The organism is Bradyrhizobium sp. 604_D8_N2_3, from assembly GCF_051810765.1.
GTDB lineage: Bacteria > Pseudomonadota > Alphaproteobacteria > Rhizobiales > Xanthobacteraceae > Bradyrhizobium > Bradyrhizobium barranii.
In genome coordinates this window covers 6,648,113-6,762,641 of record NZ_JBPWPM010000001.1, presented here as the reverse complement: position 1 = coordinate 6,762,641, position 114,529 = coordinate 6,648,113, and the positions used below count along the sequence as shown (strand labels likewise).

Sequence of the window (114,529 nt, the reverse complement as noted above, 5' to 3'; positions counted from 1 at the left end):
TGTGCCAGAGCACAACAACTACCTCGGCTGCTCAAGTTTCTATGCTGGTGAAGACGGGTCGTTCAAGGCCCGCAAAGCGCAGTTTGCCGCCTGCCATTTCCTGCTGCTCGATGACCTGGGCACCAAGGTGCCGCTGGATCGGCTGGGTGATTTTGAATTGTCCTGGCTGATCGAGACCAGCCCTGAAAATTATCAGGGCGGTATTATCCTCAACTCCGCGATCACCGATGGCGCGGTTGCCGTGCGTTTGCTCAATTCGGTGATCGACGCGGGTCTGTGCGACGCAGGGGCTAGGGGGCCGTTGAGCCGCTGGGCACGGTTGCCGGTGGCCATCAACGGCAAACCGAAATACGCGGACGAGGCCGGCGTTCCGTTCCGGTGCCGCCTGATCGAATGGCGGCCTGGCAAGCGCTACTCGCCACAGGAGATTGTGGATCGGCTAGAATTGGAACTCGTCCCCACCGGACGGCCGAAGAAGAAGCCTGCAAAGGCTTCTGCGCCATTCACCAGGGTTCCGCTCCGCTCTGGCCACGACGCGGACGACGTCTTGACTCCGAAGGCGGAGGAGAACCCGGTCATTACGGCGCTCAAGGCGCGGGGGCTTTACAAGACCCCCTTGGGGTCCGGCAAGCACGACATGACGTGTCCGTGGGTCCATGAGCACACCGATGAATTGGACACGGCGGCGGGCTATTTTGAGCCAGACGAGTCCTTTCCCATTGGCGGTTTTTGCTGCCAGCATTCGCACCGTGACAATTTCCATATTCTGGCGCTGCTCGACTTCATCGGTGTGCCCGTCGCCGAAGCCCGGCATAAGCCGGTCATTCGTGTCGTGGCCGGTGACCTGCACCGCGTCGTGGACGCCGCCGAACAGGAACTGGCGAACCGCGAGCGGCACTACCAGGCAGGAAGCTTGATTGTCTCGGTCGCGACTAATCCTACCAGCGGTGATCCGTCGATTGTGCCGACCAGCGCACCGGCGCTGACGCGCGAGTTGTCAGTCGCGGCGACATGGGAGAAATATGACGGCAGAGCGAAGGACTGGGTGCGCTGCGATCCGCCGGCACGACACATGGGCATCCTGTTCGATGCACAGAACTATCGCTACTTGCCGCCCCTGGCGGGCGTGGCGCGGCAACCGTATTTCCGTGAATCGGACGGCGAACTCGTCAAGCAGCCTGGTTATGACAAAACCGCACAGCGGTTCGGCGTGTTCGATGCTCGGCATTTCGTAATCCCTGACGCGACACCTGATGCGGCTCGCGCGGCACTGACCCTGCTGGAAGAGTTGCTCACCGAATTCCACTTCCTGGCCGCCCACGATAAGGCTGCTGCTCTGGCAGCCATCTTCACCGCCGTGGTGCGCCCGACGTTGCCACATGCGCCTGCATTTCACGTCCGAGCGCCGATATTTGGAAGCGGTAAGACCTACCTTTGCGAACTGATCGGTGCCTTCTCCGGGCCGGGCGGCAACGCCAAGGTGAGCTATCCCAAGACCTCGGAGGAAGCGACCAAGGTCATTCTGTCCTTGTTGTTAACGAGCCCGGCCTGCGTCGAGTTCGACGACATGGACACCGACTGGATTCCGCACGGCATCATCAAGAGGATGCTCACGGCGGAGACGATTACGGATCGAATCCTCGGGGTGAGCAAGACGGCGACGGTCAGCACGCGCGCCCTGTTTCTCGGATCCGGAAATAACGTCGGTCCGGTCCGCGATCTGCTGCGACGCGTACTGACGATCCATCTCGACCCTCGCTGCCCGACACCAGCGACGATGACCTACAAAGGCGCTCCAGTCGATAAGGTGCGCCAGCGGCGCGGCGCTTACGTAGCCGCCGTGCTGACGATCATTCAGGCGTGGCGCAGGGCAGGTTCGCCTCGTGCTCCGGCTGATAGCATTGTCACTTACAGCGGCGCGTGGTCGGACTATTGTAGGTATCCGTTGATGTGGCTCGGATACCCCGATCCGGCGACGGCGCTGTTCGAACAGATCCGTCACGATCCGGATGGTGATGCCCTCAGCGGCCTGATGCAAGAATGGCATGCCGTATTCGGTGAAAGTGCCACGACCGTGCGCAAGGCGGTTGAGGCGGCGAAGAGTTACCCCAATCTGCTCGATGCAATGCGCGAATTCCCGGTGGAGGAGCGCGGCGAGATCAACCGTTCGAAGCTGGGCTGGCTGTTGAAGAAGAATGCCGACCGGATCGTTGGGGGATTTAAGTTTCAACGGACCGAAGCGGACGGGCGCGCCGCCTGGCGTGTGGTGCCCGCTAGATCACCGCCTTTACCGCCTTTTCCGCCTTCCGCTCCATCGGCTGAAGAAACTGTCGCGGGGTGGAGTACGCGGCTATGAGCGCGGTCGAGGCTCTCAAGGCGGCCCGGGCCGCCGGTATAGAACTCGCACTCGATGGCGACGATCTCGCGTTGAGGGGAACCTCGGCACCGCCGACCGCCGTTCTCGATGCACTTTCCCGGCATAAGGCCGAGGTCGTGGCACTGCTCCGGCCCGGTGACGGATGGTCGGCTGAGGACTGGCAAGTTTACTTTAATGAACGGGCGGGCATTGCCGAGTTCGATGGCGGACTGCCGCGGGCGCCCGCCGAGGCTCGCGCCTTTGAATGCTGCGTTGTCGAATGGCTGAACCGCCATCCGGTCTGCTCTCCGCGTGGCCGCTGTCTCGAATGCGGTGCCAGCGAGGACACCTACGACGAGCTGCTGCCGTATGGCACCGAACCGACCGGTCACGCCTGGCTGCATTCGCGCTGCTGGGCAGCATGGCATGCGGATCGGAAGGCGACGGTAGCCGCCGCCTTATCGCTGACCCTAGGGGCTGGCTAATGGGCAAGCGATCCAACTTCGAGCGCCGCGAGGCTGATTTCTACCCGACGCCACTCGATGCGGTGGTGCCGCTGATCCCGTACCTTAGTAGCGTCAAGAGCTTTGCCGAGCCCTGTGCGGGCAATGGCGACCTTGTCCGGCATCTGGAATCTTTCGGGCTGGCTTGCGTCTACAGCGGCGACATCCGCAGCGGTCAGGATGCGCTTGCGCTCGACCATTACGGCGCAGCCGACGTGATCATCACGAACCCGCCTTGGTCTCGCAACCTGATGCACAGGCTGATCGCGCACTTCCAGAGCATCCGGCCGACTTGGCTGCTTCTGGATGCGGATTGGGCGCACACCAAACAGGCAGCACCCTTTTTGCCCTATGCCACGGACATAGTGGCAATCGGCCGGGTCAAATGGATTGAGGGCTCCAAGCACACCGGCAAGGAGAATTGCGCTTGGTATCGATTCTCAGTCGATCATGCCGGGGGACCGATCTTTCACCCGAAGGGGTCAACGCCGGAATTACGATTCCGGCTGTGTGAACACTGCCGGAATGCTTACGAGCCACAGCGATCCAGTTCGCGGTTCTGTTCCGAGAGGTGTAGGCAGCGCGCCCATCGCAACAGGCTTCGCGTGACATCTAGCGTGACAGCCGCTCGACCGGGTTCCTCCGCAGTGTGCCGCTACGTCCGGCATGCCGACGTTGCGAGGTTTGAGGCGGATGGCTGGGAGCGCCTGCCTCCGCTCGATCACACCCGGTCGGCGCTGATGCGACGGCGCGATCGGGATTGAAACCGCACCCGGCCGGCTGCCGGGCAACACCTAGGAGACAAAACCATGGACACTACCGATCTCGCTCGGCGACTGTATAACATGTGCGTCACCGCGAGCCCCCCTTGGTTTGCGGCGGATGATTGGTTGAAGTTCAAGCTTGAGCATCACATGGAGCCCTCGCAATGCGAAGCGGTGTTGGTGCTGACTATCCGGCGCCTGTGCAGCGCGGCGACCGATTTGCAATTGGAACATGACCAACTGGCCCGATCGCGTCGGCCAATGACGGCACGGGACATCCGTGATGCACTGCTGAAAGAGCGCGCTCGAACGGGGGCGACGCTGGACAATGTCATCTCCGACATCGTTGAATCGCAGTTTGGGGATGTCCCGTTCGATATTGTTCAGCGTGGCATCTGCCTCGCGAAGCGCGGCCTCGAGCGTCAGATGGAGTTTGAGGACGATCCGCCGTTCTGAACCTTTGGTTCATTGATCGGGGGGCATATTGCCCCCGGTAACAACCCGAGCGGAGCATCGATTTTCGCATTCATTTCCTACCGACCGGCGGCCACCGTCGGGCAATCAACTGTGGGCGAAAACAAGCTTCAATGACCGGTACCGGAGTCCCAGCCTGATCAAATCCGGACCTATACCCCGGTATCTCCCCACCCCCCGCTGAACGATTCCGATCCGTTCACGGGAGGTGGGCCTCAATCTGCGAGGCGACTGCGCACGTTGATGACCGCGCGCGCCGTCCACTTGCCGCCACGAGCGGTGCGAACGCCGCGACGATTAAGTTCATGTGCGCTGGCGTTGGCGCTTAGCCCGGCGAGTTCGCCTTGCAACATCGGACGAATCAGTTTGGCGAACTGGTCCGCTTGTTCACGGACCGCAGCACCGGACTTGGCGGCGGCGGCGGCGGCGGCGGCGGGATCGTTGAAGGTCAGCGTTTCCGGGCGCGGATTGCCGAGTTTGACGCCTTGCGCCTTCTTGGCGGCCAGCGCGTCTTTTGTGCGTTGGCTGAGGGCCTCGCGCTCCTGTTCGGCGACCATTGCCATGATACCGACCATCATGCGGTTGGCCTCCGGCATGTCGAGCGCGACGAAATCGATCCCGGCATCGCGTAGGCTCAGCAGGAACACCGGATCACGCGACAGACGATCAAGCCGCGAAATGATCAGTTTAGCCTTGTAGCGACGGCAAGCATCCAGTGCCCGCTGCAATGCCGGCCGGTTCTTGTCGCTCTTGCCGGATTCGATCTCGACGACTTCATCGACCAGCTTCCAGCGGCCGCCGTTGAGCCATGTGGTGACCGCCGTGCGCTGCGCTTCGAGGCCTAGGCCAGATCGAGCCTGCTTACCGGTCGAAACTCTGAGGTAACTGACATACTTGCCGTCGTGTCTGACCATGTCCTGCCTGCATTTGCAAAACACCATATCGAACGTATTGGTGTTTTGCAAATAGCCGACACACGAGGAGGCGCACCTGCCGCGCCATGGGCGGCCGGAGATTCACAGAGGGGCAGCGTGGTTAGGGGCTACCCACTGGCCTGCTGAAATAACGCATGAGTGGTCGCCAAATAGCCTTCTGGAAGCAACGGAGCAAACGATGTCCAATGGTCAGGGGTAGCACAAGCCGACTATTCCGCCCGTGCTCAGGGCGGAATGCCCTGTGCTAATCACCTCGATTGCAACAAGGTGCAGGCTGATCGAAGGGCCTATTTTTTCAGAGCTTCATGTTCGATCAGCAGCGGCTCGGCTTCGCTGCCGGAATCGATGATCTGGCGGATGATGACCCGGATCGGCCCGCCATCCTCGTCAGTGTGCGGCTGGATCGGTCGACCCCAGCCGCGATCCAGCAGGATGCCTGCCGCCGCCACGCGCGCCGCCGGTGGCACGGTCTCTTGGCTGACGATCCCAGCCAACACCTTGACACATAGCGCGGTGTGGCCCCGTGCGAGCGACCGCAGATCAGTTGGGATTTTCTTTCGCGGCAATGGTGTGCGGGGTGAACCTCCCCCTCCTGTTGGCGGCGTCCGGCGCTGCGCGTCACGCGCATACCCTAGCACAAAAAGCGCCCGCCCGACGTAAGATACGCTATTACCGCGCTGGGTTGCTAAGTGCACGGGCGGCGAGGGTGGGCGTGGAAGGTCCCGCGCTCGAGACAGCGCTGGAGACTTACGGAGCGCCCGGCGGATCGCTCTTCATCCGAACGACTGTATGCCGAGCAAGAATAGTGTGCTTTGCGCTTGCTCAGTCAGCTGCCGCGTTGCGAGATGCAATTTTCTTGTTGTCGTTTGCTCGATGTGTTGGGCTCCATCCGCAGGGAAGCGAGGAGGTAGCCTTGACCTTCACGATCCACTCGTCAAAAGACGGAAACGTCCAACAGACGTTGAGAATTAATTCTCGTTCAGCAGTCGAGCGCGCGCTCGCGCTTCACGACGCGGGTTGGGACGTGTACATAACTGACGCGGCTGGTCGTCAATATCAGCCCGAGACCTTTGAAACTCTTGCTGCGCATGGTCCGGCCCTCACGATTGCAGATCAGATGATCCCGCGCGCCAATTTGGAAATGCGCATCTCGCGCCGCGAAGTTCCGTAAATCGACGATTGCACAACTGGACATCAACGGTTGGGCGTGGTGGCTTGCGGCCGACGCGCGTCGTCGTCGACAATCGCACGAACCCCGACAAAGGTCTCTCCCGCCAACCGCCTGTAGCTCCGGCCGGGTCAGTAATCGCCGACTGCCTTGGCTCGCTCCGGTAAGGCGGCTAGATATTGAGGCGATAAGCGCGTTGAGAACGTGGTGTACAACGGCGGTCCGTATAGTGCCGCATCTACGCAGATGGTGGCGGCGCGGCGTTCGACATCAACGTCAAATTCAAGAAAGTGTTCTTTGTCGGCGGCATGCCAGGGTTTTTCTAGCCGCCAGCGCCATTGCGCCAATAGCCCTTACCAAAATCTTCTTCATTGCTTTCCTCAAATCCGCTTCCGTTGTCCCCGAAGGGGCTAGGCAGGAATGCCTGCGACTCCAACTGTATTGGTAGATGAGACAAGGCGGAGCGGCCGTAGCGTGGAAACCACACTCGCTAACCAAAACTCGGGCAAAGTCTTAATTTCGCTTAAGAGTTCCATGCGACCGTTTCGTGACACGCGCTGGTATCGACTGCCGGAAACTTAAAGTAACGAGCTGCACGCTGGAAAAGCGGACTTCGCGCAAGAGGGCCGTTCGTGAAAGCATCGTTGTCTTCATCGCGTTAGCGCTGCTTCCATAATTTCATGCACTTGCGCCCATGCCAGGATGGCGTGCCTGGTGCGAACTTTTACAGTTACGATAGATTTGCGTGCAGGGGAGTGAGCGGCCCCGCGCGAAGCCAGCCCCCGCCGGGGCCGCTTTCATTCCTTCTGATCGGGCGGGGTCGTTTCCGTCGTGCCCTTGAGCAGCTCAACTCCTACACAATCACCGGCCCATAGCTTTGTGCCTCGGACCGTTCCAACGAGTTTGCAGCCGGTCTGCTCTTTCGGCTTTGCCTGAACCGCCGGCCTGTTGCCTACCTTTGGGGACGCGCTCTGAGCGAGCGCTGTTGTCGAAAAGCAGATGGCGACGAGAATGAGCAACGACCTGAACGTCATTGTTTGCCTCTCCGACTACCGGAATTCCCGCAGAGCATTCGCGCCCTGCGGGATTGCCGGGCTCCTCAGTATTGATTGCTTGCTCAATCGGCCCGCCCGGTCCATCGCAAAGCTTGCACCGAGCAAATCGGAGCGCGAGTCCAAAGTATGCTCCTCCGAATGAAACAAAAGAGGTGTTGCGACGAAGACACTGTAACATTCGCGACGGGTAGCAAAGGTGCCAGTGAACAACCGGTGAAGCAAAGCCTGAAGCCGAAGACCCCCGACCGGGATGGGTCAAGTAGGCAGGGCATGTACTCAATGCGCAGATTGGAGTCCGCTTCCGGAGGATATTGTTGCAAAACTCTTTTTGGTGCGTCGAACAAAAATTCTTAGAACCACTAATTCGTTTTGCGGGCGCCGACGTGAGGGACCATATCAACTGATCCAAAATCGATCCCCGATCTCCATAATGGCACTGACAACCGCTGCAGCAGCGGAGAGGCCTTGAGATTAGCTTTCGCGATTTTTACGGTTGTTCGATTTTCGACTTTTGCAACAATGTCGATCGATAATTCGGATCAATCAGAAAGACCGTGTTGTTTCAATTGGTTATCGTATTTCTCAAGCGACGTTTCTCGACGGCGAGGCCGCCAGCGATATACGTTCCAGACAAACAGCGCGCACGGGCTTTACACAGGAAAGATCGCAGGGCTTCTGGCTGTGGTTGCAACCTCCCGATCTTCAGGCACTGATCCCTCTCAGGGACGCGATCTAACGCGTTTGGGACGCGCTCTGGTACGTCTGCGGGCCGTGCGCGTCTTCACATGTGCGACGGGACAGACGCCCACCAGGGCGTCCCCTGCGAGTCCGCGCATGCGATCGACCGGATTGCCCTCTTGGGCGCTGGCGGGGTTGTTCGGGCCGTCCTGTGACCTTGGTGTCTGACGAATCCGCTTTCTTCGGTTCACTTTTATACTTTCGCTGCGGAACGGAAACTCAGGCTGCAGCGTTAGTGCGCCAAACTTTGGGGCTGGCGTACCTTGTCCAAGAACCACTACCACGCGCGCGAAGCGGCAGCGGCGCTGCTCAAAATGGCAAAGGCCACCTCCGATCCGGCTGTTGCTGTCGGGCTTATTGAAGCCGCCTCCAAACTTAAAGACGAAGCTGGCGAGCTATCCCCGCCAGTGACCGTCCAACCGCCAGACGTGTACCCCGACGACGTGCAGCCAAAGGAAGATTGAGACAGTGATGACGACGGCGCGAACCTCCCGTGGTCCCATGGTGGGTGGCGGGACGCCCGTTATCGTCGCCTTGCCGCTCTTCGGCTGAACTGCTTCGCCATTAGGCCTCCATGAGGTGCATCATGACACGCGGTCAGTTCTTGCGGATCAATGCTTTGATCTGGGCAATCGCCGCTCTTGGTGTGGCGTCAATCGTATCTCTGATCTGGCGATGACGCTGGGCGCGCGATCTTGACCAATTAGCTCGCTGGTCGGTCTCGGTTGTGGTCGTTCAAAATGCCGATCCGCTCGGCCATCGAAACCAACTCGGGCAAGCTTTGAGCCTGCATCTTCTCCATCACCATGTGGCGATGGGCCTTGATGGTGCGCTCGGTCGCTCCCAGCGTGTGGCCGATCTGCTTGTTGAGTTTGCCGCGAATGACCAGTTCGAAAACCTGCCGCTCGCGCGGCGTCAGCGTCGCGAGGCGAGCGCGAATGCTGTCCAAGGCGCTCTGCTGATCGCGCCATGTTTGCTGATGTGCGAGCGCCTTCTCAATGGCGCGAAGCAGTTCATCGCCTTGTACCGGCTTGGTGAGGAAGTCGTGCGCACCCGCCTTCAGCGTCCGTACGATGGTCGGGGTGTCAGCATAGCCGGTGAGAAAAATGATCGGCAGCGATGACCCGAGTTCGCTCAGCCGCTTTTGCAGAGCCGGACCGTCCAAGCCGGACATCTGCACGTCGAGAATGATGCAGCCTGGCTCGTTATCGCTCGGTAGCCGGTCGAGCAACTGCTGGGCGGAAGCGTAGGTCGCCACGCTGTACCCGACCTGCTTCAAGCGACGCTCTATCGCCGTCCGGAATGACTGGTCGTCGTCAACGAGATGGATGAGCCCCGGCACAGATCGAGTTCTCCCCGGACGAATGGGTCTAGGTTTCGGGCATTAGACGACGAAAGACCGTCACCGATGCCCCGGTGACGGCTCCTTCTCGCTCACGCACGCAACACCGTGTCCCAGAAAGGACGGGACCGATGATGCTCGGACATGGTGAAGGGAGCGTTAACGACGGGCGCGATGCCACTTCCTCTCGTCGCGAGGGCTAGAGGTGGTGTTACTACCTGATCAACGTGGTGAGGATCGGATAGAATGCCGCCAGCAACCATGACGGCCCGCGTGATGAAGCAGAGCAAGCACCGAGAGTACCGCCGCAACGTGAAGGCCAGAGCCATCGCGCTGAAGGGTGGCCGGTGCGAGCAATGCGGCTTTGCCGACGAACAGGCGCTGCGCTTCCACCACACCAGACCTGTGCGGCGTGGTCGCAACGGGTTGCGCAGGCAGGCTCAGTCATCGACCAAGTCGCATCTCGCTGATGTTCGCGGTGTGGGCAAGGACGCCCGCCTGCTGTGCGCGAACTGCTCCTGCATCGACACGGCACGGGACTGGTCGTTGAGCGTCAGCATCAAGCGAAGCACGAAGCGCGCGTGACAGTCGATGCGGTGACGGTGAGGGACCCTCTTGCGGGACGCCATCGGGGCTGGGGTCCTCTCAGGGCGTGAATTCGTGGGGGAACCGCAGAACGGAGCCCTACGATCGTATTCAACCCGGACGAAATCCAGATTGCGTTGCGGAGACGGCACGCCGCGAAACTGTCTGATAGCGGACGCTTATTCGAGCGGTGCTTCGCCCGCCGACTTCATGAGCAGCGCAATGTCGGCCTTCGAGATGGCGAAGCGGGCCGGATCGACCGGCGCTGCGAGCGGGGGCTCGATCAGCCGCCGCATTAGCCATTCGCGGAATTCCTGGCGCTCAAGGCGCAGCGCCGCCTTCAGGCCCGCCTGGAAGAACCGCTCGCGCTGCGCTGGGTTGAGCCGCGCCCATCTCTGCATCGTGGCCTCGAACAGATCACGCGCCATCTCGCGACCTTTTAATAACGAGAATTCGGCGAGTGAAACTCAAAAATCGAAAATTGCAAAGGCTGAAGGGGCGCGGTTCGCGCACCCCGGCGGAAGGGTCCTGTGCCCTAAGGGACACCCAAAAAGCATGGATGAGCAGGGCTGACGAGTTTAGAAGTCGCTTCTAAACCTTGAGTGATCCCGATGGGGACCATGTCCAACCTTGAGGTGCTGATGCTGCTGGCGGTGATGATCACCATCGCGGGCGCGGTGATGCTGACGTGGCGTTGACGACCGGCGGTGCTGCAAATCCGGTGGCAGGCGATCAGGCTGCGCAACCGAGCCACTGATCTTCATCGTCGTGATCGCCGTTGTGGTCGCGGTCGCGGTGATGCTTGCTGGCCCAATCGTTGACCGGCAGCGGAGCGGCGCGCCGCTCCATTGGAAGGTCTGGAGGCCCCGGCGACCGTGCAGATTTGTCACACCGGCTGGAAATGCGCGGTTGTTCCCTCGACCGTCATAATTAGAGCGATCACGGAGACCTACGATTTTCGGTTCCGGGGACGCAGTAGGGGGATCGTGGAAGTGCCGAAATCAGAAGCAGAAGTGTCAGCCGATCAGCGGGACGAAGCTGACAGGATAGACGATCTTGCTCACGCGCTGGCGGATCACTTCGGTCGCAAGGTCGTGCTGGTGTGGCCAGACGACGAGGAGTAGTGGTTGAGCCCCGCCCAAACAGCCATCATGGTCTCGCCGCGCGGCGGCGTCCTCCCGGCTTTCATCGAACCGTGCCAGCCGTCGGATAGTGGGCGCGCTACGCCAACCCCGTCGCCGCCCTATGCAGCGGCTCCATCAACGAATTCGCCGAGAATGGCTTTGTCAGATAGGCGAGGCACCCGGATTGATACGCAGCCGCGCGAACGGCTGGGCTGTCGTTCCCGGTGATGTAGATGACTGGCACAGAAATGTTCGCTGCTTTGAGACGGTGCCTCACTTCGATACCCGAAACGCCGCCCACGTCGATGTCGAGAATGACACAGGTCACCCCGTCGAAATCGTTGTGATTTGAGAAGGCTTCCGCCGAAGGAAATAGCAAGGTTTCGTAGCCAGACTGCCGCAGCAGTCGCGTTACACTCCGCAGCATTCCGGCGTCGTCATCGACGACAAGAACAAGACCCCGCTCTGGCATGCAGGCCATCTATGAGAAATCCCTTCGCGGGTCAAATGCGATACGCCATCGTTAGCAACAGTCGGAAAACGATGGCTTTGATCCACGTCAACTAGGCGGCAATCGTTCGTTTTGGAACATCTCGCGCTGCCCATGGCGTAGGCGGGCACGTCATCCACCGCAATCTGTAGCGGCTTGCCTGTTCCGCGCGGCCAGTCCCGTCCGAGCGCACGCCGTCCACAAGCCTCCTGCTCGTTAGCAGCCGCAGCACGGGCTGATAACAACCCGTTTTTGCCTGTTCATCGTTTGGTCGAGCCGCTACGGTACTCGGACTGACTGGGGACCCTTGGGGCGGGACGGGAATGCTTTTAGTTGTGGAAGAGACGATCAGATTTTTTTCCGCGTTGGCTGTTAGCCGGAACTTCAAAATGGCGAACATGATCACGCGGGATGCGCTTCCGATCCTTGGCGACCATATTCAACTTCAACAAGTCATTCTGAACCTTGTTGTGAACGGGATGGACGCGATGAAGGACGCCTACCGAAAACCACATCATCAGCATCCGGACTTCGCGCCGTCGATAACATTGCCGAGCTATCTGTCTCGGATCGCAGCTCGGGCATTCCCAAGACAAATGAAAGCGGTGTTTGAGCCGTTTTTCATCAGCAAGACGGAGGGCATGGGCATGGGGTTGTCGATCGCCGCGCACTATTGTTTTGAAGCGCACAGCGGGCAGTATGAGCAGAAAAACGGGATCACGGCGGCGCGATGTTCCGGATCAGACTTCCTCTTGGCTGAACCTACCAAAACAGGACGACGGAGAGCGCAGCCACGCTGGGAACGAGGGTGGCGATCCCCGCCGCTTCGACGGTGAATACCCGTCTTGGGTTAAATGCCATGCGCCATTTTTGGTGGCAGTCGAGCGACAGCGTTAATCTGGATCATGTGCGGCGACCATCACACCCAGCAGCCGCTCCTTCAGCGGCTTCGGGCAACATTGAGCGCAGAATGCCGCTAGGGACAGTTTCGGGTCGTCTCAGCCCTCATGGTTGCACCGCTTAAGCCATCAGCGCGCTAGCAAGTCATTCCGGTCGCACATCTACGGACGGCTCGACGGGTATGGCGGACGGTCGTTCTTGCGACGCACACACCGTTAACTCGTGTCCTACCCGCGCCGCAGGCAGCAGCGACTTCCGTGATCATGCCGTTGGGCGGAGGAGTAATCGGCGCAGGTGTCATGGCTTGCGCCGATACTGCGACCGATAAGGTGAAGCCAGCAATAGCAATCAACCTAATCATTCTGCACCTCCCTTAACCGTCCCTAACCTCCCGACTTCTCACGGCAGGAGATGGGTCCGGCTCTCGTGTGAAAGCAACGCGAGTTTCCGGCGCTGGCCGTTGGAAGGCTTGAGATAGATCAAGGTCTGTCTCGGTTTAAAATGGCGCATATTACTGCGGTGATAGGTAAACTCAGGGTAGGCGTATGGGGCGCTATATTGACGAAATCCTACAGCCTGGCGAAAGGGTGCTGTATTCGACCAACGAACACTGGGTGTACTTTCTGCCTGCAATCGGGGCGTGGATCGCGGCGGTCGCATTTCTGGTGCTGTGGCGCCTGGCCGCCGCCGACGCGCTGACGTTGGTTTGGTTGGTATTGGCGGCGGTCGCTGGGCTTGCGGCATTGTACTGGACGGCGACGGCTTGGTTCCACCGCTGGACCACCGAGACCGACGTTACCAACATGCGGGTCGTCCACAAGACCGGTTTCATCAAGAGGCGGACCTTTGAGATGAGCCTCGACAAAGTTGAGAGCGTCGATGTCAATCAAAGCGTTCTTGGCCGCCTTTTGAACTATGGCGACCTCACCATTCAGGGCGTCGGCGAGGGTACGCAAACCATTTCCACCGTTAATTCGCCTCTCGCATTTCGCAGCGCCATCACGACAAGACCGGTTGGCACGTAAATCGCGGCATGGTTTGACACCCGCCCCCAACAAAAAGCATGCTTCCCGTCGGAATTGTTCCCTTCCGATATGATTGCTGCTGCCCACGCTGTATTATGTTTGTCTTCGCGCTGCTGAGTTACCGTCAGTCGACAATTCGTATATTGTGGGGTGCCTTTGGCAGCACCGATTGACTGACAGTAAGCATCATCCTGCATTGCGAGTTTCTCCGGCCCAGCAATGTTGTCGGCGCGAATGTGAATTGATCTGAAGCAATAGGCTTTGTCTGGTTCGAGGTGCTGATGCGATGGCGTCGATCCGTAAGGAAATTCTGATGCGCATTCCAGCTTTGGCGATCTGGGCAACGATCGCGGTTTTGACCGCCGCACCAACTCAGGCCCAAACATATGGCGGGAATGCACCGATCTGCCTACAACGTTGGTACTGGGGCGGAGGCGAAACTTTCTACTGCGGCTATAGCTCGATGGCGCAGTGCCACGCCAATGCATCGGGCCTCTCCGCCATGTGCGTTACCAATCCATATTTTGCGAACGCACAAGTGCCACGGGAACCAGCCTATCGACGGCCTCGTCGCGCCTACTAGATCGGACAGGGGCGCGACGACTCGGGTTGAGGCGGCCGACGCCCCCGGAGAGGCCCGCCCCTCGATCCGATCTCGCACGAGCCGCATACGCTGGCGCCGAAGCCAAAATCCGCCGGCTGGAGGCCTTCGGCGCTGTAGGTGCATCGATCTGCGACAACCAAACGACTGAACGGGTATAAAATCCGGACAATTCTTGATCTTCAGTGTGACCGCGGCCGTAAAGAGGCCAAACGGACCTGGCGTCCTTTGGCAGCCATCTCACTGTTGTCAGCGCGGGCTACACGACCGACATGAGCTACGATACATCCACGATAGCCACATTGCGCCGCGCGTTGGACGAGGTGCTGCTTGACGTCCGTTTCCATCAGCGGAAGTCGCCTTCGGCACTTGAAATTGCCGAACATCTCCTGGCGGGTGCCGCGGACAGAAAACGGTACCTAGAGCGCCTGAAATGCTCGGCTTCAAGAAATTAATCGGCGATGCCGCGCGCTTGCCGAGCTAGACTGCATAGCGATCTCAAGACTCTTGCGGGCAGATTTTTGGGGATCGGTAAGGTCGATCGACGGCGACTTTCATTTGACGGCCTTAGTCCTCCTTCGGCGCCACGCGCCACGATCCTCAGCGCATCACCCGGCAGCGGACGTTGCTCGGAGAAGCTGTTAGCCGGGACAAGGCCGCGGTTCTCCGGCTTCAGCCAGGCTCGCCAGTGCGGTGACGGCATTGCGGATGTTGGTGACCGGTGGCCCGCCGAACTTTGGTGGCGGCGGCATGCCCCAGCGCATCATGGCCAGCTCGCGGCCCGTGTCGGTGTTGCGCACCACCGGGTGATCCGGAAACACGACCGGCATCGGCGCGAGGTTGCCGACATAGCGGTTGACGACGCGGAATAGGGCGATGATCGCGGCTTGGTTTGTGGTGATGCTGTAGATGGGGTGATTGCGGTTGCTGCTCGAAAGGCTCAGCCTGGAAGGGAAGCCGGCGAGCCGGTGGCAGCAGGAGCGGGAACATGAAGCACTATGTCGGTCTGGATGTTTCGCTAAAGGAGACGGCTATCTGTGTTGTGGACGAGAATGGCGTCGTCATTCGCGAGGGCAAGGCACTTTCGGAACCGGAGGCTATTGGTGCCTGGCTCAACGAAAGCGGATTGCCCATTGTCAAGATCGGGATTGAGATTGGTGGTCTCGCTCGTTGGCTGTACAGCGAACTGCGTGCTGCCGGCTTACACGCAGTCTGCATCGATCCCCGAAGACTGCGTGGCGTGACTAAGACGATGCCGATTAAGACCGATCGAAACGACGCTCGCGCCATTGCACAGGTAATGCGGGTCGGCTGGTACACCGTTGTTCATATCAAGGGTGACGTGAGCCAGGAGCTACGAATGCTTCTCAACAATCGCAAGACGCTTTTGATCAAGCAGATCGATATCGAGAACGAAATTCGCGGCGTCTTACGCGTCTTCGGCTTAAAGCTATCTGGTCGTATACCTCAAGCGACGTTTGAGCAGCAGACTAATGAACTCACAGATGGCCATCCACGACTCGCGGCGATGCTGCGCCCAATGCTTGTGGCTCGAGCCGCGCTGCGTGAACAGTACGGCGTCCTGCACAAGATGGTACTTGAAATAGTACGCCGCGAACCGACATGTCAGCGGCTCATGACGATACCGGGCGTAGGTGCACTGACGGCAATCACGTTTCTAACAACCATTGATGACCCGGATCGCTTTCAACGCTCCCGCGATGTTGGCGCGCATCTTGGCCTTACGCCACGCAAATACGCATCTGGGGAAACCGATCGGAATGGCGCTATTTCGAGGTGTGGCGATGTGATGCTCAGCACCATACTTTATCAGGCAGCGCTTGCACTTCTAACCCGCACCAAGCGTTGGTCCGCATTGAAAGCTTGGGGTGTAAGGGTGGCCAAGCGACGCGGCCTTCGCCGAGCGGTCGTAGCAGTCGCACGAAAATTAGCGATCGTGATGCATCGGATCTGGGCAGATGGAAGCGAGTTCCGATGGACCCGCGAGGAGGCGACCGCATGATCAATTAGCAATTCAGCGGATCCGCCGAAAAGGCGGGACGACGTCCTGCGAGGACGAGGTCGGGGTGACTGCGCTGCAACCTCTGGGCCTGCAGCACGCGCCTAATAGATAGCAGCTCCCGATCTTCGGACTACCATCGTGAGGCGGCTATGAACGTCGACCTCGTAGACAAGAGCGAGCCTCGCAGGCTGTCGGTAACGAGCTGAACCCTTGTGCCAGCAACCGCAATCAGACAAGAGGTTGCACATGCGCTTTGCGGACTAACACTTGTTGAAGTCCGTTAGCTTCCGCATGTAGTAGCCCTGCCTCTCAACGGCGAGCTTAATGTCCTCGCTAACGCTCGCTACTTTTTTCTTCTTACGCCATCTACCTGACGCGTCAGGAATTGGCAGACCATTGCGCACAACCAACAGATCACGCTTAGTGTTCAGATACACATCGAGAATATCGCGGGGCGCAGAGATAGCAAGCAACTCCGCCCGGACACGATGGGCAGGCAAGCCGCCACAGATTGCGGTGGATAGCGTGACGGCCCAACAGGCACGAGCGTCTGCAGGTGCTCGCAGCTTGATCCAGATCAAGCCCTGTAGTGAATAGGCAAGCTGAATTGCCATCGGTGCGGCACGACTTCTTCAGACCACGCCGGGAGGGAATTTTTAAAGACTTGGATCCTTCGGGAATTGCTTGAATACTCGTGAACAGCCATGCCCCTGCAGTTCGAGCGTGCCGTCGAGAAGATGGAAATATGGAGCGCGAACAGCGACGGCTATTCTTTCGTGATCAGCTATGAAAGCCCTGCCGTCCCGGCTTTCACGGACGCGCCGGTTATCTGGCGTCGTGGCGTCCTGTTTATGAAGGCCGCAGCGCGATCAGGATCACCGGCTCGCCCTTTAAAACTTTCGACGAGGCCGAAGCTGCCTGCGATGCGATGCTAAAACTCCTGATGAGCGAAAATTGACGCGATAGCCAGCAAATTTGGGAAAGGCAACGGACTAGCATTCAGCGTGACCGCCGTCCTCTTCGTGAAAGCGTTTCGCTTCCTCCTGCGCGACCAGCCTTGCGAGCATCCGCCGGTGTTTGTCCGTGATGCTCGGATTGGCAAGCTGCCGCTTGGCGATGATCAAATTCGCATAGTGGATGAACTCTTCCATCGACCCCATGAGCGCCTCCCTGTCCCTGCGCGACGCCATTCGCGCGCCCATAAAAGGCGACCGAACCGAAGCTTGCAATTGTCCCTAAGGGCAATTTGCCGGTCAGGCGCGCTGTCCTAGAAAGCGTTTCGGTTTGGCTCGGCGAAGAATAGGTCGTCCGCTTTCATGGCGAGCCTACAATACGGGGGGAGGGGTTTCGCGATGTCCATGGTTGGTACGGTCAAGTTCTTCGATGGAGAGCGTGGCTATGGCTTCATCAATCCCGATGACGGCGGCCGTGATGTGTTCGTTCATATCACCGCAGTCGAGCGGGCCGGACTGAAGGACTTGACTGAAGGACAGCGCATTACATTCGAGGTCGAACCGGACAAGAAGGGCAAAGGCCCCAAGGCGGTCAACCTCGTGATCTCATCCTGAAATGCTGCCCGCGCCGGACATTGGATCTGTTGCCTGCGGCCATCGGCATAGCCCTTGCGGCGCACGTGCGCCGCAGCTCCTGCGCATGTATTGACTTGGTTCCAAAAAGTCGCCGCCACGTGGCTGTGATGTCCCGCCCGTTCGCTATTCGGTCGCCTGTCCGCGTCGGGACGATAAAAAAGCCGCCACCGGGACGAAGCGGTGACGGCTTCTTTCTCGCTCGTGACCGCGAACAAGCCTTTACCGCCCCGCCCCAACGCGATTGACGCCGCCATTTGCATTGCCACCGGCGTTATGACGGACCGCAGCGCGCGCCACCGGACGAGGCCTCAGCACGACGCCTGCCCGGGCAACGCAACCCACCGGATATTCAACGTACTGGCAGTACACGACCGCCTGGGCTGGCGCTGGATTGAGAGTGACACCTGCAAGCCCCAACAGGGCGCTAGCAGCAATCCCGGCAACAGTCGCTGACTTGATCGAAAGACGCTTCTCCGGATGCATGTTGGACCTCCCTCTTCGCGCTTGCGTCACTGAAAGGTGACGGGAGCCGCCTCAGGTGCGGCTGAACATAGCGTGAGCGCTAAAGGATCGCTAACGTTGACGTAGATCAACGAGGGGTCTGTGCACTGTTGCCCCTCCCGGTGTCCGTCCTATGGCCCGGCGCTGGCGGCGCACTGTACGGCCTTCTGCCGGGCCTTGGCGGTGCCGTGGGCCGCCTGTCGCCGTTGCGGTGACGTGCTGCCGCGCTCGACGGGTGATGAGGCGACGCCGCGCTAAGGGTTCTCCTCGCTGTGTTCTTCGAGCAGCTTCCGCGTAGCCTTGATGCGGGCGGAGACGTTCTGAAGCGTTGCGTCCGAACTGATACCTTGCGAATGCAGGAGCATCCACAGCGCTTCGGCAAGGATGACTTGATTTTCTAGAATGGCGCGTTGGATTTTATCCATCATCAGCCATGCTCCGTTGGTTGCCCTCCGCGATCGATCGCCTGTCCGCGCCCGGTTGGTTCGCTTTAAGTCAGTCGCTCTGACGATAGCGATTAGGCCGAAACGGAATGTCGTCGATGTACGGTCGCACAACCCGCTTGGTCTTGAGCATGTCGCGCCAGGCATAGGCATAAATCGCGATCAAGACAGAAACGAAGGACGTCCACAACAGGATGATCCACTTCATTTGCGTTCTCCTCTCGATGTAGGCGAGCAGATAGGATCCATGGGATCGGAACCCAGTTTGGAGGTGCTTGCGTTAGATCAACGCTTGGGCTGATTGTGGCGTGGCCCACGCGACGTGACGCGCGCGCCAACGCCGTGTTCTCGGCACCCATGCGCCGCCGCGTCGAGATGACGTTGGCGGGGAGCATCGAGAGAAGGCGGACCCTCCCCAGGTCGTTAGGGTCCTTCCGATAAGGGGTATTGGTGCCGGGACCGCGTGACCGCGCCCCTTCAGCATATTTGCGTTTTTCGTTTTTCGATGTTTGTTTGCCGCATCTGCTTTTCAAAGGCTCGCGAGATGCGGCGCACTGATCTGTTCGAAGCCACGATGCAGGGATGGGCGCGCCTCAACCCGCAGCAGCGCCAGCGGTTTTTCCAAGCGGGCCTGAAGGCGGCGCTGCGGCTTGAGCGGCAGGAATTCCGCGCTTGGCTCATGCGGCGGCTGATCGAACCCCCGCTCGCCGCGCCGGTCGATCCGGCCAGCTTCGCAATTTCGAAGACCGACATTGCGCTGCTCATGAAGTCGGCGCGCCCCAAAAAACCCTTCCGCAACGCAATCTGGATAACACCCGGGTTAGATACGATCGAGACGTGGGGTTCTGCGGTCCCCCACAAACTCACCCGCCTCAGAGGACCCCAACGGCGAACCGGTCCAAATTTGGACTTGAGCGCGCACCCATCCACTCGCACCGACTGTCACGCGCGCTTCGCGGTCCGCTTGATGTTGACGCTCAACGTCCAGTCTCGCGCCGTGTCGATGCAGGAGCAGTTCGCGCACAGCAGGAGAACGCCCTTGCCCTCACCGCGAACAACAGCGAGATGCGACTTGGTCGATGACTGAGCCTGCTTGCGCAGTCCGTTGCGGCCACGTCGCACAGGTCTGATGTGACGGAAGCACAATGCCCGTTCATCTTCGAAGCCGCACTGCTCGCACCGGCCACCCTTCATCGCGATGGCCTTGGCCTACACCTTGCGGCGATACTCACGACGTTTGCTGATCTTCATCACGCGAGCCGTCATGTGCTGGCGTCCGTCTATCCCAGCCTCGCAGTGTGGTCAGGCTCGACCATGGGTCACCGGCCACAGGCGCGGATAATCCGGTTCCCATGCAACTTCGGCCTGACTTCCGGCGCCGCGCTTGCCGCATTATGGCGATGATGACCACGGTCTCGATGTCGCTTGTACCTCAGGACAATGTCCCCCGAGACAATTGTCGTGGCTCGGTCATTGAGCCATGATCGGAGGTACCAGCGCGGTACTAAACTCTAGCCCCGACGGCCCCAGTCATTCTCCTCCGACTGGGGCCGTAGTGCTTTTTGACAAACTAGCGGCGCAAGCATGCTATATCGGATACGCCACCATCGTTCTCAGCGTGGCTGTGGTGGTCGTGGTCCTATTCACCCTTTGGTGAGCATCAGACAAGAGGAAGCCTGATCCTAAACGACGCGCCGCCGTGATCCCGATTTTTCGCCGATAACTGGCCATTGTGCGCTTCCACGATGGTGCGCGCGATGGACAACCCCATACCCATGCCTTCCGCCTTGCTGGTGTAGAACGGCTCGAAGATCTCTTTCAGTTTGTCTTCGGGAATGCCATGGCCGCGATCAGACACGGATAGATCGGCAAACTTTTCGACGCGCGAAGTCCGGATGTTGATGATGCGGTCTTCGATTGGCGTATCCTTCATCGCGTCGATCCCGTTCACGACAAGGTTCAAGATCACCTGTTGAATTTGAATGCGGTCGCCGAGAACCGGAAGCGCATCCGGCGTGATCGCGCTGACTAATTGGAATTTCCGGCCAACCGCCAGCGCTGAAAAAAAACTGATCGTCTCACGCACGACTTCGTTGAGGTCAAATTGCTTCTGCTCAAACGGTGCCTTTTTCAGAATGCTGCGCATTCTCCGGATGACTTCGGTGGCGCGGTTGTCGTCCCTTAGAATGTCATCAAGGATTTCGTTTACTTCGTCGATGTCCGGATTTGGAGACTTCAAGATCGCCTGCGCCGTCTCGGTATTGGTGAGAATAGAGCCGAGCGGCTGGTTGATTTCGTGGGCAATTGACGCGGTCAATTCGCCAGCCGTTGAGAAGCGGTTGACATGCGCCAGTTCCGTCATGCGCTGCCGCGACTGCACTTCGGCAAGTTGACGCCGACGATGTTCGCGCAGCAGACCGGCGATCAGCGCGGTTTGCGATAGAATAATCGTGGCTGTGAGTGCGACTTGCCACCAATACCGTTCCCAGACGGTTGGTTCTCGGAAATAGACGGTGCTGCCGGGCGGCAGATTGCTCTCGGCAATTCCCCACCGCTGCATTTGCCGCCAGTCGAACATAGGCGCGGCCAGTTGAACAAACGTCGGCTTGATGTCGGCAACATTTTCGCCGTCAAGGATGCGGAGCGCGACTTCCGCCGCCTGCTTGCTTTGTCTGGCGACGATCTGCATTGGCCCACCAACGATGCCCTCTCCAAAAAAGGCTTCGTCGTGAAAAAAGATGGGTGCGTTGGCTGTCCGGTAAAACCGGGCGAACGCACTGTTACCCTCATGCGCCACTCCCGCCGCATCGACATTCAACCCAATCCAGAAAATCGCACTGTGTGGCGGAAGGTTGGCCGCATCCTTGAGCATCTCTTCAAAGGAAAGTTCATTGTACCATCGAAATCGCACACGATCCGCGAACCGCGCAGTGGACTTGGCGACCTCGTTGCGCCACCAGGTTTCGCTCGGCGAAGCACCGACAACGATGGCGATGGTCGTTGTTTGAGGCAGGACGTGCAGGATATTTTCAAAGAAAACAGGATCGTCGTTCGTGATCGCCACGACAGTATCGTACTTGGTCAATTTATCGAAGTCCACGCGGCGTCGCTCTACCAGAGTGTACAGCATGGGCGTCGTTGGAAAGAGGTCTTTGCGGTGGGCCTGCACGAAATTGGCCGCAGGCGCGCCGATGGCGATGATCAGATCGGGCGACTGGTCAATATTAAGAGTGCGAAGATACTCGACGAATGGAGCGTCTGATTTGTCGCTGCTTCGCCGGGCATTCAATAGCGAGTGATCTTGAAACTCAATGGATGCCCGTCGGCTTAACTCGGCGCGAAGGGCTTCGGAATAATCAGTCCACGGCCTAAAGCGAAGACCGAATGAATGCAGCATCATTACCCGCTTGGGTTCTGGATCAGCCGCCTGACTTTGGCCCTGCATCGCCAGCAATAATGCGACGGCCAGCACAGCGATGAGGGTCCGCGCGCAAAAAGATCGCCAAGATAGAGCAGCAGTCCAGAAAAGCATTCCCGTCCTACTCCGAAGTCCGCAGTCCGAATACCGTAGCGGCTCGACCAAACGATTAATAGGCAAAACCGGCGCTGTGAGCCGTGCTGCGGCTGCTAGGGATCACAAGGCTCCTGTCCTTTGGACCGCGTGCGGGCCGCGCGGGCCAGGCAAGCCGCTACAGATTGCGTGGATGACGAGACGGGCACAACGGAGGCGGCGACGCGGCCAAGGTCTCACGGCAAGAAGCGGACATTCGGGCTGGCCTTCAGCAGGTCCCCCTTGGGCAAATGAGCGACATCCCAGTTTTACCCCCGAACATGAAAGAGGCCGCCAACTGAGGCGGCTGTCAGGCACAGCGTAATGGCCAAAAGCGACCGCGCGGCGTGCAAAGAGTTCCAAGCCGTCGGAATCGAAACTGATGGTCCATTTGGACGTTGGCACACCGAGGAAAAAGTACGTCTGTGGCGGGAACCATGAAAATGGAGCAAACGCATGTCGCAGGGAAACTGTGTTTACGTCGTTGATGACGACGTCACGCTATTGCAAAGCTTGGGGCGACTGCTGCGGTCCCTCGGCTATACCAGTTTATTGTTTCCCTCGGCGGAAACTTTCACCAAGCACGACGATTTTGACAAAGCCGCCTGCATCCTGCTGGACATCAATATCGGCGAGGTTTCCGGCATCGAGGTCGCTCACCGTCTCAAGGCGGCAAACGTCTCGGTGCCTATCATCTTCATGACGGGAAACGACCAACCCGTCCTTCGCGAGGCAGCGCATCGATCCGGCTGCCTCGCGTTTCTCACCAAGCCATTCTCCGCTACGGCACTGGCGCAGTACCTACAGCGCGTTCGCCAGCGTCCGGCAGAGGACACATGATCGCGTGAGCCGTGGCCGGTGCGATGGTGAGTGCCAACATACGCCGGATGGCCGTTGATCGTCCGGGGGGTCCCTCCGTGCGTTACTTACTAGATTGAGGACGTTGGCCTATGATCTTTGGCCGCCTCATGCTTTCCCGTCTAAGCTCGCTTTCAAAATGATCAGCCCAACCTTACTCAGGCGCGTGCGGATGGTTGTGGATGCAGCCGTCGTGACGGCCGTCTGTGGCTCGTCCTCGATCAGTTCGTTCGCGAGGAGTTTCCAGAGCACGCGCGGCGAGACGCCATTGCGCTCGCTCTTCCAAGCGCTGCCGTTCGGCCCATAAGTGCGAACACTTTCTGGTCATTGGTCGCGATCATCGCGCGACGAACCGCAGGCGTGAGCTTGAATCTCTTGTGCTCTGACTGCCCCATCAGGCAAGCAAGAAAGGAGATGCCAGTTAGTTTGTGTTGATTCAAATCAAACGACCGCTTGGGGTCAAGATCGGACGACCCGGCCTTGCGGCGGATGTCTGCTTTGCCCCGGTGAGCGACGTAATGGCATGACTGTCTCGGTGATGACACGCTGGCGCGGACTGTCGCGCCCCCGGCCGGATTTCCTCCACCAGTGCCGCCGGTCGTCAACGATCAGCATCTTTGCAATTCTCGATTTTTGAGTTTCATTTGCTGAATTCTCGTTTTTGAAAGGCCGCGAGATGCCGCGTGATCTGTTCGAGGCAACGATGCGGGGCTGGGCGCGGCTCAACCCATCCCAGCGCGAACGGTTTTTCCAAGCGGGCTTGCGGGCGGCGCTGCGCCTTGAGCGGCAGCAATTCCGCGAAATGGCTCATGCGGCGGCTGATCGAGCCCCGCTCGCCGCGCCGGTCGATCCGAACAGCTTCGCAATTTCGAAGTACGACATTGCGGTTCTCATGAGGTCAGCGCGCGAAACACCGGGCAAATCGTCTCCGAAACGCAACTCGGAAAACCAAAAATGCTAATGTCTTCAAATGCTGCCGTCGCGCGGTCCCCCCACATACACACGCCCCTCAGAGGACCCCAGTGCTGAATTGCGCGAATGCGGGACCCAAACGCAACGGAGGCCAGCCGCTGGGGTACACAGCCTGTAACTCCGGTCTGGGCAAGGTTGCCGGCAGCATCGCCGGGTCATTGTCATCACGTCAGGCGACGGGACGGCAGTCAGCGAGGCATCGGGTTGGCACAAACTGCATAGTCGCGTTCGGACTGACAGATCAGCCATGCCCCAAATGAGCGTTAAACGATACTTACACACTTTGAATTGCCCGGTACCCTCTTTGCAACGAAAGGGGACCGGTGCAGGGGCTTGTGCATATTGTTGACGACGATCCGTCCTTTCTGACGGCGATGGAGCGTCATTTGAAGCACGCCGGTTATGAGGTCGCGGTCTATGCGTCAGCACAGGCGTTGCTGGACCGACTGCCGAGCGACAGTGTTCCGAGCTGCATCCTCCTCGACGTACGGATACCTGGCATCGACGGTCCAGCACTGCAAAAGCGATTAAACGAACTCGGTTCGACGCTGCCGATCATATTCGTCAGCGGTCATGTCGATATTCCGCTCACGGTGCGCGCCCTAAAGGAGGGCGCGGAGGATTTCCTGACAAAGCCGGTAACGTCCGACGGCCTTCTTACTGCAATTGAACGGGCGTTCGCACGCCACCGAGGCTTCCGCGAGCAACAGTCCAGGCTGGATGTTGTTCGCGCCCTCATCGCCAAACTAACGCCGAGGGAGCGGCAAGTATTTGAACTCATCGTTGCCGGTAAGACCAATAAGCAGATCGGCAGCATCTTGGGTACGACCGAACGCACCATCAAGGCCCACCGCCAGCAGGTCATGGAGAAAATGCAGGTTCGGACCTTGGCTGAACTTGTGGCGGTTGCTGAACGAGTCGGTGTCATTGGCGATAAGCCTAATAGCGGACCTATGGCCTAGGCCAATTCTCAACCATTTTTCAAGTTATTGGCCTATGGGACACTTGTGTCAGACTCCCGAATGCCTATTGGTTCTCGTCATCACTGGGTCGCCAGCGGCTACCATCGGTGACTGAGAGAGCCGGTGCGCTCCCGCTTGTCATCGGAGCGCAATCCAAGAAGCGACCCTGTTTTGGTGGTCGATGACGATCCCGGAATGCTGCGAGCCCTCAATCGGCTGCTATGCCAGCATGGCTTCAAACCAATCCTCTTCTCGTCTGCCGAAGAGCTGGAGCAGCACGCCGACATCGCCAACGCACTCTGCATCATCTTGGACATCAACCTCAACGGGGGGTCGGGGATCGACCTCCGGCATCAACTCAAAGCCAACGGCGTTGCGGTCCCCGTCATTTTCATCACCGGCAATTAGATTCCTTCCGTTCGCGAGGCCGCACTGCGGTCCGGATGCGTCGCATTTCTAACTAAGCCGTTCTCAGCGCACGAGCTGATCGAGCCGCTCAAACAGGCTGCGGCAGGCCACTAACCCATTCACTGAGCGCGCCTGGGCTTGCTCCCGTTCCCTTGATCTAGGTCAACGAGACTGAACTTTCGTCCTGAATTGTACAAAGGTGCAGCGCTGCGGTCAGCGCCAGGCCTTAGGAACATCGATGAAGACGCCCGTAAGCGAGCTGCGCCGTTTGCGCGGAGAACGCATTGACTGGCTGCTCTCGGTGCTCACGGGAGTGCTGGCATTACTGATTTTTGTCTTCGCCCCGCTACAAGCAATGGGCATTACCGCCTTTCACCTGTTTGCGGATGGCCTGTTGCTAGCGATCATCGTCAGCATGGTGATCATCTCCAACAATCCGACTGCTCTCGTTCTGATGTCGCTCGCGCTCGTTTTCAACGTCGCCGTATTCTTCCTGCGCATTTACTACCCAGTACCGTACCACCTTCACATTTTGGCCGGCGCATGGCTGGTCATCGCCTGCACGTTAGGTGTTGTCGTGCTTCAGGCCGTATTCAGGCGAGGTCTCGTTACATATCACCGAATTATCGGAGCGATCCTTCTGTACCTTTTAATTGCGGTGGCCTTTGCAACGCTGTTCCTGTTTGTAGGGCTGGCGGCTCCCGACGCAATCAAGGGAATAGCTTTCGAGGACGATCATTCGGTCGCCGCATCGCTTTTTTACATGAGCTTTGTCACACTTACATCAACCGGGTATGGAGACATCGTTCCGGTACATCCCTTGGCACGAAGTCTCTGCAACATCGAGAGCGTGATCGGTCAGCTTTATCCGGCGACCCTTCTGGCGAGGCTCGTTACCCTCGAGCTCAGCAGCACCGGCTCGGCGCGTAAGCCCACCCCTACCGCCTGAGCCGCAGGAGCTGCACCGACACGTGTGCGCTGCACTCGCGTCCTGTGAGGTTCCCCGCGTCGCTAGGCAAACACTCGGTTGATCTATGTCAACGCCGGCGCTCCTTTGGCGGACACGCTGCGTGCAGCCGCACCGGAGATGGCGTCCGTGCATCTGTTGCGCAGGCACGAAAAAGGAAGACCCGCACCATGCATTCCAAGAAGCGTCTTTCGATCAAGTCAGCGACTGTTAGCGGGATTGCTGCTAGCGCCCTCCTGGGCCTTGCCGGTCTCACGCTCAATCCAGCGCCCGCCAGTGCAGTGGTCTACTGTCAATACACTGAGTACCCAGCTGGTTGTGTTGCCCGGGCGGGCGTCGTACTCAGGCCTCGCCCGGTGGCGCGCGCTGCGGTCCGTCACAACGCTGGTGGCAATATGAATGGTGGAGTCAATCGCGTGGGGGCGAGGCGGTAAAGGTCTTGCCTGTGGACGCTTGGTCACCCAGGCCGGCGCTCTTGTTCCCATAGTCCCGACTCTGCACCAAACGACACGCGTATCGGCAGCCAGATCAGTGTTTGAGGCTATCCGCCAAGCTGGTTGCCGGCCCATTTGCGGAAATCGCGTGACTCAGAACGCACCTCGCGCCCCTTTGGCTTAGGTGCGGACATCAAGTTGCAGCAGAATTGCGGTCGAACAATTCAGCGGTTGCGCAGCAGCGTCGCCTTGTTGGCGGGTCGCGTCGCTGCATCAATGCGTTACCACGATAAAATCCGTATCTTTTCCCGTCTCGTGGCTAATTCCGTACTCGGAAACAATCAACGAAGAGGCCGGCGTCAGGAGTTCAGAGATCTTCTCAACCGTATCCTGTGGCATTTCGATGCGGTTGAGCGCAGCGTTGGCTTTGTCGGGTAACGGTCCCGACACGGGTTGCTTCGCGGGCGCTTCTCGCCCTTTTGTGGCAGCCTCGGATCTACGGGGCAATTCCTCTGGAATCGACACGACGCTCCAGCGCATAGCCGTTCCCTCCTTCTGGAATTCCATTGCGGTAAACACGTGCGTTCCCAGCGGCTCCTCCGGATTTTCGATCTTGACCGGGACATCAAACAAGGGCGTGAAGCCCTGACGCACGAACAGCTTGCTCAACTTACGACTGACGAAGATGGAGATCGGGACAATCTTTTTAGGCGCGCTTGCGGCGGGAGCCGAGCCCGGCACCTGGAGATTGGCGGCTTCTGGAGTCTCGGCGTTTGACACCAGTGTTCCCTGCGTTGCCGCGGCTGCACCGATGCTCTTGGTTGCGACGGTGGCACTCTGGAGTTCGGACGAACCGGACGCGGCTTTCGGTTGAAATAGATGCGGATTGGTTATCTCGACCGGCTGGACATCACCATGCGCAATGATCACGCGCGTGCCGCGCTTCGTGAGGTGCCAGAGTCGAACGGCGAAATCGTTGTTCAAACGGATGCAGCCGTGTGACGCTGGATGCCCAGGCACGACACCGGCGTGCAACGCTATCCCTGACCAGGTGATGCGTTGCATGTAGGGCATGGGGGCGGCGCTATAAATATTTGAACGGTGCCATCGTTGTTTGCTGATGACGCTGAACACACCGAGGGGCGTCGGATGCCCCTCCATTCCCGTGGACACCGAAGAGCGTGCAATCAGCACCCCGTTGTCAAAAAGCGAGACCCGTTGGTCTGCTATCGAGATGATGATCTGGAGCGGGCCCTTCGGAAGGGGCTCCGGCCGAGCGCTCTTTGGCGTTTCAGAGTTTCTCTGCCGGTGGTGGTGCTTGTGCTTGTACGGAGCGTATTGGCTTCGCCAGAACGTGTGTTGGGGTCCAAACAGAAATTGAGCGTGTGCGATCCCCGGAGGGAGCATGGAAATGGCGAATACAGCAGTTGCTATCGTGCGCCGCATTGCTGGTAATTTCTTAACGAGCATCGCCCGGTCCCAATAGGCGCAATTCCTCTTTTCGAGACGATGCGCGAAGCCGACGCCTGATGCGTCATCCTGACAGCGCATCAAGCCTCTCCTCCAAATCTGGTCGCAGTGGGTCGAAAATGGGACCGTACTCACGATTACAGTGCGAGTTGCCGTTGAGGCGGGCACAATGGCTTGCGGTCGACGCGTTGCAATCGGGCAACATGCTTTGGAAATATCGACGAGCGGCCGTTTCCGCCATTGCGCAACGCACATTGATCCCAAGAATGAGGCTCTTCGCATGCTTGGCTTTTCTACACGGCTCCGGCGGAGCCTATGGAGGCGACAGCATCATGAACCCGCGGCGATTTACGATAGTGGCGCCGACCTTTTGCGGAACGGTCGTTCTCGCGGGGTGGATCACTGGCTGGCTGGCTTCGGTTCGGCCGGCACCGAGAACACCCGCGCAGTGCCAATCGAGGACCGCGCAGCATCTTTCGCCGCCAACGCCAGGCTCGCGGATGAACCGCAGGCAATCGCAATGGACAACGCCGTTGTCGCTAACACCGTTGTCGCTAACACCGTTGTCGCGAACGCCGCTGTCGCGAACGCCGAAGTGGCGACGGCCGATGAATCCGCGGCAGGGATGACCACCGACACGACGGCGGCATCAGATAAGCCGGACTCGATCGTCGTGGCCGCGTTGCCCGATCCGTCGCAGATGCCGTCGGCCGATTTACCGCCTGTGCAGGAATCGGTGGACTTGGGTCACCGTTATGTCGCCCAACCGGCGCCGACAATGTGCGATGCACCCGGCGGTGCCTCCAGCAAGGGGCCGCAGGATTTCCGGTATCTCATTTGTTATGTCTGGTCCGAACTGCCGCCTGCCGAGAAGCCGGCGGCGATCGTCTTGCGTTCGTTCAAGGACATCCCGGTCGGAACGCCGGTGGAAGAGATCAAGCGCGCGTCCGACGCTTTCGGTCTGGATTTCACTTTCATGAAGGCGGTGGCCAAGGTCGAGTCCGGTTTCGACCCCAAGCAACGCACCGGGTCGTATATCGGGCTGTTCCAGCTGAGCAAATACGAGTTCAGAAAGTTCGGCTCCGGAGACATTCTTAATCCCCGCGATAATGCCGTTGCGGCAGCCTACAAGGTCATCACCGAAGGCATTCTGTTCGAGTGGGTGACGCACAGGAAGTCGGACTTGAACGATCTTTACTTGATCCATCAGCAGGGCTGGGAAGGCGCCGCGGAGCACCTCAGTCAACCCAATCGCATCGCCTGGAAATCGATGTGCGCCACCAGCGAAGGTAGGGAGAAGGGCGAAAAATGGTGCAGGCGCGCGATCTGGGGCAATACGCTTCCAGCCGTCAAAGAGGCGTGGAAATCGGTAGAGAAGCTGACGTCGGAGGCGTTCGTCGGAATGTGGCGCGAGCGGGTTGCTCATTTCCAATCGAAATACATGGGCACCGCGACCGCCGCCGCCGAACGAGCGCACCAGTAAATTTCCGTTGAGTGGTTGGCAGGAGTTGCCGCACCCGCGGGCCGAGCGGGGCCTCACCGCCGCGGCGGCATGTGGTGCCGCTCATCGCTCAATGGTCGCGCTGACGCACTTTACGTCGTCAACGACGCTCGGATCGTTCCTACTGAGCGCGAACGAGGTGATCGATCCGGTGCCGATGTCTGCTTGTGGCTCCTTTTCAGACCTGCCGACTGCTTCTGAGGATGTCTGCTGTTAGCGGGGATGGGCGGAAGAACTTTGTTGATGTATCCGACCCGCAACGCGTCGGCAGTCGGCATCCCGAACGCCGCACAGATCCGAGGCTTGCCCGGTGCGAAATCGCGGGCGTTCGAGAAATGATCGAAGCTGCTTCGTCTAAATGGTCCGGCCAAGGGAGCGGGCAACCCAAAGGGGAGGAAATATGCCGGAAAGCATGCTTGTTTTCGCCAAAGCCCCTACGAAGAATGCTCCTAAGTAACACGCTGGTGCAGGCTCGCTTGCGCCGTCCTCGCTCTGATAAGGCTGGGGTGAGATGATGCTAATGGGATCTATTTCGCGCCGTCGGGTGCGTTCGGGTTTCGACCTGCGCCAACGGCGCTCTCCACTTCGGCCGCGAGCACTTGAAGATGGTCAGCCAAGCGAGCGAAAAGCTCGCGCTTCTTGGGGTCCGTAGCAAGGTCCCGGATCAAAGCGCATTCCGCCGCATCCACTCGCAGCTTCTCTAATTGCGTTGTCATGTCCTTCATGGACCGGTCCTCGAATAGCCGGCCTACCAGTTGCAGTGGCGCGAGGAACATTGTAGCCAATTTCGTGAGAAGGCTATTGGTACTTGGGGCGCTATCGAACAGGATGCACTGCAAAAATCCAGGACGCGCCTTTAGAGGGGCAGTTGTGCCTGATCTTCGGACCAATCGATGATCTCGAAGAACATGCCTCGTCGCAGCATTTCGGTTTCTAGATTTGCCGCGTGCGCCTTCCAATCTGATGTTTCACGAACCTTGAAGCGAGGCTGTTCACCGGCAGCCTTCTGAGCGTCGTCCGACGCGAGAGCCCCCCGAATGCTCTCGTACATCATCGTGAGACTGTCGTTCGTGAAAGCTCGATAGTCCGTAAGCGTCGTTATCAGGCCACGGCTTTGAGGAACTGAGTGCGGTAGGCCCAAGGCAATAGCTGGTCGATGTCGCGGTTCGGATGACCACTGACGATCCTGGTCAGGACGTCGGTGAGATAGGCAAGCGGATCGACGTCGTTGAGCTTGCAGGTCTCGACCAGGGACGCGACGACCGCCCAGTGTTCGGCACCACCGTCGGATCCGGCAAACAGCGCGTTCTTGCGACTGAGCTTGATGCCGCGGATCGATCGTTCGACCGTATTGTTGTCGAGCTCGATGCGACCGTCATCGATGAAGCGCGTCAGCCCCTGCCAGCGCGAGAGAGCGTAGCGGATGGCGGCGGCGAGCTTGATCTTCTGGCTGATGAGAGCCAGCTTGGCGCGTAGCCAAGCCTCGAAGGCATCGGCCAGCGGTCGGCTTTTCTGCTGACGCACGAGACGGCGCTCCTCCGGGCTGCGGCCGCGGATCTCCTTCTCGATCGCGTAGAATGCGGCAATGTGCTTCAGCGCCTCGCTTGCGATCGGCGCGGGGCCCGCCGTCGCGAGTTCGTAGAAGTTGCGCCGCATGTGCACCCAGCAGAAGGCGAGCTCGACCTCGCCGCGCTCGGCAAGCTTTGGATAGGCGGTGTAGCCATCGACCTGCAGGACGCCCTTGTAGCCGGCAAGATGGCTGAACAACCGCTCGGCCTTGCGGTCGGGTGCATAGACATAGGCGATGCCGGGCGGATCGAGGCCGCCCCAGGGCCTGTCGTCGGCGGCATAGGCCCAGAGCTGGCCGGTCTTGGTGCGCCCTCGACCGGGATCGAGCACCGGCACCGTCGTCTCGTCGGCGAACAGCTTGGACCTCGCTCGAAGCATCGTGAGAAGGCGCTCATGCAGCGAGCGCAGGTGGAAGGCGGCATGCCCAACCCAGTCCGCCAGCGTCGATCGATCGAGAGCGATGCCCTGGCGGGCATAGATCTGGGCCTGCCGGTAGAGCGGCAGATGATCGGCATATTTGGACACCAGAACCTGGGCGACCGTGGCCTCGGTCGGCAGGCCGCCCTCGATCAGCCGGGCCGGAGCCTCGGCCTGCACGACACCATCCTCGCAGGCACGACAGGCGTATTTGGGACGCCGGGTAACGACAACGCGGAACTGCGCCGGCACCATGTCCAGCCGCTCGCTCTTGTCTTCACCGATCCGATGCAGTTCGCCCTGGCAGCAGGGGCAGGTCTTGTCGTCGATGTCGACGACGACCTCGATCCGCGGCAGATGCGCCGGCAGTGCCCCGCGGTTGACGCGGCGCTTGCGCGCCCGTTCCGCCCGACCTTCCGGGGCGGTCTCGTCCTGACCGGCCTCGGCAGAGGCCGCGACCTGCTCGACGTCCTCGAGGCCCAGCAGCATCTGTTCCTCAGGAAGCGACTCCGCCCTCCGGCCAAAGCGATGACGCTGCAATTCCTTGATGATCTGGCGCAGCCGCTCGCTCTCGTGCCGCTCGGCAAGCAGCATCGCCTTCAGCGTCTCGGGATCATCAGGAAGGTTATCGCTCACGGGCAAATCAGAGCATATTCGCGCCCGCCTGACGACGTACTCGATGCCTCTGATTCACTTCGCCGCAGCGCGGCCCACAATTATCCGGCTTGCGTCGGGACGACCGTCTCCCGTGCCGCGTGGACACGCCGCCAATCGAGCCCTTCGAGCAGCGCCGACAATTCTGCCGCTGACAAACGCATCACGCCATCCTCGATCTTCGGCCAGCGGAAGACGCCTTCCTCGAGCCGCTTGGCGAACAGGCACAAACCCGTACCATCCCAGAAGATCAGCTTGATCCGGTCCGCGCGCTTGGCACGGAAGACATAAACAGCACCCGAGAACGGATCGGCCTTCATGTGCTCGCGTACCAACATAGCAAGCCCTTCCATTCCCTTGCGGAAGTCGACTGGCTTGGTTGCCACCATCACCCGGACAGTGCCGGACGGGCCGATCACCGGCTTGCCTTCAACGCATGGACGATGGCCGCAATCATCGCCACGTCCGCGCCTTGGCCGACCCGGATAGTGACGCCTTCGGCTTCGATCTCGATGCCCCCAACATCCGGCTTGGCCTTCCGTCGCGCTGTCTTGCGCTCACGGCCCGCAACCGCGACCGGCGCCATGGCGTCTACCACCGCAGGTACAAACTGCGGATCGTTAGCCATCGGCGCCGGCTGCCGGCGCGCTTGCCGGCGCCAAGTGAACACTTGTTGTGGGGTCAGCCCGTGTCGCCGGGCAATCTCGGAAACGACCGCGCCTGGTACCAGCGTCTCCTCGACAATCCGGGCCTTGTCGTCCTTGGAGAACCAACGACGTCGTCCCGTCTCCGTGATCACTTCCAGCCGGCGCGCCGTTACATCCGACTTAAGCGTATGGTCAAACATAGACACAAACCGATCCCTTCAAAGAGATCGTGAAACTCGCCTATCCCATCTGCCCCGAAAAGGTGGGAGCGGAACGACGCTTACGATAGTCCATCAGTGCAACCAACAAAACGGCCGTCGCCGGGTTGAGGTCAGCGACGGCTCTGTGTGAGTTCGTGATGATGATTATGCGCTAGTCGGGCCGATGATGGAGATTTGCGGTTATCGGGCCGTTTACTGAGACGCTGGGGTCTAGTCCGCCTGCCGCCGTCGCCGCCAATTAAGGCTTGTCTGGATGCACGTCAAGCCGGCACCCATTCGACTCCGACACCGTAATTTCTACGACCCGCCGCCTTCCACCTGTTCCCCATAGAGCCAAGTATGGACGCGCGACGATGGAATAAGTTGTTTGGGAGAATGCGGATTGATCGTGCCGGCAAATAGCGCCAAACCACCTAGCCTCGTTATAGCGAACGCCTTTGCTTCATGTTCTGTTGCAAACGTCTTTGTCCCGCGAGGGCTGCGGCTTTTTGGCAGGATGCCACGCTTCTGAGCTTCAAAGGTAACGTACCAAGTCGGCGTCATTTTACCCCCGGCTAGATCCCGAGTTCAAGCTTCGAGCCTTGTCGCACGCACATGCGCCGGACCATTCGCCGCCCATCGGCGGCCTAGTTGCAAACCACGTTGTCGCTCCTGCTCCGCGTCCCCGTCCTCGATCATCCAACGTTTAAGCGGCCCCGGCGAGGACTTGCGCCCGCCCCGGGGCCGAGCGCGCTGCCGCCGATCTTGGGGGCCTAGGGCTCTGTGAGAGATCTAAAAAGCGCGTTGTTAGACAATCACAGGCGGAGTGTTTGGCTATTGCACTTTGTGTCAATAGGAAGAGTTAATGCCTGATTTCACGGACGAAGACGCAGCCGAGTTTTGCTGGGTCCAATGAGCGCGTTACTCCTGTCAAACCGCTGGAACCGCTTATTGGTTCGTCTAAGGCAGGTGAGGAGACGGCCCGTTCGGGCGATAGCCCATACGCTCGGCAATGGCGACAAGTTCCGCCAATGACTGGACCTGCATTTTTTCCATCACCTGATGGCGATGTGCCTTAATCGTACGCTCGGTACAGCCTATAGCGTACGCGATTTGCTTGTTGATCTTGCCCTGAACCACAAGCTCGAACACTTGCCGCTCACGCGGCGTTAGTGCCGTGACACGAGCGCGAGCCGCATCCAGCTCCTCCTTTTTGGCGCGCGTGACTTCGTAACGAGCGAACGCGCACTCAATTGCGCGAAGTAGGTCGTCGGAAGATGCGGGCTTGATCAGAAAATCTTCTGCGCCCGCCTTGATGGCCTGTACGGTGGTCTGGATGTCGGGAAAGCCCGTAAAGAATATAATCGGCAACGTCGAACCGAGTTCGTATAATTGCGCCTGGAGCTCAGGACCGCTCACTCCCGGTAGTCGCACATCGAGGAGAATGCAGCCGGGTCTACAGTCGTCCGGTAGTCGATCCAACGACTGCTCAGCCGACGCATAGGTCGCCACTTCGTACCCGGCGAGTTTGAGGCGACGTTCGACTGCTATTCGGAAGGCACTGTCGTCATCCACAACATGCACAAACCCCAACACGTGACTCCCCAAGACTTACGTCAGCCGTGACCTAGAAGAGCGCAGTGACGAGCAGCAGCTCTCGCCCAAGCTCCGCCGCGATGAACCAGCGACCGATCTCATTCCGAGCAGGATATCCCACTACATGGGGAGGTAGGTCTGACGGTTTCTAACAGGAGAGCTGCGATTCTAGCACCGTGATTGTACGGGTCATGTCGGGCGGCGCATGAAGGCACGCTTTGCCCGCATGAAGGGAGAGGAAAAATTCTCGAATGCGCTATGTTTTAGAACGCTGCTTTCGATGGGCGAATTTGGAAACGAGTGCAGCTAGACTTGTGCCACGATCTAGAGAGTAACCTCGTGACCGCCAACGATGGGGGTACAAGGCGCTCGGTTCCGCATCGAGCGTACGTGCTGAGCCTAGGCTCGTGACAGACGCGCAGCTCGCCTTCGCGAAAGCCGCCAACGAAATGATCGGATACGTCCGATGGCGGAAAGCGCGCGCCTCTTTGCCAAAGTTGGCTTGCATGAACTCCAACGTCTGAGTTCGCATGTCGGGCCAGTGTAGACACTAAGCGAGCTCATCTTCGCGCGGGTTGCCGGTCCGATGCGGAGAAGTTTGCCGACGGGCAGCGACCGCCGGTCCACCACCGCTTGAACGACTTAAGTCAAGCGGCTGTCCGGTCCTCTGAAAGGATCGTGGTGCACTTCATTTGAGAACGAGACGATCAATAGTTCGAGCTTCGATTGCTCTTCACTCAAGCGCCTTTCGACAAACTGGCGCTCGACCTCTGTCACGCTAGTCTGCAATAAGTGGCGATAGCGTTGAATATTGTTGCGGTGTGCACGCGCCAACTGGTCGTCAATCATCATCGCCTTCCTTGACGCTACTGTCTCATTTCCTTTTTGCTTCATGGGTGAGGTGCCCCGAGGCAACATTCCTAGTCGTCGCTGGAGCAGAATATTTTTCCTCCCAACGCCGAAATTCCCCTTGGCCGGGGCTTTAAATCCTGGCCCTCCAATTCTTGCGCACTTAGATGACAGAAACAAGAAACGTTCGAAGGAACGTTCCCCGAATTTTTTTGCGATCTGTGAACCATTTCACAATCGCATCTGGTGCCGGTTCAATGTCGGCTGTCGTCGGTCAACCGGTGTCGAGCCGCACTTGTCTTGACCGCTGCTTCTGACCCTAGATATTTTAAGATGCAGCAAGCGCTTGGGATGGTTAACCCGCAAAAAAGCCCCGACGAACCGGGGCTTTGGCCTGCGCGACTGGTGTGATCAGTATCTCGCCGCGATCGGGGCACCGTATCCACCGAAGCGATAGTTCAGCCGAAGCGTGACCATATCCACATCTTGGCTGACGCCGCTCCCGGTCAGGGTGAACCCTCCGGGAGTAACCACGCCTGCGAAGCCGGAATTATCACGCCCCATCCAGAGGTGGTCGTATTCGATACCGAGCGACCAGTTGGGCGTGAAGCCGTATTCCCAGCCGACGCCCAGGGCGCCGCCCCAGCGCGTGTGGCCTGCCGAGGCCAAGCCGACACCGGTGATGTTGTTGAAGATATCGAAGCGATTGCGCGTCACGGCGGCGCCGCCCTTCACGTAGAATAGGGAGGCGTTCCACGCCCAACCGAGTTGCGCCGTCAACAACCCGATGCCGTCGATCTTGCCTGTGGTCGAGATCAATGGATCGATTAGACTGACGCGCGTGTTCTTGATGTTGGCCCAATCTCCCTGCGCTTCGAGGCCGAGCACAAACTGGTTGGTTTGCCAGCGGTACCCGATCTGTCCGCCCGCGAGGCCCCCGGAGCGATCGGCGCAACCACCTGCGACTGTTCCTGCGGGCGTCACGAAATCCACACAACCGTGGCTTTGCCCCCAACCGCCGTTAGCACCGATGTAGAAACCGGTCCAATCATAGATCGGCGCGACCACCGGGGGCGGGGCCTTGACGTAAGGTTTAGCAGCCAGATCAGCCGCTGACGCGGGTGCCGCCATGCTCACTGCCAGCAAGCCCACACCACTCAACAAGATCTTCTTCATTCTTTTCGCTCCATCCACGTTTCACCCGAACGAGCCGGCTGCGGGGTTCCGTCTTGGATTTGCGCACAGCGCGGGTCCGTTTCGGAGACGCCCCCTCGCGCTGGCGTGGGTAAAGGCTCGTGCCGTTGCCAGCGTCCATCGTCGGCGAGCGCATGCCTCAAGGTTGATTTAGATCAATAATCACACTCCGGAATATGGACCAGTTGCAAAAGGGCGGGAGACCGGGAGTTTGAGATATGGGTGAACGTTCGGAATCGATGGTCAGCCGTCGAGGCGCTCTTGCTCTTTGTGGATACGCAGCCGTGTTCGGGCTCGTGGCCTCGCCTGCAATTCTGGTGGTGTCAGATGCTGGCGCTCAGACCTCAACCGCACCGACCACGCCCGCAGCGCCTTCCACTGAGACACCGCAGTCGGGTACGGAGCGGCGTCAGGAACGACGCACGGGGCGCACCGAACGGCGTCAGGATCGACGGACAGGGCGAACAGAACGGCGTCAGGCGCGACGGACGGGGCGCACGGAGCGGCGCGAAGAGCGGCATGACGGTGCTGCCGAAGAGAAAAAGTAGCCGCGCGTCCACCAGCACGTCCCAAGAAACCAATTAGGAGCAAGAACATGAAAAATTCAACGGTGCTCGGCGCGGCCCTCGGTGCAGCGATGTTGTGCTTGGCGCCCGTGTCGTTTCACTGGTCACCAGAAGGGACTGTCGTTATCTCCGTCGAGAAAGCTGACGCTCGTGTCGGTCGTCCGCTCACACCTGGCAGCGTTGCGGGGGTTAATAGGCGAGTGCATAGACGCGCGTATCGGCGCGGGTACTATGGAGCTGCTGTAGGTGCGGCTGCCGTCGGAGCAGCGGCCACGGGAGCGTACTATCACCGCCGGCAATGCGGTTACTATCCATACCCCCCGTGCTATTGAGAGCGACGTCGCCTCCAGCGTTGACCTACGTCAACATCACCTAGTCTCCTTACCGCTCACAAACGCTTGGCCGCCCGGTGCATCTCCATCGGTTCGCGGCGAAAGGGAGGATCACCATGCATCGGACAAAGAGTCTCTCGATCAAGTCGGCGACAGTTGCCGGGATTGCCGCCAGCTTCCTGTTGGGGTTGGCGGGTCTCACGCTCAATCCAACGCCAGCCAAGGCGGTCGTGTATTGCCAGTACGTTGAATATCCGGTCGGGTGCGTTGCGAGGGCTGGCGTCGTGCTCAGGCCTCGTCCCGTGGCGCGCGCTGCGGTCCGTCATAACGTCGGCGGCAACGCAAATGGCGGCGTCAATCGCGTGGGAGTGCGGCGGTAAGGCACTGTTGGTCAGTGCCGCATTGTCGAAAAATGCAACCGCCTCAATTGCGGCAAGGGACTCAGCTATTGATTCGCTCGGTAATCCAGCGTTCGTCGGCTTGTCCAGCAGTCCCTTAGAACTCACACCTGGATCGGCCAACGATGGGGGTGCAAGGGTGCTTGGTCCCCCATCCGGGCGCCCTTGTGCTGAGGCCTAAGCCCCGCGCCAGACGCGCAACACGCCCTCGCGAAAGCCGCCGACGAAATGATCAGACGTATCCGCTGGCAGAATTTGGCTGAGATCATCGAACGAGCCGCTCACCATAGTCGTAAGCTCATGCGCCGAAGCATGCTCCGCCCAGCGGCGTCCCAATTGCAATCCGCGTTGCCGCTCAGCCTCTGCGTCCATCGTCTTAGCTACCCCACGTGTTAACCGGCCCCGGCGAAGTTGCTGACCGCGCCGGGGCCTTCTACGTTCTCGCCAATCTAAGAAAGCTTGGGGGCTGGAAAGATGGGCAAGGCGTGCCCCAGACAAGCAGAACCTGGGTGTTTGGCTAGTGCCCTTTGTGCCAATGCGACCGCAGGTATTGAGGTAGTTGGGGGCAAGAAGCTAAATGGAAAAATGTCAGTCACGATGCGGAGGGCCGGCATCCGTCAGTTCTATTGGCTGCCTCCAAGCGCACGCCCCAGTCGTTCCAGTTCAAGCGTGACGCAGAATAGCGCGAACAACGATACGACGAGTTGCAGTCCCCGGCGGAACATGAGCCAAAGATCGGCGCCCTGATTGATCTCCGGCAAATGTCTGAAGAACACGACACCGAATAGCGAGCCGCCGAAAATAAAGGCGAGACGCCCCAGAAACAGAAACAGGTGACTCAGGATCGGATTCGAGCGCGGAGGTGGGAGCGGAACGCGTCGCAGGCGATACCAATAGGCGACCTGCATCGCAATGATAATGACGGGCCTAGCAAGGTTATCGGACCGTTCGAACGGCAACTGCTCACCGGGATGGATTATCAAGTGCCTAAATTCGGGCAGGCCGTCCAAGATTATGAAGAGTGCTCCTGTCAGTTGAACCACGAGAAGAACCAAATAAACGGCTCTGGATTTTAGGTTCGTCATCTCGAACACCCGTCAACTCCGCTACGGCCGGCCGCACTTAGCCTGCTTCGAGGGCACTCAGCTTCGTCCTGAACTGGACCTAATCTGGTGGATCGAGGTTTGCCAGCCGCTCTCGGTCGAGAAGTACGATTTCCCGGTGACTACCAGCGGTGAAATCAAGTACGCCCGCTCCATGCAGCCTGGATAGAACACGACACACCGTTTCGAGTGCTAAGCCGAGGTAGTCAGCTATATCGCGACGGTACATGGGGAGTGCCATTGAGTTAGTGGCGGTCAGGCGCTTGTCCATCTCCAGCAAGAACGCGGCAACTCTCTCCGATGACGATTTACGGCCAAGCAGCAGCATATGATTTTCCGCGTGCTCGAGGTTGCTGGTAGTCATACGGAGTAGGTTGCGCGAGACAGCTGGATCGGTTTCGGCGACCATTTCTAGAGTTTGCCGTCTGATCAGGCGAAGCGTCGTCTCGACCACCGCCTGGGTCGTAAATCGATGCGTCCCACTGTTCTCCAGCCCGAAAATATCTCCGGCCAAATGGAATGCGCCAATCTGGCGTCGACCGTCAGAGAGCAGTTTGTAACTGCGCGCCGCTCCCCTGATTACTTGATAGACGTATTCGGCAGGTTCCTTCTCACTGAAAATTGCTTTCCCCTTTTTGTAGATCAATACACTCGAACTGACGCCCGGATTTGATTCGCTCGTGATGCCAAGGTCAGTGAGCGAATTAGGGCAGAGGGACCGCCCCGTAGTATTACGCACAAACATGCGGGCTACTCTTTTATTGATTTTTAGCCAATCGAATACGTCTCGGTGCGCGGAACGATAAGCTCCACCCCAAGGTGGAGTGAAGCATAGTATTTGGCGACTGACGCGATGGTACTGTACCAAGGGACAGTGGAGCATTGTCACTGTTGCCGTCAGCGCGGTTGTGCTCGCTGGCGTCGTGTATCGGTCTGGTGACGGGCCGCCGCATCGTGGGGCACGGCAAAGCCCCATAGCTGCATCGCGGCTTCTCCTGATTGTGTCGGCTTCCTTGCAATGGTGATGATCGTCTCATCGCCATCGGTCACACGACAGTGACACTGATGCGCACAAGGGGACAACGTGCCTACAGCTGAACAATGCCGCGCTTATGCCGCCGAGTACAAACTACGTGCCGCTGATCCGAGGAATTCACCCCGCCGAGCGACCGTGCTGACGAACATCTCACGGAGCTGGGCAGCGCTTGGGAGCCAGCTTGAGAACCTTGCAGAGATCGCGAAGTCGGAAGGCAAGTGAGATCGCCTCCCGTCAAAGTGGGCTGGCCCGTGCGTCCTCATCCGCACTTGGCGGCTATCGCTTCGTGACCCGCTTGTTGAGTGCTTTGCGCATCGCCGTTTCGTCCGCGATGAATTTCGAGACCTGATGCTGCTCAGCCTGGGTCAGCCACCGGGTCAGCTTGTCGGCGATCATGGCCCTCTCGCTGAAGCTTGCGTCCCGAGCCGGGTGGGCCACCGTCCATGCGATTAATGCCAGCTGGCGTTTGGTCGGACGCTGGCGTGATCGCGAGCTTATATTTGTTGACCGTTCTGCGGTCATTGGTCTCCCGAGGGCGTAGACCCTTCTAGTCGCGCAGCTTTTTGCCGAATTCCTCTTACTGTTTCGGTCAAGCTGGCACGAACTGCAGCCCCCTTGGGGCGCGGCCCGTTACGATTACCCATGTGGCGGGAAGTGCTCCTTCGGATCGCAGTCATTGCTGTCGGCATGCTGCCGGTGGCGCTGCTCTCTTTCGCGCTTTTTAGAATGTGATTAACGACGTTCATTGATCTGGCTCAATGGCGCAGCTGCCTATCGAGCGGCCTCCTCATGCGAGGAAGGCGCGTCATGAAATCGCCGTCGGTACTGGATTTACCAATCACTGGTCTGGGCATCAGCCGCGTTTGGTCTCGCGTTGATCGCATCGTTGACGTTGTGAAGCCGAATTGCAACCTCCGGAATAAAGCGTAAGATTCAAGTGATTTGCGAACTCGTGGAGGGCATCGTGGCAGCGCCAGACCTCGTTTTCAAAGTCGCCATTATTGGGCTGAGCGTTCTTTCAGCATCTTTCGCGTATACGCTGGTGCTGGGTCTGTAACGGCGTCCCAGAGGCCGGCCTCGCAGAGGGCAATCTTTGTCCTTCAGAACGGTAACTTTGCGGGTTGCCAGGCCTCGATGTCACGTCCATCGCCGGTCAATGCAGCGCCAAGATAGTCGGCGGCGTTGAACTGGAGGACCCAGCCGTCAGCGCTGGCGTCGACATGCTGGCAGCAGCCATAGTCGCGGTGTAGTTCAGGACGTCGCGGGCGCCGGAGGCGCGCATCTCACCGAAGGTGATCTTTTGAAGGCAGGTTCGTCACGGTTCCCGCTCGCGCTTTTCTTCGACGTCATGAGCGCCATTGGTCGAGGAGCGATAAGGTAGTCGGGAGCTCTTATGCCGATCTGCGCGTTCGTGCGACCCGGCGTTGGATGCCGCGGCGACGCTTGTGCTCTTCTAGACGACGTTGCGGGGGCGGGGGCGGCGAGGCAAACTCGCTGGCCGGCAGATTCTCGATCAGCTCGCCGAGCGTAAGATCTTTAGATACGGTCGTAGGTGGCTGCTCAACCGCCGAGAGCAAGTCCCGGCCCGCGTCCGTGATACGCCACTCGCCTGGCTCGCGCGCGATCAGCTTTTGGCCGAAGATATCGAGGTCTGGTGCCCGCGCAGCCAGAAGCTTCATGCGACCGGTCCACTCGGGTCCGCTGGTGTAGAAAAGAGCCAGGTGTTGCTTGACGACGTCAAGACTGGCCCGGCCATCGGGCTGGCCGGCGAGGATTTTGAGTATCGACATCTGAAAGCTCACGTCCGCCACCAGTACGCGACTACCAAACTATCGGACTAACGTAGCGTGTGCATCGGTCGTGTCTAGCGCCATCTTCTTTATGAACGGAGCGACCGAAACTCGGCGGGGTAAAGTAAAAGCGGGGCCTGATTGCTAGCCATTCTTAGATTTTCCGCAGAGGACTTGCCTCGGTTTTCCTTCTCTTTGTAGCTGACATTGGTCCCTTCGTTGAGGGTATTTCGCTCCGCAGTGAGGGCGTCCGCCAACAATCTGTCGAGCACCCGCCGGTCCTCGGCGTCGGCCTGGTGTGAGCCGCCGGTGATGCCGGCGCGCCTGGCCCGGCGCTGTGCGCCGACAGCCTCGATGAGGCGATCGCCTGGCTCAGAGGACACTGGCGAGGGCCTCGCGCAGCCGAGAAAAAACCCCGGCCTTGGGTTTGGGGCAGGCCGGGGCTTGGAGGTTGTTAAGGCCAGGCCTCGGGCTGAGGCTCGAACGCGCATCGACCATCGATGACCTTGCGGCGCCTTTCAATTGCCCTTATGGACAGGCTTTCCCGCGCCATGCAAATCGCGATCTTGATCCTCAATGAGGCAGATGCTCGGCGTTATCGGCGTCTGCACCGCCTGAGTGGTCCTACCGGCTTTTTCCTAAGCGGGACCGCCGCGTTGTCGAGAGATAAAGAAAAGCCCCGGACGACGCCGGGGCTTAAGTTCGCTGGAGGAAATCAGTAACGCGCTGCGATCGGGGCGCCATAACCGCCGAAGCGGTAATTGAAGCGCAGCGTGATCATGTCCACGTCCTGCGTGATCCGGTCGTTCACAAAGGCGGCAAGTCGCGGATCAGCGACCGTGAACGAATTATTCCGGTGCCCCATGAACAAATGGTCGTATTCGACGCCCACCGACCAATTCGGGGTGAAGCCATACTCGTATCCAACACCAATGACACCACCCCAGCGGGTAGCGCTTTGCGCGGCGAGCTCGGTGCCGAAGGCATTATCGATGACGCTTAAGCGGTTGTCTGTCACCGCCGCGCCGCCCTTCACGTAGAACAGTGACGCATTCCAGGCGTAGCCGATCTGGCCGGTGAAGAGGCCGATGGCACTGGTTTTGGTGCGAGTGGAGAGCGAAGCATCGATCAGGCTGACGCGCTGGTTGCTGAGATCCGCCCAATCGCCCTGGGCTTCCAGGCCAAACACCCACTGGCTGGCCTGCCAGCGATAACCGAGCTGGCCGCCGATGACGCCACCGGACCGATCGCGGCAGCCGGAAGCTACGGCTACGCCGGCCGCGTCAAGGAAATCCACGCAGTTGTGGTTCTGCGCCCAGCCACCATTGCCGCCGATGTAGAAGCCGGTCCAGTCGTAGATCGGTGCCACGATCGGAGGCGGTGCCTTGGTGTACGGACGCGCCGCCAAGTCAGCCGCCGACGCCGGAGCGGACAATCCAACGGCCATCATCCCGACCGCAGCAACCAGAAATTTTTTCATACAAGTAATCTCCTCAGAAAGCAGTTCGATAGGGCGATAAGCCCCGCCCGACGAATCAACAGTAGTTCGTTCGCCCCGTGGTTGCTGTAGCCGAGCTGCAACACTCGCTTCGGATCACATCTTCAAATTGTTTATATCCATTAATGACTTAGCGGAACCAAAAGCCCTCTGGCGTGCATAACCCTGATTGCCCGAGACGCGCAAAATCACTCAGTGCACTGGTGGGAGCGACCGCCGCCAGCCTTCACCGCCATCCACAGGGGTTCATAGGCATTCATATATATTTTCGCGGCCGAACCGTCACCGGATCGCGACACAAATGTAAACACAACAACCACATGGAATTGATTTAGCTACATTTTTTGCTCATTAATTCTTCCCTGCGCAGGGAAGGCCGAGTGATTGGCACCACCTGTATGCTGCTGTGCGGTTTCCTTGCGCTACCTTTCGCGCAGCGGGCCGCGGGTGCGAGGTCAGCACCCGGCCTTCCCTGCGCCCTCTTGGCTTCGAGGGTGGAACGACGAAGCAAAGCTCGGGCGAGATGCGCCGCGAGAGCGCGAAGGTGTGTCTGCAACACGCGCTGTCATCGCCCGCGAAGGCGGACGACCCCAGCATTCCAGAGGCGGGTGTGGTTGAACGCTGCGCTTCGGCTATGCCGTGCCGATCACGAAGGGCAAGTACGACATCGTCCAGGAGTTCAGATGCGGCGGCACGTCGTTCTAACCACCGAGGAGCCGCCGGCAGGCGTCGACGAAGACCTGCGCGCCCGTGACGATGTCGGCGTCGGCGGTGTTCTCGGTCCAGTGGTGGCTGATGCCGCCGATCGACGGCACGAACAGCATGCCTGCGGGCATGACGGTCGCAAGCAACTGCGCGTCGTGGCCGGCGCCGCTGGGCATGCGGACGGACCGTCCACCGGCCAGGGCCTTGCTCGCGGCCTCGATTGCGTCCTGAATGCCGGGATTCATCATGGCGGGAGCACCGGTGCGCAGCTTCTCCACGGTGACGGCGCAAGGGCCCTTCGCGCTGGCCTCGTCAGCCATGGTCCGCAGCAATTGCTCCAGCCGCGAGATCACAGCCGGATCGTCGTCGCGGATCTGGAACAGCAATTCGGCCTTGCCCGGAATGATGCTCGGCGCGCCGGGATCGAGCGTCATGCGGCCGGTGGTCCAGACCGTGCGCGGGCCACAGGCGCCCGGGAACCGCTCGTCGATCGCGACGCAGAACTTGGCCAGCGCGAGGCCGGCGTCTTTCCGCGCCGCCATGCGGGTGGTGCCGGCATGGTTCTGCTCGCCGACGAAATTGATCTGGTACTGCCAGATGCCGACGATGGAGGTCACCACGCCGATCGAAAGCTTGCCGCTTTCGAGCGTGTCGCCCTGCTCGATATGCGCCTCCAGATATCCGACGTGGCGTCCCGGCTCGGCAGCGACGCGTGCGCGGCCCGAGAGCCCCATGTCGGCGAGTGCGTCGCGCATGGTGCGGCCGCTGGTGCGGTCGCGGGCGGCATCGATGTCGGCCTCGGTCACCTGTCCGACATAGGAGCGGGAGCCGAGGAAATGCCCAAAGTGTCCTTCCTCGTCGCACCAGGCGGCAACTTCGACCGCACCCTTCACGGACGGGTCGGCATTGAGCACGCGGGCCGCTTCGAGCGCATAGACGACGCCGAGAGGGCCATCGAGCCAGCCGGCGTAGTTCTGGCTCTCCAGGTGCGAGCCCGCCAGCAGCTTCGGCCCCTGCTTCGCGCTGCTGCCGAACACATTGCCGATGCCGTCGATCGCGGCGGTAAGGCCGGCGTCGGGCAGCTTCTGCACCAGCCAGTCGAGCGACTTCTTGTGCGGCTCGGAGAAGGTCGGCTTGTGCACGCCGGTCTTGTAGACGCCGATGGCACGGAGCGCATTGAGATCGGCGAGAACGCGTTGCCCATCGGCACGCGGCTTGGTGTCAGGCATGTTCGGCAACCTTCAGCGCCTCGGTGCGGATCTCCTCGACCAGCCGTTCCTTCAGCTGGACGAATTCGGGCGTGGTCTTGATCTTGTAGGAGCGCGGATGCGGCAGGTCCACATTGATCTCGGCCTTGATGCGGCCGGGGCGCGCGCTCATCACGATGACGCGGCTGCCGAGGAAGATGGCTTCCTCGATGTCGTGGGTGACGAACAGCACGGTCTTCTGGTCGCGCTCCCAGATTCCGAGCAGCATTTCCTGCATCAAGGCGCGGGTCTGGTTGTCGAGCGCGCCGAAGGGCTCGTCGAGCAGCAGAATCTTTGGATCGTTGGCGAGCGCGCGGGCGATCGCGGTGCGCTGCTGCATGCCGCCGGAGAGCTGCTTCGGCCAGTGGTTCTCGAAGCCGGACAACCCGACCTGGCGGATGAAGGCATCGGCGATCTTGTTGCGCTCCGCCTCGGGCACGCCGCGCTCGCGCAGGCCGAAGGCGATGTTCTCGCGCACGCTCAACCAGGGAAACAGTGTGTAGGACTGGAACACCATGCCGCGATCGGCTCCGGGGCCGGTCACCTCGCGCCCGTCGAGCGTGACGCGCCCGCTGGTCGGCCGGTCGAGACCGGCGACGATGCGAAGCAGCGTGGACTTGCCGCAGCCGGAGGGGCCGAGGATGGTGACGAAATCGTTGTTGCCGATGGTGAGGTCGGTCGGCTCCAGCGCCCTGGTCGGTGCGTTGCCGTGGCGCGCGGGGAAGGTTCGCGAGACCTGTTCGATCTTCAGCGTGGTCATGCGAGCCTCCACGGAAACAGCCAGGCGTTGAACGCCTTGAACATGAAGTCCGAGAGGAGACCGATCAGTCCGATCACGATGATGCCGAAGATGATCTGGCCGGTGTTGAGCAGCGCCTGGCTGTCGGTGATCATGTGGCCGATGCCCGATGACGAGCCAATCAGCTCGGCGACGATGACATAGGTCCAGGCCCAGCCCAGCACCAGCCGCAGAATCTCCGCGATCTCGGGTGCGGAGGAGGGCAGCAGCACCCGGCGGATGATGCCGCGGTCGCTGGCCCCGAGCGTATAGGCCGCCTCGACCAGATCGCGCCGCGTGGTGCCCACGGTTACGGCGATCATCAGGGTGATCTGGAACACCGCGCCGATGAAGATGACGAGCAGCTTCTGCAATTCGCCGATGCCGGCCCACAGGATCAACAGCGGGATAAAGGCCGAGGCAGGCAAATAGCGAGCAAAGGAGACGAACGGTTCGAGGAACGCTTCAACCGGCTTGTAGGCGCCCATCAGCACGCCGAGCGGAACCGCGATGATCGCAGCGAGCGCGAATCCGCCGACGACGCGCCAGATCGTCATGCCGATGTCGAACAGGAAGCCTTGCTTGGCGAGCAGGTCATAGCCTTCCTGCATCATGGTCAGCGGGTTGGCGAGAAAGGTCTTCGACACATGGCCGCCGAGCGTTGCCCACGACCAGAGGGCGACGAACAGCACGAAGAACGCGAGGCCGTAAGCCACGCGCTGCTTCGATGTCACGGGATCCAGGGGACGCATCAACGATCTATCCGGGCGGTGAACGAGTTTCCGGCCCCGCCGCGAGACGGGGCCGGCAGCTCCTCAAGGGTTTACTTGATGTAGCTCGCGTCGAAGAGGTCCTCGACCTTCGGCGCGGCCTTGATGATGCCGATCTCGAGCAGGAGGTCGGCGGCGTCCTTGTTGAAGGTCAGGAAATCGCCGGCAAAGAACTTCTGGTTCGCGGCCTTGTCCTGCCAGCGCAGATACTTTGCCGAGTTGCCGAACGCCTCGCCGGTCTGCTTCACGTCGGCACCCATGATCTCATAGGCCTTGGCCTGGTCCTTGGCGATCATGTCGAGCGCCTCGAAATAGCTGTCGGCGAGCGCCTTGGCAGCCTTCGGGTTCTCGGTGAGGAACTTCGGCGTGCAGCCAAAGGTGTCCATGACCATCGGATAGTCGAGCGTGGTCGCGATGATCTTGCCCTTGTCGGGCGCGGCCCGAACCGTCGACAGATACGGCTCATAGGTCATGGCGGCGTCGTTCTGGCCGGAGACGAAGGCCTGCGCGGCCGCCGCGGGCTCGAGGTTCACGACGGTGACGTCCTTCACCGAGAGCCCGTTCTTCTTCAGCATCCAAGCCAGCGCGAAATAGGGCGAGGTGCCGGGCGCGGAAGCCGCGACGGTCTTGCCCTTGAGGTCCTTGATCGATGCGAGATCGTTGCGCACGGCCATGCCGTCGGCACCGTAGCTCTTGTCGAGCTGGAAGATCTGTTTGGTCGCAACGCCATTGGCGTTCCACGAGATCCAGGTCTCGACGGTCGTGGCAGCGCACTGGACGTCGCCGGAGGCGATCGCGAGGTGGCGGTCCTTCTGCGGGATCTTCTTGATCGTCACGTCAAGACCGTTCTTCTTGAAGATGCCGGCCTCCTTCGCCAGCGTGAGCGGCGCGAAGCCGGTCCATCCGGAGATGCCGATGCCGACCTTGACGTCGTCGGCGAGCGCGGGAGTGGAGGCCGTAAGGGCAATGATTGTCGCAAATACCTTTGAACTACGCATGATTGTCGTCCTCTTGCCGATCGATGGTTTGACGTCCTGTTGATCATTCGGTCCTGATGGACCGTTGCCCGAAGCGTTGCACGATTTGTGCCGACATCGTTCTCTCAGCCTCCCTTGAATCGGGCGACAAGGCGGTGAGAGTCACCGGGATAGAGCAGGCGCACTGCGGTGATGGTGCGCGCGCTGCGCCAGGTATAACGGTCGATCACGAGGCAAGGCGCGCCGACGGCGATGTCGAGCGCCTCCGCCGTGCGATCGTCCGCAACGATGGCGCTGATCGTATGCTCGGCTTCCGTCCATGGGACATGATGAAGCAGCCACGAGCCGGGCGGCTCGCGCGAGAAATCCGCGGTCGCTGCATCCGGCACGGAGGATAGATCGATCAGTCGGTCCTCGACGGCAAACGGCACCTTGTCGGCGCTGTGCCGGCAGGTGATCGCAACGACCTTGCCGGCCTTCTTGACACCAAGACGCTCGCGGTCGGCGGCGGTCGCCGCACGCAGCTTGCGCCCGATCAGCTCGTAGCCGTAGCCGCGGCCAAGCGCGGTGATCTCGGCGCGAATGTCTGCGATCTTCAGCACCGCCGACAGATGCTGCGGCCGGCGTACGAAGGAGCCGGCGCGCCGCCGCCGTTCGATCAGGTCTGCCTGCGCGAGCTCCGACAGCGCCTTGTTCACCGTCATGCGCGAGCAGCCGTAACGTGCGACCAATTCGTGCTCGAACGGGATGCGATGCCCGGGCGGCCATTCGCCGGTCAGGATGCGCTTCTCGATATCGGCGCGGATGCGCTTGTAGAGCGTCGGCTGGTCGGCGGCATCGGTGGCCAGGCTCATACGACAAGCCTCCGCATCGCCGCGTTGAAGCGTTCGCGCGCGGTCTGTCGCAGTCTGTGTCGTCCGCCTTCGACGACCTTGTGGCCGCCGGCCCAGACGCAATCGATCGCGCCGGTCCCTCCGGAAAAAATCCAACCGTCGATGGCGGCGTCGCGCAAACGTCCCGCGAGCGACGGATGTGCGGTGTCGAGCGTGACGATGTCGGCGCGTGCGCCGGGCCCGAGGCCAGCCGCCGCCTGTGCCAGCGCGCGTGCACCGCCGGCGAGCGCATGATCGAACAGCGTACGTCCCGTCGAGCGGCCTGCGCCGCCGGAGAGCACGTTGCGCTCGCGATGCTTGAGACGCTGGCCATATTCGAGCTGGCGCAGCTCGTCGGCTGCGCCGACCAGCACGTTGGAGTCGGTGCCCACACCGAACGCGCCGCCAGCACCGACGAATTCGCGCGCGGGAAAGATGCCGTCGCCGAGACTGGCCTCGGTGATGGGGCAGAGACCCGCCACCGCACCGGTCTTTGCGAACGCGGTGACTTCCTCATCCGTCGTATGGGTCGCGTGGATGAGGCACCAGCGTTGATCGAGCGGCGCGTGCTCCAGCAGCCATTGCACCGGCCGTCGTCCCGACCAGGCCAGGCAATCCTCGACTTCCTTCACCTGCTCGGCGGCATGGATATGCACCGGCCCGCCATCGGCGAGCGGAATGATCGCCGCGAGCTCGTCCGGCGTCACCGCACGCAGGCTGTGCGGCGCGATGCCGATATTGGCGCCCGGCAATCTGCTGATCGCCTTGCGCGATGCTGCCATCAGCGCGGCGAACTGATCGACCGAACAGATGAAGCGGCGTTGTCCAGCATGCGGTGCGGCGCCGCCGAAGGAGCCATGCGCATAAAAACTCGGCAGCAGCGTCAGCGCAATGCCGGAAGCTTCGGCGGCCTGTGCAATGCGGGCAGCCATTTCCGCGAGGTCGGCATAAGGGGAGCCGTCGCGATCGTGGTGGAGGTAGTGGAATTCGCCGACGCGGGTAAAGCCATGTTCGAGCATCTCGACATACAGCAGCGTCGCAACGGCGGCGACATCGTCCGGCGTCATCGCCAGCGCGAAGCGATACATCGTGTCGCGCCAGGTCCAGAACGTATCGGTGCTATCGCCGCGCAGCTCGGCCAGCCCCGCCATGCCGCGCTGGAATGCGTGGCTGTGTAGGCTCGCCAACCCCGGAAGCGCAATTCCGTGACGCTCGTCGCCGGCGGCCGGCGCCACGCCCGGCGTCACCTCGGCGATCGCGCCGGCGGTGATCACCATCTGCACGTCATTGGCCCAGCCCGAAGGCAGGAGCGCGGAGGCGAAATGCAGTCGGGTCATGATTACACGCCGGCTGGACAGAACCGCCCCACGATTATATGTCTAGACATATAAGTCAAGCATCCCACGAAGGGACCATTGCATGGCAGAGCGCTTCGACCGGATCTGGCACAACGCCCGGCTCGCCACGATGCGGGCCGACCGTCCCGATCTCGGCGAGATCGAGCATGGCGTGATCGCCACGCGCGGCAGCCATATCGTCTATGCGGGCGCAGCGGCGGATTTCCCTGGTGATGCGGACGCGATCAAGCGGATCGATTGCGAGGGGCGTTGGATCACGCCCGGCCTCGTCGATTGCCATACCCATCTCGTCTATGGCGGCAATCGCGCGCATGAATTCGAGCTGCGCCTGAAGGGCGCAAGCTACGAAGAAATCGCGCGCGCCGGTGGCGGCATTGTCTCGACAGTCGCCGCGACACGCGAGGCGAGCGAGGCCGAGCTCGTTGCAAGCGCGCTGCCGCGGCTCGATGCGCTGATTGGCGAGGGTGTCACCACCATCGAGATCAAGTCCGGTTACGGCCTCGATGTCGAGACCGAGATGCGGCAGCTTTCAGCGGCGCGCATCCTCGGCCGTCAGCGGCCGGTTGCGATCCGCACCTCCTTTCTCGGGGCGCATGCGCTGCCTGTGGAGGCCGGCGGTGATAAGGATCGCTACATCGATTTCGTGTGTCATGAGATGCTGCCGGCCGTCGCAAAGGTCGGTCTTGCCGATGCCGTCGATGCATTCATGGAGGGTATCGCGTTCTCGGCCGAGCAGACCGCGCGGGTGTTCGAGACGGCGAGAGGGCTTGGCCTGCCGGTCAAGCTCCATGCCGACCAGCTGTCGAATCTCGGCGGCGCAGCACTTGCCGCAAAATTCTCGGCGCTCTCCGCCGATCATCTCGAGCATACCGACGAGGCCGGCGCCGCCACAATGGCGAAGGCCGGAACTGTCGCCGTGCTGCTGCCCGGCGCCTTCTATTTCATCCGCGAGACGCAAAAGCCGCCGATCGAAGCGTTCCGCAAGCACGGCGTCCACATTGCGCTCGCGACCGACTGCAATCCCGGGAGCTCGCCGCTGACATCGCTCCTGCTCACGATGAACATGGGCGCGACGCTGTTCCGGATGACGGTGGCTGAATGCCTCGCTGGTGTTACGCGCGAAGGCGCGCGTGCGCTCGGCGTGCTCAATGAAACCGGCACGCTGGAAGCTGGGAAGTGGTGCGATCTCGCGATCTGGGACATCGAGCGGCCCGCCGAGCTCGTCTACCGCATCGGCTTCAATCCGCTGCATCGCCGGGTGTGGAGGGGACAGTGACGGAACAGGGCGCAGCGATCGTCGTCAAGCCGGGAACGGTCAGCCTCGACGATCTCGCGCGCGTGCTCGCGGGCGCTCCTGTTGTACTCGATCCGTCATTCCGGCCGCGCGTCGAGGCGGCCGCGGAGATCGTCGCAAAGGCAGCACACGCCGCCGCGCCGGTCTACGGCATCAATACCGGTTTTGGAAAACTGGCCTCGAAGCGCATTCCGCCCGACCAGACCGCGCTGCTCCAGCGCAATCTCATCGTCTCGCATTGCTGCGGCGTCGGCCCGGTCACGCCGGAGCCGATCGTACGGCTGATGATGGCGCTGAAGGTCGTCTCGCTCGGCCGCGGCGCCTCCGGCGTGCGCTGCGAGGTGATCGAGCAGTTGCAGGCCATGCTGGCGCAGGGCGTCTATCCGCTGGTGCCGCAGCAAGGATCGGTCGGTGCCTCCGGCGATCTTGCGCCGCTCGCGCATATGACGGCGGTGATGATCGGCGAGGGGCAGGCGATCGTTGGTGGCAAGACTGTCTCCGGCCGTGAGGCACTCGCCGTCGCCGGACTTGCGCCGCTGACGCTGGGCCCCAAGGAGGGGCTTGCGCTGATCAACGGGACGCAGTTCTCGACGGCCTACGCTATCTCCGGCGTGCTGCGCGCGTTTTGCCTGGCTCGCGCCGCGCTCGTGACCGGCGCGCTGTCGGTCGATGCGGCAATGGCCTCGACGGCGCCGTTCCGCCCGGAAATTCAGGCGTTGCGCGGTCACGCAGGACAGGTCGCTGCCGCCGCGACGTTGACAGCGTTGCTCGACGGCAGCGATATCAGGTTGTCGCATCTCGAAGGTGACGAGCGCGTGCAGGATCCCTATTGCCTGCGGTGCCAGCCGCAGGTCGCGGGCGCTGCGCTCGACCTGATCACGCAGGCCGCGCGCACGCTGATCGTCGAAGCAAACGCCGTCACCGACAATCCGCTCGTCCTGGTCGAGACCGGCGAGATCGTCTCCGGAGGCAATTTCCACGCCGAGCCGGTCGCCTTTGCCGCCGATACGATCGCGCTGGCGCTGTCGGAAATCGGTGCGATCAGCGAGCGGCGCATCGCGACGCTGGTCGATCCCGCGCTCAATTTCGGTCTGCCGCCGTTTCTGACGCCCGATCCCGGCATCAATTCCGGCTTCATGATCGCCGAGGTCACGGCCGCCGCGCTCTACGCCGAGAACAAGCAGCGTGCGGCGGCCTGCTCGATCGACTCCACTCCGACCAGCGCCAACCAGGAAGACCATGTCTCGATGGCCGCGCACGCCGCGCGTCGCCTCTCGGATATGGCCGATAACCTCGCCGCCATCCTCGGCATCGAGCTTCTGGTCGCAGCGCAAGGCATCACGCTGCGTGCGCCGCATGCGACCAGCGCGCCACTCGTTGCCGTCATCGCTGCGCTTCGCGAGCATGTGCCCGCGCTCGGTGCCGATCGCTACATGGCCGGCGATCTCGCCAAGGCGGCTGCGCTGATCGAAGCCGATGCGCTACCGGCCGTGGCGATCGCGGCGCTTCCAACCGATCCGTTCCCGAGACTTGACTAAAGAGGTGCTCCGCATGAACCGCCGACTGGACAATGACCGCACCATCCGCGCCCCCCGCGGCAGCGACATCAGCGCCAAGAGCTGGCTGACGGAAGCGCCCCTGCGCATGCTGATGAACAATCTCGACCCCGATGTCGCGGAGCGTCCGAGCGAGCTCGTCGTCTATGGCGGCATTGGCCGCGCCGCGCGCGACTGGGAGAGCTTTGACCGCATCACGGCGGCCTTGCGCAAGCTCGAAAATGACGAGACGCTGCTGGTCCAGTCCGGCAAGCCGGTCGGTGTCTTCCGCACCCATGCCGATGCCCCGCGCGTCCTGATCGCGAACTCCAACATCGTGCCGCATTGGGCGACGCTCGACCATTTCAACGAGCTCGATCGCAAGGGCCTGATGATGTACGGCCAGATGACGGCGGGCTCCTGGATCTATATCGGCAGCCAGGGCATCGTGCAGGGCACCTACGAGACCTTCGTCGAGGTCGGCCGGCGCCACTATGGCGGCAGCCTCGCGGGAAGATGGATTCTCACCGCCGGTCTCGGCGGCATGGGCGGCGCGCAACCGCTGGCCGCGACCATGGCGGGCGCCTCGATGCTCGCGGTCGAATGCCAGCCGAGCCGCATCGAGATGCGACTGCGTACCGGCTATCTCGATCGGCAGGCCGAGACGCTCGACGAGGCGCTTGCGATCATGGAAGAGGCCGCGAGGACGAAGAAGGCGGTCTCGGTCGGCCTGCTCGGCAATGCCGCGGAGATTTTCCCCGAGCTGGTGCGCCGCGGCGTCAAGCCCGACATCGTGACCGACCAGACCAGCGCGCATGATCCGATCAACGGCTACTTGCCAAAGGGCTGGACGCTCGCCGATTGGGAAACCAAGCGCGCCTCGGATCCGAAGGCGGTGGAGCGCGCTTCAAAGACGTCGATGGTCGAGCACGTCCAGGCCATGCTGGATTTCCATGCGCAGGGCATTCCGACGCTCGACTACGGCAACAACATCCGCCAGATGGCGCAGGACATGGGCCTGAAGAACGCGTTCGATTTTCCGGGCTTCGTTCCCGCCTATATCCGTCCCTTGTTCTGCCGAGGCGTCGGGCCGTTCCGCTGGGCTGCGCTGTCGGGCGATCCCGAGGACATCTTCAAGACCGACGCCAAGGTCAAGGAGCTGATGCCTGACGACAAGCATCTGCACAACTGGCTCGATATGGCCAGGGAGCGGATCAAGTTCCAGGGCCTGCCGGCGCGGATCTGCTGGGTCGGCCTCGGCGACCGAGATCGCCTGGGCCTTGCCTTCAACGAGATGGTGGCACGTGGCGAACTGAAGGCGCCGATCGTGATCGGCCGCGATCATCTCGACAGCGGCTCGGTGGCGAGTCCCAACCGTGAGACCGAGGCGATGAAGGACGGATCGGACGCTGTGTCCGACTGGCCGCTGCTCAACGCACTGCTCAATTGCGCCAGCGGCGCGACCTGGGTCTCGCTGCACCATGGCGGCGGCGTCGGCATCGGCTACTCGCAGCATGCCGGCATGGTGATCGTCGCCGACGGTACGCCGGAAGCGGCCAAGCGGATCGAGCGCGTGCTCTGGAACGATCCCGCCAGCGGCGTCATGCGTCACGCCGATGCGGGCTATGAGACTGCGATCGATTGTGCCCGTGACAAGGGCCTCGATCTGCCGAGCCTCGCGAAGTAACTAGCCGCTCACCAGCAGCTTCGGCATCGTCATCTTCGCGCCGTCCATGAAGGTCTGGACGGCGTCGCGGACGATCGCGTCGAGATCGGGCGGGATCGGCGTCTCGTAGATGAACTTGCGGATGGCGAGATAGAAGATGCGGCCGTGCAGGCCCCAGAACAGCTCGGTCTCGCGTTCGCTGAGCGGATGGGACTTCGCGTCGGGCAGCTTCAGATCGTGGCGCAGCTCGGCCGCCGCCGGCTCGATGATCTCGCGGCGGACAATGTCGAGATAACGGCCGGTGATGCCGAACGACTTCATGCCGGAGAAGACGAAGATCCGCACCCAATTGTACTCGAACACGCGCTCGACATAATCGAGGTAGAAGCGCGTCAGCCGCGCCTCCAGCGACAGCGAGCGGTCGCGGATCATCGACCCCCAGTCGGGCGACCAGCGGCTGAGATAGACCTCCTGGTAGACCCGCTCGATCAGCGCCTCCTTGCTCGGGAAGTGGCGATAGATCGCCGAATGCGTGATGCCCATGCGTTTGGCGAGCTCGCGGGTCTGGCCCTCGAAGCCATGCTCGGCGAAGAAGCGGATCGCCTCGTCCACGATCGCGCGCTCGCGGTCGGCCGCACGCATGTTGCGGCGCTTTGGCGCGGACTTGCTGCCTGTGTCCGTCCGCTTCCGGACCGGTCGCTTCGCTGGTTTCTGCGCTTTTCGGGCCATTTCGTCGCTGTTTAGCAATCTCAGGCTGCCTTCTTAGCCTAAAGGTGCATTTGTGACCAAATGGTCATTTCCTGTTGACCGGTCTTTGACGGCGTGTCAGGATTTTGAGACCAGATGGTTACAAATCTGGCATCCCGGCTGATGAGCCGACGGATCTCGAGGAAACGGCGGTGAAGGCGAGGGCTTTCAGCTATTTTCGTGCTGCGACGATCGACCAGGCGCTGGATGCTCATGCCCGCGCCGGCGATGACGCGCGCTTCATTGCCGGGGGGCAGAGCCTCGTGCCGGCGTTATCGCTGCGGCTACAAGCGCCGCGGTTGCTGATCGACATCACCCATATTGGCGAGCTGCGCGGCGTCCGGCGCGAGGGCGCCTATTTGCGTATCGGCGCGCTGACGCGGCACTGCGAGATGCTGAGCGAGCCGCTGATCGCCGAGTTCGCGCCGCTGCTGCATGCGGCCGCCCCCTTCGTCGCCCATCCCGCGATCCGCAACCGCGGCACCTTTGGCGGCAGCGTCGCGCTCGCCGATCCCGCCTCCGAATTCCCGGCGATGACCCTGGCGCTCGATGCCGAGATCGATATCGCTGGTCCTTCCGGCAGCCGGCGCGTGAAGGCCGACGACTTCTTCGTCGAGCTGTTCGAGACCGCGTTGCAGCCCGGCGAGCTGATCACCGCGATCTACGTTCCGCTGTTCAAGGCCGATCAGCGCTTTGCATTCGACGAGCTTGCGCGCCGGCGCGGGGACTATGCTCTGGTCGGATGCGGCATGCTTGCGACTTTCACAGCCGAACGCATCGACGACATCCGCATTTCCTTCTTCTCGGTCGGCAATACACCGACGCGGGTGAAGGGCGCTGAGGCAACCCTGATCGGCTCGAACCTGGATCCTGAACGTATCGCCGCCGCGCAAGCGGCGCTCGAAGGCGATCTCGCCCCGCCGGACAGCGACGAGGTGCCGCCGGCGATGCGGCTGCATCTCGCCCGCGTGCTGCTCGGCCGCCTGCTCGGACGTCTGGGTGAGGGCGCATGAGCGGTTTTGACGAAACCCTTTTGGACGACCCCGACGAGACCGTGCGGGTCCGCTTCGTCGTCAATGGCCGCAAGGTCGCCTGCGAGGTGGCGCCGCGCGAGACGCTGGTCGATTGCCTGCGCAACGCGCTCGAACTGACCGGCACGCATGCGGGCTGCGAGATGGGGGCCTGCGGCGCCTGCCTGGTGCAGCTCGACGGCCGCGCTGTGCACTCCTGCCTGATCTTTGCAGTGCAGGCCGATGGCGCCAAGATCAATACCATCGAAGGTCTTACCGAGAGCGGCGCGATTGCCGATCTCCAGGCCGAATTCCATCGCCGCAACGCGCTGCAATGCGGCTTCTGCACGCCGGGCATGCTGGTCAATGCGCACGAGTTGCTCTCGCAGATCGCGCGGCCCAGCCGCGACGAAATCCGCGACGCGCTGTCGGGCAACTACTGTCGCTGCACCGGCTATGAGGCGATCGTCGACGCCATCGACGCGGTGGCCAAAGCGCGCAATGAAAGTGGAGGCGCGACATGAGCGCGCCGCTGACCTCACTCGACCGTCCGAACTCCTATATCGGCCGCTCCGTGCCACGCCCGAACGCCAAGCGGTTGCTCGCCGGCCGCGGACGCTATGTCAGCGACCTTCGCTTGCCGCGTATGCTCCATGCCGCCTTCCTGCGCAGTCCGCATGCGCACGCGAAGATCGTCGCCATCAATACCGAGCAGGCGCGCGCGCTCGAAGGGGTGCATCTCGTTGCCACCGGCGAGGACCTCGCAAAGATATGCACGCCCTGGACCGGCACGCTCGATCACTTCAAGGGCATGACGTCGGCTCCGCAATTGCCATTGCCGCTCGACCGCGTGGTCTGGGCCGGGCAGGCTGTGGTGGCCGTCGTCGCCGAGAGCCGGGCGATTGCGGAAGATGCGCTGGAGCTCATCGAGATCGATTACGAGGACCTCCCTGTCGTCGTCGATATCGACAGTGCACGAGAGGTTGGTGGCCCGCTGATCAATCCCGGCAGTGTCAATAACACCTGTTTCCGGGCCCAGCTCGACAATGGCGCCGTTGACGACGCCTTTGCGCATGCCGCGCACGTGGTGGAAGAGGAGTTCTCCTTCGGCCGCCACACCGCGGTGACGCTGGAGCCGCGCGCCATCGTTGCGGACTACGATCCCGCCGCCGGCGCACTCACCGTGCATCACGCGACGCAGACGCCTTACCAGTTCCAGGATCTCTATTCGCGCCACTACGGCATCCCCGAGGCCCGCGTCCGCGTCATCGCGACCGACATCGGCGGCTCCTTCGGGATGAAGCTGCATGTCTATCACGAGGACATGGCGGTGGTCGGCCTCTCGATCCTGCTCGGCCGTCCCGTCAAATACGTCGCCGACCGCATCGAGTCCTTCGTCTCCGACATCCACGCGCGCGATCATCGCGTCCGCGCCCGCATGGCGCTGGATGCCAAGGGCGAGATTCTGGCGATGGACGTGCTGGACCTGACCGCGATCGGGGCGTTCTCGACCTATCCGCGCACCAGCGTGGTCGAGGGCAATCAGGTGATCCGCCTGATCGGCGCGCCCTATCGTTTCAAGAACTATCGCGCCACGCTGGAGGTGATCTTCCAGAACAAGGTGCAGACCAGCCAGTATCGCGCCGTCGGCCATCCCATCGCCTGCGCCGTCACCGAGCGGTTAGTTGACATGGCGGCGGTCAAGGTTGGCCTCGATCCCTTCGCCATCCGCGCGCAGAACGTTATCGCTGACGACGCCTATCCGCAGACTTCGCCGACCGGCTATCGCTTCGAGGCGCTGTCGCATCAGGCCTGCCTGAAGCGCCTGCACGAGATGATGGGTTATGAGGCGTTGCGCGCCGAGCAGGCCGATTTGCGCAAGCGCGGCATCTATCGCGGCATCGGCATTGCGGCCTTCGTCGAGATCACCAATCCCAGCCCGGCCTTCTACGGCGTCGGCGGTGCACGCATCTCGTCGCAGGACGGCGCGATCCTCAGCCTGACGCCGTCGGGCGAGGTCCGCTGCCTGATCTCGGTCACCGAGCAGGGGCAGGGCACCGAGGCGATCATCAGCCAGATCGTGGCCGATCAGCTCGGCCTTGCGCAGGAACACGTCAAGGTCATCACAGGAGATACCGAGGTGACGCCGCATGGCGGCGCGACCTGGGCCTGCCGTGGCGCCGGCATCGGCGGCGAGACCGCGCTGCAGGCCACGCGCGTGCTCAAGCGCAATATTCTGGAGATTGCCGCGCTCATTCTTCAGGAGCAGCCGTCGGCACTCGACATCATCGATGGCGAGGTCGTCGACGCCGTGACCCGGAACCAGCGGTTGCCGATCTCCGAGATCGCGCGGATCGCGTATTTCCGCTCCGACACCTTGCCGCCCGGCACGCAGGCGCAGCTGACCGTCAGTCATCACTTCGCGCCGCAGGGCTATCCGTTCGCTTTCACCAACGGCATCCAGGGCTGTTCGCTGGAGGTCGATATCGAGACCGGCTTCATCAAGGTGCTGAAGCACTTCATCGTCGAGGATTGCGGCCGCGTCATCAATCCGATGCTGGTGGACGAGCAGCTTCGCGGCGGCATCGTCCAGGGGCTGGGTGCGGCGCTGTTCGAGGAATGCCGCTACAGCGAGACCGGCCAGCTCATGAACGGATCGCTCGCCGACTACCTCGTCCCGATGCCGATGGAGATGCCCGACATCGTCATCGGCCATGTCGAGACGCCGACCGCCGACACCGTGCTCGGAGCCAAGGGGGTGGGCGAAGCCGGCACGGCGGCGGCGTCCGCCTGCGTACTCAATGCCGTCAACGATGCGCTCGCGCCGTTCGGCGCCACGATCAACTCGATTCCGATCACGCCGACAAAAGTCCTGAAAGCTCTGAAGCGTTTCTAGAAAAAAGACAGTTGGAGGAAATCATGCCCAAATCCGGTTCGACCTCGACAATATCCCGCCGCACTGCGCTCGCCGGCCTCTCCGCCGGCGCCGCCCTGCTCGCCATGCCGCGGCTCGGCCGCGCCGCGGACGAGACGATTCGCATTGGCTTCCCGACGCCGCTGACCGGACCGTTCGCCGCTGAGGCGCGCGATCAGGTCAAATGCGCCGAGCTCGCCGTCAAGCTCGTCAACGACAAGGGCGGCATCGGCGGCCGCAAGGTCGAGCTCTTGGTGCGTGACGACAAGCTCAATGCCGGCGAGGCCGCGACCCGGACGCTGGAGCTGATCGAGAAGGACAAGGTCCACGCCGTGGTGGGCGCGCTTTCCAGCGCGGTGCAGCTCGCCGTCAATGAAGTCACCCGTGCCCGCGGCGTGATCTACGTGTCGATCAGCCAGTCCGACACCATCAACGAGGCCAAGGATTTCAGTAAGTATACGTTCCACGAGGCGCTGAACCCGCACATGACGACCGCTGCGGTGGCGCGGCAGACGCTGAAGAAGGGCATGAAGGTCGCCCATCTCGTTGCGGACTACGCCTATGGTCACGAGATGCTGCGTGGCTTCAAGCGCGCGCAGACGGCGATCGGCGCCGATACCGTCGGCGAAATTCTTCATCCGTTCGGCGCGGCCGACTATTCCACCTTCATGCCGCGCCTGATGTCGATGCGGCCGGACGTGCTCTGCATTTCCAATTTCGGCCGCGACCAGGCCAACGCGATCAAGCAGGCGGTGGATTTCGGCGTCAAGCAGCAGATGAAGATCGTCGTGCCCGTCATCCTGCACAACCAGCGGCTCGCGGTCGGCCCTGACGTGTTCGAGGGCGTGGTCGGCGGTGCCAATTACTATTGGGGCCTGGAGCCGCAGAGCAAATCGGCGGCCGCTTTCAACGCGGCGTTCAAGGCCGCCAATGGCGGTGCGATCCCGACCGATTACGGCGCCTACGGCTATTCCGGCGTCGGATCGCTGCTGGCAGCCATGCAGGCCGCCGGCGGCACCGACACCGACAAGGTCGTCGATGCCCTCGAGAAGCTGCAATATGACTTGACCAAGGGCCCGCAGCATTACCGCAAATGCGACCACCAGTCGGTGCAGTCGGTGCTGGTGCTGGAGTCCAAGAAGAAGTCCGCGATGGCGAACGACAACGACCTGTTTGCGATTCTCGCCAACGACACCGGCTCCGATGATATGCTGCGCAGCTGCAGCGAGCTCGGCCACGCGACCTGAAGCCTCAACCGATGGACCTGTCGCTGATCATCATGCAGCTTCTTTCCGGGATCGCCCTTGGGGCGGTCCTGGTGATCACTGCGCTTGGACTGACCATCGTGTTCGGCATGCTCGGGGTGGTCAATTTCGCCCATGGCGCGCTGTTCATGATCGGAGCCTATGCGGGGCTGTATCTGGCATCGCTCACCGGCAGCTTCTGGTGGGGATTGCTGCTCGCTCCCATTTTGATCGGCGCGTTCGGCATGCTGATCGAGCTCGTCCTGATCCGCAGGCTCTATGGACGCTCGATCGACGATCCGCTGCTGCTCACCTTCGGCCTCAGCTACATCCTGGTCGAGGGTGTGCGCATCGTGTTCGGTAGCGACGGCATTCCGTTTCCGACCCCGCCGCAGCTCGTCGGCGTGCTCGATCTCGGCATCGGCTTCTTCCCGCGCTACCGCCTGTTCGTCATCGCACTGGTGGCGGTGGTGCTGCTGGTGCTCTGGCTGACGCTGGAGAAGACCCGCATCGGCCTCATTGTGCGCGCGGGCGCCCGCGATCCCACCATCATGCAGGTGCTCGGCGTCGATATCGGCCGGGTCTGGCTCGCGATTTTTGGCCTTGGCGTCGGACTTGCCGCGCTGGGCGGTGTGCTGGCGGGTCCCATGCGCAGCGTCAATCCGGAGATGGGCTCGTTGGTACTGGCGGAGGCCTTCGTCGTGACCGTGATCGGTGGCCTCGGCTCGATCGTCGGCGCGGTCGTCGCCGGCCTCATGGTCGGCATCTCCATCAGCCTGGTGGCGCTGTTCGCACCTGAAATGGCGACCATCGTCATGTTCGCGCTGATGGCGATTGTGCTTCTGATCCGCCCGCAAGGCCTGTTCGGCGTGAGAGGGAGGACCGCGTGACGTCACCATCGAGCGGCGAAGCGGTCGCCAAGCCCTCGTCCAGCTGGCTCGGCTGGATTCTCGAGCAGCGCGTGCTGCTGTCGATTGCGGTGCTGGCCGTGCTGCCATGGCTGCTGCCGTCCCAGGCGTTGGCCGTCAACGTCCTGATCTACGGCGTCGTGGTGATGGGCTACAATCTGCTGTTCGGCTACACCGGGCTGCTGTCGTTCGGGCAGGCGGCGTTCTTCGGCGCGGGCGCCTACTTCACCGGCATTGCGATCGGCCGCTACGGCGTGCCCTGGTTCGCCGCGGTGCCGATCGCCGTCCTCCTGAGCACCGGCCTTGCCGCCGCAATCGGCATCGTCTCGACGCGCACCCGCGGCATCTATTTTTCCATGGTGACGCTGGCGCTGGCCCAGCTCGTCTATTACGTCGCGCTGCAGGCCTCGTCCTTTACGGGTGGCGAGAACGGCCTGCGTGGTTTCACCGTCGACCGCATCAGCCTGTTCGGTTTCCCCGTCAATTTCCTCGACCCCGTCAACAAATACTATGTGCTGATGGCCTTCGCTGCGCTGGCGATGTGGTTCCAGTCGCGGATCCTGAACTCGCCGTTCGGCGCCGTCATCGAGGCCATCCGCGAAAACGAGCAGCGGGCGCGGGCCTGCGGCTATGACGTCGAGCGCAGCAAGCTGATCGTGTTCATGCTGTCGGGCGCGATCTCATCGCTTGGCGGCTGCATGCTGGCGCTGCACCTTTCGATCGTACCGCTGGACCTTTTGCACTACCAGACATCGGGCATGATCGTGATGATGGTGCTGCTCGGCGGTGCGCGCAGCTTCTTCGGGCCCTTCGTCGGGGCTGCGAGCTTCCTGATCCTGGAGGATGTCATCTCGCTTTGGACGCCGCATTGGCAGATTTTTGTCGGCGCGATCTTCGTGCTGTTCGTGCTGTTCCTGCCCAAGGGGATCTGGGGAACGCTGCTCGACACGCTCGGCATCGGAAAGGCGCGGCCATGAGCGGCGAACTGCTTCGCGTCGAGGGGGTCGGCAAGCGTTTTGGCGGCTTCGTCGCGCTCGAAGACATTACCGTGTCCTTTGCGGCGGGACAGCTCACCTCGATCATCGGGCCGAACGGCGCTGGCAAGAGCACCTTCTTCAACATCCTCTCCGGCGCGCTGGCCCCGACGTCGGGCACGCTACACTTCAGGGACCGCGAACTGAACGGCCTGCCGCAGCACCGCTTCGTGCATCAGGGCATCTCGCGCTCCTACCAGATCACGAACATCTTTCCGGACTTGTCCGTGCACGAAAATGTGCGTGTGGCGGCGCAGGCGCTGACCGTGAGCTACGACATCTGGCGCAACCGCGCCCGGCTGACGGAGCTGAACGCGCGCGCCGATGCGGCGCTTGAGGCGGTCGGACTGCTCGGCAAACGCGCTGAATTGGCAAAATTCCTCTCGCACGGCCAGCAGCGCGCGCTGGAGATCGCGATCGCGCTGGTCTCCGAGCCTGAGCTGCTCCTGCTCGACGAGCCCACCGCCGGCATGGGGCCGGAAGAGACCAAGGACATGGTCGCGCTGCTCGAACGGCTCGCGGAGAAGCGCACGGTGCTGCTGGTCGAGCACAAGATGAAGATGGTGCTCGGCCTGTCCAAGCGTGTCGTGGTGCTGCATCACGGCCGTCTGCTGGCGGACGGCGGGCCCGACGAGATCAGGAGCAACCCGGAAGTCCGGCGGGTTTACCTCGGACAGAGTGAAGGCTATGGCTGAGACCGCGCTGCTCGAAATCGAAGATCTCCACGCCTGGTATGGCGCAAGCCATATCCTGCACGGCATCTCCCTGCACGTGAAGGAGGGCGAGGTGGTAGCTCTCGTCGGTCGCAACGGCGCCGGTAAGACCACCACGCTGCGGGCGATGATGGGTCTGATGCCGAAAGCCACCGGCCGCGTGCGTTTTGCGGGCGGGGATCTTCTGCCGCTCCGCGCTCATCAGCGCTTCCATCTCGGTTTGGCCTATGTGCCGGAGGAGCGCCGCATCGTTCCCGGGCTCTCTGTGCGCGAGAACTTGCGGCTCGGCCTAGTCGCGGCCGGAAGCGAGATCGAGGAGCGCGCCGCGATCGACGAGATCGCCGAAACCTTTCCGCGCCTGAAGGAACGCCTCGATCAGGAGGGCGTCACGCTTTCGGGCGGCGAGCAACAGATGCTCGCGATCGCCCGCGCGCTGATCGCAAAGCCCAAGATGATCCTGCTCGACGAACCCTCGGAAGGCATCATGCCCGTCCTGGTCGAGGAGATGGGCGTGCTGTTCCGCCGCCTGCGCGACGAGGGCAAGACACTGCTGCTGGTCGAGCAGAACGTCGAATGGGCCCTGCGGCTGGCCGACCGCGCCGTGATCATCGACCAGGGCGAGGTCGTGCATCAAAGCAGCGCCGCGGCACTGCTGGCGGACAAGGACATCCAGGAGCGCTATTGCGCGGTGTGACGGCTCCGGAGGGCCGCACGCCAGCAGGTCATCCAAGCAGCTTGCCGAGCTCGTTGAGCTTTGCGATCGCGGCCTTGCCGACCTCGGTGATGTTCTTTTCCGCGCGCGCGGCAAGCTCGCGATCGGCCTCGAAGCCTTTCCTGACGGCATTGACGCTTTCGCGGATCTGGCCGCCCACATTGGGGTCGCCGATCGCTTTCTTCACCGCGCCGTCGTCGAAGGCCTTGACGGTCTGCTCCTGATCCGCGAGCCGCGCGTTGCTGCCGGCCGCGGTCTCCTCGAGCGCGAGGCCGAGCGCGTTGTCCAGGAACTCGTGCAAGGCTGCGAGCGGACCCTCGGTGGCGGAGCTTGTGGTGCTGACCTTGAAGCCCGGCGTATCCGGCACGAACAGTACGGTGCCACGCGCGAGCCTGTTCAGATCGGCATGCGGATTGGCCTGCTGCAAGGCTTTCAGCGCAGCCTCGCTGCGAACCTGGCTCAGATTGGCATGCAGCAGCTTCTCGCTGACAGCCTTGAGTTTTGTCTCGTCTCCAACGATGAAGGTGCGCATCGAAATCTCCGCGGATTAGCCGATCACGTTGAGTGGCGCCCACGGCGTGTTGGCAATGCCGCCGGGGATGATGATGTTGCTGGTTGTAATGTTGCCGATCACGGTCACTGCCCGCGCGCCGGTGAGGCGGATCGAGCTTTCGCCGCCGCGCACCCGGTTCGTGCTGATGATGGCGACCGCGCTCTCCAGCGAAACGGCGACGCTTCTGCTGCCGGATTCCACCCGGTTGTCGTTGAACAGGCATTCCTGGCCGGCCACGACCAGAACGGCGGGGGCAGGCCCGCGCGCGGCCAGCATGTTGCCGATGATGCCGGCGCGCGCGCCCTCGGTGTCGTTGGCGGCAAGGCTTGCCCTGACGAACGCATAGTCGGCGCCGAGCGCGAGGATCCGCCCCTCGCCGAGCCGGATCGCGACCTTGTCGCCGGCCTGTCCGAACGGCACCTTCGGATTGACCTCCGCCGTGGTGAGCGCGAACCAGTTGCCGTCCGAATTGTCCACGCCCGGCGTGAGGTCGCGCTGCACGCTGTTGTGATTGACCTCGATCTGGGTCTGCGGCGCGCGCAGCATGATGCCGGCGCTGGTGCCGACAAACCCCTTGGCGGGCGCGACCTCGACGATCTCGTTGCCGCTCACGCGCGGGCGGTTGACGCCGAAGGTGACGACGCCGGCGCGCAGCGCCGCCTTGACCGCCGTCAGGCCGATCGCGCGAACCAGATTGCCCGCAATCGTCGCGCTGTCGGCACGAATCACCTCGATGCCGACTACGGTGCCGTTCTCGCTCTCGGAGACCGGTTCGATGTTGCGGATGTGGTTGTTCTCGATCGAGACGGCTGCGGCGTCGGTCGCGCCGCCGAGCATGATCCCGGCGCCGCAGGCGTCGATCGCGTTGAGCTTGATGATCAGGTCCTGTGCCCCGGCTATCACCTTGATTCCGGCCGTGCCGAAGCCGTGGATCTGGTTGGCGAGGATATGCGCGGTGGCGGTGCTGCGGCGGTCGAGCCCGGGGATCAGCCCGATGCCGACGTGGTCGCCGGGCGACCAGTTGCGCAGCTGGTTGCGCTCGATCCACAGCCCCGCCGCGGCACAGGCGATGCCGTTGGCCGTGACGTTGCAACTGTTGCCGTCGATCGCCAGCGAGGCGCCGGGAAGCGCAAGGCCCTGCGCGGCGATGGCGGTGTCGGTGCAGCCGATGATCTCGTTGTGCGCGATCCGCGTGGCGAGCAGATGTAGCACCTCGTCGGCGAAGGCGATCGCGCCGCGCTGGCACAGCAGGACGTTCTCCTCGATCGTCACCGCGGCCGTCAGCAGGAAGCCGGCACCGTTCTCCACGCCCTTGAGGGCGCCGCCCGCAATCGCAACCGGCGCGAAGATCGCGTTCTCGGCGAGCTTCGCACCGCCAACCACACCGCGCAGCACCACCGCCGGGAGCTGTGCATTCTCGGTGCCGAGTGCCGCGATGGCGAGACGGGTCAGGCCGAGGCCGATGCAGGTCGAGACGTCGATGGTGGGATCGCGCGCGAGCGAAAGGATCGCGAGGTCCTCGATTGCGATCGCAAAAGAGTCCTGGATGGCGAAGGCGCCGGTCGGCGCCACCAGCAACGTCGCCGGGCCCTTGCCGGCGATGCGGACCGATTTCGCCTGGTTGATCGCCACGGCCTCTTTGAGCACGTAGCGGCCGGGGCCGAGGCAGATGGTGCCGCCGGTCTCGCGCACCTTGTTGACGGCGTCCTGAATGGTGAAGCTGCCGCTCTCGTGCTGCTCGACGGTGACACAGGCCGTGCAGGCACAGTCGTGGTCTTCGCCTTTCGGCGGCCACGGGTGGCGGCAGTCGGTGACGCCCTGGGCGTCGACGTCCCAGATGCCGAGCCGAGCATAATGGTGATGGATGCCGCGCGGTGGGGCGCGGTCGAGCAACTCGACGCTGGCATCCGCTGTGCGCGCGGCAAAGGCCCACCAGTCGCCGGCACGGCAGCCCGCAGCCCCGGTCGAATCGAAGCTCACGGTGACGCCGTCCTCGAGCAGGACTGTCGTGCCCACGGCGGGCACCTTGATCACGCCGGTCGATCCGGCGGCATCGAGATCGCCGATCTGCACCGGTGTGCCGCTGGCATCGGTCCGGAACACCTTTCCTTTCTGATCCCAGCGGCGCACCCGCAAATTGGTCTGCTTCGGCCAATCGCTGTTGGGGAATCCCGGCGGCAGCATCAGGGCCGGCAGTGCCGGTGTGAAGCTGATGCGGCGGGTCGCTTCGGTGACGGTGATGCGGCGCATCTCGCCAGCCTTCTGCGAGAGCTCCCTGGCGTCGTCGATGATCTCGACCCAGTCGCCGGTGTTGAAACGCAGCACGTCGTCGCGCCCGAGACTGTCGAGCTCGAGTTCGGTGGCCGAGATCATGCTGGCGACGCGCGAGCCGACGCTGGCATTGTCGCGCGACCATTTGAAGGTCGCAGTGCCGCCGGGCTGGCCGGGGTCGTGGATCTCGACCCGGTAGAGCTGGTTCTCGAGGCCGCGGAAGCCGCCGGTCGGCGGCAGCTCGCAGGGGTCGGTCACCGGAGCTGCGTCGAACGTGCCTGTCGTAAGCACGCCGGTCGATGGCGCGATCACTGTGGTCCAACCCGGCATGTCCTCGTCGGGCGTCGCGCAGCTGGTGTTGGCGCCGGCATCGGTGTCGAGCACGCGCACCTGCCACACCGTCTGGAGCCGCGAGCTGGTCTCGACGCCGACGGCGATCTCGACCAGTTCCGGCCGCTCGAGCCAGGTCAGCTCGCGATTCCAGACGTCGAGATAGACGAGATGACGGCCGGCGGTCGGCAGTGGCGGCCGCACCTTGGCCGGCAGATAGGGCTGGGTCTCATAGGTCAACTTGTCGGTGAAGACTGTCTCGGCCATGAGATCGTCGAACAGGCGCTTGCCGGGATCGGCAAGGCCGTGGTTCTCCGCGAGCAGACCGTCGACATAGAGCCGCCCCTTGCCGATCTCGAGCGTATTGCCGGCAACGCCGAGCTTGAATGCATCCGGGGTCGTCGAGGACACCGTATCGCGGTCGAGAATGTCGCTGGCGAGTGCACGCAGCCTGCGATCGAGGATCGCCATCAGCTCGTTGGCGTCGCCGTCCAGCAGCACCGCGCCCTGTTTCAGCTCCACGCCGGCGAAGTCGAGCAGCGGGTCGAGACGAACGCGTGAGAAGTCGGCACCCATGATAGCCTCCGATGCACTCGGTCAACTCGCGAAGAACAGGCCCGCGTGCAGCCCGAAACGTAGATATTCATCGAGCCGCAGCCTGAGATTGGCCTCGCGCTGCGGCTGGAATAATGCGTTGAGAACGCCGATCTCGCTGTCATTGTCGCCGCCGGCGCGGATCGTGAGGCTCGTGGCGCGGCGCAGCTGCCCGTAACCGGGATCGCCATAACGCAGCGAGGTGAACAGCGGCAGCGCCGTGGGCGCCGTGTCATTCGGCACGCAATGGAAGCGCCGCGGCGTGATCGAACCCGCGGGCACGTAACAGAAGCGGACGCAACCTTCCTGGCGACGCTGGACCAAGAGCGGCGCGATCCACTTTTCCGCGGGCTTTGGACCAAGCTCTGCGAAGAAGATGGTGTTGGAGGCGAGCTTCAACAGTTTCGTGTGAACCTTGCCGATGACGGTGCATTGGGCGACCGTCAGTTCGGCGCAGGGGCTGCCCGCGGCATCGGCGGCAAAGGCGACGTTCGCCGGCGCGCCGGCATCGATGATGCAGTCGGTCAGCGTTACCTCGGCATCAGTGACGGCGCGGATCGGGCCGACGATGCAGCGCTCCAATGTCACTTTGGCGAAGGGATGCTCGATGATCAGGCTCGGCTCGCCCGGCGAGGTCGGACTGCCGTCCCCATTCAGGGTAAGCCCAGGCACCAGCGTGCAATCGCGCAGCAGCAGCTCCCGCGGCTCGACATCGGCAAAGGCCGCCAGCCGCAACGCGCCGCCCGATATCACGAGCCCGTCGAGCGTGAGGCGACCGCGCGCGCCGATGTCGAGCGTGATCTCGCCGCCCGCCGCCAGCAGCGGGCGGGTCTGGTCATGCGCGGCGACCACGACATGGTGCGGCGTGGCATCTCCGGTCACATCGTCGACGACAAAGGTCGGCGTCTCCCTGTAGGTCAGGCTGTCGCCGATGATGAGGCGGCCACCGGTCCTGATCAAATTGAGCTTGGCCTGCCACGCGCCTCCGGCATCGACGGTCTGCTCGTTGCCGATATCGCCCGCGGCGGGCACGCGCGGATATTCGCCGCCGCCGATCTGCCGCGCAGTGCCGTAGTGGAATGTCGCAAGCAGCGGTCCGTCGGCGGGATTGCCGAGCAGCACACGGCCACGCTCGGGATCGAAGCCGATCGTGCCCGCCGTCACCTGCGCCTCATGGGCCCAGCCGATGACATTGCCGCCGCCATCGAGAATGTCGCGGAGATCGCAGACCCGCACCTTGGCCGTCGGCACCGGGATGGGCGGGGTGCCCGGCGTGAAAAACACCAGGCTCTCGCCGTCGCCATAATCGTCCTCGCGCCGTGCGTTCGGCTGTGCGGTTGCCTGCGCGGCGCGCACCGCCATCGCCATCAGCCGCACCGACAGCGGCTCCGGCGCATTGATCGGCTCGGCGAGATGGGAGATGTCGGACTCGGCCTGCGCGAATCGAAACAGCCGCATGTCCGCGCCGAGTGGGTTGAGATGGAATTTCCGGCCGGTCGCGTCGCCGGCGTCAGGCGTCAGCGGCACCGCCGTGAGTGACAGCGATAACAGCCGCCACAGGAAGATGCCGATATTGGGGATGTTGTAGCGGCCGGCGCCCGTTTCCGGCCGCCGCATCTCGGCGGTGTGCGCGATGCTGTTGAAGGCGCCGTCGCGCCGGAACAGTGCCGCCGTGTCGCGCAGATTGCAGGTCGCGGGCGCATGCAGTCGGATGTGCTTCATGTATTGCGTGGTGGCGAGCTGCTCGAAAAATTCGACCGCATGTGCCGGCCAGCCGGTGACGTCCTGCGCGAGCTCTTCCAGCATCAGCGCGGTGCCCTTGCGGCGGCGGAAGGCGATGGTGTCGGCGACTTCGGCACGCGGCGAGGTCAGCTCGGTGCCGAGCCCGCGCAGCGGCCGGTAGCCGATGAGATCGCCGATATAGGGCGTCACCCACTCGGCGCAGGTTTCGATGAACTGGTCGTCGTAGAGCTGGTCGACGGACTCTTCCAGCGTGGCGAACTCGCGCGCAAATGCCGCCAATAGAGCTTGGAGCGGACCGGCCTTTGCCGGATCGCCCGCAAGCGCGGCGTCGCGCAGCCGGTGCAGCGTCGGCAGCAGGCTGTAGAGCCGTTCGGGGGTGAGGCTGTTCATGCCATCTCCTCCAGGATGTCGAACGGCGCCGGGTTCAGCGTCAGCAGCTCGCTTGGCTTCGCCGCGCCCTGGTCGACATGCATCCGCGAGGCGAGCAGGCGGACCTGGCGCGAGGGAATGGTCTGCGCGAAGGGCGCCGTGCCGCCATAGAGCTGGACGAGGTCGACAGCAACGACGCCGGGCACCGACTGTGCCGCCGCGATCACGTCGGATTGCTGCACTGGCTGGCCGAGCTCACGCGCGTCGAAGGCGAAGTGCGCACGCAGCGCCGCCTCGACCGCGGTGAGCACGGCCTTGGCGTCGAAATCGGGATCGCGCTTGACCTTCAATCCGATCCGGAAGGTGCCGGGCTGGTAGGGCAGCAGCACGACAGCGACATGCGGATCGCCGCCGGCCTTCAGCGCAGCGAGCAAATTGGTCCACACCGGGCTGGTCGAATTGACGGGAGCGCCGGGCGGCCCCGCGATCGTGATGGCGATGGTCTTTCCGCGCGGCAGTTGCAGCACCTGCGCCTGCGCCTTGGCAATGCCGGTGAAGGCGCGGGCAAAATCCTCATAGTCAAGGACGGACACGACGCGGCCGAGCGTGCGTGCGCCGAGCGGCATGCTGCGTCGCGCCGCATCCGCCGGCTCCGGATCGTTGCCGCCTTCGGCCGCGAACGGGTTGCTCACGCCCTTGAGGCCGAGCGGGCGCGACAGCAGTTGGCTCAGCGTCTCGGCGCGGACATTGCCGGCGCCCCCGATGCCCTTGCGGTAGGTGGCGCGGACGTTGTTGAGCCCGCTCGGCAGCCGCGCACCGCTGGCGCCGTCGCCGAATTTCACGAGATTGCGCCCTTGCTCGTCAATATCGAGCGCAAAGACGCGATCGGTCGCGGCTGTGCCGAACAGCGTCGCGCGCTCGTGCCATGCGATCTCGCCGACCCGCAACGTCAATTCGCTCGCGGCACCACTCTCATTGGCGGCGGCGCGATAGGTCAGCGGAACCTGCTTCAGCTCGAATTGCTGGAACGGCTGGGCCGAATCGCCCGAGCCGAGGATCTGGGTCACCGTCTCGCCATGCGAAGCCGGCACTACATTGCCATGAACCACGATGCTGCCGCGGTCGAGGCTGCCGGCGAGCGGCGGGTCGATCTGAAGCATGCAGCGGCCGGCATCGACAGCCTGGGCGGATACGAGGTTGGCCTGCACGACAACGGCCTGGCCGTCGGAGACGCGATTGCCTCGCACGATCAGCCGTCGCCCTGCGACGAGGCCATCGGCACTGACGGCTGCAGGGATGCTGCTGCCGGTCGCGGCATCATCGACGGCGTAGGGCGCAAGCGCGAGCTGCTCGGACTGCACGAAGGCTGTGATGCGACGAACTTGGTCCTGATAGCGGTCGTAATGGGAGCCGCGCAATTGCAGCCGGGTGACCTTGCCGGCCAGCGCGAACTCCGCGCGCGACGTCTCGTCCGCATCGGCTATCTGGTAGACGTCGAGATGCGGGCCGAGATCGAGGATGACATCCGACTTGCCGAAGGCCTTGATGATGACCTGGATGGAGCCCCTGGCTGCCATCGAAAGCACGACGTAACCGCCGGCGCGGACCTCGGAATAGACCGTATCGAGATCAATGAAACCGCCGCCCTGGGCCGAGCCCATCGGCGAGATCGTGTAGTCGGGCCACTCCGGCGCGTCACTCCCGCTCGGATAGTTGTTGCGAAAGTCCGTCGACATCGACTTCCACATCGGCGCGTTGTGGCCGAAGGGTGCTGCCCGCTTGCGCAGCGCATAGACCTTCGAGTTCTGGGCGGCCGTGACCCCGGAAAGACCGAGCTGCCAGGTCACCTTGGTGCGATCGAAATCCAATTGCAGCTCGACACTGTCGATGAAGCGGAAATCGCAGTTGCTGTCATTCGTACCGGGATTGAAGGCATCGCCGACGATCAGCAGCGCATCGCCCGGCTTCAGATTGTTGCGCTGGCCGGCGAGGTACATGACCGTGTCGCCTTTGTCCGGTCGGCGTGTCTCCGCCAGCCACGGTCGGATCGCATTCCAGGCCGGCCGTGCGGCGGCCAGTCGCTCGACCGTTTCGAAGGTCTGCGGCTTCTCGTCCGGCCCCGGTACGCTCTGCACTTTCGTGCCGATCTCGATCGACACTTGAGCGGGCACGCCGGTGACGAAGCTGCCCGGCTCGGGCGACAGCTTTGGCGGCGGCGCAGGGGGCGTTTCCAGCGTGAAGGCGAGCCAGGTCTCGGCGGCGACGCCGGGCCGCAGGCGGTAGCCGATCAGCCGGCCCATCTCCTGGAGCGAGACGCGCTCCAGCGCAGTGCGGAGATAGGATTCGTTGGCGATGCGCTCCTGGTAGAAGGTGAGCACGTCGGCAGCGCAGGCGAACGCATCGATCAGGCCGATGGTGAAATCGTCATCGGCGCGGCTTTGCAGCTTGCCCAGCGGTGCGAACGCGGCAGAGGACAGCGCGGCGTGCAGGCTGTCGCGGAACTGGGCGTGGTCGCCGACGCGGTAGGCGATGGCGGAGAGGCCGTAGCGGTTCGAGATGCCTTGCGGCGTCTCGGCTTCAATGCCGGCGCAGCAGCCGCAGCTCTCGCTGCCGGCAGGCAGGGCATGAGGCTTGATGGTTGGGACCGGTAGCGTCATTTGCCGCCTCCCGCCTCGATGATGAGCCGGCCGCGCTCGCGGAAACTCGGATTATTGGCAAGCTGCGCGATCTCGAGGCTTCCGATCGGGATCACCTCGTCATCCAGCGAGGTCGCGAGCGGCGAGATCAGCCGCTGGAATTTTTCCGCCTGCACCGCCTCGACACCCTCGACCGCTTGTGCGGCCGCGATGATGCGGCTGAGATAGACGGGATCGCCGAAGGTGAAATTGTCGGGATGGAACAGGCCGAGCGTGCCATCGGGCAGCACCGCGCTCGACAGCACCGTCCGCACGGCCTGCGCGACATCGGCGCGGAAATAGTCTGGCTTGACGCAGACATGCAGTGTGACATCGAGCGGGACATAGCGTGGCGGCCGTACGTCGAGGTCGTAGCCGGCCATCCTGAACCGCTCGAGATGGTTGCGCAGTTGCGTAGCGAAGGGCGCGTCGACTACGCCGCCGCCGAAGCGGTCGGGCGTCACGAACACGGTGTGCCAGCTTCCGGTCCAGCGGAACGTTGCGGCCGCGCGCTGCACGTCGGCACGTCGTTCACTGGCGGCGGCGTAATCGGCCGCCGTCACCGCGCGCTCCTGGGTACGGAACGCCTGTGGGGCATCGCGTCGGGCGGCTTCGATGTCCTCGGGCTCGACGCCGCCGGATGCGGGAAGCGGATTGCGTACGGCCTCGAACACGCCGTCCGTGGTGCTGACGATGTGGGCGATGGCTTCGGCGCCGACATTTCCGGATGTGCCGTTGCCGATCCGGTAGGTCGCCGTGAATGCGGTGTCTTCGGCCGGGCGCTTGCCGAGCAGGCCGTCACCGAACCGCAGCAAGGCCTCGCCGTGGTTGTCGATCTCGACCACGACATGCGGCGCGTTGCCGGCGCTGTCGATGAGGTCGCGTCGCGGCAGCCAGTGCTCGGTGATGCCGGCGACTTGTCCCGTGAGATCGACGATGGCAGGCGTGGCGTCGCGCGGCGACAAGAGCGAAAATGCGCTGGCCGCCCACCACGGCTTGTCGTTGCTGACGGGAACGGCGAGCAGCGCGCCGAGATCGAAGGATTGCGTCAACGGGCTGTTTGCCAGCACCGGGCGGAAGCGCGGCGGCAGCATGACGTCCGGGGACGAGGTGCAGCAATTGCCCGGCGCGCGCGATGCCTGCTTCAAGCTGGCGCGCGGCATCACGCCGAGCTGTTCGGGCGGCAGCGTGCGGCCGTGATCGACGAGCACGATATTGCCGCGCGCAACACTGATCGCGAGCTCGGGGCGGTCCTCCACCGTCAGGCAGAGCGGGAAGGGCAGCGCGTCGGCCTCGCTCCAGGCGAGCTCGGTGACGTCGACCGGGCCGTCGACCGGAGGCTCGTCGAACAGCCCGCCGGACGGATCGCTCGTAAGCGTCCTCTCGGTCAGCCGCACCGCGCAGCGATGGCCAGGATCGGCATCGGCGGCAGACAACGTCGTTGGGCTGATCACCTCCTCGAAGATCAGGATATCGCCGATAGCGAGCGTATCAATGTGGCCGCGCAACGTCGCACGCGTGGTGCCGCGGGGCAGGCAGCATCCGTTGTTGCCCCAGGCATAAAAGGTGAGACTGTTCTGTTGCTGGTCCAACTCGGCGGGAGCGACCGTCTCGAACATCTCGGCGCCACCGTCGATCGCGTCGTTCAATTCGCGCGAGCCCGGCGTCAGCACTACGTCCAACCCGGGCACGCGGGTGAGAAGCTGCGTGCCCTTCGGTAGCGCGATTTTCTGTCCATTCACGCCGAAATGCACGAAGGCGCGCGCGTTGCAGCCCTCGTGCAAATGATAGTCGACCAGCCTCGCATGGCGTCGCACCGAGATGCGCTGCCGCGCGGTGGCGAGATAGGCTTCGTTGGCGACCGCATCCTGGCGATAGGCGAGGTTGTCGGCGGCATAAGCGAGCAGCTCGACCAGGGTCACGCCGAGATCCGCCGCCGAACGCTCCTGCCAGCCGGGCACGAGCAGGCTGAGCCTATCAAGCATCAACCGGCGAAAACCCTGATAGTCGCGCGCGAGATAGTCGATCTCCGGCCTCAAGCGCGGCACGGGCGGGCACGGCGCGGTGTCCGCGCAGTCATAGTCCGAGGGACATTCGACCTTGAAGGTGAAGTCGATCGCCGACAGCTTTGGATCGAAGCCGGCCGGCGGCTGGTCCGAGCCGGAATTGGCGAAGATGCCGAAATTGTAGATCGAATAATCCCCGCCGCTGTCGGTTCGGACGACCAGCGTGCGGGCGAGATCGTCGACGGTGTCGACGAGGCCCGGCTCGGCCTCGGCCGGCAGCGCGTCGGCCGGCGCACACCAGACCACGCCGACGGTCGCGATCCGTTCGCCGCCGGTGATGCGCAGATTATCCGACGAGAGCGTGAAGCCGGAATGCAGCAGCCGCACCAGCAGGGTCTGTTGCCGCGGCGCGCCGGGCGGAGAAGCGAGGTCGAGCACCTCGATGAATGCGATGGCGTTGGCGCTGCCCTTGGCCTCGAGCACTTCGAGCCGGCGCGGATCGCAGCAATGTTGCTTCATGCCGCGCCCCCCGGAACCGCAAAGCTCGCGACGTGGCTGGTGCGGTCGGCAAGCACGACGTAGCGGATCTCGACCCGCAGCACCGCATCGTCATTGATCACCTCGACCGAGGTGACGGCGATCAGATGCGACAGGTGCTGATGCAGCGCGGCCTGGGCCAGCATCTGCGTGGTCGCGGCGAGCGTCACCGAATTGGGCTCGAACACCAGCGCCAGGAGTCCCGCGCCGAAATCCGGCCGCATCACCCGCTCGCCCTGCATCGTGAACAGCACCTGCTCGATCAGGTCGCGGATGTGATCGGGACGGCCGGTCGTGGCCGTGCGGCCCTGGTCGTCGAAATGATAGGGGAAATCGAGTTCGCTGCTCACGCCGTCCTCCCCTCAGGTTGCCAGCACGCGCGTCTGCGCCACGACGGGCAGCATCGGGGTGCCCGTCGGCGTGCAGACGGATTGCCCGATCATGGTCGCGGCCGGTGCGCCGCCGATCATCACCCGTGCGGCGCCCACTACCATCTGCGCCGTGACGCAAGGCGGCGCCGAGCCGGTGAGCGAGCAGGCCGCGATCGCATAGGGGCTGGTGAGATTGACCGCGGGCTGGCCCGACAGCATCACGCGCGGGAACGGCGCGATCGGCGTCGCCTGTCCGGCATGGCTGCACAATACCGTGGCGCCGAGATGCAAGACGGGAGCGGGCATGTGCGTCTCCTAGATCACGGTGAGCGCGCCGAGATTCACGTCGACGGTCGGTCCGGTCATGGTGATGACCGCGCCTTTGCCGTTGGAAATGGTGATACCGACGTCGCTGACCGAGATCATCGCGCCCGTCGTGGTCTGCATCAGGATGCCGCCGGTCGGGCCCGGCACGTCGCTGATGGTGAGACCGTTCTTCAAGGGGGTTTGCAGGGTGATGCCGGGGACGCCGGGTGGCACTGCGTGCGCCAGTACCGGCACCTCCGCGGCACTGCCCCAGTAGCACCCGACCCAGATCGGATAGTCGGGGTCGCCGCGCTCGAACTCGATCCAGACCCCGGCGCCGATGATCGGCACCGTGAAGAAACCGGCATTGATGCCTGCGGTCGGCACGCAAGGCATCGCCCAGCTCGTCGGTATCACGGCGCCGACGTCGGGCACCATCACCTGGATCCGGCCGATCTGAAGCGGATCGATATTGTTGATCACCACCGCGCGATACTTTCCGAAAAGTGGCGCATCGCTCATGTCGGCACCTGCGGAACGGTCGAGATCAGCGCGTTGCGTGCGAGCGAGAATGATTGCTTGTAGGAGCCGCGCTCGATCTCGTGGGTGACGTTCTTGACGTAATAGAGCCCGTCGAACGGGAGGCCTGCGCCGCGCACGCCAACCAGTTGCCGCGACTTCAGAACGCGGCCATATCTGGCGACGTCGAGCTTGCCGCTCCCGAACACGCTGTCGCTGTGCTGGCTGGCGTAAGCGAGCCCCGCCATGAGCGCCTGCGGCGCGGACAAATGCGCGGTGTTGGAGAGCTTCTCGATCTTCGGCGGCAGCGGCGGCACCACGCCGAGCGGCGGGCTCATCGGCGTGATGTCGGGGATCGGCACCGGGATCGGCGCCTTGCTGTTGGCCTCCTGGAAGAACACGATCGGCATGACCTTGCGTTCCTTGTCGAAGTTGAACGAGATTTCCTCGACATTGGTGAGCGCGTCCATGTTGGTGGTGAGTGCCGGCTGCGGCGCGCCAAAGCGGATTTCCGGTCCCCAATAGGCCTTGGAGGCACCGGGCGCGGGACCGGCTTCGAGATAGAAGACGTAGCCGGCTTCACCCGCGAGCTTCTTGACGTAGGCGTAGTCGCTGCCCTTCTGCTGCGGGATCTGCTGGACCGGGATCGGCGGGATATCGAGCACGCTCGGGATCACCATCGGGATCACGCCGAGTGCTGCGTATTTGGCAAGGATGGCCAGCACGCGCACCGAGGGCGGCATCGCCGGGAAGGGCAGGCCCGGCAGCTCGATGATGTCCATCAGCGCCGACATGTCCTTGCCCTTGATCACCAGCTTGCCGACGCCGCCGCTGCCCGGCTGTGTCTCGACATTGGTGACCATGCCGTCGATGACGGACTCGGCCATGCCGTTGATGGTGACGATCAGCACCACGCGCAGCAGCGGCGGCAGCGCGCCGCCGCCGGCAAGCAGGAAGATGGTGCGCAGCGGCGAGCGCACCGGCAGGTCGAAAGTCAGCTCGAATCCGCTCTGCGCATCGCCCGATCCGATCTCGATCTTGGCATGGGTCAGCGTCTCCAGCACCTCGCGCGGCGCCGGCACCGGCGCCGGGCCGATCTGGAGCGAGAGCTGGACGCCACCCTGCATCATCGGGAATCGTCTCCCTAAAGCCCGTTCGGGCGCGGGATCTGCACGCGCTCACCGGGCGTGTCGGTGAGTTCGAGCGGATCGGTCACGACATTGGCGTCGGCGATCCGCCAATACAGTTCGGGGTCGCCAAGCGTTGCGGAGGCGAGCGTGTCGGGCCGGGCGCCGGCATTGACGATGTGTTCGCCGGCGATGCCGATGTCGCGCCCCTGGGGGATGAAGCGGCGCAGCACATAGGCGACACCGGGATCGTCGGCGCTGCGCTTGAGCCGTCCGATCGCGGTGCCGTGATAGCGGCTGTTCGGCGGAAAACTATTGTCCGGAAACGCGCCGGCATCGATCAACATCTGGACGGGATCCGAGGACATCATGTGCTCCGTCAGGGCAGGCTGGAAAGACCAAGCGAGGCCAGTGAGGCGCTCCCGGTCAGGCCGGCAAGCGTCTCGCGATTGCGCAGGTAATTGAGGAAGATGGTGCCGCCACGATGCGAGAAGCCGAGATCGTCGGTGCTCATCACATGCAGCCCGAGCGAGACCTTTGCGCGGATCGGATTGAGCGCGGGATCGAACGCTTCCTCGACGATGGAGAACTCGGCGACGCGCACCGGCGCGACCCGGTTCTTGCTCCAGACGAACAGAGTGAGCGGCGCCTCCGGCGGCAGGATCTCGAGCGTGCCGCCATCGGCCTGGCTTGCGATGCCGAGCAGATCGTCGACGCTCGGATTGACGAGCGCCTCGAGCACCGCGAGCTGCGGCGCGATGCCGAAGGCGACCGCATTGGCGTGCGCGTCGGGATCGGCGAGCTGGTCGGTAGCGTCGATCTCGGCGTCGAGCTTGATGGTCTCGATCGCGGGCCCTTTCAGCCGGAACGGTTGCGCCCGCCCGCCGGCCGAGCCGTCGCCGCCGGTGCCCTGCACCTGGTAGCTGCGGCTCAGCGTGTCCGGATTGTACTGGAGCGCGATCTGCCGTCGCACCGTGCCGCCGCCCGGCGCCAGCACCACGAGGCCGCCCTTGATCAGTTTTGGGGACGAGGTGAGGCCGGTCATGGCAGGCGATCCCCCGATGGGCCGCGCGACGGTGGCAGCCGTTTCATCTGAAGGTCGAGCCGCAAGTCGCGCTGATAGCGTTCAAGACTGCCCGGTGCGAACGCGGCAATCCGGAGCGTCGTATCGACGGCGCGGTTGACGTAGAGCGTCAGGCCCCGCTGCGCGTACACGTATTCATTGGCTTCGACCTCGAACGTCCCCTGGAACGAATTGAGCCTTGTCTCCGGCTCGCCGAGTGCGTCGAGCAACGACGGCAGCGGCTCGACGAGGACGACGTCGGTCGCATCGATCAGCACCACCGTGCCGTCGTTTGCCCATACCCGCGCGCCTCGCGCGAAGCCTGCGGCCGCGGCGTTGAACCAGTCGGTCCGGTGCCTGGCGCTGCCGAGCGCGCCCTGTCCATGCCAGGAGCGGTCGAGATCGAACACGGCTGCGACGTCGTCGAGGGAGGTCGGGTGCGCGAGGCCTGCGAACGAACGCAGGTCGCGGCCGGCGAGCAGCCGCAGCGGTGACAGAGCGAGATCCGACGGGCGCGCGGCTTGCATCGCTCAGCCTCCGATCTTCTTGACGTCGCCCTGGAAATAGGCGGCGTAGAGGTTGCGGATGCCGACGACGTTGACGAGCTTCACCGCCTCCGCATACGAGGAATAGCGTCGGCGTGATGCCGGCTGCACGGTGATCGGTTTGAGCTTTGCATATGCGGGGCCCTCAACCGCCTCGCGCAGCTTGGGATCGTTGACCCGCGGTGCGACATTCTCCCAGGCGATCTCGTCGAAGAGCGAATCGACGCCTTCGATCAGCGTATTGTTTTCGTTGGAGCCGTCGCCGAAAGTATTGGCGAAATTGTCGTATTCCGTGGTCCGCAGCGTGTGGATATATTCGTGGATCAGCGTCTGGAACATGTCCCACAGGAAATCGCGATCTTTGTCCGAGTCGGCCTTCTTGAAGATCTGGATGTTGATGTCGCCGAGATTGGCGGAGGCATCCCAGCCGCGGTCGATTTCGTTCAGCTTGTCGACCTGCGCGGCCGTGCTGGTGAAGTCGTCGGCGATCTGGTCGAGGATGATCGCCTCGTCGCCCACGGGATTGTTGCTGGCATCGAAATGCGGTGAGGCATTGAGCTTGCGATTGATGGCGCGCACGCGGTCGTTGGCCTGAAAGAAATACCGCATCAGCGCCTTCGCCTTGTCGCGCTTCTCGGTGCTGTCCATGCCCGCGAGCTCGGCCTCGGTCTCGGCGAACAGGTCGTGGATGTTGCCGCGCGCGCCGAGCGTATCGGCTTTCAGCTCGGGATGCTTCGACTGGTCGTAGTACTCGCCGAACACCTTGTCGGTTTCGTCCTTGCTGGCCTTGCCGATCCGCTCGAACTCCGCAAGCTGGTGCACCTTGTTCGGATCGCCGTGCTCCGCGGTCCCCTTGTCCTTGACCATTTCATCCCAGTAGTCCTGGATCATGCCGGGCATCAGCAGGCGCAAGGCGTCGTCGTACTTCTTCTTGCCCGCCGGGGAGTTGTCGAATGGCAGCGGGCTGCTGGGGTCGGGCCTCAGCGCCACCGCGATGTCTGCCTTCTTCGCGGCATCGGGTTCGACCGTCGTCGACAGATCGCCGGCGCTGGTGATCAGCGTGACGTCGCGGAACACGCCCTGAAGCATGACGTCGTATTTGTCGAGGATCCTTTCCGTCGCGTCAGCCTGCTGTTTGAGCGTTGCTTTCTTCGCCGGATCGCTTTCGTCCTCGGCCTGGTCGCTGAGGAGGTCGAACCGGCGGGCGATGTCGGCGCGCTCGCGGCCGAGTTCCTCCGTGGCCTTCGCCCGCTCGGCCGGCGCGAGCGCGAACACCTCCGCGGCGATGGTGGCGACCTCGTCGTGGCCCGCTGCCGTCGCAATCCGGATCTTGATGGCCATGGCATCGTAGGCGAAGGTCGGCGCGCCCTTGCCCGGTTCGCCCAGCGGCTCGACGTCGCCCTTGGCGAGCGCGTCGCGTCCGCCGCGAAAGCGGGTTGCGAAGAAGCGCTTCAACCTCTTGTACTCGGCGCCGTCGATGTCGGATTCGAGCTCGGTGACGCTGAGTTTGCCTGAACCGAACATGATCCTCAGTGCGGCGATATCGCTCAGCTCGAGCAGGTCGAGGATCGCGTTCTCGTCGTCATCAAGTGTGGGGCCGTCCTGCATCTCCAGGATCAACAGCGCCTTTTGGACTGGATCGAGCTTGAACTCGGCCTGGCCGGCTTTCCACCGACGGACGATCGCACGCGCCTTGTTGTCGCTGTCGAAGCTGCCTTCGATCGCGGCGGACTTGGTGATCTTTTCGAGATAGGCGAGCAGCTCCTTGTCGCCGAAATTGCCCTCGGCGCCGAAGAACACGGCGATCGATTCGTACCAGGCGAGCCGCTGCACCGCCGCCGGCGACACGGTCGCGCCGCGCTGCTGCACGACATGGGCGAGCTCGTGCGCCAGAATGTGCCGGCCACGTGGGCTTTGCGGATTGTATGCGCCGTCGCCGAACACGATGTGGGCGCCCGCGGTGTAGGCGGTTGCGCGGATCGCACGGGCCGAGGCTGCGGCCTGCGCGTCGGTGTGGATCCGCACATAGCTGAAGTCGGACCGGAATTGGCGTTCCATCGTCTCGCGTGTCGGAGCGCCGAGTGGCGAGCCTGCCGATCCGACCACCGCGGATACCGCGCCCGGCGCGGCCTGTCCCGTCGTGCCAGCAGAGCGTGGAAGCGGCGACAGCACCGGGGCCGGGCCAGCCGGCTGCGATGGCCGCAGGGCGTTCTCGGCCGCGTGCTCGGCTTCGCTCTCGAAGCGGTCGCGGGCCGGACGAAGCTCGAGCGAAGGCGCATGGGCCGGCGAGGATTGCTTCGGCACTGCCTTTGGTGCGGCATGCACGGTCATAGCTTGCCTCGCGGAGCGCCGGCGCCGGATGTCGTGGTCAATCGTGCCGCGATCCGATCGGCGACGGCGCGCGGCGCCTCGGTATGGACGGCGCTCGCCTCGTTGGCGGACCCCGTGAGCCGCTGTTGCAAGGCCTGTCCGATTGCGTCGGCAAGTCCCGCAGCTTCGGAGTGTCGCGACGCATCGACGACGAGACGTCCAATCCGGATATCGATAGCGGCGTGTTTCATGGCCCGACTCCCGGCCAAGGCCGCTCGAGCTTGGAGAACTCGGCACGCACCGCGGCATTGATCGCGTCCTGCTCGATCCGTCCGCCGCCGGCGGCGGCCAGGAAGGCGGCGTTAAGCGCGATGGCGCGGATGTTGCCGCCGGTCAGTTGCAGTCTGGCGAGGCCTGCGAAATCCACCTCGCCGAGCGGTGCATCGGAGGGGAACTGCATGCGCCACAATGTTTCGCGCGCGGCAGCGTCAGGGTAGGGGAACTGGACCACGTAGCGGATGCGGCGCAGGAAGGCGCGGTCGAGCGCGCTCTTCATGTTGGTGGTGAGGATCACGAGCCCGCGATAGGTCTCGATCCGCTGCAAGAGGTAGGCGATCTCGATATTAGCGAAGCGGTCATGGCTATCGCGCACCTCGCTGCGCTTGCCGAACAGCGCATCGGCCTCGTCGAACAGCAGGATGGCGCCGCTGGTCTCCGCGGCCTCGAACAGCCGGCTCAGATTCTTCTCGGTCTCGCCGATATATTTGCTGACCACGCTGGCAAGATCGATGCGGTAGAGATCAAGTGCGGCCGCGCTCGCGATCGCTTCGGCCGCGTAGGTCTTGCCGGTGCCGGATTCGCCGGCGAACAGCGCGGCGGTTCCGAGCCCGCGGCCGTTATGCGCGGCAAAGCCCCAGTCGCCATGGACGCGCGGCCGGTGCTGCAATTCATTCGCGATGGCGCGGAGCTGCGCGGTTACCACCGGGGGCGCGACCAGGTCGTCGAAGCCAACGCGGCTGTCGATCCGCTGCGCCAGCGTGTCAAGCCCGCCGCGCACCGCGGCGCGGCAGAGCCGCCATACCGCCGGCCCGAGCAGAGCGGGATCGGCCTGGGTCTCGGCGAGGGCTTCGGTGACCACGAGGCGCAGGTCGGCGGCGGGGACGTCGAACTGCCGCAGCGCCGGGCGCAGCGCGGCTGCGAGCGCGGCGGCCTGCTCGCGCGTAAGCCCGCGCAAGGCTGCGACCTGCCGCGCGGCGGCCGGGGCATCGGCGACCTGGAGCCGCAGCATGCGGCGCTGCCGCAGTCGCGACAAGCGGGCCGGCTCCGGCGCGTTGAGCACGATCGCGGGTCCCATCAGATGGGCGAGCAGCGTCATCGCATGCGCCTCGGCATCCGCCGCCTCGATCGGGCGGTCGAGCTCGAGCGCGATGATGGCATCCGAGAGCGCGGCCTCGCGGTCGAGCAGACGGGCGATCTCGGCGAGCTCGCGCGGATCGTGCGGCAGGTCGCGGGCGTGCAACCACAGGCCGTTCGCACCGAGGCAGGCGAGCGCGGCGCGCGCGAGGTCGCGCTGCGGCTCGATCTCGCCGCGAGCGTGACCCAGGGTGGCCAGGGCGGCCGCGCCCGTGCCGAGCGCGTGCGCGATCGTGTTCGCCTGTGGTGTATCGGGCTCGATGGATCCGACCGGCTCGCAGCGAACGAGCCCGATCAGGCGGGCATCCATCGCGGGGAGGCCGGTCAGGTAGTGCAGCACGCGCTCGTCGATCTGGATCGGGCGGCGCGGCGGCGCCTCGCGGCCCTCGCATGCGATCAGGCGCCAGCGCCGCAACGGCCGGAGCGGCGAGAGCGCATCCCAATGTGGTTCGCTCAGCATCTGCATGGCGAAATTGAACGTCGGCTGCGTGCTCGCGATGGCTTCGGGCGCTTGCGCCATCGCCACGCCGACGAGGCGACGCAGCGCACTGTCGAGCTCGACGCCGGCCGCGAGCAGCACGACGTCGCGCTCGAACGCCGACAGGCCGAACAGCTTGGTCAGCGCCTCGAGCGCGGGCTCGAAATCATCGGCGCATTCCGGCGGAGGCGGCTCGGCGTTGGCCGATGTATCGCGCAACTGCCGTGCGAGGCGCCCGCGCAGCGCAGCGAACTGCGCCGCCAGCCAATGCTGGTTGCGGCTGGCCCAATCGAGCACGGGCTGCGCTTGCGGTCTGTCGTGCATGTTCATGGCGGCACGCTCAGGGTTTGCGAGGCATCGAAAGCGGGCGCATCGCCGCTGAGATCGAGCAGGAGGCTGTCGACGCCGTCGATGCGCAACCGCGCCGGATAGGCCCCGGCGGGAAGCGTCGCGGGGAAGTCGAACACCAGCGGATCGGTGGCCGCGCTGCGCGGTTTGGCGGTGGCTTCCGCCGTGCCGAGGACGAGGCTCGCGCGCTGCCGCGGCTGCACCTGCGGCCGCGAGAATAGGGTGGCCGTGACGCGCAGCGGCGCAGTCTTGCGCAGCACGGTCGCTGCGGACAGCGAAAGTCCGGCATCGGCTACAATGACCAGTGCTGGGGCGATGACCAGGGCCACCGCGTTGGTCTCGCGCTCATTGGCTTCGCCGGCCGGCAGCAGGCGCAGCGTGAGGCTCCATTGCCCCGGCGCGAGCGCTGCCTGCGCGGCAGCATCGTTCGGCAGCGTCACGGTGAGCTCGGTGCCGTCGTCGTTGGGTGCGCCCGGCACCAGTTCAAAAGGCGCCGGAAATAGCGGGTGCGCCAGCCGCACATGAAAATTGCTGCCGCTGAGGCGAATGCCGGAGAGCACCACGGGCTCGCCAAGCCGTGCGCCGGCCTGCTTGTTCTGCGGCGTCGCCGCAAACAGCGTCGGCAGCGGAGGCAACGTGTCGGGATTGACGACGACGCCGCGGTCGCGCTTGGTCGCGGGATCGATGATCCCGCGCGACAGCACCGGCAGCGGCGAGACTGCGGGCTTCGTGGCTTCGATCAGCACCACCGACACCACATAGGCGGCCGTCGGCCGGTAATGCGACTGGATGGCCGCCCATAGTCGTGACATCTCCTCCGGCCCCATCACAGCCGGCGTGATCTTGATCAACTCGGCCTGATCGGCAAGGTCGGCGGCAGCGAGCGCCTGGAACGCTGGCGGCAGCATCGCGACGTCGAGCGGATTGGGATTGAGCGCGCGCTGCACCGCGGCGCGATCGAGCACCGGGCGCTCGTGCAACAGATGCATCCCATAGCCGAGCAGGATTTCGGCCTGGCAGTCGACCCGCGCGTAGGCCGTCAGCAGATAGTGCAGGTCGAGTGCGAGCGGTGCGTTGGTCAGTCGCTCGCCGCTGGTCGAGGACCGCGACGGCAGGGAGCGGTTGCGCCAGCCCGGGTTCGGCGTCACCTGATGCAGGAACAGATTGAGCCGCGGCTGCTCTTCAGGGCTGGCGAGGTCGATCGTGTCGGGCGCAACCGCACTGACATTGACGGTGCCGCCGACCGCGGGCCCGGCCTCGATCAGCCCGTTGTCGAGCAGGTTGCGCAGCACTGCGCTGACCGCGCCGATCGCGAGCGGCGAACTCATGCGCGGCCTCCGGGTCCAGGGCGGCGCAGATAGTCGGATAGCGACACCGACGGCTTTGATGCGGGCTTAACGGCGCGTGCCGTGCGTGGGGGCTCCGGCGAGCGGATGTCGATGCGGTCGATCGTCACCTTGATCACCGGCGGTGTCTCGCGCCGGCGCTGCGCCTGGCCGGCGAGCACGGTCTGGCCGAGCGGAAGCGCCGGCGGTGTTGCAGCTTCGTTTCGGGGGCGGGGCGTGTCGCGCAAGACCGTGTCACGCGGCTGTGTGCCGCGCGGCGGATCGCGCGGGTCGGCAGGCAGAGGGGCATCGACAGGCGATCTCGACGGCGCGTCGGTCGATTGAAGCGGCGGCGCGGCAGCTGCGACCTTGGCCTCGAGACGCAACGGTGCGCCTTCGTTGTCCGGCTCCATTTGTCTGCGCTGCGGCGCCTGCACGCCAGTGGCAGGATCGTCTGCGCCGGTGATGTTCGGCAATGCCGCCGGCGAGGATGCCGGTGTCTGCCTTTCATCCCGTGTCGTCTCGTGCATCGGAGCATCGTCATTCCGGGGCGGGGCGGCAAAACGCGGCGGCAGGGCAACGCGTGCCGCGCCGGGAATCGGTTCGCAGCGGCCGATGCGTGCAAGATTTTGCAGGAGGCCCGTCATGACGCGCCCGCAAGTTGCAGGTAGGCGGCGCGGCGGGTGTGCGGCAATGCCAGCACCTCGGCTTCGCTCCAGCCATATTCGCGCGCGAGCGCGTCGACTTCGAGCAGGGTACGCTCGGCCGCCGCCTGCACCTCGGCCCAGAGCGCCGGCGCGATGTCGATCACGGCCTGCCAGGCGTGGCCGCAATCGGGGCAGTCGAGCGCAAAACTGAGCACCGCTCCGGGATCGCAACGTTCGAGCTCGGCTTCGACCCTATGCAGGATGTCCTGCGCGGCCGGCGGCGCGTCACCGAGGCAGCGCGCGAGCAACAGTTTTGCCGCGGCGGCGGAATCGCAGGTCGCGGCGAGGCTTGCAAGATCGGAAAGCGTCGGCAGCCGCAGCGCCAGCTCGCGGCCCCCGTTCGTGATACGCGGCGGCACGGCGTCAGCCGGTGGTGCAAGTCCGTCCGCGAGCACTGCGCTGTCCGCCGTGAACTCGCAGTCGGTGTGACAGGTGGGGCAGGCGGCGCGCAGCCGCCACGGCGCGCCGAACAATCGCGTGCGCAAGGCCAGCAGAGCGGCATTGCCTGTGCCGATCGAGTCCGTCGGCGCTGCGCCCGCCGCCGCGAACAAGGCATCGTCGCGCTGGCGCTGCGCGCGGCCGGCGGCCCGGTCCCACATCGCCAGGATGTCCTGCTCGCGTTGTGCGGTGGCGGAGAGCATGAGCGGTCTCAGGCCGGATCGGTGAAAGTGGGCTCGGACGGCTCGGCGACGGCTTGATCGCGCTCCCATCCCTCGTTCTCCAGCTTGATGTGCTGGATCGCCACCGCATTGGCGTTGGCGTCGAGATCGGGTAGCGACTGGTATTCGGAGACCCAGCAGCGGTAGATCTTGTAGGCGAGCGCGAGCTGCCCGGCTTCGTTATAGACCTCGAGGATGATGTCCTTGCGGAAATCCTTCAGCGAGACCTCGGCGCCAAGTCCTGCGCCGAAATGCCAGACCTTGTTGGCCCATTTCTCGAACTCGGTGTCGTGGGTGACACCGCGATCGAGCGTGATCGCCTCGAACTTGCTGCGGCCGGGCGACTTGCGTCCCGTCGAGGGATCACCGCCCTCGCGGTGCTCGACCACCTCGGTGGTGCGTTTCAGCGCCGACACCTTGCTGATGCCGGCGACGTAGCGGCCGTCCCATTTCACGCGGAACTTGAAGTTCTTGTAGGGATCGAAGCGCTGCGGATTGACCGAGAACTGTGCCATTTGCTTGCCTCAGGTGTCTTTGCCTCAGGTTGGAATGTCGCCGGCGATCTGCTGGATCTTGATGACGACGAACTCGGCGGGCTTCAGCGGCGCGAAGCCGACGATGATGTTGACGATGCCGAGATTGATGTCGGCCTGCGTCGTGCTCTCGCGGTCGCATTTGACGAAATAGGCCTCGCGCGGCGAGCGGCCCTGGAACGCGCCCTGCCGGAACAGGCCCTGCAAGAAGGCGCCGATGTTGAGCCTGATCTGCGCCCAGAGCGGTTCGTCATTGGGCTCGAACACCACCCATTGCGTGCCGCGGTAGAGGCTCTCCTCCAGGAACAGCGCCATGCGCCGTACCGGAACGTATTTCCATTCCGAGCCGCGGTCGTTCTGGCCGTGCAGCGTGCGCGCGCCCCAGACCACGTTGCCGTAGACCGGCAGCGTGCGCAGGCAGTTGACGCCGATCGGATTGAGTTGGCCGTTCTCGGCGTCGCTCAAGCTCAACGCGAAGCCGACGCCGCCGTTGACGCTGGCATCGGTGCCGGCCGGCGCCTTCCAGACCCCGCGCGTGGCGTCGGTTCGGGCGTAGACGCCGGCGACGAAGCCGCAAGGTGGAAAGTCGCGCACGACGCCGGATTGCAGTGGATCGGCCTGCATCACCCACGGGTAGTACAGCGCGGAGAAATTGCCGTCCGAGCCGGTCAGGCCGGCCTCGCCGTTGGCGCCGCTCATGTTGGCGACGGTCTCGTTCTGGAGGCTGTCGATGATCAGGAACGCACGGCGGACGTGGCAGCGTTGCTGTAGCTTGGCGAGTGCGCCCTGGGTTGTTGAATTGACGTTGGTGAGGCCGGGCACGCAGACCAGGTTGAAGATGTCGATACGATCGACGATCCCGCCGGTCGCGAACAGCGGATCGATCGCGCTGACGAACGGACCGTCATTGGCGGAGAGGACCGTGCCATCGGCTCCGCCCGCAAGTGGTTTCGTGGCCGGGGTCGGGACCGTCGTTGACGCCGTGGTCAGCTTGTCCATGAAGGCGGAGCGGCCGTTGACGACGCTCGGCGCGTAGCGCGGATCCGCCTTGTTCATCGACAGGTCCTGGAACGTCTCCACGATGTCAGTGCTCGGCGACGGGCCGATGACGTCGAGCCGGAAGCGGGTGCTGTCGTCCGCGCGTAGCGTCAGTCGGACGCTGTAGGAGTTGGCCCACAGACCCGGCGAACTCGCCTCGATACCGAGATCGTTGATCGCGCAGGTCGCGGTCTTCGCGTCGTTGGCGGGCGTTCCCGAATTGAACAGCGCGATCCGCACGACGTAGGCGTCGCTGCCGCCGTTGTCGAAGAATTGGCGCACGGCGTAGCCGAGATTGGCGCGGCGGTCGAGCCCGCCATAGGCGCGCTCATAGTCGGCAAAGCTCGAGATGCGCACGGCACGGTCAACGGGGCCGCGCGGCGCCCAGCCGATGAACAGCGCGATCGACGTCGCCACGCCCGAGATCGAGCGCACGCCGCTGGAGATTTCCTCGATATAGACGCCGGGTTGCAGAAGGGCTGAGGGCATGTCGGCTCCTGTGATTTGGCGGTCCGTCTTCCTTGGTCAGACCGCGGCGATGGTCTTGCCCAGCCGGCGCGCGCGCCGCTGGCGCGGCCTGCGCCTCGGGCCGGGCGGATCCCGAATGGCTTCCGACAGGGATTGCGTCGTGATCTCGGTGATGGCCGTGCGGTGCGGCCGCAGCTCGTAGAGCGCGCCGCTTTCGCCGCTTGCGACGATGGTGACGACCTTCATCCGCGGCCGACTGTGCAGAAGGCTTGCGAGGCTGTCGCGCTCGTCCGGTGCCTTCTGCGCCACCACGAGAACGTCGGCCCGGGTGCGGCGTGCCTCCGCCGCCAGATTGGCGTCGTCACTCGTCCCGACTATGGACAACGCCGGATCTTTCGCGACGACATGCTCGAGAAGATCGGTCATCAGCCTCGGAAATCCCGCAATGAGGATGCGTCTCTGTCGCAATGGCCACCTTTGCGGTGAGCCTTGCACAAGGCGCGACGGCGCGACTGAGCCAAAAGGTCTAGCGAGGATGGAGCTGATGGTCCGGACCATGCCCGCGGTGGTGAGACCGCGATGACGCAAACGGGCGCGCGCTTCACCGCGACATGGCGGCTTCGCGCGCGATGCCGGCCCGTGCCGGCTCGGAGGATCTAGGCCGAAAGGTCTAGCGGGTCTGGATCCGCGACGATGCAGGCGCGGGCGCGCCGTTCGCGTGCAGATGCTTGCTGATCTCGCCGCGCCGGCGAATCTGCAATTTGCTGAGCACGTTGTGCATGTGGTTCTTCACCGTCGAATTGCGGATCCGCAAGGCTCGTGCGATCTCTTTGTTCGACAGCCCTTCGCCGACGAAGCGAATGATCTCGTGCTCGCGTGGTGTCAGCGTGTCGACGCCGGCGGCCGGCGCTCGCGTGACGGTCCGCGCGGAGAGCAGCGCGAGCCGGCCGAACAGGGCGGCGGCGACTTTGGGTGAGCACACGAGCTCGTCGCGCATAGCGTTACGGACGGCGGCGACGACGTCGCTGATCGAACCCTCGCGCAGCACGAAGCCGGACACGCCGGCCTCTGCGCAGGCCAGGATGTCCTGCTCGGCCTCGGCGACCGCAATGGCGACGACCTTCAACGCCGGCGTCAGCGCGCGGCAGGCTGCCGATTGCTGCAAGCCCTGCGGCGTCGCTATGTCGACCAGCAGCACCTGCGCGCCGCTGTCGACGACTTGCTCAGGCAGGGTCGCAAGATCGCCGTGCCCGGCGATGCGTAAGCATTCTTGCCGGGCCAGGCAGGAACTGAGGCCTTCGCAGAGCAGGCGCACATCGCTGAGGATGAAGAGGCTGATGGGTATGAGGCTGCCGCCGTCCGGCTCGGCGGGCGGCGGTGATGCATGCGAAGCGGTGAGGTGGGAATGCGGCGGGGCGTGGCGCCCTGCCGAAAATGACGCATTGGACGACATGCCTGCCTCCCGATTGCCAACTCACAACCGTGTTTGCCGCCGCGCCCAGTTGAAGGCCACCAAGATCAAAAAGTTGTATATTAAATATCTTTCCCCTTGAAATTGAGTATCGCGCGTTTTGGCGTCGCTGACAAGCACCGACACGGCATCCCGGCATGTCGGGGGCGTTTCGACGCATGTGAAGCGGACGATTGACAGGCAGCAATTTAATTTATCAGCGCTACGCGTGCGTAGAGATCTGGACTTCAGGCCACGATCTTGGCGCCGGCGTCGCCGAGACGCTGGCGTTCCTTTGCGAGATAGTCGCCGATCGCATCGCCCGACATCGGCTTTGCGAAGTAGTAGCCCTGGATGAAGTCGCATCCCAGGCGGCGCAGGCTGTCGAGCTGGGCGCGGGTTTCGACGCCCTCGGCGACGCAGGCGATCTCCATGTCGTCGCACAGGCCGGCGAGAGACTTGATGATCTTGTGACTCACCGGATTTTCGTTGATGTCGGCGACGAAGCTGCGGTCGATCTTGATCTTGTCGAGCGGCAGCCGATGCACGTGGCTCAGCGAGGAATAGCCGGTGCCGAAATCGTCCAGTGAAATGCCGCAGCCCATTGCCTTCAGCGTCGCGATCGACTGCTGCGCGCGCACGAAGTCGAAGGTGACGGCGGTCTCGGTGATCTCGAAGTCGATCCGGTGCGGCGGCAACCCGCTTCTCTCGATGATCGAGATCAGCGGCAGAATGCCCTCGGCTGCGCAGACATCGTGAGCGGAGAGGTTGAACGACAGGCGGATGTGGTCGGGCCAGGTCCTTGCCGTCGCGAGCGCGCGGACCAGCAGCGCCTGCGTCAGCGGCCGGATCAGGCCGATGCGCTCTGCGGCCGGAATGAAGTCGGCCGGCGAGACTAGGCCGAGGCGGGAGCTGCGCCAGCGCGCCAGGACTTCGAAGCCGGCGGTGTGCTCGCTCATCGCGTCCACGATCGGCTGGAACACCAGGTCCATCTCGGTGCTGAAATCGGCGGTGCGGAGCAAGTTCTCGATGACGCCGCGGCTGCGGATCTCGGCCTCGAGCTCGCTCGAGAAGATCACGGTGCGGCCGCGCAGATGGCGCTTGGCGTGATAGAGCGAGTAGTCGGCGCATTCATAGAGAGCTTCGGCGCTGGTCGCCGAGCTTGGGAACAGCGCGAAGCCGATCGAGCAGGACAGCCCGGTATGGGCGGTGTCGAGCTGGTAGGGCAGCTTGACCTGTTCGCCGATGCGCTGGCCGAGCCGCATCAAATCGTCATCTTCAGGATCGCCGCACACCACGAGGCCGAACTCGTCGCCGCCGAGCCGGGCAAATTCCACTCGCTGCGGGCCGAAGCCTTCGCAAACTTCGCGGATGCGGCGCCCGGCTTCGATCAGGACGCGATCGCCGACCGAGTGGCCGTAATTGTCGTTGATCGGCTTGAAGCCGTCGAGATCGATGATCCCCACCGCGACGCGAACGCGCCTGCGCTCGGCGTCGGTAAAGGCGCTCGACAGCTCGGCGAAGAAGCGGCGGCGGTTCGGCAGCTCGGTGAGGGAATCGAGATTGGCGAGGCGGAAGTTCTCGTCCGAGAGCGCTTGCGTCGCCGCCTGCTGCGCCAGCAGCGATTTGCGGCTCGAGACGAGATCGGCGAAGTCGCGATAGTAGATGAACAGCACCGTCACCATCGCGCCGGAGACGAGAAGGTTGTTGACCGCGATCGCCTTCAGCGTCGGTTCGCCGGTGGCCCAGAAGAACAGCACATAGGGAACGTCGACGACGAGCGTCACGATCAGCGCCGCGGAACGCAGATGCATCAGCGAAAAGATGCAGCCGATCACGGTCACCGCCATGTAGAAGGCGACCTGGCTCTTGGCGAAGGCATCGCCGTAAGGGTACAGCGCAAAGGACCATGCGGTGAAGCCGGCGCCGATCGGCAATGTCATCCAGTTGGTGGCGCGCAGATTGCGCAGGATATCGGCATCGCTGCGCACGAGGTGCCGCTGGCGTAGCCACCAGAAGGTCCGAAGCGCGGCGAGCACGGTGAGCACGCTCGGCACGATCATCGTCAGCCAGTCCGGCGCCACGTTGACATAGGTATAGGCAACCGCGATCGTGTTGCTCATCAGGATGAAATAGAGCAGCGGGATCTGCTTCGAGAAGGCGTCGAACTGCGCGCGCGTCAGGTCCGGGTTGTCGGCCGGCACGCGAAACAGCCGCATCGCAGCGGCGAGCTGAGACTTCAAATTGACGACAGGCATTGCAATACGCGCCCCGGATCCCTTCAAAACGGCGGCGATCTTGCACGACGGGGGTAAAGGTCGCGTTAGGTGGGGCTGCACGAAAAGCCAGCGCAGGTTGCGCGCGGCCACGGGATTTTCCAGCCGCGTGCATTGGTGAGACCGTGTTAAGGATATCCGGCGGCCGAGGCGCGTGTCTCAGGCACACCTTGCCCGCAGCCACCCGCAGCTACGATCCGCTAACCATGCGAGACCTTGGCTTTCACATCGGCGACGGCGCATGGCCGCGCGGTCAGCCGACGCACGTGCTTCACCTCTCCCCGCGGAAGGAGAGGTGAAGAGAGGACAAATGGCCGTTATTTCTTCTCCAACGCCGCCGTCTGCTTGGTGAGTTGCTTGTCGAAATCCTCCGACAGGCTGGTTGCGTAGGTTGCGAGCTCGTCCGGCTTGACGAACGGGTTCGGTGCGCCGTCCTTCATCTCCGCACGCTTGGCCTGCATGCCATAGACTTCCGGATGCGGTCCGAGCAGCACGTCGATCTTCATCGCCTTGGCCTTGGCGAAGGTCGCGCGGTAATCATCAACGATGCCGGCATAGGTCGGCTGGCCGACCAGCCGGTTCAGCGCCACCGTGCCGCTGCAGAAGAACAGCACCTCGCGGTCCTGGCCACCGTCCTTGACGGTCATCTCCCAGCTCGTACAGCCCGGCGAGTGGCCGGGCGTTGCATGCGCCGTCAGCGTGGTGTCGCCGAGCGTGACCTTGTCGCCTTCCTTCACCGCGCGGTCGACCTTCACCGCCGGAAAGGCGAGGTCCTCGTTCTTCTCGTCGCCTGGATAGTAGCCGCCTTCGAGCAGCGGTTTGTCGCGCTCACCGGCAACGAGCTGCGCGCCGGTCTCCTTCTTGATCTCGGCGAAGCCGCCGGTGTGGTCGAGATGCGCATGCGTGTTGAGGATGATCTTGATGTCCGCGACCTTGAGGCCGAGCTTCGCGATGTGCTCCTCGATCATGCCGGTCGACTGGGGCATCGCCGTGTCCATCAGGATCAGGCCCTGCGATGTCTTGATGACATAAACGGCAATGCCGTCGGTTCCGACATAATAGATGTTGCCGATCAGCTGGAACGGATCGAATGGCGCCGTCCATTTCTGCATGACCGCTGTCAGGAAATCCTTGATGGTCTGCGCCTGTGCGCCGGTTGCGAGGAACGCCAGCGCACATAGCGTGGCCGCGAGCTTCTTCATAGGTTGCCTCCCGAAGTGTTCTTGTTCATTTTGACCGTGCGCGCCTTTTGCTTGGCACGGCGCGGTGCGCAAGCAACGTCGCGCGAGCTGCGGCAGCAACGGCCTCGTATCCGGAAATATTCATGGGCATGCACGGAATAACGGTCGCCGTTCGGTTTGAGCATGGCGGCTATCGCTGGAATGCGGCCGCTTGCTGTTTGACCGCGCGCAGGCGGCCCGCCATACTTTGCGTCAAGGCGAGCCAGAAAGACTTGTCGGCACCGGGAGCTGAAATGACCAATTCATTCTCCGTCCTCGCAGGGACGCTGATTTCCCTCGTCTGCTTCACTTCAATTGCACTGTCGCAGCCGGCCTGCGTCACCCAGAACATGGCCGTGCCGCCCGGGGCCAACACCACCGATAAGGCGGCACGGTTCTTCATCGACACGACGGGCCTCGACTTCAAGACGGCGCCGCCGACGCGCGATCCCTCGAACCCCAACTATCCGCGCGCGACCGAGCTACCCGACGGAACGCTGCCGCCGTCCGGCGCCGAGGGCAATTTCATCATCGGGCCCACCCACAATCCCGCGCCGGAGACGATTGCGAAGGAAGGCGTGCCACGCGGCACGACAAAATCCTTCACGCTGACGTCGAAGGACAGCACGATCTACAATCCCGGCCTGATCCGCGACGACGTCGCCGGCTGCACCAATTCCTCGATCATGACGACCGTCACCGCGCCGGATGACAAGTCGCACATGATCGTCACCACCAGCCATCCTGGAATCTGGTCGCGCACGATCGACGTCTACGTGCCGGCGCAATATGTGCGCGGCACCGAGGCGCCGTTCATCGTGGTCGGCGACGGCGGCTCCAACGCCTACAAGGACCTCGCCACGACGCTCGATAATCTGATCGCGCAGCGCCGCGTGCCACCGATGATCGCGATCCAGATCGGCAACGGCGGCCAGGACGCGCAGGGCAGCCAGCGCGGCCGCGAATACGATGCGGTGTCAGGCGACTATGCGCAATTCGTCGAGCGCGAGGTGCTGCCGCTGGTCGAGAAGAACGCCGACGTCAAGTTGACCAAAAACCCCGACGGGCGCGCGACCATGGGCCTGAGCTCGAGCGGTGTGGCGGCCTTCACCATGGCGTGGTTCTATCCCGATCTCTATCGCCGCGTGCTGGCGTTCTCGCCGACGATGGTCAACCAGCAATGGCCGCACGATCCGTCGCTGCGTGGCGGCGCCTGGGAATATCACAGCGCATGGACGGGGCCGGCCGGTCCCAACCTCATATCAAAGGCCGGCGTGCTCACGCCGGCCGAGCCGCCCGGCGTGCCGCTGATCGTCGCCGCGCCGGCGAAGCCGATCCGCTTCTGGTTCTTCGGCGGCGACCAGGACCTGTTCTATCCGAACCCCACCATTCCCGACGGCATGCACGACTGGACCCTGTCGAACGCGCTGATGGCGAAGGTGCTGGCGGAGAAGGGCTACCACTACCAGTTCCTGTTCGTGCGCAACGCCAAACATGTCGACCGGCCGACGATCGCGCAAACGCTGCCGTCGGCGCTGGAGTGGGTCTGGAAGGGCTATCCGATCCCCTGAACGCGAAGTCGCGCGAAATCTAGCGGCCAATCCCTATCGTCACGCCGGCGGTCGAGCGCATGGCGTCCCGGAGGGTCGTCGCGTTCATGTCGTCAAGGATCTGACGTGTCAGCACGGTGGTCTGGCCGGGCGTGTTGAGGATCGTCTCGCCGCGCGAGGTCGAGAGCCGGTCGGCCTTGTAGGGCGCGGCCCGATCGGTGGCGGGCGCATGGTGCGGGCGTTTACCGGACGCCGCAAAGGCCCCTTGCGAGATGCAGAGGGCGGCGATCACGATCAGGCGCAATGATCTTGCGGGCATGCGGCCTCCCATGTCCAAGCCGTCAGCCTAGCATATGGCGGGCATGGTCGCAGAGGACAAGGGTCAGGCGAGAGCGGCCCGGCGCTCCCGTACCGGTTCGCGGGGCCGGTCGGGGTTACGCGGCTCGGCGAGCCGGGTAAAGCTGCGCTGACCCGCCGACGCGGGCGCCTCGACGACGACGCCCTCGCAGACGATCTGCCCGTCCAGCATCCTGAATTCGAGCTTGTCGTAGCGTGGCATGGTCTCGCCGGGCGCGGGCGGCAGCAGCTCGACGCGGCCCTGGATGTTCAGCGTGGCGTCGCCGGCGCCGTGAAGCCGCGGATTCCACATCCTGATCCCGGTCTCCGTCCAGCGCTGCCGGATCAACGTGGCGCGGTCGACGGGTTCCACGACCTTTGCGCGCGTCTTCGGAGCGCTGGGGATCACCGGAGCGGGAGACTCGAGGACCGGCTCCGGCGCGACATGCGTGACGGCGCTCGCTGTGTCGGCGGAGGGACCCTCCGTTGCGATCGGGGCGGGATCGTTGGCCGGGACCGGCTCGATCTCCATTGCGACGACAGAGATGGCAACGCTGTCGATGCTGTTCCCGGAGACCTCCCCCGCCGAGACGTCGCTGTCCGCAAGCGCGACACACGTGTCCTCCACGACAGTCGGCTCCACATCAGCGACGTCGGAGGAGGTATCGTCGTTGACGGCGAGAACGGGGGCATCAACCGGAGCGGTCTCGATGTCGATAGACGAGACCGGCGTCTCCTCTGCGACGACGAGCTCCACCTCGGCCGAGAGGTCGGGAGATGGATCGCTGCCGATGACGGGCTCGGAAACGTTGGCCTGCCGGCTCTCGGCCTCGACAGGCGACAGCCGCGCCTCTTCAACGATGACGGGTTCAACGATCTCCGGAAGTTCCACAGGTGGGTCGCTGATGACGAGCTCGGGTGCACCGACCGGCTCACTCTCGATCTCGACAACCGGGACCGGTGTCTCTTCTACGACAACGGGTGCGACGCTGGTCTCAAGCTCCGCGGGCGGATCGCTGCTGACGAGCACAACGGCCTCGCTCTCCACCTCGACTGATGAGACCGAAACCTCTTCGACGACGATCGACTCGACCTCTGTCGGCGCTTCCAAGGATGAATCATCGGCGACGCTGATATCAGTTGACGCTGCGGACGGGCTCTCCGGGATGACAGAGATAGCGGCGCCATCTTCGGCGACCGGAGCCGCAACGGTGATCTCGGTGTCACTGGGCTGCGGGTTGGTGCTGATGCCGTCGGGAGCCGGAACGGCTTCTGCGATGTTGGCGACGATTGCGGGCGAATCGCTTGCCGCGATCGGCGCGACATCGATGCTGCCGCCGTGAGGCAAGGGCCTAAGCCGGGTGAACGCCCATTTCACCGCGGGAATGCGGCGCAGCAACGATATCAGTCTCGAAAGCACAGGGAGTTGTCCAAGAGGTACTCGGCGTGAAGCAATCGCTGATTCGCCAGCAATGCAAAAAACTGCCCCGGCCGTCACATCGATGTCAATGTAGGTGGGACCAATTGCAGAACATCCGTGCGTCCACCGCGCGGGAAAGGGCAACGCGACTGCCGTGTCGGATGCGACAATGCACCACCGCCGGGTTGCGAGCGGTCGCGCCTAGGATGGGCGGGACAGCAACGCAAAGCACGCGCATGTCCGATCCTCCCGACGACAGGATCGTTCCGATCCGCTCGTTGCAAGGCGCCCGGCTCGACGAGCGCTTTGACGCAACGCTTGCGGACCTCGAGGCGCGCCGCGATGAGCTCGTGCAAATCATCTCGCGTCTCACCGACGGCTTGAGCGTGATCGATCAGGCCGCCGCTGGCGGATCAGCCCAGTCGGCGCGCGATCTGCTCGATCTGCTGGCCACGGTCAAAGCCCAGCTGAACGAGGTGACGGCCATCATCGAAAAGCTGCGGTCGTCCTGAAGCTCCGGCGACAAGCTTTGGGTTGCCTGGCAAGAGCAGTGGATGAAGGAGCCGGACCCGCAGGGCTACCGCAACGTCATGCGGTACTGCCCCGGCCGTTGATCCTGCGCCGAACGTCGGACTTCCCTGCGCCATCCTTCCCGCCTAAGTTCAAACGTCTGGGGAGTGAGGACAACGCAATGAGAAAGCTTGCCGCCATCGCAGCGGTTCTGTTCTGGTCGACATGCGCATTCGCGCAGGATCGCACCATCACCGTGGCCTCGACGACGTCGACGGAACAGTCGGGCCTGTTTGGTTACCTGCTGCCGTTGTTCTCGAAGGCGGAGGGCATCGAGGTGAAGGTCGTTGCCGTCGGCACCGGCCAGGCGCTCGATATCGGGCGGCGCGGCGACGCCGACGTGGTGTTCGTGCATGACAGGCCGGCCGAGGACAAGTTCATGTCCGAGGGGCAGGGCGTGAAGCGCTTCGATGTCATGTACAATGACTTCATCATCGTTGGTCCGAAGAGCGATCCCGCAAAGATCGCCGGCGGCAAGGACGTCACGGATGCGCTGCGCAAGATCGCGGCGGCAAAGGCAACCTTCATTTCGCGCGGCGACAAGTCCGGCACGCATGCGGCCGAGCTGAGATTGTGGAAGGAGGCGGGCGTCGATATCGGCGGCGGCAAGGACAGCTGGTATCGCGAGATCGGCCAGGGCATGGGTCCGGCGCTGAACATGGCCTCGTCGTCGAACGCCTATCTCCTGTCGGACCGTGGCACCTGGCTGTCGTTCAAGAACCGGGGCGAGCTTGCCGTCCTGACCGAGGGCGACAAGCGGCTGTTCAACCAGTATGGCGTCATGCTGGTGAATCCGGCGACGCATGCGAACGTGAAGGCGAAGGACGGACAGGCCTTCATCGACTGGCTGGTCTCGCCGAAGGGGCAGGATGCGATCGCCGGCTACAAGGTCGGCGGCGAGCAGCTATTTTTCCCCAACGCGTCCCACTAGCAGGAAGGCGACGGTCGACACCGCCACGCTGAGCGCGAGCAGGATCAGCCCGAGCCCGAGTGCCAGCGGCAGGTCGCCCTTGCTGGTCTCCAGTGCGATCGCCGTCGTCATCGTGCGCGTGAAGCCGCGGATGTTGCCACCGACGATGATGATGGCGCCGACCTCGGCGATCGCGCGTCCGAAAGCCGCGAGAAAGGCCGTCAGCAGCGACGTTCGGCCGAGCGCGAACAGCAAGCCGATGCTGCGCAGTATCGATAGTCCGTCGATCCGCGCGAGGTCGCCATACTCGGCCCAGAGCAGGCTTGCCGGCCGGTGCACCAGCGCGACCACGATCGGGGTCGCGAGCAGGGTCTGCGCGATCACCATGGCGGTCGGCGTGAACAACAGTCCGGCTGCTCCGAGCGGGCCGGACCGCGACAGCAGAAGATAGAGCGCAAGCCCGACCACGACCGGCGGAAGGCCGAGCAACGCATTGGTCAATACGATGACGACCTGTCGCCCGCGGAATCGGGTGATCGCGAGCAGGGCCCCGAAGGGCGCGCCGATCAGCAGCGCGACGATGCCGGCGGTGAGGCTGACACGAACCGACAGCGCGACGATGCCGAGCAGCTCGGCGTCGGCCTCGCCGATCAGCGTGAGCGCGGCGCCGATGGATCGCGCGAAATCGTTCATCCGGCCGGACGCTGTTGCGCCGGCAGGAGATCAAGCACCAGATCCGAAGGGCGGCAAAGCCTGACGCCGTTCGGGGTCACCACGATCGGCCTGTTGATCAGGATCGGATGTACCATCATCGCTTCGAGCCGCTGGTCATCCGCCAGTGCCGGGTTGTCGAGCCCGAGCTCCGTATCGGGCGCCGCCTTTTCGCGGACCGCCTCGCGCACCGAAATCCCCATGCGCGCGAGCTGCTGCAACAAGGTACGCGAAGGTGGCGTCTTCAAATATTCGACCGCGTGCGGCTCGATGCCGGCACTCCTGATTGTGGCAAGCGCGCTGCGCGACGTGCCGCAATCGGGATTGTGGTAGATGATCACGTCCATTCGAAAGCCCCCGGGCCTGGACCTTCGCGCGTTCTCGCCGCTGCGAGCCGGCAACAGGCCTTCCGCGGGACTAAATCACGATTCACGGCGAGATTTCCAGAAGGATCGCGGTCGCGTGGCTGGCACTGGGAACGTGGATGCCCGGGACAGGCCCGGGCATGACGGCCGCTCGTTTCCAAGCTTCAGCGCTTGACGTTAGCCGAGGCCGAGACCGTGGGGTTTGTCTCGATGCTCTGCTGCCAATAGCGTTCGATCTGGTTGACCAGGGCAGGCGGAAGCGGCACGTAATTGAGCGTCTCGGCCTGGGCCTTTCCGTTCTCCAACGACCAGCGGATGAAGTCGATGGCCGCTGCCGATCGTTCCTCGGATTTCGGCGCCTTCGGCATCAGTACGAACGTCGTGGCCGTGATCGGGTAGGCGTCTTCGCCGGGCGCGTTGGTGAGCACGAGGTGGAAATCCTTCTCCGCCTTCCAGTCCGCACTCGAGGCCGCTGCCTGGAACGATGCGGCGTCGGGGACGACGAAATTTCCGGCGCTGTTCTGCACGACGCCAAATGAGATTCTATCTAGCCGTTGCAGCGCGTAAGTGTATTCGAGATAGCCGATCGAACCGGGCACGAGGCTGACGAGCGAGGCGACGCCGTCATTGCCCTTGCCGCCGAGACCAAGTGGCCACTCGACCGAGGTGCCTTCGCCCACGCTCGTCTTCCACTGCGTGCTGACCTTCGAGAGGTAGTTCGACCAGTTGAACGTCGTGCCGGATCCGTCGATGCGATGAACCACCGTGATCGCAGTGTTCGGCAGCCTGATGTCGGGGTTGATCGCGCGAATGGCCGGATCGTTCCATGATTTCAGCTTGCCGAGATAGATGTCGGCGAGCATCTGGCCGGTGAAGCGGATCTGGCCGGGTTTGACTCCATCGATATTGACGACCGGTACGACGCCCCCGATCACGATCGGGAATTGCATCATGCCGAGCCTCTCCAGTTCCTTGGGATCAAACGGCATGTCGCTTGCGCCGAAGTCGACGGCCTCTTTCTTGATCAGGCCGACGCCGATGCTCGAGCCGACCGCCTGATAGCTGACGGTGTTGCCGGTCTTCGTCTTGTATGCGTCGATCCATTTCGCCATCACGGGCGAAACGAAGGTTGAGCCGGCTCCCTTGGTCTCGGCCGCCAGGCTTTGCGTGGCGACGAGCAGAGCGGTGAAGAGTACGGGGAGAGTTAGGTGCTTCATCATAGGGCCGAGCCTAGCAGGCCGGGCGCGAGGCAGATGTGGCCTGTGTCACAAAGACGTCTTGGCCAGCTGCTCGCTGGCGCGCCCCTCGCCCCCTGCAGCGGCCGGGCAAAATGCGAACAAATCAGCTCGCCGGGGCATCAAATCGCACCTCTCCGCGGCGGAAGAGCGGCTTTATTCCCGCCCGGGATGCTTTAAGGAGAGGCAGGATCAGGTCGCACCCGCCCGGTGGCGGTGCTAGACCCTGATGCAGGAACAATGGGGCCGGGCCGTCTGGCACGCCCGCAAGGATGAAGGATACGAGGCAATGATCAACACGGTTGGCATCATCGGGGCAGGGACCATGGGGAACGGCATCGCGCAGATTTGTGCCGCGGCCGGGCTCTCGGTCGTGATGGTCGACATCTCCGATGCGGCGGTGAACCGCGGGCTGTCGACCGTCGGCGGTAGCCTCGAGCGCCTGGTCAAGAAGGAGAAGATGTCGGCTGCCGATCGCGAGGCGGCTCTCAAGCGCATCACCGGCACCACCGATCGCGCGAAGCTCGCCGATTGCGACCTCGTTATCGAGGCCGCGACCGAGAACGAGGAGCTCAAGGTCAAGATCCTGAAGGACCTCTGCGCCACGCTGTCGCCGCGCACGCTGCTCGCGACCAACACCTCCTCGATCTCGATCACGAAGCTTGCCGCCGCAACCGATCGTCCCGATCGCTTCATCGGCATGCACTTCTTCAACCCGGCGCCGGTGATGGCGCTGCTGGAACTCATCCGCGGCCTGCAGACCTCCGACGACACCCACGCCAAGGCGCTGGATTTCGCCAAGCGGGTCGGCAAGGTGGCGATCACGGCCAAGAACAGCCCCGGCTTCGCCGTCAATCGCATCCTGTGCCCGATGATCAACGAGGCGATCTTTGCGCTCCAGGAAGGGATCGCGACCGCCGAGGAGATCGATGCCGGCATGAAGCTCGGCTGCAACCATCCGATCGGGCCGCTGGCGCTCGCCGATCTCGTCGGGCTCGACACCATGCTCTCGGTGATGGAGGTCTTCTATAAGGGCTTCAATGACCCCAAATATCGTCCGGCCCCCTTGCTCAAGGAAATGGTCGATGCCGGCCATCTCGGCCGCAAGACCGGCCAGGGCTTCTACACTTACGGTGCCTGATGGCGCCGGCGGCGGGTGCCCAGCATCCGCCGCCCGATCCCCGCAATTTGCGCTGCGACAAAGACGCCGCGCGCAATTGGCCCGACAATGTCGAACGGGCGGCCCGCGGGAACAAATGAACGGATAACGAAGGACATGTCGGATCGACTGAAGGCCGAGCGCGAGGCGGCGGCCGCGCGGCGGAACCTGCTGACCCAGGATGCGATCGAGCGCACCGGGATCACCGAGGAGATGATCGGGGAGCTCGTCACCCGCTTCTACGGACGCGTGCGCGAGGATGCGCTGCTGGGGCCGGTCTTTGCGATCGTGCAGAATTGGGACGAGCATCTCGCCAAACTCAAGGATTTCTGGTCGTCGGTCGTGCTGATGAGCGGCCGCTACCATGGTTCGCCGATGCGGGCGCATGTGCCGCTCAGCCTGGTCGGCGATCATTTCGACCGCTGGCTCGATCTGTTCGAGCAGACCGCGCGCGAGGTCTGTCCGCCGCCGGCGGCCGCGCTCTTCATCGACAAGGCGCGACGCATCGCCGACAGTTTTGAGATGGCGTCGGCGACCATCGCCGGCCGTATCGCTGCGCCGCGTCACGTGCTCCGGTCCTGACGACAGCAAATCTGCCTGTAAAACGTGCAGTTGTGTCGCTCTGAGGTTGCGCTGCGCGGCTAATAACGCGTTGCACCAATTCCCGCATCATCGGTCTGATCTGCAAAATCATCATGCCGATCGCGCGACGCGACGTTGCAATTGCAAATATGCGCTGGAACGCATTCATTTGCCTTCAACCAAAGCGAGCAAAGACATATTGATGCGCTGCGGCGCCAACTCTCCGCCTTTTTTTCGGCAGAGTTCCAGCGCCTGCTAACGTGCATGTCGCGCGCATCATTCAACACCACTCCCTCATCGTCCGAGAGCACCGCGGAGTCTGAAGTCGACGCGGGTACAGAACAGACGCGGCGAACGCTGCTGCTTGGCGCGCTCGCCACGACCGCCTGCCTTGGTTGTTCCACGCAGACGCGCGCGGGCGAGGATCCGCCAGGCTCCGATGAACGTCCGCAGAAGGGTGATCTGCTCGTCTTCTCCGAAGGCGACCAGGAGGGAAAGCTCATCACTGCGGCCGATCTCCCGGCCGGTGGACCGCCGGTCCATGCGTGGCCGAAGGATCCCAACACATCGGTGGTGCGCAGCGCATCGCGCCTCAACGAAATCCTGATCATCCGGCTCGATCCCGCCGAGCTCGACGAGAAGACCCGCGCGCGGGCCGTCGATGGCATCCTGGCCTATTCGGCGATCTGCTCGCATGCAGGCTGTCCCGTCACTGCCTGGGTCAAGAGCGATGTCGGCGACAAGGACGTGTTCAAGTGCATGTGTCACAACTCCGAATACGATCCCCGCGAGGGCGCGCAGGTCGTGTTCGGACCGGCGCCGCGGCGGCTTGCCGCGCTGCCGCTCGCGCTCGCTGACGGTTCGCTCAGCGTCGCCGGCAACTTCATCGGAAAGGTAGGTGGCGTGCAGCCAGGATGACGGACGGTGCGGGTTGTGCCCGCGTCACGAGAGGCCGCATCCGCCGATGGGCGGACGACGGGACGAACGACAAGAATGCAAAACAAGAATTCAAACGGATGAAAAAGGGGAACGTTCATGACCAGGAAGCAATGGTTACTGTCCGGCTTCGTCGCCTTCACGTGCCTTGTCTCGACCGTCGCCGTCGCCGGCCCGATCGAGAACTACGCGCCGGTCACCCAGCAGCGGCTGGAAAATCCGGAACCCGGCAACTGGATGCTCTATCGGCGCACCTATGACGGACAGGGCTACAGCCCGCTCGACCAGATCAACACCTCGAACGTCAAGAATCTCACACCGGTCTGGACCTTTGCCACCGGCGTGGTCGAAGGCCACGAGGCGCCGCCGATCGTCAACAATGGCGTGATGTTCGTAACGACCCCGGTGGGGCAGGTGATCGCGCTGAACGCGAAGACCGGCGACGAATATTGGCGCTACAAGCGGCAGCTTCCCGACGACCTCTTTCAGCTGCATCCGACCAACCGCGGCGTCGGTCTCTGGGAGGACAAGCTTTATCTCGCCACCACCGACGACCATGTCGTCGCGCTCGACGCCAAGACCGGCAAGGTGGTGTGGGACACCAAGGTGCAGGACTACAAGAAGGGCCAGTACATGACCCTGATGCCGCTTGTCGTCGAGGGCAAGGTCATCGTCGGAGGCTCCGGCGGTGAACTCGGCGTGCGCGGTTACGTCGCCGCATACGATGCCAAGGACGGCAAGGAGTTGTGGCGCACCTTCACCATCCCCGGCGAGGGCGAGCCCGGTCACGATACCTGGCAGGGCGACGACTGGAAGACCGGCGGTGGCTCCGCCTGGATGACCGGCAATTACGACAAGGACACCAAGACGATCTATTGGGGCGTCGGTAACGCCGCGCCATGGCCTGGCGAGACGCATCCCGGCGACAATCTCTACACCTCCTCGGTGCTCGCGCTCGATCCCAGCAATGGGAAGATCAAGACCTACCACCAGTACCACCAGAACGATTCCTGGGACTGGGACGAGGTCGAAGCACCGATCCTGGTCGACCTGCAACGCGACGGTCGCACCATCAAGAGCCTGATCCATCCGGGCCGCGACGCGATCTTCTGGGTGCTCGAGCGCACCCCGACCAAGATCAACTACGTCGCAGGCTGGCCCTTCGTCGCGACCGATGTCTGGAAGGGCATCGACGCCGAGAGCGGCAAGCCGATCGTCGATCCTGCGCACAAGCCGGTCATCGGCAAGCGGGTCGAGTTCTGTCCGTCGCTGTGGGGTGGCAAGGACTGGCCGTCGGCGGCCTACAGCCAGAGGACCGGCCTCGTCTACGTGCCCGCCAACGAGAATTTCTGCGGCGGCTTCACCGGAGAGAAGGTTCCGCTCAAGGCGGGCGAACTCTGGCTCGGCACCAAGCCGGAGGACATCGGCCTAACGACGAAGCCCGGCGCCGATCATTTCGGCGAACTCCAGGCTTGGGATCCCGCCACCGGCAAGAAGGTGTGGCAGCACAATTTCCCGAAATCGCAGTTGTTCGGTTCGGTAACGGCGACGGCAGGCGATCTCGTCTTCGTCGGCGGCACCAACGACCGCAACTTCCGCGCCTTCCACGCCAAGACCGGCGAACTCTTGTGGGAGCAGAAGACCAACTCCGGCATCATGGGCATGCCGGTGTCCTATGAGATCGACGGCACGCAATACATCTCGATCCAGTCGGGGTGGGGCGTGGACGCGCAACGCATCCAGGATGCGCTCGCGACCAACAATATCGGCATCGAATCCAATGTGCCGCAGGGCGGCGTGATCTGGGTGTTCGCGCTGAAGAAATAAGCTCCGCGGGCGAATCGAAGGAAGCGGAGCGTCAGGGGGCAAATGCGGCGGACGGCAACGTCCGCCGCATTTTGCGTGTGCGGTGCTCGCGCCACGAACCCGTCATGCCCGGGCTTGTCCCGGGCATCCACGTTCTTCGTGCCGCGGCAGAGGTCGTGGATGGCCGGGACAAGCCCGGCCATGACGGCGAGCGGCGGTTTGTGGGCGCAGGCGCTGGACCGCTACTTCCCCTGCCGATCAACCTTGTCCTTTTCCTTCTGGTTCATCTCCTGAACCTTCGGATCGGAGCTGGTCTGCCCGGTGGTCTGTGTGGTCGAAGGCGGCGGGGCTCCGGCGTTGGGAAGCGAGTTCTGCTCCGGCGCGGTGGGGCGCGTGGCGGTGGTCGGCGGGGTGGTGTTGCTTTGAGCGAACGCAGCCGTGGTCGTCATGAAAAAGGCGCCCGACAGCAACGAGACTGCGAGCGCCTTTGAGATGTTGGTCATCGATCTGCTCCTGTCAGATCGATGGAAACGGCGCGAGGCCGCTCAATGTTCCGCCTTAAGCCTCCAATTGCTTACCGAGCGGAAGGCTGCGGATACGCTTTCCGGTCGCGGCGAAGATCGCGTTCGTCAGCGCGGGTGCGAACGGCGGAACACCGGGCTCGCCGACGCCGCTCGGCGGCGTGTCGGGTCCGGGCGGGACGATGTAGACGTTGGTTACAAGAGGAGATTCATCCATCCTGAGGACCTGGAAGTCGTCGAAGTTCTTCTGCTCCACCTTGCCGTCCTTGAAGGTGATCGCGCCGTATTTGGCGACGCTCAGCCCCATGATCGCCGCGCCCTCCATCTGCGAGGCGATGCGCTCGGGATTGACATAAGTGCCGCAGTCGATCGCGGTGTCGACCCGCGGCACCGTCAGCTTGCCCTTCTCGTCGACGGCCACCTCGACGATGGTCGCGATGTAGCTGACGAAGCTGCGGTGCACGGCAATGCCGAGGCCATGGCCTTTCGGTACCTGACGGCCCCATTCGCCCTTCTCGGCGACCAGCTCGACCACCTTGCGGAGACGCGCGGTGTCGATCGGGTAGCTGTCATAGGGCTCGCCGTAGTTCCACATGTCCTTCACCGCCGGCTTGACGATGCGGGGACTGCCGATCAGCGCGAGCAACGTCTCCTTCTGGTCGCGCCCGGTCGCCTGCGCGATCTCGCCGACCATCGACTGCACCGCAAAGGCCCGCGGGATGTTCGAGACCGAACGGAACCAGCCGATGCGGGTGAACGCCGCGGCTTCCGGGTTCTCGCAGGAGATGTTGGCGATCTCGAACGGCATGTCGACGAGGCCCATGCCGAGCTCGAAGGGTGCCTGGTGGTTTGCACCCGCGGCGAAGGTCGAGGCGATGCTCGGGGCCACGCTGCGGTGGCGCCAGGCGATCACCTTGCCGTTCTTGTCGAGCCCTGCCTCGATCCGCTCGACCGAGACGGTGTGCAGGAAGTCGTGACGGACGTCGTCCTCGCGCGTCCATTGCACCTTCACCGGCGCGCCGAGCTCCTTCGACAGCAGCGCGGCCTCGAGCGCGAAGTCGCATTTCGACTTGCGGCCGAAACCGCCGCCGAGCAGCGTGACATTCACCGTGACGTTGTCCTCGGGAATGCCGAGCGTCTTGGCGACGTCCTCGCGGGTGCCGCCGGGACTCTGCACCGGCGCCCAGATCTCCGCTTTGTCACCCTTGACGTCGGCGACCGCCACCGGCGGCTCCATGCTGACATGGGCGAGGTGCGGCAGATAGTATTCGCCGACGACGACCTTGTCGGCGCTCTTCAGCGCAGCGTCTGCGTCACCCTCCTGGCGTACGACGAGGCCCGGTTTGCGCGAGGCTTCCTCGAGCTCCTTGCGATAGGCGACCGAGTCGTATTTGCCGTTGGCGCCGTCGTCCCAGGTCAGCTTCAGCGCGTCACGGCCCTTGATCGCCGCGCCGGTGTTGCGCGCGATCACCGCGACGCCGCCGAGCGGCTGGAATTTCGACGGCCACGGCCAGCCGCGCACCTGCATCACCTTCTCGACGCCGGGGACCTTCAGCGCCGCGTCCGGATCGAACGAGACCAGCTTGCCGCCGGTCACCGGCGGGCGTGCGATGACCGCATATTTCATGCCTGGCAGGCGTACGTCGGCGCCGTAGCGCGCCTTGCCGGTGGTGATGTCGTGGAGATCGACGATGCTGATCTGGCCCTTGCCGAGATAACGGAAGTCCTTGGGGTCCTTCAGCTTGAGGCCTTCGATGCTCGGCACCGATTCTTTGGCTGCGTCCGCGGCGAGTTCGCCGAAGCCGAGCTTGCGGCCGCTGGCGCTGTGGACGACCTCGTGGTTGACGGCCTTGACCTCGGTCGCCGGCACGCCCCAGCGCTTGGCCGCGGCCTGCTCCAGCATGGTGCGGGCGGAGGCACCGATCTGGCGCATCGGGATCAGATAATGCCGCGTGCTGCGGGAGCCATCGGTGTCCTGGTTGCCGAACTTGACCTCGTCGCCATGGGCCTGCTGCACTTTGACCCTGGACCAGTCAGCCTCCATCTCCTCGGCGACGATCAGCGGAAGGCTGGTGCGCACGCCGGTGCCCATTTCGGCACGATGGGCGAGGATGGTGACGGTGCCGTCGGGCGCAACCGCGACGAAGACGCGGGGATCGACCACGACGCCGTGCGGCATCTTGCCGGCGCCGGTCTCGTAGGCAAACGCCTGGCGCGACATCACGGGGGCGGCGAGCACGAAGCCGCCGGTGATGCCGAGCCCCTTCAGGATGCTGCGGCGCGAGACCTTCTCGACCCGAATGTTCTTCTCGAAGCCACGAAGCTTCCCGGGTTTATCGATGAAATTCATGTCACACTCCCGTCGATGCGAGATGGACTGCGTTCTCGATGCGCTGGTAGCAGCCGCAACGGCAGATGTTGCCGGCCATCGCTTCGCGGATCTGGTCGTGTGACGGCTTGGGATTCTCCATCAACAGCGCGGCGGCCTGCATGATCTGGCCAGCCTGGCAGAAGCCGCATTGGGGCACGTTGACCTGGCGCCAGGCCTTCTGGACGGGGTGGTCGCCGTTCGGATGCAGCCCTTCGATGGTGGTCACCTCGCGCCCGGCGACGTCGTTGATCGACGTGATGCAGGAACGCACGGCCTCCTTGTCGACGATGACGGTGCAGGCGCCGCACAGGGCCTGGCCGCAGCCGAACTTGGTGCCGGTCAGGCCGGCCTCGTCACGCAAGAACCAGAGTAGCGGGAGATCCGGGTCGCCGTCCCAGCTCTGTTCCTGGCCGTTGATCTTCACCTTGATCATGATGGTCCCTCGCTCTTCATAAGCTTGTCGATTGAACATTGCCGACACAGGTCGGCGCACTGCCCGTTTCGTCGTGTCGTCGCATCCCGGCCTGTTCTCCTGCGCGGGCAGATCCCGGCAGCAAGCAGGAATGCGAATCGTGATGTCCGGATGTGCTCGATACCTCCCGTCTTATTCTTGATTGATTGAATTCGCGCGGCATCGTGACGACGCGACCGTAGCAGAGACCGCGCCGGCCCGGCGTTCACAGCCGGGTGTTGTTGAAGGGAAAAGTTGCAACGAAGGTTTGTCAAAAGCAGGGCGCGGCATCACGCCCCTGCGCCTGCGAAATGTGCACGACGAAAAAAGCTTCGTCCGGCAGAGACTGCGCGGACGAAGCAGGATGCCTCAGTCGAGGGAGGGAGAACGCAGCGGCGCGGACTTCGAGGGGGAAGTGGGCGGCACTGCGCAGTCATTCAGAGACCAGGACTGAGGAGCTCATCTGAGGAGCTCATGGCGCTCGCGTCTGCCTCGTGCGATGCGGCGGCATCGCAGCGATTTGGTCGAGGGCCGGACCGTCCGGCTCGCTGGCGATGGTCGGGGCCAGCGAGCGGACGGGCACGGCGAAGGTCTGACGGCCTTGTTCAGGCGGCCTTGTCAGGCAGCCTTGTCAGGCAGCCTTGGCTTTCGCCACGTGGGTCGCGATCGCGTCCATCAGCGCCGGCGATAGGCAGTCATAGGGCTCGAGCCCGATTTCCTTCAGCCGCGAGCGGATGCCTGCCATCTGTTCCGGCTTCACGCCGGATTCAATCACGGAGGAGACGAAGGCGGCGAATTGCGGCGCCTGCGAGCCCTGCTCCTGGAACAGCTCGGGATGGATGAAGTCGAGGCCGTAGAACGGATGGCCCTTGTTCTCGATGCGGCCGTACATGTGGGTGCCGCAAGCCTTGCAGGCGTGCCGCTGGATCACCGCCGAGGGATCGACGATCTGGAGCTTGTCGCCGTTCTCGGTCACGCTGACGTTCTGGCGCGGCACCACGGCGACCACCGAGAAATTCGCGCCTTGCGGCTTCCAGCACTTGGTGCAGCCGCAGGCGTGGTTGTGGGCGACGTCGCCCTTCACGGCGACCTTGACCGGGTGGTCCGTGCATTTGCAAACCAGTGTGCCGCCGGCAAAGCTGCCGCTGCCCTGTTTGACGCCGTTATCGATCGAGGGATGGAGTGCAACAGTCATGGGTCGATCCTCCTTGGGTGTGACGCTTTCGAGCTAGAACACAACGACTGAACGGATGGATTTGCCCTCGTGCATGAGGTCAAAACCCTTGTTGATCTCCTCGAGCTTGAGCACGTGGGTGATCATCGGATCGATCTGGATCTTTCCGTTCATGTACCAGTCGACGATCTTGGGCACGTCGGTGCGGCCGCGCGCGCCGCCGAAGGCCGTGCCGCGCCAGTTGCGCCCGGTGACGAGCTGGAACGGGCGGGTGGCGATCTCCTTGCCGGATTCGGCAACGCCGATGATGATCGAGGTGCCCCAGCCGCGATGGCAGGCTTCCAGCGCCTGGCGCATCACGGTGGTGTTGCCGGTGCAATCGAAGGTGTAGTCGGCACCACCGTCGGTCAGGTTGACCAGATGCGCGACGATGTCGCCGGTGATCTTCTTGGGGTTGACGAACTCGGTCATGCCGAACCGGCGGCCCCAATCCTCCTTGGAGTCGTTGATGTCGACGCCGATGATCTTGTCGGCGCCGGCCATCTTGGCGCCCTGGATCACGTTGAGGCCGATGCCGCCGAGGCCGAACACGACCACGTTGGAGCCCGGCGTGACCTTGGCGGTGTTGACGACGGCGCCGACGCCGGTGGTGACGCCGCAGCCGATGTAGCAGCTCTTGTCGAACGGCGCGTCCTCGCGGATCTTGGCGACGGCGATCTCCGGCAGCACGGTGAAGTTCGAGAAGGTCGAGCAGCCCATGTAGTGGTAGACCGGCTTGCCCTTGTAGGAGAAGCGGCTGGTGCCATCAGGCATCACGCCCTTGCCCTGCGTCGCGCGAATCGCGGTGCAGAGATTGGTCTTCTGGCTCAGGCAGCTTTTGCACTGCCGGCACTCCGGCGTGTAGAGCGGGATGACGTGGTCGCCCGGTTTCACCGAGGTCACGCCCGGTCCGATCTCGCGGATGATACCGGCGCCCTCATGACCCAGGATCGACGGGAAGATTCCTTCGCTGTCGAAGCCGTCGAGCGTGTAGGCGTCGGTATGGCAGATGCCCGTCGCCTTGATCTCGACCAGGACTTCGCCGGCCTTCGGTCCTTCCAGATCGACTTCGACGATCTCGAGTGGTTTCTTGGCTTCGAAAGCAACGGCGGCACGTGTCTTCATCGTAAACTCCTCAAATTCTCGCAGGACGCCACGAGGTGGTATCGGTCCTGGTAACCTTCATTTCTTGCCCATGCAGGCGTCTTCCGCCTTGGTGTAGGTCTCGTTCTTCTCATCCTTCTTGGAGGGACGTTGACGGCCCCACGCCTCGTCGGAGCGGGCGCGCAGATAGACGTAGAGATCGTCCATGTAGCAGGCGACGTTCGGGTTGTCGCCGAAGGCAGGCATGACGTTCTCCTGCGCGGTCGAGATGTTCTTGCGACCGGAGGCGACGACGCCGAGGAAGTCGCCGTAGCTCATGGTCTTGACCGAATCCTTCAACGCCGGTGCGTAGGTGGATCCCATGCCGTCGGGGCCATGGCAGACGTGGCAGTCGGAGTGATAGCGGCGATATCCGGAATAGGTGAACCAGTCCACGGTGCCGTCGGCCGAAATCTTGTAGGTCGGGTTTCCTTCCTTATCGAGCCACTTTCCGTCGTCTTCCTTCTTGACGGCGGCCGGGTCGCCCGGACCGTCCGCAACGGCAATTCCCCCCGAGGTCACGAAGATGGTCGCAGCGATGACAAAGCAGATTTTACGCAAGAGATGATCCTCGAAGGCGTTCGGTGGAGACGAGCCGGCGCGTGGAGTTGATCCACGCGCCGGAGCGACACGAAGGTGAGGCTAGTTCGCCGCTGGCAGCGAGAACACGGTCAGCGTACCGCCGAGTGCCGTGTAGTTGCTGAGAGCCGCGTAGCCACCGACTGCGCCGAGACCGGCGGTCGGATCGGTCAGACCAGCTGCCAGACCGATACCGGCCCAGCCGCCCACGCCGGAGAGCACTGCGACATACTGCTTGCCGCCGTTCTCATAGGTGGTGACGTTGCCGATGATGCCGGAGGGAGTCTTGAACTTGTAGAGCTCCTTACCGGTCTTGGCGTCGACCGCCTTCAGGTAGCCTTCGAGCGTGCCGTAGAACACCACGCCGCCGGCGGTTGCGAGCGCACCCGACCAGACCGAGAACTGCTCCTTGTTCGACCAGACGATCTTGCCGGTCTTGCCGTCCCAGGCGATGAAATTACCCATATGGGTTTCACCCTGCGGCGGATACATCGAGAGCGTCGCACCCACATAGGGCTGGCCCGCGGTGTAGCTCACCTTGAACGGCTCGTAGTCCATGCAGACGTGGTTGGTCGGAACGTAGAACAGCTGCGTGTCCGGCGAGTAGGCTGCCGGCTGCTCGTCCTTGGTACCGAGCGCGGCCGGGCAGATGCCCTTGGTGTTGTGATCCTCGCCGCCCTTTTCAGTCGAGGCCGCGTCGAGAACCTTCGGGCGGCCATAGGTCGGTGAGTTCTTGTCCATGTCGACGCCGGAGGTCCAATTCACCTTCGGGTCGTATTTCTCGGCGACCAGCAGTTCGCCGGTGACACGATCCATCGTGTAGGCGAGGCCGTTGCGGTCGAAATGGGTCAGCAGCTTGCGCGGTTGGCCGTTGATCGACTGATCCGAGAGGATCATTTCGTTGACGCCGTCATAATCCCACTCATCGTGCGGCGTCATCTGGTAGACCCACTTGGCCACGCCGGTGTCGGCATTGCGGGCCCAGATCGTCATCGACCATTTGTTGTCGCCTGGACGTTGCTTCGGGTTCCAGGTCGAGGGATTGCCTGATCCGTAATAGATCAGGTTCAGCTCAGGATCAAAGGAGATCCAGCCCCAGGTGGCGCCGCCGCCAATCTTCCACTGATCGCCCTGCCAGGTCTTGAGGCTGGAGTCCTTGCCGACCGGCTTGCCGAGAGCGGTGGTCTTCTCGGCATCGACCAGGATTTGATCATCAGGCCCTCCCGAGTAACCGCGCCAAGCCAACTTGCCCGTTTTGAGATCGTAAGCCGTCATGTGAGCCTGGACGCCAAACTCGCCACCGGAAATGCCAACCAGGACCTTGTCCTTGACGACGAGCGCCGCAGAGGTTCCGGTCTCGCCCTTAGTGGGATCGCCGTTCTTCACAGACCAGGCGACCTGGCCGGTCTTGGCGTCGAGCGCAACCAGTGTGGTGTCAGCCTGATGCAGGATGATCTTGCCGTCGCCGTAAGACAGGCCGCGGTTGACCGTGTCGCAGCACATCACCGGGATGACGTTCGGATCCTGCTTCGGCTCGTACTTCCAGATGATCTTGTTCTCGTTGGAAAGGTCAAGAGCATAGACCTTGTTCGGGAACGGTGTATGGACGTACATCACGTTGCCGATGATCAGCGGGCCGCCTTCGTGGCCGCGCAGCACGCCGGTGGAGAAGGTCCAGGCGACCTGGAGCTTGCCTACGTTTTGTGCGTTGATCTGGTTCAGCTTGGAATAGCGGGTATTGGCGTAGTCGCCCGCCGGCATGACCCAGTCTTTGGGATTCTGCGACATCTTGATCAGCTCGTCATTGGCTGACGCGCTGCCGACGGCGAGCATCGCCGCGGAGCCAAGATAGGTCGCCATTAGCACCTTGCGCATAGTCATTCCTCCGTTGGTCTCGTTTATTGTTTCCGAAGCATTGCTTAATCACCGGGCTTCTCGTCCGGCGTCTGCTCGTGCAGGGCGGTCACGTTTGGGACCAGAAACGATGCTGTGCTGTTTCCTCCTCCGGATGAGAGCTACGGGTCCACGTGCAGGAGAGGCCCGTTTTTGTTGTTCCTGCCGCAATCCCTAACGACTTCGTCATCGGGAAACTTGCCCAAGAGGGAAGCCGGTTTGCTTGACAGCGCACGGACGCAAAGTTTTTGATTTTGCAGTAGCGAATTCAGCGGCTTCCGCGCGCCTTCGCGGCGCCTTCGGCGCTCAGGTTCCCCTTGACGGCGCTGCAACTAAGGCGGAGGATTAACCGTCAAGGGTGGCAATGGAACGATCGCGCTCGTTGCAAGAGACCGCTCAAATTCGAGGTAAACGTCACGCAATCATGGCTGAGGGCTCCAGCAGCGCTGGTTGCGATTCGCGTCGAATCTGCAGATGAAACCAGCGGCTGGATTAATGTCCGACACCATTCACACGCTCTCGACGACCGGCCTGACGCCGAAGCGGCAGATCCAGAGCTGGATCGACGGGCTGACAAGCCTGTGTGGGCATTTCGACGTCGATCCGCTCGAGGCGTCCTCGCTCGAGGGCCGCATCGACTACACGAGCGTCTCGCGCCTGAAGCTCTGCCAGATCGAGGTCAGCCAGCATCGCATCGCGCACACGCTGGCGCGCGCCAAGGCCAACGAACACCCGTACATCAAGATCCACTTCCAGACCTACGGCGTGTCCTATTTCGAGCAGGAAGGCCGCCACATCGAGCTGAACCCGGGCGACATCATCGCCTATGACGTCTCGTGTCCGCATTCCATCATCAGCCCCGCCTTCACCCGCCACGACGTGGTGATCGTGCCGAAGGCCTTGCTGCGCGACCGTGGATTCCCGTCGCAGCGGATGCCGGCCTGCAAATTGTCGGCGAAGACCGGGACGGGGAGGATCGCCCATGATTTCGTCCATGCCACCTTCGACGAGGCGGCCAAGCTGTCGGCGAACAGCGCGGTCGGTGTCGCCGATTCGCTGATCGACCTCTTGCTGTTGCCGTTGCGCGAAGCGGACACGATGTTCGATCGCGTCGGGCCCGAGGCAATGTACGTGCGCGCACAATTCTTCATCCGCGAGCACCTGCGCGATCCGGATCTGTGCATCGACCAGATCTCCGCCGAGCTCGGCTGCTCCAAGCGCTATCTGCACATGCTGTTCTCCGAGCGCGGCACCACGGTGAGCGACTACATCTGGCAGGCGCGCTTGCAGAATTGTCGCCAGGAGCTCGAGGCGCACGGCGGCAAGACCATCACCGATGTCGCCTTCTCCTGGGGCTTCTCCAGCTCATCGCATTTCAGCCGCGTGTTCCGGAAATATTTTGGCGTGGTGCCGTCCTCGATCCACAAGGCCCAGCAGGGCGCCGCGGCCTCGGGCGAGCATTAGGCGAGCGCC

The 114,529-nt window shown here is 63.2% G+C and carries 106 protein-coding genes and 1 pseudogene (1 of these 107 only partly in view); 40 read left to right on the top strand and 67 right to left on the bottom strand.

What is annotated here, in order from left to right; translation table 11 throughout:
• The 4 genes in view from AB7245_RS32475 to AB7245_RS32460 are tightly spaced (at most 45 nt apart) and all read left to right on the top strand, a layout consistent with a single transcriptional unit that may run on beyond the window.
• Positions 1-2,356 carry the 3' portion of a DNA-primase RepB domain-containing protein gene (locus AB7245_RS32475; protein WP_187387979.1) on the top strand. Its footprint begins 452 nt before the window's first position, so the window shows 2,356 of its 2,808 coding nt (coding positions 453-2,808); the start codon falls outside the window, past its left edge; the stop codon is at positions 2,354-2,356.
• The gene (locus AB7245_RS32470; protein WP_063981902.1) at positions 2,353-2,841 is read left to right on the top strand and encodes a hypothetical protein; all 489 of its coding nucleotides are present in this window, start codon (positions 2,353-2,355) and stop codon (positions 2,839-2,841) included. Before AB7245_RS32475 ends, AB7245_RS32470 begins: the two co-directional genes overlap by 4 nt.
• Positions 2,841-3,623, top strand: a complete 783-nt coding sequence (locus tag AB7245_RS32465) for a hypothetical protein (protein ID WP_245328585.1) — start codon at positions 2,841-2,843, stop codon at positions 3,621-3,623. Before AB7245_RS32470 ends, AB7245_RS32465 begins: the two co-directional genes overlap by 1 nt.
• Before the next feature lie 45 nt (positions 3,624-3,668).
• Positions 3,669-4,079, top strand: a complete 411-nt coding sequence (locus tag AB7245_RS32460) for a hypothetical protein (RefSeq protein WP_187387980.1) — start codon at positions 3,669-3,671, stop codon at positions 4,077-4,079.
• A gap of 233 nt (positions 4,080-4,312) precedes the next feature.
• Here AB7245_RS32460 and AB7245_RS32455 read toward each other — a convergent pair whose 3' ends face one another.
• A complete protein-coding gene (locus tag AB7245_RS32455; protein WP_063986196.1) occupies positions 4,313-5,011 on the bottom strand; it encodes a recombinase family protein in 699 nt (232 codons plus the stop codon).
• Positions 5,012-5,319: 308 nt separating this feature from the next.
• Positions 5,320-5,526, bottom strand: coding sequence for a hypothetical protein (locus AB7245_RS32450; protein WP_187387981.1), 207 nt, complete (start codon positions 5,524-5,526; stop codon positions 5,320-5,322).
• Positions 5,527-5,945: 419 nt separating this feature from the next.
• Here AB7245_RS32450 and AB7245_RS32445 point away from each other — a divergent pair, with 419 nt between their 5' ends.
• Together AB7245_RS32445 and AB7245_RS32440 are read left to right on the top strand one after the other, a co-directional pair.
• Entirely contained in the window at positions 5,946-6,203 is a 258-nt protein-coding gene (locus tag AB7245_RS32445; protein WP_135217021.1) for a hypothetical protein, read from the top strand.
• Between the two features lie 2,053 nt (positions 6,204-8,256).
• Positions 8,257-8,457: a hypothetical protein gene (locus tag AB7245_RS32440; protein WP_283017265.1), complete on the top strand. Its 201-nt coding sequence runs from the start codon at positions 8,257-8,259 to the stop codon at positions 8,455-8,457.
• Between the two features lie 239 nt (positions 8,458-8,696).
• On the opposite strand, the gene AB7245_RS32435 is transcribed toward AB7245_RS32440, so the two are convergent.
• The gene (locus tag AB7245_RS32435) at positions 8,697-9,335 is read right to left on the bottom strand and encodes a response regulator transcription factor (RefSeq protein WP_063981908.1); all 639 of its coding nucleotides are present in this window, start codon (positions 9,333-9,335) and stop codon (positions 8,697-8,699) included.
• 246 nt (positions 9,336-9,581) lie between these two features.
• Here AB7245_RS32435 and AB7245_RS32430 point away from each other — a divergent pair, with 246 nt between their 5' ends.
• Entirely contained in the window at positions 9,582-9,920 is a 339-nt protein-coding gene (locus tag AB7245_RS32430; protein WP_135217019.1) for a hypothetical protein, read from the top strand.
• Between the two features lie 179 nt (positions 9,921-10,099).
• On the opposite strand, the gene AB7245_RS32425 is transcribed toward AB7245_RS32430, so the two are convergent.
• On the bottom strand, positions 10,100-10,348 hold the full coding sequence (locus tag AB7245_RS32425; protein ID WP_063981910.1) for a hypothetical protein: 249 nt from the start codon (positions 10,346-10,348) through the stop codon (positions 10,100-10,102).
• Between the two features lie 793 nt (positions 10,349-11,141).
• Complete coding sequence (locus AB7245_RS32420; RefSeq protein WP_346283375.1) at positions 11,142-11,525, bottom strand: response regulator transcription factor; 384 nt, start codon at positions 11,523-11,525, stop codon at positions 11,142-11,144.
• A 398-nt stretch (positions 11,526-11,923) separates the two neighbouring features.
• Between AB7245_RS32420 and AB7245_RS32415 the strand changes: the two genes are divergently transcribed.
• From AB7245_RS32415 to AB7245_RS32405, 3 genes are all read left to right on the top strand, one after another.
• A complete protein-coding gene (locus AB7245_RS32415) occupies positions 11,924-12,370 on the top strand; it encodes a hypothetical protein (RefSeq protein WP_187387982.1) in 447 nt (148 codons plus the stop codon).
• A 609-nt stretch (positions 12,371-12,979) separates the two neighbouring features.
• The gene (locus tag AB7245_RS32410) at positions 12,980-13,459 is read left to right on the top strand and encodes a PH domain-containing protein (protein WP_354076562.1); all 480 of its coding nucleotides are present in this window, start codon (positions 12,980-12,982) and stop codon (positions 13,457-13,459) included.
• Between the two features lie 286 nt (positions 13,460-13,745).
• Positions 13,746-14,042, top strand: a complete 297-nt coding sequence (locus AB7245_RS32405; RefSeq protein WP_346283374.1) for a DUF3551 domain-containing protein — start codon at positions 13,746-13,748, stop codon at positions 14,040-14,042.
• 631 nt (positions 14,043-14,673) lie between these two features.
• Here AB7245_RS32405 and AB7245_RS32400 read toward each other — a convergent pair.
• Positions 14,674-14,971: pseudogene (locus AB7245_RS32400) on the bottom strand (SOS response-associated peptidase); the annotation flags it as partial.
• 77 nt (positions 14,972-15,048) lie between these two features.
• Between AB7245_RS32400 and AB7245_RS32395 the strand changes: the two are divergent.
• Entirely contained in the window at positions 15,049-16,083 is a 1,035-nt protein-coding gene (locus tag AB7245_RS32395) for an IS110 family transposase (protein ID WP_063981913.1), read from the top strand.
• 992 nt (positions 16,084-17,075) lie between these two features.
• Here AB7245_RS32395 and AB7245_RS32390 read toward each other — a convergent pair.
• On the bottom strand, positions 17,076-17,243 hold the full coding sequence (locus AB7245_RS32390) for a hypothetical protein (RefSeq protein ID WP_167768364.1): 168 nt from the start codon (positions 17,241-17,243) through the stop codon (positions 17,076-17,078).
• A 192-nt stretch (positions 17,244-17,435) separates the two neighbouring features.
• Between AB7245_RS32390 and AB7245_RS32385 the strand changes: the two genes are divergently transcribed.
• Entirely contained in the window at positions 17,436-17,651 is a 216-nt protein-coding gene (locus AB7245_RS32385) for a cold-shock protein (RefSeq protein WP_063981915.1), read from the top strand.
• A 240-nt stretch (positions 17,652-17,891) separates the two neighbouring features.
• Here the strand turns inward: AB7245_RS32385 and AB7245_RS32380 are convergent, their stop codons facing one another.
• The 3 genes from AB7245_RS32380 to AB7245_RS32370 form a co-directional block, all read right to left on the bottom strand.
• Entirely contained in the window at positions 17,892-18,155 is a 264-nt protein-coding gene (locus AB7245_RS32380) for a hypothetical protein (RefSeq protein ID WP_080586857.1), read from the bottom strand.
• Positions 18,156-18,427: 272 nt separating this feature from the next.
• Positions 18,428-18,601 carry a hypothetical protein gene (locus tag AB7245_RS32375; RefSeq protein WP_167768324.1) on the bottom strand — a complete coding sequence of 58 codons (174 nt, stop codon included), beginning with the start codon at positions 18,599-18,601 and terminating at the stop codon, positions 18,428-18,430.
• 67 nt (positions 18,602-18,668) lie between these two features.
• Positions 18,669-18,824 (bottom strand): hypothetical protein, encoded by a 156-nt coding sequence (locus tag AB7245_RS32370; RefSeq protein ID WP_167768323.1) that lies wholly within the window; start codon positions 18,822-18,824, stop codon positions 18,669-18,671.
• Positions 18,825-19,079: 255 nt separating this feature from the next.
• Between AB7245_RS32370 and AB7245_RS32365 the strand changes: the two genes are divergently transcribed.
• Entirely contained in the window at positions 19,080-19,703 is a 624-nt protein-coding gene (locus tag AB7245_RS32365; RefSeq protein WP_283017262.1) for a hypothetical protein, read from the top strand.
• A gap of 573 nt (positions 19,704-20,276) precedes the next feature.
• Here the strand turns inward: AB7245_RS32365 and AB7245_RS32360 are convergent.
• Positions 20,277-22,148, bottom strand: coding sequence for a sensor histidine kinase (locus AB7245_RS32360; protein ID WP_135217043.1), 1,872 nt, complete (start codon positions 22,146-22,148; stop codon positions 20,277-20,279).
• 474 nt (positions 22,149-22,622) lie between these two features.
• On the opposite strand from AB7245_RS32360, the gene AB7245_RS32355 reads away from it, so the two are divergent.
• The 6 genes from AB7245_RS32355 (at position 22,623) to AB7245_RS32330 (ending at position 26,767) form a co-directional block, all read left to right on the top strand.
• Positions 22,623-23,006, top strand: a complete 384-nt coding sequence (locus AB7245_RS32355; RefSeq protein WP_063981918.1) for a response regulator transcription factor — start codon at positions 22,623-22,625, stop codon at positions 23,004-23,006.
• A 694-nt stretch (positions 23,007-23,700) separates the two neighbouring features.
• On the top strand, positions 23,701-23,985 hold the full coding sequence (locus tag AB7245_RS32350; RefSeq protein WP_135217041.1) for a hypothetical protein: 285 nt from the start codon (positions 23,701-23,703) through the stop codon (positions 23,983-23,985).
• Between the two features lie 334 nt (positions 23,986-24,319).
• Positions 24,320-24,958 carry a response regulator transcription factor gene (locus AB7245_RS32345; protein WP_063981920.1) on the top strand — a complete coding sequence of 213 codons (639 nt, stop codon included), beginning with the start codon at positions 24,320-24,322 and terminating at the stop codon, positions 24,956-24,958.
• Positions 24,959-25,081: 123 nt separating this feature from the next.
• Positions 25,082-25,366, top strand: coding sequence for a response regulator (locus AB7245_RS32340; protein ID WP_439035401.1), 285 nt, complete (start codon positions 25,082-25,084; stop codon positions 25,364-25,366).
• 238 nt (positions 25,367-25,604) lie between these two features.
• Positions 25,605-26,315 (top strand): potassium channel family protein, encoded by a 711-nt coding sequence (locus tag AB7245_RS32335; protein WP_135217039.1) that lies wholly within the window; start codon positions 25,605-25,607, stop codon positions 26,313-26,315.
• A gap of 188 nt (positions 26,316-26,503) precedes the next feature.
• A complete protein-coding gene (locus AB7245_RS32330) occupies positions 26,504-26,767 on the top strand; it encodes a hypothetical protein (protein ID WP_084795033.1) in 264 nt (87 codons plus the stop codon).
• A 273-nt stretch (positions 26,768-27,040) separates the two neighbouring features.
• On the opposite strand, the gene AB7245_RS32325 is transcribed toward AB7245_RS32330, so the two are convergent.
• Positions 27,041-28,318, bottom strand: a complete 1,278-nt coding sequence (locus AB7245_RS32325; RefSeq protein ID WP_354102878.1) for a L,D-transpeptidase — start codon at positions 28,316-28,318, stop codon at positions 27,041-27,043.
• A gap of 313 nt (positions 28,319-28,631) precedes the next feature.
• Here AB7245_RS32325 and AB7245_RS32320 point away from each other — a divergent pair, with 313 nt between their 5' ends.
• Positions 28,632-29,720 carry a transglycosylase gene (locus AB7245_RS32320; RefSeq protein ID WP_439035400.1) on the top strand — a complete coding sequence of 363 codons (1,089 nt, stop codon included), beginning with the start codon at positions 28,632-28,634 and terminating at the stop codon, positions 29,718-29,720.
• 545 nt (positions 29,721-30,265) lie between these two features.
• Here the strand turns inward: AB7245_RS32320 and AB7245_RS32315 are convergent.
• From AB7245_RS32315 to AB7245_RS32280, 8 genes are all read right to left on the bottom strand, one after another.
• Positions 30,266-30,463 (bottom strand): hypothetical protein, encoded by a 198-nt coding sequence (locus tag AB7245_RS32315; RefSeq protein ID WP_063986200.1) that lies wholly within the window; start codon positions 30,461-30,463, stop codon positions 30,266-30,268.
• Positions 30,464-30,594: 131 nt separating this feature from the next.
• Positions 30,595-30,792 (bottom strand): hypothetical protein, encoded by a 198-nt coding sequence (locus tag AB7245_RS32310; protein WP_244623477.1) that lies wholly within the window; start codon positions 30,790-30,792, stop codon positions 30,595-30,597.
• A gap of 47 nt (positions 30,793-30,839) precedes the next feature.
• On the bottom strand, positions 30,840-32,318 hold the full coding sequence (tnpC, locus tag AB7245_RS32305) for an IS66 family transposase (RefSeq protein WP_063986009.1): 1,479 nt from the start codon (positions 32,316-32,318) through the stop codon (positions 30,840-30,842).
• 122 nt (positions 32,319-32,440) lie between these two features.
• Complete coding sequence (tnpB, locus tag AB7245_RS32300; RefSeq protein ID WP_063980520.1) at positions 32,441-32,797, bottom strand: IS66 family insertion sequence element accessory protein TnpB; 357 nt, start codon at positions 32,795-32,797, stop codon at positions 32,441-32,443.
• Complete coding sequence (gene tnpA, locus AB7245_RS32295; RefSeq protein WP_063980519.1) at positions 32,794-33,225, bottom strand: IS66-like element accessory protein TnpA; 432 nt, start codon at positions 33,223-33,225, stop codon at positions 32,794-32,796. Before tnpA ends, tnpB begins: the two co-directional genes overlap by 4 nt.
• 960 nt (positions 33,226-34,185) lie before the next feature.
• Positions 34,186-34,821 carry a response regulator transcription factor gene (locus AB7245_RS32290; protein ID WP_063981922.1) on the bottom strand — a complete coding sequence of 212 codons (636 nt, stop codon included), beginning with the start codon at positions 34,819-34,821 and terminating at the stop codon, positions 34,186-34,188.
• Positions 34,822-35,463: 642 nt separating this feature from the next.
• Positions 35,464-35,670, bottom strand: a complete 207-nt coding sequence (locus AB7245_RS32285; RefSeq protein WP_167768322.1) for a hypothetical protein — start codon at positions 35,668-35,670, stop codon at positions 35,464-35,466.
• Positions 35,671-36,081: 411 nt separating this feature from the next.
• Complete coding sequence (locus AB7245_RS32280; RefSeq protein WP_063981924.1) at positions 36,082-36,846, bottom strand: outer membrane protein; 765 nt, start codon at positions 36,844-36,846, stop codon at positions 36,082-36,084.
• A 1,032-nt stretch (positions 36,847-37,878) separates the two neighbouring features.
• Here AB7245_RS32280 and AB7245_RS32275 point away from each other — a divergent pair.
• Positions 37,879-38,142 (top strand): hypothetical protein, encoded by a 264-nt coding sequence (locus AB7245_RS32275; RefSeq protein ID WP_084795037.1) that lies wholly within the window; start codon positions 37,879-37,881, stop codon positions 38,140-38,142.
• 641 nt (positions 38,143-38,783) lie between these two features.
• Here the strand turns inward: AB7245_RS32275 and AB7245_RS32270 are convergent.
• The 10 genes from AB7245_RS32270 to AB7245_RS32225 form a co-directional block, all read right to left on the bottom strand.
• Complete coding sequence (locus tag AB7245_RS32270; protein ID WP_063981926.1) at positions 38,784-39,245, bottom strand: hypothetical protein; 462 nt, start codon at positions 39,243-39,245, stop codon at positions 38,784-38,786.
• 79 nt (positions 39,246-39,324) lie between these two features.
• Entirely contained in the window at positions 39,325-40,008 is a 684-nt protein-coding gene (locus AB7245_RS32265) for a helix-turn-helix domain-containing protein (RefSeq protein ID WP_063981927.1), read from the bottom strand.
• Between the two features lie 1,682 nt (positions 40,009-41,690).
• Positions 41,691-42,089: a hypothetical protein gene (locus tag AB7245_RS32260; protein WP_244623476.1), complete on the bottom strand. Its 399-nt coding sequence runs from the start codon at positions 42,087-42,089 to the stop codon at positions 41,691-41,693.
• Between the two features lie 715 nt (positions 42,090-42,804).
• Positions 42,805-43,569: an outer membrane protein gene (locus AB7245_RS32255; RefSeq protein ID WP_063981930.1), complete on the bottom strand. Its 765-nt coding sequence runs from the start codon at positions 43,567-43,569 to the stop codon at positions 42,805-42,807.
• Positions 43,570-44,288: 719 nt separating this feature from the next.
• Positions 44,289-45,521 (bottom strand): Zn-dependent hydrolase, encoded by a 1,233-nt coding sequence (locus AB7245_RS32250; RefSeq protein ID WP_063981931.1) that lies wholly within the window; start codon positions 45,519-45,521, stop codon positions 44,289-44,291.
• Entirely contained in the window at positions 45,514-46,299 is a 786-nt protein-coding gene (locus AB7245_RS32245) for an ABC transporter ATP-binding protein (RefSeq protein ID WP_063981932.1), read from the bottom strand. The genes AB7245_RS32250 and AB7245_RS32245 overlap by 8 nt, the downstream gene beginning before the upstream one ends.
• Complete coding sequence (locus AB7245_RS32240) at positions 46,296-47,069, bottom strand: ABC transporter permease (RefSeq protein WP_063981933.1); 774 nt, start codon at positions 47,067-47,069, stop codon at positions 46,296-46,298. Before AB7245_RS32240 ends, AB7245_RS32245 begins: the two co-directional genes overlap by 4 nt.
• Before the next feature lie 71 nt (positions 47,070-47,140).
• Positions 47,141-48,085, bottom strand: a complete 945-nt coding sequence (locus AB7245_RS32235; RefSeq protein ID WP_063981934.1) for an ABC transporter substrate-binding protein — start codon at positions 48,083-48,085, stop codon at positions 47,141-47,143.
• A gap of 104 nt (positions 48,086-48,189) precedes the next feature.
• The gene (hutC, locus tag AB7245_RS32230) at positions 48,190-48,918 is read right to left on the bottom strand and encodes a histidine utilization repressor (RefSeq protein ID WP_014493578.1); all 729 of its coding nucleotides are present in this window, start codon (positions 48,916-48,918) and stop codon (positions 48,190-48,192) included.
• The gene (locus AB7245_RS32225; RefSeq protein WP_354102685.1) at positions 48,915-50,273 is read right to left on the bottom strand and encodes a formimidoylglutamate deiminase; all 1,359 of its coding nucleotides are present in this window, start codon (positions 50,271-50,273) and stop codon (positions 48,915-48,917) included. The genes hutC and AB7245_RS32225 overlap by 4 nt, the downstream gene beginning before the upstream one ends.
• An 82-nt stretch (positions 50,274-50,355) precedes the next feature.
• Here AB7245_RS32225 and hutI point away from each other — a divergent pair, with 82 nt between their 5' ends.
• Genes hutI through hutU form a run of 3 tightly spaced genes read left to right on the top strand, consistent with a single transcriptional unit; the run spans position 50,356 to position 54,810 of the window.
• Positions 50,356-51,570: an imidazolonepropionase gene (gene hutI / locus AB7245_RS32220; protein ID WP_354102684.1), complete on the top strand. Its 1,215-nt coding sequence runs from the start codon at positions 50,356-50,358 to the stop codon at positions 51,568-51,570.
• Positions 51,567-53,126 (top strand): histidine ammonia-lyase, encoded by a 1,560-nt coding sequence (gene hutH / locus AB7245_RS32215; protein ID WP_354102683.1) that lies wholly within the window; start codon positions 51,567-51,569, stop codon positions 53,124-53,126. Before hutI ends, hutH begins: the two co-directional genes overlap by 4 nt.
• 13 nt (positions 53,127-53,139) lie before the next feature.
• Positions 53,140-54,810 (top strand): urocanate hydratase, encoded by a 1,671-nt coding sequence (hutU, locus tag AB7245_RS32210; protein WP_354102682.1) that lies wholly within the window; start codon positions 53,140-53,142, stop codon positions 54,808-54,810.
• On the opposite strand, the gene AB7245_RS32205 is transcribed toward hutU, so the two are convergent.
• A complete protein-coding gene (locus tag AB7245_RS32205) occupies positions 54,811-55,431 on the bottom strand; it encodes a TetR/AcrR family transcriptional regulator (protein ID WP_354076762.1) in 621 nt (206 codons plus the stop codon).
• 257 nt (positions 55,432-55,688) lie between these two features.
• Here AB7245_RS32205 and AB7245_RS32200 point away from each other — a divergent pair, with 257 nt between their 5' ends.
• From AB7245_RS32200 to AB7245_RS32165, 8 genes are read left to right on the top strand one after another with little or no spacing between them, the layout of a single operon-like run.
• Positions 55,689-56,549 (top strand): FAD binding domain-containing protein, encoded by an 861-nt coding sequence (locus tag AB7245_RS32200; RefSeq protein ID WP_354102681.1) that lies wholly within the window; start codon positions 55,689-55,691, stop codon positions 56,547-56,549.
• Complete coding sequence (locus tag AB7245_RS32195) at positions 56,546-57,070, top strand: (2Fe-2S)-binding protein (protein WP_354102680.1); 525 nt, start codon at positions 56,546-56,548, stop codon at positions 57,068-57,070. Before AB7245_RS32200 ends, AB7245_RS32195 begins: the two co-directional genes overlap by 4 nt.
• A complete protein-coding gene (locus AB7245_RS32190; RefSeq protein WP_354102679.1) occupies positions 57,067-59,442 on the top strand; it encodes a xanthine dehydrogenase family protein molybdopterin-binding subunit in 2,376 nt (791 codons plus the stop codon). Before AB7245_RS32195 ends, AB7245_RS32190 begins: the two co-directional genes overlap by 4 nt.
• A 23-nt stretch (positions 59,443-59,465) precedes the next feature.
• Positions 59,466-60,707, top strand: a complete 1,242-nt coding sequence (locus tag AB7245_RS32185; RefSeq protein ID WP_283017248.1) for an ABC transporter substrate-binding protein — start codon at positions 59,466-59,468, stop codon at positions 60,705-60,707.
• An 11-nt stretch (positions 60,708-60,718) separates the two neighbouring features.
• Positions 60,719-61,594: a branched-chain amino acid ABC transporter permease gene (locus AB7245_RS32180; RefSeq protein WP_028152185.1), complete on the top strand. Its 876-nt coding sequence runs from the start codon at positions 60,719-60,721 to the stop codon at positions 61,592-61,594.
• Complete coding sequence (locus tag AB7245_RS32175) at positions 61,591-62,589, top strand: branched-chain amino acid ABC transporter permease (protein WP_354102678.1); 999 nt, start codon at positions 61,591-61,593, stop codon at positions 62,587-62,589. The genes AB7245_RS32180 and AB7245_RS32175 overlap by 4 nt, the downstream gene beginning before the upstream one ends.
• A complete protein-coding gene (locus tag AB7245_RS32170; protein WP_354102677.1) occupies positions 62,586-63,341 on the top strand; it encodes an ABC transporter ATP-binding protein in 756 nt (251 codons plus the stop codon). The genes AB7245_RS32175 and AB7245_RS32170 overlap by 4 nt, the downstream gene beginning before the upstream one ends.
• Positions 63,334-64,053, top strand: a complete 720-nt coding sequence (locus AB7245_RS32165; RefSeq protein ID WP_354102676.1) for an ABC transporter ATP-binding protein — start codon at positions 63,334-63,336, stop codon at positions 64,051-64,053. The genes AB7245_RS32170 and AB7245_RS32165 overlap by 8 nt, the downstream gene beginning before the upstream one ends.
• Positions 64,054-64,081: 28 nt before the next feature.
• Here AB7245_RS32165 and AB7245_RS32160 read toward each other — a convergent pair whose 3' ends face one another.
• The 24 genes from AB7245_RS32160 to blaBJP form a co-directional block, all read right to left on the bottom strand.
• Entirely contained in the window at positions 64,082-64,603 is a 522-nt protein-coding gene (locus AB7245_RS32160; RefSeq protein ID WP_354102675.1) for a hypothetical protein, read from the bottom strand.
• Between the two features lie 15 nt (positions 64,604-64,618).
• Positions 64,619-67,801 (bottom strand): DUF6519 domain-containing protein, encoded by a 3,183-nt coding sequence (locus tag AB7245_RS32155; protein WP_354102674.1) that lies wholly within the window; start codon positions 67,799-67,801, stop codon positions 64,619-64,621.
• Positions 67,802-67,822: 21 nt separating this feature from the next.
• Positions 67,823-69,952, bottom strand: a complete 2,130-nt coding sequence (locus AB7245_RS32150) for a hypothetical protein (RefSeq protein WP_063981947.1) — start codon at positions 69,950-69,952, stop codon at positions 67,823-67,825.
• A complete protein-coding gene (locus AB7245_RS32145) occupies positions 69,949-72,588 on the bottom strand; it encodes a putative baseplate assembly protein (protein ID WP_063981948.1) in 2,640 nt (879 codons plus the stop codon). Before AB7245_RS32145 ends, AB7245_RS32150 begins: the two co-directional genes overlap by 4 nt.
• A complete protein-coding gene (locus AB7245_RS32140) occupies positions 72,585-75,131 on the bottom strand; it encodes a putative baseplate assembly protein (protein ID WP_231142754.1) in 2,547 nt (848 codons plus the stop codon). Before AB7245_RS32140 ends, AB7245_RS32145 begins: the two co-directional genes overlap by 4 nt.
• Positions 75,128-75,499, bottom strand: a complete 372-nt coding sequence (locus AB7245_RS32135; RefSeq protein WP_063981950.1) for a GPW/gp25 family protein — start codon at positions 75,497-75,499, stop codon at positions 75,128-75,130. The genes AB7245_RS32140 and AB7245_RS32135 overlap by 4 nt, the downstream gene beginning before the upstream one ends.
• Positions 75,500-75,511: 12 nt before the next feature.
• Positions 75,512-75,826, bottom strand: coding sequence for a hypothetical protein (locus AB7245_RS32130; RefSeq protein ID WP_063981951.1), 315 nt, complete (start codon positions 75,824-75,826; stop codon positions 75,512-75,514).
• A gap of 9 nt (positions 75,827-75,835) precedes the next feature.
• On the bottom strand, positions 75,836-76,348 hold the full coding sequence (locus AB7245_RS32125; protein WP_063981952.1) for a phage baseplate assembly protein V: 513 nt from the start codon (positions 76,346-76,348) through the stop codon (positions 75,836-75,838).
• Positions 76,345-77,475, bottom strand: coding sequence for a hypothetical protein (locus AB7245_RS32120; protein ID WP_063981953.1), 1,131 nt, complete (start codon positions 77,473-77,475; stop codon positions 76,345-76,347). Before AB7245_RS32120 ends, AB7245_RS32125 begins: the two co-directional genes overlap by 4 nt.
• A gap of 14 nt (positions 77,476-77,489) precedes the next feature.
• Positions 77,490-77,840, bottom strand: coding sequence for a hypothetical protein (locus tag AB7245_RS32115; RefSeq protein ID WP_063986204.1), 351 nt, complete (start codon positions 77,838-77,840; stop codon positions 77,490-77,492).
• A gap of 11 nt (positions 77,841-77,851) precedes the next feature.
• A complete protein-coding gene (locus AB7245_RS32110) occupies positions 77,852-78,517 on the bottom strand; it encodes a hypothetical protein (protein ID WP_063981954.1) in 666 nt (221 codons plus the stop codon).
• On the bottom strand, positions 78,514-79,062 hold the full coding sequence (locus AB7245_RS32105; RefSeq protein ID WP_063981955.1) for a hypothetical protein: 549 nt from the start codon (positions 79,060-79,062) through the stop codon (positions 78,514-78,516). Before AB7245_RS32105 ends, AB7245_RS32110 begins: the two co-directional genes overlap by 4 nt.
• 3 nt (positions 79,063-79,065) lie before the next feature.
• Positions 79,066-81,411 (bottom strand): eCIS core domain-containing protein, encoded by a 2,346-nt coding sequence (locus AB7245_RS32100; RefSeq protein WP_063981956.1) that lies wholly within the window; start codon positions 81,409-81,411, stop codon positions 79,066-79,068.
• Positions 81,408-81,641 (bottom strand): hypothetical protein, encoded by a 234-nt coding sequence (locus tag AB7245_RS32095; RefSeq protein WP_439035399.1) that lies wholly within the window; start codon positions 81,639-81,641, stop codon positions 81,408-81,410. Before AB7245_RS32095 ends, AB7245_RS32100 begins: the two co-directional genes overlap by 4 nt.
• Positions 81,638-83,611 (bottom strand): ATP-binding protein, encoded by a 1,974-nt coding sequence (locus AB7245_RS32090; protein WP_231142752.1) that lies wholly within the window; start codon positions 83,609-83,611, stop codon positions 81,638-81,640. Before AB7245_RS32090 ends, AB7245_RS32095 begins: the two co-directional genes overlap by 4 nt.
• Positions 83,608-84,957 carry a DUF4255 domain-containing protein gene (locus tag AB7245_RS32085; protein WP_231142750.1) on the bottom strand — a complete coding sequence of 450 codons (1,350 nt, stop codon included), beginning with the start codon at positions 84,955-84,957 and terminating at the stop codon, positions 83,608-83,610. The genes AB7245_RS32090 and AB7245_RS32085 overlap by 4 nt, the downstream gene beginning before the upstream one ends.
• Positions 84,954-85,484, bottom strand: coding sequence for a hypothetical protein (locus AB7245_RS32080; protein WP_187387983.1), 531 nt, complete (start codon positions 85,482-85,484; stop codon positions 84,954-84,956). The genes AB7245_RS32085 and AB7245_RS32080 overlap by 4 nt, the downstream gene beginning before the upstream one ends.
• Before the next feature lie 113 nt (positions 85,485-85,597).
• On the bottom strand, positions 85,598-86,302 hold the full coding sequence (locus AB7245_RS32075) for a hypothetical protein (protein WP_199877126.1): 705 nt from the start codon (positions 86,300-86,302) through the stop codon (positions 85,598-85,600).
• A gap of 8 nt (positions 86,303-86,310) precedes the next feature.
• Positions 86,311-86,835, bottom strand: a complete 525-nt coding sequence (locus AB7245_RS32070; protein ID WP_063981960.1) for a phage tail protein — start codon at positions 86,833-86,835, stop codon at positions 86,311-86,313.
• 24 nt (positions 86,836-86,859) lie between these two features.
• Positions 86,860-88,380: a phage tail sheath family protein gene (locus AB7245_RS32065; RefSeq protein ID WP_063981961.1), complete on the bottom strand. Its 1,521-nt coding sequence runs from the start codon at positions 88,378-88,380 to the stop codon at positions 86,860-86,862.
• Between the two features lie 36 nt (positions 88,381-88,416).
• Positions 88,417-88,785 (bottom strand): hypothetical protein, encoded by a 369-nt coding sequence (locus AB7245_RS32060; RefSeq protein WP_063981962.1) that lies wholly within the window; start codon positions 88,783-88,785, stop codon positions 88,417-88,419.
• 244 nt (positions 88,786-89,029) lie between these two features.
• Positions 89,030-89,812, bottom strand: a complete 783-nt coding sequence (locus AB7245_RS32055; RefSeq protein WP_063981963.1) for a LuxR C-terminal-related transcriptional regulator — start codon at positions 89,810-89,812, stop codon at positions 89,030-89,032.
• 245 nt (positions 89,813-90,057) lie between these two features.
• Entirely contained in the window at positions 90,058-92,067 is a 2,010-nt protein-coding gene (locus AB7245_RS32050; protein ID WP_063981964.1) for a putative bifunctional diguanylate cyclase/phosphodiesterase, read from the bottom strand.
• Positions 92,068-92,402: 335 nt separating this feature from the next.
• Complete coding sequence (blaBJP, locus tag AB7245_RS32045; RefSeq protein ID WP_063981965.1) at positions 92,403-93,287, bottom strand: BJP family subclass B3 metallo-beta-lactamase; 885 nt, start codon at positions 93,285-93,287, stop codon at positions 92,403-92,405.
• A 272-nt stretch (positions 93,288-93,559) separates the two neighbouring features.
• Here blaBJP and AB7245_RS32040 point away from each other — a divergent pair, with 272 nt between their 5' ends.
• Positions 93,560-94,876: an alpha/beta hydrolase gene (locus AB7245_RS32040; RefSeq protein ID WP_063981966.1), complete on the top strand. Its 1,317-nt coding sequence runs from the start codon at positions 93,560-93,562 to the stop codon at positions 94,874-94,876.
• A 19-nt stretch (positions 94,877-94,895) separates the two neighbouring features.
• Here AB7245_RS32040 and AB7245_RS32035 read toward each other — a convergent pair whose 3' ends face one another.
• Together AB7245_RS32035 and AB7245_RS32030 are read right to left on the bottom strand one after the other, a co-directional pair.
• Positions 94,896-95,174, bottom strand: coding sequence for a Plug domain-containing protein (locus tag AB7245_RS32035; protein WP_187387984.1), 279 nt, complete (start codon positions 95,172-95,174; stop codon positions 94,896-94,898).
• A 63-nt stretch (positions 95,175-95,237) separates the two neighbouring features.
• A complete protein-coding gene (locus AB7245_RS32030) occupies positions 95,238-96,590 on the bottom strand; it encodes a hypothetical protein (protein ID WP_063981968.1) in 1,353 nt (450 codons plus the stop codon).
• Between the two features lie 257 nt (positions 96,591-96,847).
• On the opposite strand from AB7245_RS32030, the gene AB7245_RS32025 reads away from it, so the two are divergent.
• Together AB7245_RS32025 and AB7245_RS32020 are read left to right on the top strand one after the other, a co-directional pair.
• Positions 96,848-97,123, top strand: a complete 276-nt coding sequence (locus AB7245_RS32025) for a hypothetical protein (RefSeq protein ID WP_063981969.1) — start codon at positions 96,848-96,850, stop codon at positions 97,121-97,123.
• A gap of 179 nt (positions 97,124-97,302) precedes the next feature.
• On the top strand, positions 97,303-98,112 hold the full coding sequence (locus AB7245_RS32020; RefSeq protein ID WP_063981970.1) for an extracellular solute-binding protein: 810 nt from the start codon (positions 97,303-97,305) through the stop codon (positions 98,110-98,112).
• Here the strand turns inward: AB7245_RS32020 and AB7245_RS32015 are convergent.
• The 3 genes from AB7245_RS32015 to pstS form a co-directional block, all read right to left on the bottom strand.
• Positions 98,086-98,784, bottom strand: coding sequence for an ABC transporter permease (locus AB7245_RS32015; RefSeq protein ID WP_063981971.1), 699 nt, complete (start codon positions 98,782-98,784; stop codon positions 98,086-98,088). The two genes, AB7245_RS32020 and AB7245_RS32015, sit on opposite strands and share 27 nt — an antisense overlap.
• Positions 98,781-99,149, bottom strand: coding sequence for an arsenate reductase (glutaredoxin) (gene arsC / locus AB7245_RS32010; RefSeq protein WP_063981972.1), 369 nt, complete (start codon positions 99,147-99,149; stop codon positions 98,781-98,783). Before arsC ends, AB7245_RS32015 begins: the two co-directional genes overlap by 4 nt.
• A gap of 182 nt (positions 99,150-99,331) precedes the next feature.
• Positions 99,332-100,387 (bottom strand): phosphate ABC transporter substrate-binding protein PstS, encoded by a 1,056-nt coding sequence (gene pstS / locus AB7245_RS32005; protein WP_187387986.1) that lies wholly within the window; start codon positions 100,385-100,387, stop codon positions 99,332-99,334.
• A gap of 244 nt (positions 100,388-100,631) precedes the next feature.
• On the opposite strand from pstS, the gene AB7245_RS32000 reads away from it, so the two are divergent.
• The 4 genes from AB7245_RS32000 to AB7245_RS31985 all read left to right on the top strand — a co-directional run bounded on the left by AB7245_RS32000 (position 100,632) and on the right by AB7245_RS31985 (position 104,906).
• Positions 100,632-101,543, top strand: a complete 912-nt coding sequence (locus AB7245_RS32000; RefSeq protein ID WP_354102673.1) for a 3-hydroxybutyryl-CoA dehydrogenase — start codon at positions 100,632-100,634, stop codon at positions 101,541-101,543.
• 135 nt (positions 101,544-101,678) lie between these two features.
• On the top strand, positions 101,679-102,143 hold the full coding sequence (locus tag AB7245_RS31995; RefSeq protein WP_063981973.1) for a group III truncated hemoglobin: 465 nt from the start codon (positions 101,679-101,681) through the stop codon (positions 102,141-102,143).
• A gap of 264 nt (positions 102,144-102,407) precedes the next feature.
• Positions 102,408-103,061, top strand: a complete 654-nt coding sequence (locus AB7245_RS31990; protein WP_063981974.1) for a ubiquinol-cytochrome c reductase iron-sulfur subunit — start codon at positions 102,408-102,410, stop codon at positions 103,059-103,061.
• Between the two features lie 117 nt (positions 103,062-103,178).
• Positions 103,179-104,906, top strand: a complete 1,728-nt coding sequence (locus AB7245_RS31985) for a methanol/ethanol family PQQ-dependent dehydrogenase (protein ID WP_354102672.1) — start codon at positions 103,179-103,181, stop codon at positions 104,904-104,906.
• Between the two features lie 221 nt (positions 104,907-105,127).
• Here the strand turns inward: AB7245_RS31985 and AB7245_RS31980 are convergent, their stop codons facing one another.
• From AB7245_RS31980 to xoxF5, 7 genes are all read right to left on the bottom strand, one after another.
• The gene (locus AB7245_RS31980; RefSeq protein ID WP_028151274.1) at positions 105,128-105,388 is read right to left on the bottom strand and encodes a hypothetical protein; all 261 of its coding nucleotides are present in this window, start codon (positions 105,386-105,388) and stop codon (positions 105,128-105,130) included.
• A 55-nt stretch (positions 105,389-105,443) separates the two neighbouring features.
• The gene (locus AB7245_RS31975) at positions 105,444-107,756 is read right to left on the bottom strand and encodes a xanthine dehydrogenase family protein molybdopterin-binding subunit (protein ID WP_063981976.1); all 2,313 of its coding nucleotides are present in this window, start codon (positions 107,754-107,756) and stop codon (positions 105,444-105,446) included.
• Between the two features lies 1 nt (position 107,757).
• Positions 107,758-108,210, bottom strand: a complete 453-nt coding sequence (locus AB7245_RS31970) for a (2Fe-2S)-binding protein (RefSeq protein WP_014493612.1) — start codon at positions 108,208-108,210, stop codon at positions 107,758-107,760.
• Between the two features lie 649 nt (positions 108,211-108,859).
• Positions 108,860-109,423 (bottom strand): S-(hydroxymethyl)glutathione synthase, encoded by a 564-nt coding sequence (gene gfa / locus AB7245_RS31965; protein WP_063981977.1) that lies wholly within the window; start codon positions 109,421-109,423, stop codon positions 108,860-108,862.
• A gap of 33 nt (positions 109,424-109,456) precedes the next feature.
• Positions 109,457-110,566, bottom strand: coding sequence for an S-(hydroxymethyl)glutathione dehydrogenase/class III alcohol dehydrogenase (locus tag AB7245_RS31960; protein ID WP_014493614.1), 1,110 nt, complete (start codon positions 110,564-110,566; stop codon positions 109,457-109,459).
• Positions 110,567-110,623: 57 nt separating this feature from the next.
• The gene (locus AB7245_RS31955; RefSeq protein WP_084795040.1) at positions 110,624-111,145 is read right to left on the bottom strand and encodes a c-type cytochrome, methanol metabolism-related; all 522 of its coding nucleotides are present in this window, start codon (positions 111,143-111,145) and stop codon (positions 110,624-110,626) included.
• An 81-nt stretch (positions 111,146-111,226) separates the two neighbouring features.
• On the bottom strand, positions 111,227-113,038 hold the full coding sequence (xoxF5, locus tag AB7245_RS31950; RefSeq protein WP_063981978.1) for a lanthanide-dependent methanol dehydrogenase XoxF5: 1,812 nt from the start codon (positions 113,036-113,038) through the stop codon (positions 111,227-111,229).
• A gap of 513 nt (positions 113,039-113,551) precedes the next feature.
• Here xoxF5 and AB7245_RS31945 point away from each other — a divergent pair.
• Positions 113,552-114,520: a helix-turn-helix domain-containing protein gene (locus AB7245_RS31945; RefSeq protein WP_014493617.1), complete on the top strand. Its 969-nt coding sequence runs from the start codon at positions 113,552-113,554 to the stop codon at positions 114,518-114,520.
• The last annotated feature ends 9 nt before the right edge of the window (positions 114,521-114,529 follow it).

Coding starts and splice junctions, on each gene's coding strand:
- AB7245_RS32165 (WP_354102676.1), top strand. CDS start 63,334: ATGGCTGAGACCGCGCTGCTCGAAATCGAAGATCTCCACGCCTGGTAT.
- AB7245_RS32270 (WP_063981926.1), bottom strand. CDS start 39,245: ATGACGAACCTAAAATCCAGAGCCGTTTATTTGGTTCTTCTCGTGGTT.
- AB7245_RS32415 (WP_187387982.1), top strand. CDS start 11,924: ATGGCGAACATGATCACGCGGGATGCGCTTCCGATCCTTGGCGACCAT.
- AB7245_RS32385 (WP_063981915.1), top strand. CDS start 17,436: ATGTCCATGGTTGGTACGGTCAAGTTCTTCGATGGAGAGCGTGGCTAT.
- AB7245_RS32150 (WP_063981947.1), bottom strand. CDS start 69,952: ATGAACAGCCTCACCCCCGAACGGCTCTACAGCCTGCTGCCGACGCTG.
- AB7245_RS32120 (WP_063981953.1), bottom strand. CDS start 77,475: ATGATGCAGGGTGGCGTCCAGCTCTCGCTCCAGATCGGCCCGGCGCCG.
- AB7245_RS32330 (WP_084795033.1), top strand. CDS start 26,504: ATGCATTCCAAGAAGCGTCTTTCGATCAAGTCAGCGACTGTTAGCGGG.
- AB7245_RS32350 (WP_135217041.1), top strand. CDS start 23,701: ATGCCGCGTGATCTGTTCGAGGCAACGATGCGGGGCTGGGCGCGGCTC.
- AB7245_RS32195 (WP_354102680.1), top strand. CDS start 56,546: ATGAGCGGTTTTGACGAAACCCTTTTGGACGACCCCGACGAGACCGTG.
- AB7245_RS32375 (WP_167768324.1), bottom strand. CDS start 18,601: ATGATGGATAAAATCCAACGCGCCATTCTAGAAAATCAAGTCATCCTT.
- AB7245_RS32245 (WP_063981932.1), bottom strand. CDS start 46,299: ATGACCACGCTGAAGATCGAACAGGTCTCGCGAACCTTCCCCGCGCGC.
- AB7245_RS32280 (WP_063981924.1), bottom strand. CDS start 36,846: ATGAAGAAGATCTTGTTGAGTGGTGTGGGCTTGCTGGCAGTGAGCATG.
- AB7245_RS31980 (WP_028151274.1), bottom strand. CDS start 105,388: ATGACCAACATCTCAAAGGCGCTCGCAGTCTCGTTGCTGTCGGGCGCC.
- AB7245_RS32205 (WP_354076762.1), bottom strand. CDS start 55,431: ATGCGTGCGGCCGACCGCGAGCGCGCGATCGTGGACGAGGCGATCCGC.
- AB7245_RS32460 (WP_187387980.1), top strand. CDS start 3,669: ATGGACACTACCGATCTCGCTCGGCGACTGTATAACATGTGCGTCACC.
- AB7245_RS32170 (WP_354102677.1), top strand. CDS start 62,586: ATGAGCGGCGAACTGCTTCGCGTCGAGGGGGTCGGCAAGCGTTTTGGC.
- AB7245_RS32315 (WP_063986200.1), bottom strand. CDS start 30,463: ATGAAGGACATGACAACGCAATTAGAGAAGCTGCGAGTGGATGCGGCG.
- AB7245_RS32455 (WP_063986196.1), bottom strand. CDS start 5,011: ATGGTCAGACACGACGGCAAGTATGTCAGTTACCTCAGAGTTTCGACC.
- AB7245_RS31990 (WP_063981974.1), top strand. CDS start 102,408: ATGTCGCGCGCATCATTCAACACCACTCCCTCATCGTCCGAGAGCACC.
- AB7245_RS32185 (WP_283017248.1), top strand. CDS start 59,466: ATGCCCAAATCCGGTTCGACCTCGACAATATCCCGCCGCACTGCGCTC.
- AB7245_RS32240 (WP_063981933.1), bottom strand. CDS start 47,069: ATGCGTCCCCTGGATCCCGTGACATCGAAGCAGCGCGTGGCTTACGGC.
- AB7245_RS32140 (WP_231142754.1), bottom strand. CDS start 75,131: ATGAAGCAACATTGCTGCGATCCGCGCCGGCTCGAAGTGCTCGAGGCC.
- AB7245_RS32285 (WP_167768322.1), bottom strand. CDS start 35,670: ATGATTGACGACCAGTTGGCGCGTGCACACCGCAACAATATTCAACGC.
- AB7245_RS32050 (WP_063981964.1), bottom strand. CDS start 92,067: ATGCCTGTCGTCAATTTGAAGTCTCAGCTCGCCGCTGCGATGCGGCTG.
- blaBJP (WP_063981965.1), bottom strand. CDS start 93,287: ATGAAGAAGCTCGCGGCCACGCTATGTGCGCTGGCGTTCCTCGCAACC.
- AB7245_RS32055 (WP_063981963.1), bottom strand. CDS start 89,812: ATGTCGTCCAATGCGTCATTTTCGGCAGGGCGCCACGCCCCGCCGCAT.
- AB7245_RS32310 (WP_244623477.1), bottom strand. CDS start 30,792: ATGATGTACGAGAGCATTCGGGGGGCTCTCGCGTCGGACGACGCTCAG.
- AB7245_RS31985 (WP_354102672.1), top strand. CDS start 103,179: ATGACCAGGAAGCAATGGTTACTGTCCGGCTTCGTCGCCTTCACGTGC.
- AB7245_RS32395 (WP_063981913.1), top strand. CDS start 15,049: ATGAAGCACTATGTCGGTCTGGATGTTTCGCTAAAGGAGACGGCTATC.
- AB7245_RS32025 (WP_063981969.1), top strand. CDS start 96,848: ATGTCCGATCCTCCCGACGACAGGATCGTTCCGATCCGCTCGTTGCAA.
- AB7245_RS32075 (WP_199877126.1), bottom strand. CDS start 86,302: ATGCTCTCCGCCACCGCACAACGCGAGCAGGACATCCTGGCGATGTGG.
- AB7245_RS32130 (WP_063981951.1), bottom strand. CDS start 75,826: ATGCCCGCTCCCGTCTTGCATCTCGGCGCCACGGTATTGTGCAGCCAT.
- AB7245_RS32180 (WP_028152185.1), top strand. CDS start 60,719: ATGGACCTGTCGCTGATCATCATGCAGCTTCTTTCCGGGATCGCCCTT.
- AB7245_RS32370 (WP_167768323.1), bottom strand. CDS start 18,824: ATGAAGTGGATCATCCTGTTGTGGACGTCCTTCGTTTCTGTCTTGATC.
- AB7245_RS32070 (WP_063981960.1), bottom strand. CDS start 86,835: ATGGCACAGTTCTCGGTCAATCCGCAGCGCTTCGATCCCTACAAGAAC.
- AB7245_RS32255 (WP_063981930.1), bottom strand. CDS start 43,569: ATGAAAAAATTTCTGGTTGCTGCGGTCGGGATGATGGCCGTTGGATTG.
- AB7245_RS32380 (WP_080586857.1), bottom strand. CDS start 18,155: ATGCATCCGGAGAAGCGTCTTTCGATCAAGTCAGCGACTGTTGCCGGG.
- AB7245_RS32115 (WP_063986204.1), bottom strand. CDS start 77,840: ATGTCCTCGGATCCCGTCCAGATGTTGATCGATGCCGGCGCGTTTCCG.
- AB7245_RS32430 (WP_135217019.1), top strand. CDS start 9,582: ATGCCGCCAGCAACCATGACGGCCCGCGTGATGAAGCAGAGCAAGCAC.
- AB7245_RS32410 (WP_354076562.1), top strand. CDS start 12,980: ATGGGGCGCTATATTGACGAAATCCTACAGCCTGGCGAAAGGGTGCTG.
- AB7245_RS32355 (WP_063981918.1), top strand. CDS start 22,623: ATGTCGCAGGGAAACTGTGTTTACGTCGTTGATGACGACGTCACGCTA.
- AB7245_RS31970 (WP_014493612.1), bottom strand. CDS start 108,210: ATGATCAAGGTGAAGATCAACGGCCAGGAACAGAGCTGGGACGGCGAC.
- AB7245_RS32040 (WP_063981966.1), top strand. CDS start 93,560: ATGACCAATTCATTCTCCGTCCTCGCAGGGACGCTGATTTCCCTCGTC.
- AB7245_RS32190 (WP_354102679.1), top strand. CDS start 57,067: ATGAGCGCGCCGCTGACCTCACTCGACCGTCCGAACTCCTATATCGGC.
- xoxF5 (WP_063981978.1), bottom strand. CDS start 113,038: ATGCGCAAGGTGCTAATGGCGACCTATCTTGGCTCCGCGGCGATGCTC.
- AB7245_RS32160 (WP_354102675.1), bottom strand. CDS start 64,603: ATGCGCACCTTCATCGTTGGAGACGAGACAAAACTCAAGGCTGTCAGC.
- AB7245_RS32065 (WP_063981961.1), bottom strand. CDS start 88,380: ATGCCCTCAGCCCTTCTGCAACCCGGCGTCTATATCGAGGAAATCTCC.
- AB7245_RS32235 (WP_063981934.1), bottom strand. CDS start 48,085: ATGCGTAGTTCAAAGGTATTTGCGACAATCATTGCCCTTACGGCCTCC.
- AB7245_RS32015 (WP_063981971.1), bottom strand. CDS start 98,784: ATGAACGATTTCGCGCGATCCATCGGCGCCGCGCTCACGCTGATCGGC.
- AB7245_RS32420 (WP_346283375.1), bottom strand. CDS start 11,525: ATGGCCTGCATGCCAGAGCGGGGTCTTGTTCTTGTCGTCGATGACGAC.
- AB7245_RS32020 (WP_063981970.1), top strand. CDS start 97,303: ATGAGAAAGCTTGCCGCCATCGCAGCGGTTCTGTTCTGGTCGACATGC.
- AB7245_RS31945 (WP_014493617.1), top strand. CDS start 113,552: ATGTCCGACACCATTCACACGCTCTCGACGACCGGCCTGACGCCGAAG.
- AB7245_RS32465 (WP_245328585.1), top strand. CDS start 2,841: ATGGGCAAGCGATCCAACTTCGAGCGCCGCGAGGCTGATTTCTACCCG.
- AB7245_RS32260 (WP_244623476.1), bottom strand. CDS start 42,089: ATGTCGATACTCAAAATCCTCGCCGGCCAGCCCGATGGCCGGGCCAGT.
- arsC (WP_063981972.1), bottom strand. CDS start 99,149: ATGGACGTGATCATCTACCACAATCCCGATTGCGGCACGTCGCGCAGC.
- AB7245_RS32080 (WP_187387983.1), bottom strand. CDS start 85,484: ATGCACGAGACGACACGGGATGAAAGGCAGACACCGGCATCCTCGCCG.
- AB7245_RS32335 (WP_135217039.1), top strand. CDS start 25,605: ATGAAGACGCCCGTAAGCGAGCTGCGCCGTTTGCGCGGAGAACGCATT.
- AB7245_RS32035 (WP_187387984.1), bottom strand. CDS start 95,174: ATGCCCGCAAGATCATTGCGCCTGATCGTGATCGCCGCCCTCTGCATC.
- tnpC (WP_063986009.1), bottom strand. CDS start 32,318: ATGCTGCTTGCCGAGCGGCACGAGAGCGAGCGGCTGCGCCAGATCATC.
- AB7245_RS32145 (WP_063981948.1), bottom strand. CDS start 72,588: ATGACGCTACCGGTCCCAACCATCAAGCCTCATGCCCTGCCTGCCGGC.
- AB7245_RS32000 (WP_354102673.1), top strand. CDS start 100,632: ATGCAGGAACAATGGGGCCGGGCCGTCTGGCACGCCCGCAAGGATGAA.
- AB7245_RS32360 (WP_135217043.1), bottom strand. CDS start 22,148: ATGCTTTTCTGGACTGCTGCTCTATCTTGGCGATCTTTTTGCGCGCGG.
- AB7245_RS32125 (WP_063981952.1), bottom strand. CDS start 76,348: ATGAGCGATGCGCCACTTTTCGGAAAGTATCGCGCGGTGGTGATCAAC.
- AB7245_RS32275 (WP_084795037.1), top strand. CDS start 37,879: ATGCATCGGACAAAGAGTCTCTCGATCAAGTCGGCGACAGTTGCCGGG.
- AB7245_RS32090 (WP_231142752.1), bottom strand. CDS start 83,611: ATGAACATGCACGACAGACCGCAAGCGCAGCCCGTGCTCGATTGGGCC.
- AB7245_RS32085 (WP_231142750.1), bottom strand. CDS start 84,957: ATGAGTTCGCCGCTCGCGATCGGCGCGGTCAGCGCAGTGCTGCGCAAC.
- AB7245_RS31975 (WP_063981976.1), bottom strand. CDS start 107,756: ATGAATTTCATCGATAAACCCGGGAAGCTTCGTGGCTTCGAGAAGAAC.
- AB7245_RS32110 (WP_063981954.1), bottom strand. CDS start 78,517: ATGACCGGCCTCACCTCGTCCCCAAAACTGATCAAGGGCGGCCTCGTG.
- AB7245_RS32325 (WP_354102878.1), bottom strand. CDS start 28,318: ATGCGCTGTCAGGATGACGCATCAGGCGTCGGCTTCGCGCATCGTCTC.
- AB7245_RS32265 (WP_063981927.1), bottom strand. CDS start 40,008: ATGTTTGTGCGTAATACTACGGGGCGGTCCCTCTGCCCTAATTCGCTC.
- AB7245_RS32105 (WP_063981955.1), bottom strand. CDS start 79,062: ATGCAAGCCGCGCGCCCGTCGGATCTCGCTCTGTCACCGCTGCGGCTG.
- AB7245_RS32225 (WP_354102685.1), bottom strand. CDS start 50,273: ATGACCCGACTGCATTTCGCCTCCGCGCTCCTGCCTTCGGGCTGGGCC.
- AB7245_RS32060 (WP_063981962.1), bottom strand. CDS start 88,785: ATGACCGATCTTCTCGAGCATGTCGTCGCGAAAGATCCGGCGTTGTCC.
- hutC (WP_014493578.1), bottom strand. CDS start 48,918: ATGAGCCTGGCCACCGATGCCGCCGACCAGCCGACGCTCTACAAGCGC.
- AB7245_RS32425 (WP_063981910.1), bottom strand. CDS start 10,348: ATGGCGCGTGATCTGTTCGAGGCCACGATGCAGAGATGGGCGCGGCTC.
- AB7245_RS32405 (WP_346283374.1), top strand. CDS start 13,746: ATGGCGTCGATCCGTAAGGAAATTCTGATGCGCATTCCAGCTTTGGCG.
- gfa (WP_063981977.1), bottom strand. CDS start 109,423: ATGACTGTTGCACTCCATCCCTCGATCGATAACGGCGTCAAACAGGGC.
- AB7245_RS32095 (WP_439035399.1), bottom strand. CDS start 81,641: ATGAAACACGCCGCTATCGATATCCGGATTGGACGTCTCGTCGTCGAT.
- AB7245_RS32250 (WP_063981931.1), bottom strand. CDS start 45,521: ATGCCTGACACCAAGCCGCGTGCCGATGGGCAACGCGTTCTCGCCGAT.
- AB7245_RS32100 (WP_063981956.1), bottom strand. CDS start 81,411: ATGACCGTGCATGCCGCACCAAAGGCAGTGCCGAAGCAATCCTCGCCG.
- AB7245_RS32390 (WP_167768364.1), bottom strand. CDS start 17,243: ATGGGGTCGATGGAAGAGTTCATCCACTATGCGAATTTGATCATCGCC.
- hutU (WP_354102682.1), top strand. CDS start 53,140: ATGAACCGCCGACTGGACAATGACCGCACCATCCGCGCCCCCCGCGGC.
- AB7245_RS32155 (WP_354102674.1), bottom strand. CDS start 67,801: ATGGGTGCCGACTTCTCACGCGTTCGTCTCGACCCGCTGCTCGACTTC.
- AB7245_RS31960 (WP_014493614.1), bottom strand. CDS start 110,566: ATGAAGACACGTGCCGCCGTTGCTTTCGAAGCCAAGAAACCACTCGAG.
- tnpA (WP_063980519.1), bottom strand. CDS start 33,225: ATGTTTGACCATACGCTTAAGTCGGATGTAACGGCGCGCCGGCTGGAA.
- AB7245_RS31995 (WP_063981973.1), top strand. CDS start 101,679: ATGTCGGATCGACTGAAGGCCGAGCGCGAGGCGGCGGCCGCGCGGCGG.
- pstS (WP_187387986.1), bottom strand. CDS start 100,387: ATGATGAAGCACCTAACTCTCCCCGTACTCTTCACCGCTCTGCTCGTC.
- hutI (WP_354102684.1), top strand. CDS start 50,356: ATGGCAGAGCGCTTCGACCGGATCTGGCACAACGCCCGGCTCGCCACG.
- AB7245_RS32470 (WP_063981902.1), top strand. CDS start 2,353: ATGAGCGCGGTCGAGGCTCTCAAGGCGGCCCGGGCCGCCGGTATAGAA.